Origin of the sequence: Collinsella sp. CLA-ER-H4, from assembly GCF_040092395.1 — a bacterium.
GTDB lineage: Bacteria > Actinomycetota > Coriobacteriia > Coriobacteriales > Coriobacteriaceae > Collinsella.
The window spans coordinates 1-115343 of the sequence record NZ_JBBNLQ010000001.1 but is presented as its reverse complement, the minus strand read 5'-3'; the positions used below and the strand labels follow the sequence as shown (position 1 = coordinate 115343).

The following is a 115343-nucleotide window of genomic DNA, read 5'->3' as shown; positions in this document are numbered from 1 at the left end:
GGCGCACTCCCGCTATTTCAGCGAAACCGCGTATAGCAAGCTGACGGGGGACAACAAGGAATTGCTCATTATCCCCGGTGCCAGCCATACCGACCTCTACGATCAGATGGATATCATTCCGTTTGGAAAGCTGAAGGCATTCTTTGAGGAATATCTGAAATAAGGCGTGCCTTGATTCAATGCCAAGTCTCCAGCAGCGATTCTTCTAAAGAGTGGGGGTAGCTGAAACGAGGCGATTGAATAACCCCATACGTTTTGGTTAAAACAAAAAAATATGCCGCGCGCCTGCGGCATGAAGGAGGGAGATTTCTATGAATATCGTTGTGTTGAGTGGCAGCCCGCGCAAGGGCGCCAATACCGACACCATGGTCGAGGCGTTTGCCGAGACCGCGCGCGAGGTCGGCCATACGGTCGAGGTCATCCGCGTTGCCAGCAAGAAAATCGCTGGTTGCCTGGGGTGCCAGTACTGCTTTACCCATGAGGGCACTTGCGTGCAGAAAGACGACATGGCCAACGTGATCGAGTCGCTGAAAGACGCCGACATGGTTGTCTTCGCTTCGCCCATCTACTGGTTTGATATCACTGCGCAGGAGAAGGCCGCCATCGACCGCCTGTACGCCTTCGGTGCTACGGGCTTCCCGTTCACCAAGACGGCCCTTTTGCTCGATAGCCACAGCGAGGGCGTCTATGATGCGGCGATCGCCATGTACGAGTCAACCTGCGCGTACTGCAGGTGGGAGGACCAGGGCATTGTCACCATCAGCGGCATGACCGAGCGCGACAGCATGGCATCGTCGCCCAAGTTGGAAGAGGTGCGGGAGCTCGCCCGCAAGCTCGCCTAATGACAAGGAGAGCGCATGGCAATCGGCGTTGGTGGAAAGCCTACTTCCCTTGCCAAGAGGGCTACTGATTGCCATGCATAGTTGCTGACATTTTCTTTTGCAACTTTTGCTATTTTTTGCAAGTTTTGCTATCAGCTGTAGCTGGCCTTTATCTGAGGAACGCTCCTTGATTAATTGCTTATCGTTGGTAGCTGTCACGGTCGAAATGTCTTCGCGGCAGCCGATCGGCTCTCGTCGAGCTCCTTCAGCCGGGAGAGGCAGCGGTCCAGAAACCCGCTCCTAGCTTGCGCGGCAAGGAGTCCGTCGCAGAAGCGGTCGCCACGAACGCACCACGTGATGCATGCACGTATCAGGTCAATGTCCCCATGGTCGATGTCGCAGCTGTCTATACCTTCCGAGGTGTTGATGCTATGGCGTTCGAGCGTCTCGAAGTAGCTGGTGTCCGCGAACCCGTCCAGTTCATAGAAATCGTCGACGAAATCCTCGAGTCCGAACGTCCCGCCCCCAAACTCGACATTCATGTTTCTGTCCGCCAGCTTGCCAGCGTACTTGGTTAGTCTTTCGAACATGTTCGCTCTTTAGCTCAAAAGTCCGTTGTCGCCCAGGTAGTCCACGAAGGCATCGATGATCCGTGCCGTGCGAGTCGCGATGTCTATTTCGGTGAAGTCTCCCATGACTTGTGTCAGGCGCTTGAGTTCCGCGATCTTTGTTCCGGCTTTGCGCTTGCCATTGCCGTCGATGTATCCCTCATAGTACTTGCGTTTATCGCAGAATCTGTAGTCGGCCGCGCGGATGTTTACACGCTTCTCGAGCAGCGCCTTGTTACCCAGCGCCTCCAGGCTTGATTGATCGACGAGCGGGTCTATCTCGTTGCGCTTCTTGGCATAGATGTGCTCAATTTCGAGCGTGGTGTCTAGGTCCATGAGTGGTTGATCTGGGTCTGCGTACGCCCACCAAGTGAGCATGGACTTTGTTACAGGCCTGCCGTTGGTGAACACGTAGGTTCGGAATCGCTCAGCAATATTTGCGCGGTTGAAGTGGTGGTTAGGAAACTCCACCGGGCGGTGCTCCACGATGTTGATCATCTCGGGATACACTGGCGAACGCAGCGCGTTCACGCTGGGTCGCTCAATGGCGTAGGCGAAAATGAATGCCGTGATCTTGTTTAGAAAGCCGTAGAGCGCCTCGTCATCGAGGACACCTTTGCTGTCGCTGTTGGCAAGGAACCAGACGCTTAGCAGATAGGTCCACATGCCGTTGGGGGCGTAGTTCAGCACGAAGAGCCTGCGGAGCACGCGCTCGCTGAACCCTTCCTGCGCGTCGACGCGTTTCCAGAAGCCGAGCAGCGCCTCGAGATCGTCGAGCGTGGCGTCCTCCTTGAGCATGGCGTAACCATCGGCACCGAAGAAGTCGCGCAACGATGCGGTGGTCGTGTCGCGGATGCCTTTCTTCGCGCGGCGGTAGTACATGTAGCGCGTAAATAGCTCATCGGTTGGTGTGCCGCGCATGGGCCGGAAGATAGCGTTTGCTCCCTCCTCGAGTCCCTTCCAGCGATGGATGAACTCGTCCTTGCGCCCCGTGTCGGAATAATGCTTGTAGAACTGGCTCTTGAAGATGTCGGCATCCGAGAGAGGCAACCCTCGGTCGTTTAGAGTTGAGAAGATGCGTAGCGCGGTGTCCTGCGACTCTGCTTCAATGGGCAACAGTATCACATTGTTGATGACGCGTGTGGCCATGTAGACGGTGTAGGTGGGCCACTCGCTCACCAGTTGTTCAATTTTCCTCTGGAAGAAAGCGAAGTTGCGGGCATAAGCGCTCTTCCAGCCATCGCCTACGTTGCCCTCTCGTAAAATCTCGAGGAATTCATTCTTGTCGTTGTCCGATGCAACCTCGGAGTCGATCTTGAGGCGCTCCATGTCGGGCTCGTCGAACTCGTCGGTTTTCCATACACAACGGGCGATTGCCTCGTGCATCTTCACAGACTGCTTATCCTTCATGTTGGTGAACTTGTCGTAGAACGCGCGGAGCAGCAGCATGATGGTGGTGAGGCGCTGCTGGCCGTCAATGATTTCAAGTTGGCCAGAGAGGTTCTTAAAGGTGACGATGGGTCCTAGGAAGTATTCGTCGTTCTCGCTGTCGAAGCGCTCGTAGTCATCGCCCGGAAAAGCGAACGCGAATAGGTCATCCCACAGCGTTGCACATTCGTCCTCGCCCCAGGCGTAGGGCCTCTGGTAGTCGGGGATGAGGAAGTCTGATCGCTTATCGGTGAGAAGATCGCGAATCGATCGCTGATCGATGTTGAGCTTGGACATGAGCTGTACCTTCCGCGCGGGAACAATCAAGATGACACGGATTATATCGCCGAAGTCGTCATTCGCTCTATTGCTGCGAGCTACTGAATCTAGCAACCTCTGGCCAACCCTTACGGTTTCATGTCGTGATTCATATCGGCGCCGATCAATGCCCGTGATGCTTCTGCTTGCACCTTCTTTGGAGAGCGCGAACGAGAGATGCGATCTACAGACGACTGAATGGCTCCATCTGTTTTGGTTACAAGAAAACATGCTGCGCGCCTGCGGCATGAAGGAGAGGGAATCCTATGAAAATCGTTGTATTGAGTGGTAGCCCGCGCAAGGGCGCCAATACCGACACCATGGTCGAGGTGTTTGCCGAGACCGCGCGCGAGGGCGGCCATACGGTCGAGGTCATCCGTGTTGCCGGCAAAAAGATCGCTGGTTGCCTGGGATGCCAGTACTGCTTTACCCATGAGGGCACCTGTGTGCAGAAGGATGACATGGCCGATGTGATCGAGTCGCTGAAAGACGCCGATATGGCTGTCTTCGCTTCGCCCATCTACTGGTTTGATATCACTGCGCAGGAGAAGGCCGCCATCGACCGCCTGTACGCCTTCGGTGCTACGGGCTTCCCGTTCACCAAGACGGCCCTTTTGCTCGATAGCCACAGCGAGGGCGTCTATGACGCGGCGATCGCTATGTACAAGTCCACATGCGCGTACTGCAAGTGGGAGGACCAGGGCATTGTCACCATCAGCGGCATGACCGAGCGCGACAGCATGGCATCCTCGCCCAAGTTGGAAGAGGTGCGAGAGCTCGCTCGCAAACTCGCCTAAGGACAAGAAGAACGCATGGCAATCAGCGTTGGCGGAAAGCCTACTTCCCTTACCAAGAGGATTACTGATTGCCATGCGTTGATGCTTCCGCGGACAATTCCGACGTGCTAAAACGCCTTCTCGTTCAAGAATTCCCTGAACGCGGGAATGTCAAAGCCAACGAGACCACGCCCGCGCTCTCCAATGACGCCGTCCTCCAGGAGGCGGCGTTTGTATTGGCTTGCATAGTTGCTTGCGACGCCCATACGCTTGGCTATCTCCGAGACCCTGCTGGGGCCAGAATCGGGCAGCATCGCGAGCAAAAACTCAATGTCTTTATCGGAAAGCTCTCGATAGGTCGTTTCGAGAGAAGCCCGATGCCATGCTTCTCGAGTTGCCTGAAGATGCCATTCATGCACGTGCGCCAGTTGCCCTGGGCTTCTTGAACATATGTCCAATCGATGCCCACTGGACCAATTTGAACGCCGTTCATGCGCGCGTGAGACTGTGAAAGGTAGCTATCTGCCGCTTCTTTGGTTCGCTCGATAATATCTTCGAGCATGCCTGGCATGGCGGAGCCATTTGCTGTACTCCATGGTGGCTCCTTTGCAAGTTTTGCTAATTTTTGCAACTTTTGCTAACTTTTGCGAGTTTTGCTAACGGCTTAGGACGGTGCGGGAAGCCCCCGTATCGTCGACATTTCCGAGGATGACCTCCGCAACGAGCGGGGCCCGGAGCGCGATATTGCTGCGCTCCGGGCCCCGCTGCTTTGTAAAACCATGACGGTTTGACTGCCGTTGTTTTAGTCAAACAAGCTCGGCATGTCGTTTTCTTTCATGAGAGCACCGGCGGAGGGTAGACTCTGCGCAGTGAACTTCTCGGCCGAGACGCCGGCGCCAAGAATCTCTTCGGTTGTGCCGACGGTGGTGACCGAGCGGCCCTTCTTGGCCGTAAAGGCCTGGACGCCCTGCGTGTTGGTGGTCGTCTTGGTCTTGAGCAGCGACGTGTTGAAGTTCATCAGACGATAGTCGCTCGAGACCAGCGCGATGTCGCGATCTTCCTTGAGCACCTGGGCATACAGCAGCTTGCTGCCACCGTAGATGGCGTTCTTGAGGCGCTTGCGGTTGGTCTTGGTGACGTATCCAGAAAGCGCGACGCGCACTACGCGGCCGTTCTCAAAGACGAACAGCACGTCGGCCTTGTAGTCCTCGGGGTCGATGACCCAGATGACGCTCTCGTCGGGTTCCATCTCGAGGTCGGTCGGCAGGTACGAGCCCAGCTGGGCCGACTTGGTATCCTCGAACGCCGCGACCTTGCACTTGTACACTTGGCTCTTGTTGGTAAAGACCAGCAGCTCGTGGGTGTTGGAGGACGGAAACTCGATAAAGGGTTTGTCGCCGTCCTTGTACTTGAGCGTGGTCGCCTTCTTGAGCACGCGGTCCGTCATCTTCTTAAGGTAGCCATCGCGCGAGAGCATGATGGTGACCGGGTACTCCTCGACCTCGGGCTCCAAGCTTACCTCGATAACCTCATGGGGCTCGATCCTGCCCGTGCGGCGCGGCATCACATACTTCTTGTTGACCGCTGCCAGCTCGTCGCTGATGACCTTCTTGATGTTCTCCTCGCTGGAGAGGATCTCCTCAAGCTCGGCAATCTCACCTTCGAGCTTAGCAATGTCCTTGGTGCGGTTGAGGATGTACTCCTCGTTGATGTTGCGGAGCTTAAGCTCGGCAACAAACTCGGCCTGGGTCTCGTCGATGTCGAAACCCTTCATAAGGTTGGGCACGACCTCGGCCTCGAGTTTGGTGCCGCGGATGATGGCGATGGCCTTGTCGATATCGAGCAGAATTGCCTCAAGGCCGTGCAGCAGGTGCAGGCGCTCGGACTTTTTGCCCAGGTCAAAGTTAATGCGGCGACGGGTGGATTCAATACGCCACTTGACCCACTCGTGCAGAATCTGGCGCACGCCCATAACGCGAGGGTAACCATCGACGAGCACGTTGAAGTTGCACGAGAACGAATCCTGCAGCGTGGTCGAGCGATAGAGCTTGGCCATGAGCTTGTCGGGGTCGACACCGCGCTTAAGATCGATGGCGATGCGCAGGCCCGAGAGGTCGGTTTCATCGCGGATGTCGGCGATCTCCTTGACCTTGCCCTCCTTGGAGAGCTTGACGATGCGCTCGATGATGACATCGGTCTTGGTGGTGTAGGGGATTTCGTACACCTCGATGATGCGCTCTTCGGGAATCCAGCGCCAGCGGGAGCGGATCTGGAAGCTGCCCAGGCCGGTCTCGATGATCTTTTCCATCTCCTCGCGGCGGTAGATGATCTCGCCGCCAGTCGAGAAGTCGGGCATGGGCATGTACTCGAGCAGGTCGCAGTCGGGGTCCTGCAGGTAGTGCATTGTGGCAGTGCAGACCTCGTTGAGGTTGAAGCCGCAGATGTCGGACGCCATGGCGACGCCGATGCCTTTGTTGGCCGAGACGAGGATGTTGGGGAACGTGGTGGGCAGCAGGCGCGGCTCCTTCATGGCGCCGTCGTAGCTGTCGACGAAGTCGACCGGGTCCTTGTCGATATCCTTGAAGATCTCGGCGCTGATGGGGGAGAGCTTGGCCTCGGTATAACGCGAGGCGGCGTAGCTCAGGTCGCCCGAATAGTACTTGCCAAAGTTGCCCTTCGACTCTACGAAGGGGGCGAGCAGCGCCTCGTTGCCGGTGGCCAGACGCACCATCGTCTCGTAGATCGCGGCGTCGCCGTGCGGGTTGAGCTTCATGGTCTGGCCCACGATGTTGGCGCTCTTCTGGCGCTCGCCCTTGAGCAGGCCCATCTTGTACATGGTGTAGAGCAGCTTGCGGTGCGAGGGCTTAAAGCCGTCGATCTCGGGGAACGCACGCGAGACGTTGACGCTCATGGCGTAGGGCATGTAGTTGACCTCGAGCGTCTGCGTGATCGGCTGGTCGGTGACCTCGGAGTGCAGGCCGATGACGTTCTCGGCGTTAACCTGCTTTTTCTTTGGCTGGTTCTTCGTCTTCTTCTTTGCCACGATTTCCTCTTGAACTTCTTATGGGCCGTCGTTATCGATTTGCTGCTACTGCAGGTCCAGCTGGTCCAGGTATTCCTTGCCGTGCTCCGAGATATGGCGCTTGCGGCCCGCCTCGTCGTTGCCCAGCAACAGGTTGAACATGGTCTCCATCTTGGTGACGTCCTCGGGCTCCACTTTGATCAGGCGACGCGTCTCGGGGTTCATGGTGGTGAGCCACATCATGTCCGGGTCGTTCTCACCAAGACCCTTGGAGCGGTTGATGGAGCACTTCTGGTCGCCAATCTCCTTGAGGATGCCGTTCTTCTCGAGCTCGGTGTAGGCAAAGTAGGTCTTTTCTTTGCAGTTGATCTCGTAGAGCGGCGATTCGGCGATATACACGTAACCCTCGTCGATAAGCGTGGGCACCAGGCGGTAGAGCATGGTGAGCACGAGCGTGCGGATGTGGTAACCGTCGACGTCGGCGTCCGTACAGATGATGACCTTGTTCCAGTTGAGGTTGTCCAGGTCAAAGGCGCCAAGGTTCTTGATGCGCTTGTCTTTGATCTCCACGCCGCAGCCCAGCACGCGCATGAGGTCCATGATGATGTCGGACTTAAAGATGCGAGGATAATCCTCCTTTAGGCAGTTGAGGATCTTGCCGCGGACGGGCATAACACCCTGGAACTCGGCATCGCGCGACGTGCGGATGGCGCCTGCTGCCGAGTCGCCCTCTACGATGTAGATCTCGCGGCGGCTCTTGTCCTTGGAGCGGCAGTCGATGAACTTCTGCACGCGGTTGGCCATGTCGGTCTTCTGCTGTAGGTTGGTCTTGATGCTCTGGCGCGTCTTTTCGGCGTTCTCGCGCGAGCGCTTGTTGATGAGCACCTGCTCCATGATCTTGTTGGCGGCATCTTTGTTCTCGATCAAGTAGGTCGAGAGGCGCTCCTTAAAGAATGCCGTCATGGCCTGCTGGATAAAGCGGTTATTGATGGCCTTTTTGGTCTGGTTCTCGTAGGACGTCTGGGTGGAGAAGCAGTTGGTCACCAGTACCAGGCAGTCCTGGACGTCCTGCCACTTAATGCCGCTCTCGTTTTTGTTGTACTTGCCCTGTTGCTTGATGTAGGCATCGATGGCGCTGGTCAGAGCGCTGCGGGCAGCCTTCTCGGGCGAGCCGCCGTTCTCGAGCCACGATGAGTTGTGGTAGTACTCCTGCATCATGAAAGTGCGCGAGAAGCACATGCAAGCAGTGATTTTTACGTTGTAGTCGGGCAAGTCCTCGCGATCGCGACCGCGACGGTCGGCCTCGATAAAGAAGGGCTCGGTGAGGTAGTCGGTACCGACCTTTTCGAGCACGTAGTCCTCGATACCCTTGGGATAGCAGAAGTCCTCTTCGGAGAACTCGCCGTCGTCGCCCTCGATGCGCAGGCGGAAGGTCACGTTGGCGTTGACCACGGCCTGGCGGCGCATGGTCTCGCGATACCAATCGTGGGGAATGCTGATTGAGGTAAAGACCTCAAGATCGGGGCGCCATTTGATGGTGGTGCCGGTGCGGTTCTCGTCGCTGGGTTCAATCTCGAGTGCCTTTTTCTTGGCGCCGACAACCTTGCCCTTCTTAAAGTGTAAGGAGTACTTGTTACCGTCACGCCAGACGGTGACGTCCATGTACTCGGAAGTGTACTGAGTCGCACAGGAGCCCAGGCCGTTGGTGCCGAGCGAGAAGTCGTAGTCGCCGCCCTGGTTGTTGTTATACTTGCCGCCGGCATAGAGCTCGCAGAAGACGAGCTCCCAGTTAAAGCGCTTCTCGGAAGGGTTCCAGTCGAGCGGGCAGCCACGGCCATTGTCCTCTACCTGGATAGAGCCATCGCGAAAGGCGGTAAGGGTGATGAGCTTGCCGTAGCCCTGGCGCGCCTCGTCAACGGCGTTGGACAGGATCTCGAAGGCGGCATGCGCGCAGCCGTCGAGCCCGTCCGAGCCAAAGATAACGGCGGGGCGCAGGCGTACACGCTCCTCGTCCTTGAGCTGGCGGATACTGTCGTTACCATAGTTTGCGGTGTTTTTTGCCATACTCGCTCTCTCGGTGCTCCTTTGCTGCGTTTAAGTCATATAGATAGTCAAGGTAGCATAGCCGAGCCCGCAGACGATTCCACCCAACACGAAATCCATCGAACAATCGTTCGGATTAAAGGGGATAGTGTTTAGTGGTAGCGCGGCATTGTTAAACAAATTTGGATACAGATGAATTTTATTTAATAGGGACCTAGTTTTACTAAACAAAATCGAATGATGCTGATTGTGCGAGCGGGCATATCGATCGACTATCAATCACGTTTACTCGGAAAAAACCGAGTCGGTTTTGTCCGAGTAAGATTGAAGGCGATCGAATGCGTTCTGCTGCGTTTGCGGTTGGATGCGTTTATCAAAAACGTGCCATGCGGATTGTTGGCGAAAAAGCGCCGTGCCAAGCTCGAGGCAGAACTCAACTCCTCTGACGACATCTAATGCGTAATGGGCTGGCTCTGGGTATCCAGAACCAGCCCATTTTGATGGTCGATGAGCCGAGTCGGCGTCTCTCACAAAGGTAACTGAGAGCTAGTGAGGCTTATCAGAATTGACCTCATCGGGGGCGTCGTTTTCGAGTGCCGTGCGGCGGGCGCTGTAGGCGACAAGGCCGGCACCAGCTGCGGCGAGTGCTGCTGCGGCTGCCGTAAGGGGAGCGTTGACATCGCCCGTGCTCGCAAGCGCGCCCGATTTTCCGGAGCGCTTGTTAGTGCCGTGGTCCTTGCCACTGCTGGAGCTGCTTCCGCCGGAGCCGCCGCCCTTGTCAGTACCGCCGCCACTCGAGCCGCCACCGCCGTCCGCCGTCATCGGGGCGTCGTGAAGTCCTGTCGTATCCGCGCTGTCGCATACGCCGACCTGAACTTCTGAGCGTTCGCATGCCGCGTCGGGCACATGAAGCTCGTGCAGTACGGCACCCAGCGCCGAGTTTGCGCCCGGTCGAATTTCCTCGAGCGTTACGGGATCGAGCGCCACCAGATTACGCGCCTTCGCATATAGCGTTACACGTTTGCCCACTTCATCGCTCCAACTCTCGGGGATGGCGAAGCTCATGCGGAACTGTGCCGTGCAACCCGGTGCCAGCACGGCGTTGCCACTGTCGGCTACCAGCGGGTGCGTTGCAAAAGGTGTGCCCAGCGTTTCGAGCGCGTACTTCACGTGTGCCATGTCGTTGGCCGAAGCGCCCTCGGCAAGTTCCGGATCGTAGATCGATGCCATGCGTGTGTTCGCTCCGAACCCGATGGATGCGCTGGAGAACGGCTGGCTGGAGCCCTCTCGGTACAGATCGATTGTGCCGGCGGTCAGCAAGGTGTTGCCGTCGTTTCGCACCGTGACCATGAAGGATTCGCCTGCTGCTCCGGGCACCACCGCGCCCGAGGTAGCGACTGCGCCCGTCGGAGTGGCACACGCCACCAAGGGCACTTCGATGCCGTGTAGTTCTGCCTCGCTCTTCTCCGCGCTCACAATGTGCGTGGCGAGCGCGGAGAGCATGCTCCCCGACGTCAAAAATGTCGTTATCTGATCGACGGGATGGTCCAGCTCGCACATCACGAACGGCTCCGTAAACAGATCGCCTGCCAAGGTGCTGGCGAAGATGCGGAAGTGCTTGCCCATCACTGCTACCGGGTTGCCTTCTTCGTCGTAGGTTTGCCCCACCTTGCCATCGGTGTTCTCTACATAGAGCACGCACCTGCCGTTGTTGCTTACGCTGAACGATGCCGGGCCGCAGCCTGCGGCACCCACGGGCTGCGTTGCAAATACCGATGCGCCTCGCGTCCAAGTAATATGCTGCAGTTGCTCGTTGACGGTAGCCAAAAAGCCCGTGTGCTGCGGCCACGGCACCGCGTGGGGTACTGTGGCATCTGGCGACATAACGCCCCAGCCCGCAATGGACTGGCCGATCACGGCGTACGATGCACAGCCACAACCGCCTGCGGTCTCGTATGCAACGGGCACCACCATTTTGCCGTTGATATTCTCGGGCGCGCCGAGCTCGATGCTCGACGGTGCCTGCGGAAAGCGGAGAACTTGGCGGAACGTCAGGCTGTCGCCCGAAACGTCCGACCACAGGGTAAAGCACTCCAGCGCAACCTCGGCCTCGCTGCCGAGCGCCTTTTCTGCGGTGGTTCCGCGGCGGTGGAGGTAGGCGCCCGACAGGCGCCCGTTGACAAGTGTCTTGCCCACCGTGATGCGTGGGCACTGCAGACAATGGTAGCCATCCTCCTGAAGGCGGCCGCGCGAGATGCTGCGCCACGACGTGTGCGATATCACGCGGGCTCCGTCGTTGCTTATGCGCAGGCGCACAACGGACAGTATGCCGGATGTGCTCGCCGTATCGAAATGGGTGTTGTCGCCGGCGGGGCGCTCGCCCGAGACCAGCAGCACGTAGGCGTCCTGGTTTCCTCTTCCGTCCGTATATTCCACCACGTCGAAGTCGTAATCGTATACGCTGTCGCGCTCCACGTCGTTCTCGCCAAACCCAAGGGGAAAGTCCACGGGCGTGGGAGCGGACCACGTGCCGTTTGCCTTTGTGTGCACCACCAGGCGCGAGCGGCCATTGTCGCCGTAGCGCACCGAGGCGATACGGAACAGGCATTCTACGCCGGCAATCATTGCCAGCTTCATGTGCGCTTCGCTGAGCACGCCGGAAAACAGCACGTTGTCGCTCGAGGGCTTGATGCCGCCACGCTCGTCCTCCGACACGCCGGTAGAATTGGCGTTGGGGTCCGCAACGGCGTTCGCTGCCTGACCGATGTAGGTGTACTCATACATCGGCGCGGCGTTCTCGTCGTTCTCTATCAGTGCGTGGACGAAATGCTCGATCTGTCCCGTGTCGTCGCTTTCTGCATCCGCCTCGAGCTCAATGCGCGTGACCGACCGGTCCCAATCGCGCACGACAGGCGCGACGTTTACGGCAGCGGCCTTAACCTCGGCGCGTGCGAGCAGCTCGGCGTTGGTGACGATGGTGGCCGATGCGATAAATTGCGGAACGCCGCCCGCCTCGGCGTTGCCGGCTGAGCCGAAGCAGGCATCTAGTGTATAGGGCGTATCTCCACCCAATGCGAGCTCAGAGCGCTGGAGTACATACTGGTCGCCGTTGTTCACCGACATATTCCACGAATCGAGGAGTGTGGGCCACGACCCCGACCAAGCCTTGGTGGTCCACTTGAACATCACGAACTGGAGTATCACATCGACATCGACGTCTGCACCTACGCGCAGTCGCGGAAGCTGGTGTCCATCTGCCTTCTCGTACCCAATGAACAGCGTGAGGGATGCGGCGCCGCGCACGGCGGACGAAGCGACGCCTGCAACGCCGGCGCCAAAGGTGACGGCAAGCCCGATCTGGATGGTGAACGAGCCCGAGGTGTTTGAATAGTCGAGCGATATGTTTTTGAAAAACGCCGCGCCGCTACCGTGCGTGTGGGCGCCCACGGCGAGCGCCAGTTTTGCCAGCACCCAGGGGTTGACGTTTAGGAAAAACGGCACCGGTCCTAGGGTAAACTGCTCGGTCCAATTGAGGTCGGTTCTTACCTGGAAGAGGGCCTTAATATTGCCGTATGCGGGGTCGTTGTTGTTACCCCAGGTTTTGCCCACCCAATCGTAGGCGAGCGAGCCGTACAGCTGTGTTGCGATATCCATCGTGAACAGCGGCGTGCAATGGTGACGAAGGAGCTTGGTGTTTCTTGGATCGGTGCCCGAACCGGCACTCATACTTTTGTACTGATTCCACTTCCCCTCCATCTCGTCGAGGTAGCGGTTTGCCTGCTTGGCGCCCGACTCACGCGGCGATTTCTTCCAGTACTCCGGATCCGGATTGCCTGAATCGTTCATATAGCTGGCTGGTTTGTATCCTCCGCCAAACAGCACGTATCCGGCAAACGAGAAATCGAACAAAATGGGGAACGAGGGCATCCAACACGTGAACTTATTACCACCGATGCCGGGAAACGATGCGGGGAAATCAAACGGAGTGATTTCTTGGTCCATGGTGGTGGGAATGATGGTGGTCGAGCCCGATTCCGCCTTTGCAGCCGGCGCGGTGACAACGGCCATGGGGGAGGAGAGCGTGTAGGTTTTGCCCTGATAGTCGAGGACGAAGTGCAGCTTGCACCCTTCTTCCAGAAGGCCCGAAGCTGCATCGAGGAACTTGTCTTCGAGTGTGAACGTCGCCAGATTATCCACGCTCGATGCGCTGGCCTTGACTTGGCCAATTTGCGTGACGGTTTCGGGTGAGCTGCCCGCGGCGGGCGTCACTTTGTTGATGCGCAGCGTTGCCTGTCCACCCTGTGGCAGATGTGCCTGCACGGTAAAGGCGTGCGTATCGGGCTGCTCGTTTGCCGTGTCGTCCTTCGGCAATGCCATGAACGTAGCATCGGCGTACTGGATGTCCCATTCGTCGAACGTGAGCTGTCGAAAGTACGGCTCGCCGTCGGAAAGCGGACGCGTGGGCGCGGTTATGGCGGTGCCGCCCTGAATACGCGCAAGGGGAATCTCGACATCACGGTAGCCCGCCATGCTAATGGAGATGCCGCCGTTAAAGTCGTACGCGTCGAGAAGCGTTGCCTCGTCCACGTAGCCTTCCGAAAGCGGCGCGACCTCAAAGATGGCCGTGCCTTCGTCATCGGTAGTGGCGGTGAGCTGCTTGCCTGCGGCATAGCGCGACGTGAGCGTGACCTGGGCGCCCGTGATGGGCGTATTCTTGTTGGCGACGTCGACCACGACCACACCGAACATGGTGCGCGAGAGAACGAGCACCCTGAAGGGGTCTTTTTCGTCGGCATGGGCTTCGGTGGGCGCGAACGGCAATATGAAGGCGTTTGCGCTTCCCGGCACGCGCGGCAACATAATGCTCGCTAACGAGGACGCTCCGGCGACAAGTAACGAACGGCGATCAAGCATCTTGGGCTCCCATCCCGCAAGTATCGGTGGAAATAATCCAATTTTGCGAGAAGGTGCCCCGTGGCGGAAGTGCCGTTCAAGGGTCAAAATGTCCAAATTGATCGAGCGAAGCGCCGGGTTCCGGAATGCGTTCGATTCGCTTGGCAGTCCGGTCGCTAACGTAACATATGCGCGACCAGCTCGGTGCGTGTGCCGATGCCAAGCTTTGCGTATACGCCGGATAGGCGGTTTTTGACGGTGCCCGGCGATACTCCCATATGGCGTGCGATTTCGGCGTTGGTCCACCCACGACAGGCGAGCATGGCCATGGTGAATTCCGTGGTCGTTAGATCGTCGGCCACGTCCTCGCCCGAATCGGGGTTGTGGATGCGCCGCCAGCCGTAGCTGAAGCGGTACGTGATCTCGATGATGCGCGCGAAGTCGTCAGGGTATTGCGTTTTTAGGCACGCCTCGATGAGCCCCTGTAAAAGGCCGTGATGCTCGCCAATGAGCTCGATAAGGCCGTCGGGACGCGCAATGTTCCAAGCAACTCCGAAGTGCGTTTTTGCGGCGTCGACGTCTTTGAGACTCATGCATGCCATGGAAGCTGCCAGGTGCAGGAACAGTTCCGAGATCGGATAGCTTCCCTGTTTCATGATCAGGGCATTTTCCGCCATGCCTAGGCTGCGGCCGTATTCGCCGCGCAGGTACAAGGCGTGCGCCATCACGTAGCTGGCGAACAGGCGCAGGCCTTCGGGCAGATGCGCCACAAGTGGATAAAACTCTTCGGCAGAATACGGGGAAGGCAAGTGCAGCAGGACACTCGCGGCCGAGGCGAACAGGATATGCGTAGCGTGGATGGCGGGCGATTCCTCGTCGGCCGGCGTATCGAGGATGCCCGCAAGACAACGGCGGGCGTCGGCGATACGGTTGAGCGACAGGCTGGCATATCCGCAGATAAAGCATGCGGAATAGCGCAATGCGGGGTCGGTGGCGTCAAGATAGGGGCGCGCCGTCTTGGCAGCGAGGGCGGCCTGTCCGCGAAAGTACAGCGCTTCTGCCGTGGCGATGGTGCGTGAATCGGGGTCGGAAATGCCTGCAACCGCAGCGTCAATCTGCCCCGGCACAAAGGCGGTGCACATCAACGGCATGGGAACGCGTGGGTAGCCATCGCAGTCCATCATCCATCTCCCAACAGCTGGCAACAATAGCAGCAATTGTACTCCTGTTGCTCGGGACCCCTTTCGTTTTACTGTTCGGTTAACGCTACGGATCGTTTTGGAAGGCTTACGAGCATGGTGGTTCCGTTCTCGGAACTTGTTTCGACCTCTACCGTGCCACCGTGAAGCGCTGCAATCTCCCAAACAAGCGCTAGTCCGAGTCCTGCGCCGCCGTATGCCCTGCTGCGGGATTTATCCAGGCGAAAGAACGGTTGTAAGATGCTCTCACGGTACTGCTTGGGTATTCCCGGGCCCTGGTCCTCGACTCGCAGGAACACGTGGCTGTCGTTGTCGCAGATGGAGACGTTGACAGTCGAGCCGGGGTGGCTGTAACGGATGGCATTTTCGACCAGGTTAAACACCAGCCGATAGAGGAGCGTGTCGCTCCCGATTACTAAAGCGTTCCCAGCACAATTGAGGGCTATGCCCTTATTTTCGGCAAGTGGCGCAAGGTCGGTGAGGATCTCTTCGGACAAGGGACCAAGTTCCACATCGTCCTCGCAAGGAACGCTGCGGAGCTCACTCATCTCGAGCAACACCTTGGTCATCCGCGACATTCGCTCAGTTTGTTCTTGTAGCAGGCCGAGCAACTCGGCTGTTTCGGGTTGTAAGTTGGAGCGCTCGGAGACAAACAGTTCGATCTGTGCCTGCATAAGGGCGAGTGGGGTTCGCAGCTCGTGCGCGGCGTTGCCGGTAAATTGACGCTGTGCAGAGAACCCTTCGCCAAGACGGGCGATCATGTCGTTGAAAGAGGCGCTGCATCGTTGTAGCTCGGTGGGCACATCTTCACTGAGCCTGATTTCGCTTAGGTTGTCAGGCTGCACACGCTCAACCTGGGCTGCAAAAGCCCGTAGCGGTTTGAGCGCTCGACCGCTCACAAAGTATGCCAGCACGCCGCCAAGGAGCGTGATTCCAGCCGTGATGCACCAGGCTGTCGTGCCAAAAGACTCCTGTGCGTCGTTTACGACGATCGTAACCTCGTTATCGAGGGTCGCTTTCGTTGGGTCGAACGCCTGGGGCGAATGTTCGCCGGTTGCGGTAAAGGCCGAGATGTCACTGCCGATGGCATCCATGTAGCGCATGCCCGTATAGCCGACCAGGCAGTTCGTCAGCACGCATGCTGCACACGTGAGCAGTGCCGTCATAATCGTTATGCGCCATTGCAGCGAAAGCCTTTTCATTCACTGTCCTCCATAACGTAGCCCTCTCCAATCCGATTGCGAATCGGGTCGTATCCCAAAGCGCTGCGCAACTTTTTTCGGAGCGACGAGATATGAACGCGGGTTGCGTTGCTAAAGCTGTTCACGCTGCTATCCCAAACGTGCTCGATAAGCTCCTCTTGGCTTACCGGTCGCCCCTGATTAAGCATCAGGTATTCCAAGATTCCCGTTTCCTTGCGTGTAAGAGATAGAGCCTCACTGTCCACGGAAGCGATGCGCGCCTTGGTGTCAAAGCTGAGCTTTCTGCAGGTTAAAACTATGTCGCTTTGTGCGAAGCGCCTGAGGGTAAGGCTGCGGATCCTTGCCGCAAGTTCGTCCAGATGAAACGGCTTGGTGAGGTAATCGTTGGCGCCGGCATCGAGCCCGTCGACCTTATCGGATACTTCGCCACGCGCGGACAGAATCAGCACCTTGGTCTCGCAGTCGGTTTTCCTAAGTTCCCTGAGCACGGTCATGCCATCGATACGGGGAAGGTTGAGGTCGAGTACCACGAGGTCAAAGACTTCGACGCCCAGCAGGTCGAGCGCCTCCTGTCCATCGTGACAGCAGTCGACGCTGTACGCCAAGTTTCGCAAACTGCGCGCGATTGCATCGCACAGTGCTCGCTCGTCTTCGACGATCAAAATACGCATAACAGTCTCCTTGCACATTCCAAATCGCGCTTAACACGGATTTTATAGTCGATATGGTCCAATGGTCGCGCAACGAAAGGAGTGGTCGTGTTGTTCAAAGCGGTAAAACCCGTGGTACAGGTCGCTTTGTTGATCGTCGGAATTGCCATGGTGTGCTTTGGCGTTATGCGTGGCGAGGCGGATGCCGTGCTGGCCAAAGCGATTAGGCTGTGCTTGGAGTGTATCGGAATTGGATAAAAGAGAAAACACTGCGTCGCATGTTTTGGCCCGATTTCGCGGATTCATTCAGGCGGCGGCGACGCTGGTCACCAATATTCACCTGCCAAACTTTGCCAAAGGCGGCATCTATCAGGGCGCGGGAAAAACAGTCTGCGTACCTGGACTTAATTGCTATTCGTGCCCCGCGGCATCGGGTGCGTGCCCCATCGGGTCGTTCCAGTCGGTGGTGGGTTCATCCAAGTTCAACTTTTCTTACTACGTCACCGGTACGCTCATTTTGCTCGGCGTGCTGCTGGGACGCTTTGTATGCGGCTTTCTATGCCCGTTTGGCTGGCTGCAGGAGCTGCTTCATAAGATTCCCGGCAAAAAGTTCTCCACGAAAAAGCTCAAGCCGCTCACGTACATCAAGTACGTCGTGCTGCTGTTTGCCGTGGTGCTGCTGCCCGTCTTGGTGGTTAACGACGTGGGCATGGGCGACCCGTTCTTTTGTAAGTACATCTGTCCGCAGGGCGTACTCGAGGGCACCATTCCGCTGGCAATTGCCAACGCCGGCATTCGATCTGCGCTGGGGCAGCTCTTTACCTGGAAACTTGCCGTTCTCATTGCCGTGGTAGTGCTGAGCGTTTTGTTCTACCGCCCTTTCTGCAAATGGATTTGTCCACTCGGCGCATTCTATGCGCTCATGAATAGGGTGTCCTTGTTGGGGATTCAGGTTGACGCGTGCAAATGCGTCTCGTGCGGCAAGTGTTCAAGGGTTTGTCAGATGGACGTTGATGTGGTCCGCGCGCCCAATCATGCCGAATGTATCCGGTGCGGAAAGTGCATCGGGGCCTGTCCCGTCGATGCCATCAGCTATCGCTATGGCCTGGATGTGTCGGCGGAAAAGCTTCCCTTGACCGCCGATAAAAAGTAAACAAGCTTCGACAAAACGGAGGAATGACCATGAAGCTTTCTAAGATTGCGGCCCTGTTTATGGTGCCGGTATTGGCCTTGTGCCTTGTGGCATGTTCGGCGCCCGGTGGCAATGCGAGCGAATCTGCGAGCTCCGATCCCAAGATCGCAGAACTCACTGCGCAGAAGCCGACCAATGCCGACGAGGCCGCCGAGCTGTATGCGAAGCTCATGAAAAAGGAGAACGATATCCTTTCGAGTGATAACGCACTGTGGGAAAAGGTATTCAATGCGGCAAATAAAGACTCGGCAATGATTGAGGACGGCAGCAATTACGGCGATTTCCTGCTCAAGACCATCGACGGCGCCAAGGATGAGTTCACGGCGGATGAGCTTAAGACGCTCAAGGCTGGTGCGCAGCAGATCAAGGAGATCGAGGACAAGCTCGAGAGCTTGGAGAAGGAGTTCCCCGGCTGTGGAAGCACGCCGAGCGCAGGCGAGAGCGTCGACGCTTCGGCCGCTGGCATGACGGCTGGTGCCAATGCTTCGAGCGAGGCGACGAAGTTCCCCAGCTTTACGGGCAAGGATCTGGATGGCAACGACGTGAGCAGCGACGAGCTGTTCGCTAAGAACAAGGTCACCGTCATGAACTTTTGGTTTACCACTTGCAAGCCGTGCGTGGGTGAGTTGGGCGATCTTGAGAAACTGAATCAGGAGCTTGCCGAGAAGGGCGGCCAGGTCGTGGGCGTCAATTCCTTTACGCTCGATGGCAACAAGGGCGAGATTGCAGATGCCAAGGACGTGTTGAGCAAGAAGGGCGTGACATATAAGAACATCTGGTTCAAGTCGGATAGCGAGGCCGGTAAGTTTACGTCAAATTTGTTCTCGTTCCCGACGACGTATGTCATCGATCAGAATGGCAACATCGTAGGGGATCCAATCGTGGGAGCCATCAGCTCCGCCGAGCAGCGCGCAGCACTCAACAAACTTATCGACCAGGCGATTGCGAATAGCGAGCAGTAGAAAACGCGTAAAGCATAGCGAGGATCGTGTGTCGCTGTGCGAAGTAGTTCGCTCCCTTTCAAGATAAACTCCACCATATAGAGGTCCCGCTCGGGACCTCTTCTTTTAGGCACCGTCCCGTTCGTTTTTTGGCGCGGTTCGTTACATTCCTCACTGGCGCCGGCAAAAAATGGGGATAGAGTAGGACAAACGCGTCGAATACGAACGGCGGGGGAGAGCGGGCGAATGTGCCTGCGCAGGAGAGGTTGCCGTCCATGCTGGAGCTCAAAGGTATTTGCAAAAGGTACGTTACGCAGTCGTTTACGCAGGTGGCGCTCGACAGCGTGAGCCTGTCTTTTCGCGATAACGAGTTCGTGGCCATTCTGGGACCTTCGGGGTCGGGCAAAACTACGATGCTCAACGTTATCGGTGGGCTCGATCATTTCGATTCTGGCGACCTGCTGATCGACGGTATTTCGACCAAAGACTTTCACGATCGCGATTGGGATGCCTACCGCAACAACCGCATCGGCTTTGTGTTCCAAAGCTATAACCTCATTCCGCATCAGACCATTTTGGAAAACGTGGAGCTGGCGCTCACGCTCACGGGCGTGGGGCATGCCGAGCGCCGCCAGCGTGCGCGCGAGGCGTTGGAGAAAGTCGGCTTGGGCGAGCACGTTAACAAGCGCCCGAGCCAGCTTTCGGGCGGGCAGATGCAGCGCGTGGCCATCGCCCGCGCCCTGATTAATGATCCCGAGATTGTGCTGGCAGACGAGCCGACCGGCGCTTTGGATTCAACGACATCCGTACAGGTCATGGACCTGCTCAAGGACGTGGCGCGCGACCGCCTAGTCATCATGGTCACGCACAATCCCGAGCTGGCGTACCAATATGCCACGCGCATCGTCAATCTGGCGGACGGCAAGATCACCGACGATTCCGATCCCTTCGATGCTGCCAAGGTCGCGCGTCGCGAGGCAAAGCCTACGCGCAAAACCTCGATGAGCTTTGTGACGGCGTTGGGGCTTTCTGCCCGAAACCTCATGACCAAGAAGGGCCGCACGGCCATGACGGCCTTTGCGGGCTCGATTGGCATTATCGGTATCGCGGCGATTCTGGCGCTGTCCAACGGCGTAAACGGCTACATCAAAAAGGTCGAGGAGGATACGCTCTCGAGCTACCCGCTCACCATCTCCAAGCAGGATTACGACCTGTCGTCCATGATGGGCGGACAGGGGGCTGCGGATGATGACTCGCCTGAAAACGTGGATTCATCCGACGACAGTGCCGGCGGCAAGGCTAAAGGAACCGATAAGATTCCTGTGGTCACGGCCGTAAAGGATATGTTTGCGAGCGTTAAGTCCAACGACATGACGAGCTTTAAGGCATGGCTCGATGCCGGTGGCGACGGCATCGATAAAGAGGTCAACGCCATTCAGTACGGCTACGGTGTATCGCCGGTTGTCTATCGTGCCGGCAAGGGCGATGAGAAGCCTGTCCGGCTGGTGCCCAACGCCATGACCGAGGCCATGAGCGGAGGCGCGAGCTCGGCGGCAACGGTGAGCATGGAATCCATGGGAACCTCGGTCTTTAACGAGATGATCGACGACCAGAGCCTGCTCGACAGTCAGTACGATGTCGTCGCCGGTCATTGGCCCACGTCCGCCAACGAAGCCGTAATGGTGCTCTCGAGTCGTGGCACGGTGGGTGACTACACGCTCTACAGCATCGGCGCGCTGGATATCAATGAGCTCAACGATCTGGTAAACAGCGCTATGACGGCTGACGGTGGGGTCGAAACGCCTGAGACCGGTACCGACTTTACCTACGACGATGCGCTGTCTACTACGTTTAAGGTGCTGTCGCCGGCCGATGCGTATCGCAAAAACGAAGAGACCGGCATGTGGACTGACATGTCTGGCGACGCCGACTTTATGGCCGCCAAGGTTGCCGATGGCATCGACGTGCACATTGTGGGCGTGGTGCGACCTAACGAGACGGCCAATGCGAGTGCGTTGTCTCCGGGCATTGCCTATACGCATGCGCTGACTCGCCAGCTTATGGAGCGCGCTGCCGATTCGCAGATTGTGCAGGAGCAACTCGCCCACCCCGAGACGGATGTCTTTACGGGCAAGTCTTTCGATGAGCTGCAAGGCGAGGCCAAGCAAGGCGTTGATCTGGGCAGCATGTTCAGTGTGGACGAAGCGGCGCTCAAGAGTGCGTTTTCGTTCGATACATCTGCGCTTTCGGGTGCGGCCGGCGGTATCGACCTTTCTGGTATTGACTTGTCCGGGCTGGACATTGACCTTTCGGACGTTGGAAAGGACGTCGACTTCAGCGACATCATGGCCAAAGCACCGGCCCCAGATTTCTCGGGCATCTTTGACGGTCTGGAACTCACGCCCGAGCAAATGCGGCAGGTGGGAACGCTTGCCAACCAACTGTTCGAGGGCTTTTTGCAGTCTGATCAGTTTAAGGCGCTGTCGCCCGAAGATCTTAAGGACGCGTCAAAGCTCTCTGCCGCATTCTCGACGTATCTTGAGCATGATACCGCAGCCCAGCAATGCCTAGCTCAGCTGAAGGCCCTCGGCGGCGATGCCCTGGCCGAGCGCCTGCGGCAGGCGATGACCGACTATGTGCAAAAGCAGCTGGCTCCGTATCTGCAGCAGGCTATGGATCAGATGATGAAGTCGATCAGCGACCAGATTGCGGCGACGGTGTCAGCTCAGCTCAAGGCAGGCACGGCTGGGCTTATGGACCAGATGGCGACGCAGATGTCTTCGAGTTTTGCCAACCTAGCGAGCGCTATGCGTGTGGATGCGAGCGCCTTTGCCCGCGCCATCCATTTCAACATGGACGCCGAGGACCTGAGTTCGCTCATGATGAGCTATGCCAAGGCTTCGAAGCTCACCTACGACAACAATCTGACCACGTTGGGTTATGCGGACGAGGCGGATCCCATCTCGGTCAAGATTTTCCCGCGTGACTTTGAGGCCAAGGAGCGCGTACTCGATCACATCGATGCGTACAACAAACAGGTCAAAGCCGCTGGCCACGATGAGCGGGCGATCTCGTACACCGACTACATGGGCATCATCATGGGTTCGGTGACCGACATTGTGAACACCATCAGCTTGGTGCTCATCGCATTCGTGAGTATCAGCCTGGTGGTGAGCTCCATCATGATCGGCATCATCACCTACATCAGCGTGCTGGAACGCAAAAAGGAGATTGGCATCCTGCGTGCGATCGGCGCGTCGAAGCGTAACGTGGCCAACGTATTCAATGCCGAGACCTTTATCGAGGGCCTCATTGCCGGCGTCTTTGCCATTGTCGTCGTGGTGGCCGTGAGCTTCCCGGTTAATACCTGGGCGCTTGCTGCCAAACAAGTACCCAACCTGATGAGCCTACCCGTGCAGGATGCGCTGGTGCTCATCGCGATTTCGGTGCTGCTGACGGTTGTTGCCGGCCTGCTGCCGGCCCGCAGCGCATCCAAAAAAGACCCCGTGGAAGCCCTGCGCTCCGAATAATGTGACAAAGGGACGGTTCCTTTGTCACGTTCGTTGATATGAGAGAAGAGTAGATGATCCTTTCGTTGGCCCCCATGGAGGGGATTACCGGGCATGTGTTCCGTCACGTGCATGCGGAGTGCTTCGGTGCGCTCGATTGCTATTACACGCCGTTTTTGCCGCCGCCGCGGGTGGGAAATCGCTTTGGCGGCAAGGCGTTTAAGGAGATCGATCCTGCCAATAACCAGGGGCTCAACGTGGTGCCTCAGCTGATGTCCAAGAACGCGGACGAGTTTGTGTGGGCGGCGCAGGTGCTCGCCGACATGGGCTATCGCGAGGTCAATCTCAACTTGGGTTGCCCCTCGGGGACGGTTGTTGCCAAGGGCAAAGGATCGGGCTTTTTGCGCAACTTGGACGAGCTTGAGGTGTTCTTGAGTGACGTGTGTGAGCGCTCTCCGCTGCCGGTATCGGTCAAAACCAGGTTGGGGTTGGAGAGCGACGACGAATACGAGCGCGTACTCGATCTATATTGCCGCATGCCGCTGGCAGAGCTGATCGTGCATCCGCGCGTGCAGAAGGACCGTTATGCGGGCTCGCCGCGCAAAGAGTTTTATGGCGAGACGCTGGAACGTGCGCCGTTTCCGGTGGCATACAACGGCGATATTTTTGATCTCGAGGACATGGATGCGCTGGTGGAGGCCTATCCCGGCACGCGCCATGTGATGCTGGGGCGCGGCCTGCTCGCGAACCCCGCTCTGGCCCGTATGGTCAACGGCGGCCCTGCTGCCACGACAGCCGAGCTGCAGCGTTTCCATGACACGCTGTTTGCTGCCTATGCAGAAGAGATTGGCGGCAATGCAGTCTTTCGCATGAAGGAGTGGTGGTTCTACGCCAAGTGCGCTTTCGCCGACCCCACTACCGTCCACAAGATCGTACGCAAGACCAAAAAGGTCGACGAATACCGCGCTGCCGTCGAGCGCGTCTTTCGTGAACAGCCGCTTGCACCCACAGCTCGCTTCCACGGCTAACTAGTCATCGGGGGCGTTCTTTAACGACTGGTCATTTAAGGACGTCCCCAACGACTATGTAGCAAAAAGCTGTACACCAGCATCCAAAGATGTCGAAAAATGTCGACTTTGGATGCTGGTGTACATGTTTGGGTCCGACGGGGGAGCGGGCCTAGGCAATCAGTGCATCAAGTGTAATGAGCTCTCTGAGCCGCTCCGTGCATGTTTGCCCATGGCGTTTGGCTTTTTCGTCAAACGCCTCAAGAATCGATTCGCCCACACGTGCTGATATAACGACGCTCGGCTCATCGGAGATTGGTGGCCTTCCCAACTTGATGGTGCGACCTTTCGGCCACTCATCTTTTTCGTAGGCTTCCGCGGCTTTCTTCAACTCTCCGGGAGCAAACCCCATCATCTTTTCGAGCTGCTTAGCATCCATGGCGCCTCCTATCGATCGACATAATGTCGAGCGCCGGTTCTCGGATTCTCTTTTTGTATACAATTTTGTAGACAAAAATACAAGCAGTTCATCGGGCTAATTAGCTTGTTTTGACCCGCCTGTTCGATAGGAAATGAGCATTGACGGCTTCGATACTCCTTTGCTTTTCAGCTTGGAATTTGGATGCTCATTGAACTTCCGGAGGGGAGCCCTTTATTAAGCTATCGAGATTCTGGGCAGGAGCTCTCACTGGTCTTCGGTAATGGGGCCAGCTTAATTCGCGACACAGTGTGTCGCGAATGGGAGTAGTCGTTAGGTGTCCTTCAATGGCTACTCATATAAGAACGTCCAAGTGTCGGATTTTGTCATTTAGTGTCGTTCTTAGCGACTATTCTGGAGGGTCGTGGTCAAAAAAGGGCAAATATGAGTACTGTTGCCATTATGGTTGCATTTATTTTGCTATAAATTGTAGCTCCTGATGAGATTTGTTTCCATTAAGAGCTACTTTTATTGAACATATGAGGAGAAATAACGTCGCCTGCGGACGAGTGGAACGTTGAATAGTTCCTGAAGTGATCAAAATCGCTGCTACTAAACAGGTAGCAGTACTCATATTTGCCCTTTTTTGACCACAGCCCTCTCGGAAACCTTTCCAGAGGCGTCAAACAGCCATAATCCAAAGGTCGCCTCAAACAATTAGCCGGCTAAGAGCGTCCATGGCTACCCAAAAGTTGTACGTCAGCATCCAAAGATGTCGAAAAATGTTGACTTTGGATGCTGGTGTACATGTTTGGGCCGTATGGGGTGGGGCCTTGGACGGACGGGATGCGCGTACTAGAGCAGGTTCTCCTGTACCCACGCGATGATGTCGCTCGACTCGTAGAGTGGCTTGCCGTCGATGAACAGGCAGGGAACCTGGCGTTTTCCGCCGACGGAGATAAGCGTTTGCTCGGCATCGGAATCGGTCGAGATATTGCGTTCAGGAATGGTCACGCCGTTATCGGCCAAAAAGCGCTTGACCTTTATGCAGTACGGGCAGCCGGTCATAACGAATAGCGTGAGCTCATGATTAGTAGCCATAGGTCTCCAATCGGTTGCGGTTTTGATTGAAATACCCAAAGCCGCCGCGGTCTATGCGCGGGTCAGTGACGACTCGATGGCCTGGACCAGAAACGCCGTGGCTCCGGTGCCGCAGGGCTTGTCGTAGTAGTCAACAAAGCGCTGGTCGGCAAGATAGCCGTGGGCGAGGCCCAGATATGCTTCGTTCTGGGGTTCGCGTCCCCAGTTGAGACCAATCCAACGACGATGCATCGCGACAAGCTTGCGAGCCTCGCTTCCGTCCGCATCGCCATCGCTCATGGCGATCGAGAGCTGGCCCAGAACAGCGCGTTCAAGTTCCTTCATGTCGTTCCATGTCTCTGGGTCCATGTCCAGCAGCGCTTCGTTTGCCGCATCGATAGCCTCATCGCCATAGCGCGCCCGGGCTTCGGCGCCGTAGCGCTCCTCGTTTTCCTGCACGGTGCGCCAGCGCTCCAGTTGCGGCAGGACGGCGCCCATGAGCGAGACGGCTTCGTCGAGCGACATGCCGGTGTTTTGCGCCAGCCGCGGGGCACAGTCCTCAATCATCGCCTCCATCGTGGTGTCGTAGGTGTACTTGCCGTGGTCGTAGCACCACTTGCAGTAATGGTCGGTCGTGGCGCCTGTGGCATCGGTGCCGCAGTCGTCGGGCGTGAGTATCATGCCGCAGCTCTGGCAATAATGCTCGGGCATTTCGAGCAGGTGAAACAGGGGCTCGCCGGTTACGGCGGCGATGAGCTTCATCATGTCGATACCCGGGGTGACCTCGTCGCGCTCCCAACGGCTGACGGCTTGGCGTGTGACGAAGAGCTTGGCGGCGAGCTGCTCCTGGGTAAGGTGATGGGCGCGACGGATGGCAATGAGCTTTTCTGCAAAGGCCATAGCGGCTCCTTTCTGCTGGTTGATGGCTTAAGCATACGCGGCGGCAGACGCCCTTCCAAGCAACCGTTGGTTGCACGACGGGCGACCGCGGCGAAGAATTGCGCGCAACGCCCCATGCCTCCATGCCGTACAATGACCGGCATGGAACCTATTGCACACATACATGCCGACCTGCCGCAGAAGTTCGGCATTCCGCGCAACAGCTTTTTGGCGCCCCATCTGCAGGGGCGCATCGTCTTTGAGCCGGAATTTGCCTCCAATGCAGCGGTTGAGGGTTTGGACTCCTTCTCTCACCTGTGGTTGCTGTGGCGCTTCGAAAACGGAACGCCCGGCGGCACGGCTAAGGACATAGCTGCCGATGCCAAGTCGCAGGACAGGTCCGGCACTAATGCCAAGTGGTCGAAAACCGTGCGTCCGCCGCGTCTGGGTGGAGCCGAGCGCGTGGGCGTGTTTGCCACGCGCAGTCCGTTTCGCCCGAATCCCATCGGGCTCACCTGCGTCAAGCTCGATTGTGTCGAGTTCACCGACGATGGCCCCATCATCCATGTGCTGGGGGCCGATCTACGCGACGGCACGCCCATCTACGACATTAAGCCCTACATTCCGTTTGCGGACTGCCACCCGGATGCAACGGGCGGCTGGATTGAGGACGCCCCGTGGCAAGAGCTCGACGTCGAGTTCCCGCAAGCGCTTCAAGACACAGTCCCAAGCGCAAAGCTCCCCGGCCTGGTCGAGGTCCTGCGCCAAGACCCGCGCCGCGCGGGCAGCAAGCACGAGCCAAACCGTGTCTATCATCTGGCCTACGCCGGGCTCGACATATCGTTTACGGTCGACGAAACCCAGCTAACCGTAGTCGCCGTCAACGACGCGCGGGACTAACCATCCGTCCGTATCCGTCAAAAACAACGCCAAACCCCATGCCAAAACCGCCCACGCTGGTGGACAATAACGCCTATCGAAACAGTCTACTTTGCACGGGAGCTCAGCATGAAATACGACTTTAGCTCGCTAATCGACCGCCACGGCATGGACTCCATCGCCGTTGACTCTTGGGGTGAGATCCCCGGTATGGCTCCGAACGCACCCGACGAGGGCTTCGACCGCATTCCCATGTGGGTGGCCGACATGAATTTTGCCACGGTGCCCACGGTTCAGGAGTACATCATCAAGCGCGCTCAGCACCCCATGTTTGGCTACTTCAATCCGCGTCCCGAGTACTTCGACCGCATCATCGAATGGCAGAGCCGCCGCAATGGCGTCGAGGGCCTGCGCCCTGAACATATCGGCTACGAAAACGGCGTGCTGGGCGGTGTCGTGTCGACGCTGCGTGCGTATGTTCAGCCGGGCGATGCGGTGCTGGTCCACAGCCCTACCTACATCGGCTTTACCAAGTCCATTGAGGCCGCGGGCTATCACATTGTCCACAGCCCGCTTAAGCTCGACGATCAGGGCGTGCGGCGTATGGACTTTGAGGACATGGAGCACAAACTCGCCCAAAACCACATCCATGCTGCGGTGTTCTGCTCGCCGCACAATCCCTGCGGCCGTGTATGGGAGCGCGACGAGATCGAGCGCGCCATGGACATCTATCGCCAGCACGATTGCGTGGTGATCTCGGACGAGATTTGGTCCGATATCATCCTGCCGGGGCACAAGCACATCCCGACGCAGTCGGTGAGCGAGGATGCCCGCATGCGCACGGTTGCCCTCTACGCGCCCAGCAAGACGTTCAACCTGGCGGGTCTGGTCGGCAGCTACCACATTGTCTACAACGGGACGCTACGTGACCGCGTGTGCGCCGTGTCCAACAAGACCCACTACAACGAGATGAACGTCCTCTCCATGCATGCGCTTATCGGTGCCTACCAGCCGCAGGGCTACGAGTGGGTGGACGAGCTCAACCAGGTGCTTGCCGACAATATCGAGTACTTCTGCGATTACGTGGACGAGCATTTTGAGGGTGTGTCCTATTCACGTCCGCAGGGCACGTACATGGTGTTTCTGGACTGCACCGAGTGGTGCCGAGAGCATGGCCGCGATATTCAGTGGTTGCTCGACGAGGGGGCGCGCGTGGGCGTGGGGTATCAGGACGGCCGCCCGTTTCACGGACCCTGCCACATTCGTGTGAATCTGGCGCTGCCGCTTTCGCGCGTAAGGGAAGCGTGCGACCGCCTGGACCGCTACGTTTTTAATGCACGGTAAGTGCGCGCTGCATGCGGGGCCTTCTGCCAAGTCGGCTAAAAGGCCCCGCATGGTAAAACGTCTGCAACCATTGGGCACTCGTGTGGTTTTGTTTGCTATTATTTTTTACCATTTCAGTCAGTAAACAGGATCTTCTGGAGCTCGATGAAAAGACCTCGCCGCTCGGTTGCCATATCGTTGTTTGTCGCGCTTGCGGTAGCGTGCGCCTTTCTCGTAGCGATAGCTGGCTGTTCCGGGTCGAATGGCAGGGCCTCGACGTCTGCATTAGAAGGCCTGGACGCCTCGCAGGCCAAAGACGACAACCTTAAGACGCTCAACGTCGGCAGCGACCTCTATCCACCGTTTGTGTATACCGACGAGTACGGCGATATCGTTGGCCTGGATGTCGAGATATTGACCGAGGCTTTGGCCCGCATTGGTTACAAGCCAAAGTACCAGCTGATCGATTGGGAAAAGAAGAACGAGCTACTGGCGAGCGGCGAGCTCGATTGCGTCATGGGCAGCTTTAGTATGACGGGTCGCGAAAACGAGTATCGTTGGGCCGGCCCGTACCTTGCGAGCCGCCAGGTGGTCGCGGTCGATCCCCAGAGCGATATCTACACGCTTGCCGATCTTGAGGATAAGGTCGTGGCGGTCCAGTCCACCACCAAGCCCGAGGACATTTTGCTCAATCATACAAATGAAAACGTTCCGCAGATCAAAGAGCTCTACTGCTTTTCGGACCGCTCATACCTGAACCCGGCGCTCGTCGAAGGTCTGGTCGACGCCATCGCCGCGCATGAGTCCTCGCTGCTCACCTACGAAAAAGACTATGGTGTGACGTATCGCATTTTGGATGAGCCGCTGCTAGAGGTTGGTTTGGGCACCGCTTTCGATATCAATGATACGCGCGGCATCGACGTTAAACTCACCCGTGCCTACCAAGAAATGCTTGCCGATGGCACCATGGAACGTCTGGTGTCAAAGTACTTTGATGACCCTTCGCCATTTTTGAATATGGAGGGCCTGTCATGATCGATGCGCTCGACCACGCCGTAGAGGAGCGGGGCAATCGTTCGACAGGGGCATGGCTCCTTGTCGCCCTGCTGGGGATAGCGCTCTCGGTTGCTGCCGGCATGATGAGCTACGGCTACACGGCAGCTCAGGCCGAGCAGCGCTTTGCCGACGTTGTCGATTACGTGGCGACGCAGAGCCTTTCCTACGATGCATTCAATAGCGCCTATACGACCAAAAACCTGATTCGCGTTATGGAGATCGCCGGAGAGACAGCGCGCGATATGGAGCGCGACGGTTCGGTGGATAACGCCATGCTGGAGCAATATGCCGACCAGTTCAACGTGAGCGCACTGATCGTGACGGACGCATCGGGCAATTTGGTGTCCGAGTCCTCGACGGATGGCGTGGGCTATGAGTCACTCGCTACGTATCTCAAGGAAGCACCCGTGCTGGAGGTGGCAGCCCATCCGCTTAAGTCCTATACCGCCCGCATTACGCTTTCGGATGATTCGGTTGCAGACATTGGTTGCGTGACCCGGCAAGATGGCGAGGGCATCGTTATCGCGGTCAGGCATCAGAGCGCGAAGGCAGTTGCAAGCAATACGCTCAAACTGCAGAGCTTGCTCGGTGGTTATGAGACCATCGACAGTGGCAATATCGTAATCGAAAGCGATGGCAAAGTCGTTGCGACCAATGCCGTTGAACCCACCATATTGGGCGTATTCAATCTGCCTGCAACGGATGTCTTTATTGTCGACGGTATTAAGGATCGATGCCTGCCCGGCAAAGTCCGACTGGTCAACGCCAGCGGCGAGTGGTATTTGGGCACATTTGGAAAAGCGCGCGGGTTCTACGTGTACACCTATGCCTCGGCGCGGCGCTACTTTGAGGTCGTCGCGGCTGTTGCTGCCGGCGTGCTGGTGCTCTACAGCGGTGTTATAGCCGTTGTTGTGATGGTGCGTCGCCGCGCTGATCGTCGACGTTTGACGGACTTGCTGCAGCAGGAGCGCGACTATGGCGACAAGCTGGCAAAGGCAGCGCGTGAGGCCTCGTCTGCCAACTCGGCAAAGACGGAGTTTTTGCGTCGCATGAGCCACGATCTGCGCACGCCCATCAACGGCATTCGCGGCATGGTCGAGGTCGGCGATGCCAATGCGGACGATCTGCAAAAGCAGACCGAGTGCCGCTCAAAGATCTGGACGGCATCGGGACTGCTGCTCGACCTTGCCAACGAGGCCCTGGATATGAGTCGCCTGGAGAGCGGGCAGATCGATCTGGAGCTTGTTCCCACAAACTTGGCGACCCTCAACCACGAGGTGCGCGATATTCTGGAGCGCCAGGCCGAGGAGCGTCTGGTGACAATTATCTGCGACCAGCAGACGCTTAATCATCCCTATGCGCGGGTGAGCGTGACGCACCTCAAGCGTTTGTTGCTCAATATTGCCGGCAATGCCGTCAAGTACAACCGCCAGGGCGGCTATGTTCGCCTGGTGTGCCGCGAGGTGGAGCCAGCGGATGGCATCCCCGTCTATGAATACACGATCGCCGACAACGGTATTGGCATGAGCGAGGAGTTCCAACAGCGCCTCTACGAGCCGTTTTGCCGTGAGGGGCAACAGGTGGAAGGCGCTTCATCGGGAACTGGCCTGGGCGCGCCTATCGCAAAACAGTTGGTCGAGCTTATGGGCGGAACCATGAGTTTTACGAGCGTCTTGGGGCAGGGGACGACGTTTACCATCCGCCTGCCGTTCGAGAAATGCAAGCGCTCCGAGATTCCTCAGGCTGTGCGCGTGGACGCGGGAGACGGCGATGCACTCCAGGGCTTGCGCGTTTTGCTCGTAGAGGATAACGATCTGAATGCCGAGATCGCGCAGTTTACGCTCAGCCGTGCCGGTGCCGTCGTGACGCATGCTAAGGATGGTGAGTCTGCCGTCGAGATGTTTGCCGCGAGCGTGCCGCACGAGTACGACGTGGTGTTGATGGACATCATGATGCCGGGTATCGATGGCCTTGAGGCCACACGTCAGATTCGAGCACTCGATCGCGAGGATGCCGCGACCACGCCGATTATCGCCGTGAGCGCCAACGCCTTTGCCGACGACCGCAGGCTTTCGCGTGAGGCGGGCATGAACGCGCACCTGAGTAAACCCGTGAGCTCGCAGGAGCTCATTGAGGCGCTTGCGCACATAGCCGCCGACGCTCTATAAGCATATGGCCCGGTTCCAAGGTGGGTTGGAACCGGGCCATATTGTTATTGATGAGGCCTGCTGAGGGGCTTACTTTTCCTGAATCTGCTTGCCGCAGAGATGCTCAATCGTAATCTCGTAGAGCTGGACGCCCTTAATGTCCTTGGCGATTTCCTCTTCGACTTCCTCGGCGGAAGGGTAGTACTTAAGGGCGAGCTGGCGGACTTTGTCTTCGATAAACGCGGGAGTGTCGTTCGCCAGGCGACAGCGGCCAAAGACCACGGTACTCATAACGTAGGGAGCCCAGTCACCGTCCTTGTGCCACTCGTTGCCGTAAACGGTAAAGCAGACCTTGTCATCGCGCTTGAGTGCGTCGACCTTGTGGCCGGCTTTGGCGCCATGGAAATAAATCTTGTCGTGCTCGGCGTCAAAGAAGTAGTTGACGGGAATGGCGTACGGGTAGCCATCGTCGCCGTTGACGGCAAAGACGCCGCGCTTGCAGGTAGCGAGCAGTTCGCGCGCTTCCTCGTCAGTGATGGCGCGTTTCTTTCGACGTAAGGGCCTAAACATCGTTGGCTTCCTTTCTGGTCGTGCGTGGTGGTTGAGCACAAACTATAGCGAAACGGATCCGTTTTTCTTGATGCGGGCGAGTATGTTTTTGAGCTTGTTAAAGTCGAGCGGTTTGGACAGATGGGCGTTCATGCCGGCGTCGTGTGCCGCCTTGGCGTCCTCGGCAAAGGCATTGGCAGTGAGCGCGATGATGGGGATATCGGCTGCATCGACCTTCTCGCTCAGGCGAATCGCGCGGGTTGCCTCGTAACCGTCCATGTCCGGCATCATAATGTCCATCAGGATCGCATCGAAGCTGCCGGCGGGATGAGACAGGTACAGATCGACGACTTCGTTGCCGTTGACGGCGCGGGTGACCACGACGCCCTCGGATTCTAGCAGCGTCTGGGCAATCTCGGCATTCAATTCGTTGTCTTCGGCGAGCAGCACGTTCATGTCGGCGAGCGAGCAGTCGAGCGCCCTCTCGACCGTATTCGCCCGCGCCCGGGGGTTCTTGTCGATATCGAGCGGAATTTCCACGTAGAACGTGGTGCCCACATGGAGTTCGCTGCTGACTTCGATGGTGCCGCCCATCAGTTCAATAAGCGACTTGACGATTGGCATGCCCATGCCGGTTCCTTGGAACTTGCTGCGCGCATCGTCACCTTCTTGGGCAAACGGCTCATAGATATGCTTTAAAAACTCGGGAGCCATGCCAATGCCGGTATCCGAAACGCTAAAGCAAAAGAGCGCGCGCCCGTTATCGAGTGGCTTGGTCTTTGAACTAAAGGTGACGGAGCCGCCGTGCTTGTTGTACTTAATGCTGTTGTCTAACAGGTTGATCATGATCTGTCGGATATGGGTGGGACTGCCGATCATGTATGGCCCCGTGGCGTACGGCAGACTATTGTCCTGCATTGTGATGCCGTTACTGGACGCGCGGAGCTTGCACAGCACCAGCGTATCGTCACAAAGCTCTTTGAGGTTAAAAGGCGCATGTTCCAGTGTTAGCTTGCGGTCTTCGATTTTTCCCATCTCGAGGATGTCGTTGATCAGCGAGAGCAGGTGATTGGCGGCAACGCGCGCCTTGGCACGGCTCTCGCGGGCGACTTGCATATCGCCTTCCTTCAATTCTTCAATTTCGATAAGGCCCAGGATACCGTTGAGCGGCGTACGGATGTCGTGGCTCATGCGCGTGAGGAATGCCGTCTTAGCGGCGTTGGCAGCATCGGCTTTTTTGCGCTCGGTTCGAGCGCGCACGAGCGCCCAGATGAGCAGGACGATGCCGACCGACAACATACCGATGAGGGTAGCTGCAATGGCGGTGCGGTTGCGATAAAGGAATTGAAGCGTGTTGGATTCCTGGGCCGTGTACGACGTGGAGGAGTAATTACTTGCGGAGAGCGATTCTCCGGCATTGATGATGCCCTTGTTGATGATTCCCAGCAGTTCGGGCTTGCCGCGCGACATCAAGCACGCGAGGTCACAGGTGTCAGGGAGCTCGACCGTCTCGCAGTCCTCGAGATCATAACGGTCACCGATGGTTTTTACGCGTGAACTGGGAGCGACGATGCAGCGCGCCGTTCCCTTCCTGAGGGCGTCGAACGCTTCATCGTCGGATTGGTATTCGGTTACGGTCGCTGTGGGGAATAGACTTTCAAGTGCATTTTTGTTGACAAACGATGATTTGGTACAGGCGATGTTCTGAAGGTCTTTTTTCAGGTTACTGCCGGTGTGGATGGCGGTGAGGGACATGGTCCCCAACGATACCGACTGCATAACGCCTGATTGCTCGGCAAACCAGTAATCTCGGTATGCCGGCAGCGCAACGTCTATGCTTCCCTCTGACAGGGCCTTTGACATCATCTTGTAGCTATCAAAGGCGACGGTTTTGACCGTAATGCCAAATTTATCGTGTAGCGTCGTCGCAAGCGATGCGAGCGAGCCTTCCATTTTGCCGTCTTCGTCTTCGTTGCAGTAGGGGAGTTTGCCCGTAATGTAGCCGAGCGTGATGGTGTTGTTGTTTGCTTTGAGCCAGGAACATTCGGGGCTGTTGAGCGATGATGAACCGCTGTTTTGGTCCGAGTAGTGAGATTTGACTTCGTCGTTATAGCGTGGGTTGACGCGGGCGATTGCTGTCATGGCGGCATTGATGTCGTCCATCAGGTCGGGGCGGCTTTTGGGGACGGCAAAATAGTAGTCGCTCGACCCAATGTAGAACATGGGGGAGGCACTGGGCGACGAGGTCGTGTCGTTCATGATGACGGCATCGACCTCGCCGTTTGCCAGCGCATCAAAGAGAACGGAGTTTCCGTCATACTCCTTGTATGTGCAGGCGATTCCTTCGTTGGCGAGCCATTGCTGGCCAACGAAGGTTTGCATAACGCCGGGGTTGCAGCCGATGGTAAGGCCTTGGAGCGCTCGGGGGTCACCCTTGGCCAGATCGTCGCGCTCGGGCCTGGCATAGATGTAGTAGCGCTCGGTGCCCTCGGGGTTCGATGAGAAGAGCAGTTTTTGGGCGCGTTCTTCGGAGTAGGAGATGTTTGGCATGAGGTCAATCTCGCCGGCTTCGAGCTTCTCCATAAGCTCGGTGAAGGTGCCGGAGACGTATTCGTACTGCCAGCCGGGTGTGTAGTACGAGAGGGTCTGGAGGTACTCGTAGCCCCATCCCGAGAGACGCTCGCCGGGGGTGCCGTCCTGGAAGCCCTCGTTGTTGACGAGCCAACCAACGCGGACCGTTTTGACCTGCTGATCGGTATTGGCGGCATAGGCGGGGGCGGGCATGATGGTGCTCAGTATGGCGAGTGCGGCAAGCGCGACGGCCAGGGTGCGATATATAACTGAACGAAGGACAGCGGAAGCTCTCACATGCAATCCTAACGAATCGAGACATTACCGCATAAGGATACCAGCTCAGCCTGCCCAGTCGGCAGCTGCACCGCTAAACGGTCCCGCCCGGCAGTTGGGGACAGTCCCTTTCTGCCGGCACAAAAGGAACGTCCCTAACTGCCGGTTGTGGGACAATACCGAGCGAACGTGATTGGTTGTCCGTGGAAAGGGTCGCGATGAACAGGTTGAGGACGCTTGCCGATGTGCTGCGACAGGCTGGCTTTGCACGCATCACGGGCCTGTTTCTTATCTTTTACCTGCTGTGCTCGACGGCTGTCTGGCTGTCCGAGCCTACGACCCTCACCTTTGGTGATGGTCTCTGGTTTAGCTTTGAGACGGTCTCGACGATCGGCTTTGGCGATATCCCGGCAGAAACGCCGGTTGCCCGCGGCATTACCGTCATCCTAAGCGTCATCAGTATCTTCTATATCGCCATGCTTACGGGCGTGGCGGTGAACTACTGCAATACGCTTATCAAGCTGCGCCAAAAGGACACCATGGCGCGCTTTATGGACGATCTTGAGCATTTGGAAGAGCTCGATCGTGACGAGCTCGCCGATCTGTCGCGCCGCGTGCGCGAATATCGTCGCCGCCAACGCTAGAACGGGCGCCGCGCGTCACGATGAGGGGGACTGAAATGAATATCACCGTGTATCTGGGTGCCAGCGTCGGTAATGACCCGGCGTTTTTACCTGCGGTACAGGAGCTGGGCAACTGGATTGGCACCAACGGCCACGCGCTGGTATACGGCGGGTCCAAATCGGGCCTGATGGGCGCGCTCGCCGATAGCGTGCTCGATGCTGGCGGACATGTGACGGGCGTGGAGCCGAGCTTTTTTATCGAGGCCGAGTTTCAGCATGACGGTATCGACGACCTTATCGTGACGAGCGATATGGCCGAGCGCAAGGCCAAGATGATTGAGCTCGGCGATGCGTTCATCGCCTTTCCCGGTGGGACGGGCACGCTCGAGGAGATTGCCGAGGTCATGTCCGCCGTGTCGTTGGGGTATCTCGATGCGCCGTGCATTTTGTACAACCTGAACGGTTACTACAACGACCTCAAGGCGCTGCTCGGGCACATGATTGATAAGGGGCTTTCGAGCCTGAAGCGCCAGCACGGCATCTACTTTGCCGACGATTTGCGCGAGATTGCCTCGATTATCAACGGATAAGCCTTGAGCCTGCCCCACTATGGCTCCCAATGGTGCCGTTTGCGGCGCAGACGGTTGGCTTGTCTGGGCCACACTCGCTCTATAATAAAACGTATCTATGTCGACTTTGACCGCGGGAGGACCCGATGGATAACCTTGCCAAACCCACAAACCGCGCGCTGTTTTTAGTTAGCGTTGCCGTGACCGGTGCGTTCGCAGGTGCCGCAGTCTGGCTGTTCTTCTTTGCGATGGAGCACGGCATCGACTATCTATGGACCGAGATTCCACACGCGCTGGGCGTCGCTTCGCCCGAGCTTGCCAGCGGCCCGTTTGGCTTTCTGCCATACCCGTTTTTCGTCTGCCTGCTGGGCGGCCTGCTGATCGGTCTGTACGAAAAGACGACGGGCACCAAGACCGATGACCTCAACCAGGTGATGGCCAAGGTAAAGCAAGACGGTCGCTACCCGTACGACAATCTGGGCAAGCTGTCGATTGCGGCGCTGCTGCCGTTGCTGTTTGGCGGAAGTATTGGACCGGAAGCCGGTCTGACCGGCGTCATCGCGGGCCTGTGCAGCTGGGTCGGCGACCGCATGCGCCGCTTTGGTGCCGAGTTTAGGGAGCTTACGCTGCTGGGCACCCAGGCTGCTCTGACGGCGCTCTTTACCGCGCCCGTGTTTGGCTTTGTGGCGCCGCTTGCCGGAAGTACTGACGGCCAGGGCGAAGACGCCGACGATGAGTCCGCGTCCGACGAGATCACGATCAAGCTGCCCAAGGCGCAAAAGACGGTGGTCTACGGCATTGCGATTGCCGGTGGTCTGGGCACCTACCTGCTGCTCGGCCAGCTCATGGGCGGCGGCATGGGCATGCCGAGGTTCGAGGCTGCCGTGGTGGGCAACCTGGAACTTGTCTGGCTCATCCCTCTGTCGCTGATCGGAACAATCTGCGGATGGCTGTACTTTGTCTCTGAACATGCGAGCGAGGCACTGTCTCATGCAATAGGGGAGCGTCCTGTCGTCAAGGCCATGCTAGCCGGTCTGGCGCTCGCCATCTGCGGCACGGTCCTGCCCTACACCATGTTTGCCGGCGAGACCCAGGCCGACGTGCTCATGGAAACCTACCTGACCATTCCCGCTGGCGTGCTTATCGCGACCGGTCTTGTTAAGGCCATGCTGACGCCCACCCTCATCAACCTTGGTTGGCGCGGCGGCCACTTCTTCCCGGTTATCTTCTCGGGTGTGAGCCTGGGCTACGGCCTTGCCATCCTCACCGGCGCCGATCCGGTCTTTTGCGTCGCTGTCTGCACGGCATCGACGATGGGTGCGGTCATGCGCCAGCCGGTCATGGTCGTGGGCCTGCTGCTCATGTGCTTCCCACTCAAGGGTATCGTCTGCATGATCATCGCGGCTGTCATCGCCGCCGGTATCCCGCTACCCAAGCCGCTGTGCAAGTAGTACGGTGGCGCACGCCAGGGACATGCCGTTTGCCACGGATTTGCGGGGAGAGGCGGCGATCGCGCCCTTCGTGGATTGAGACTCGCGTGGCTACAGATCGCGTGCTCGATAGACCTTGGTGCTGACGGTGCAGCTGATTGCACATAGCGCGAGGGCCAGCACGGCAATTCCTGCGCACAGACAGCCCAGAACGGCAGGATCGGGATTCGCTCCGGCAATCGACATGAGCCAGTTGCTAATGGGGTTGGAAGAGCTCAGCATTGCCATGGTACCGCAGCCCATCAGGGCAAACAGGCCGACGGAAAGGCGCAGCGCCTCCATGTGTCCAAATCGAAAGAACAGCGGCTGTGCTAAAAACACCATCATGAGGGAGATGAGCATCGATGCGGCGGAGGCTATTGTGATCTCAAAGACGGTCTGTCCCGTCGAGGGAATGCCCGTGTGATCGAAGAACGGAAGGGCGATGATGTTCAAAAGCACGGCGGCGCATGCCATGACGGCCGAGAAAGCAATAATGCACAGGTAGCGTGCGCAGATGATGTCTTTGCGCGAGAACGGCAGCGTTGCCCGATAGCGCTCCCAACCGTTTTGGTTATCGTAGCCAGCCAGTGAGTTCATGATTATGATGGGTGACATGGCGCTGACCGCGCAGGCGCCGGCGCTCATACCGGAATCGCCGTCCGATGCGTTGGCAAGGGTTAGCACGACGAAGATGAATAGGCCGACGCCCGCAATGCTCGGGATGAGCGTGCGAGCGATGGCGAGCTCGGACATAAAGGCGCGTTTCATTTTGAAGCCCCTTTCAGCGTGAGGCGAAGATAGTCGTCAATGGTTACCCGATCGCAGGGAATCTCGGGAAAGGCCTCGAGCGTTTCGCGACGGTTGGGCACGAGCACGTCCACGCTGTAGGCGTGGCGGGCGGCATGGGCACCTTCGACGCAAGCCATAAGCTCGGCGGCCTGCGCTTGGGTGCAGTGGGCGATGCCGGCTCGGTCGGTAATGTCCTCGCGCGGCAGGTCAAACACAATCGAGCCGTTATCGATGCAGATGACGCGGTCGGCGGCGCGATCGAGGTCGGACGTAATGTGGCTCGAGAGCAGCACGCTGTGCTGGCCGTCGGCGACAAAAGCAAGCAGCTCATCGAGCAGTTCCTCGCGCGCCATGGGATCGAGGCCCGCGGTGGCTTCGTCCAAAAGGAGTAGCTTGGCATTATGGCTGAGTGCACAGGCAAGCTGCAGTTTCATGCCCATGCCGCGGGAGAGGTCCTTGACCTTTGTCTTGGGATCGAGGCCAAATCGGTCGATGAATCCGGCGAACGTTTTGCGGTCCCACGTGGGGTACGCCTGGCCTACGAGTGCCTCGATCTGGCCCACCTTGAGCGTTGAAGGGAAGGGGCATGTGTCCAGGACGAGACCGACGCGGGAGCGCAGGCAGCGCTGTGTCTCATCGGGCGCGTCGGCGCCACAGCGCTGCCCGAACAGGCGCACCTCGCCGGCATCGAGCTTGATAAGCCCGAGCGCGGCGCGAATGGTCGTTGTCTTGCCGGCACCGTTAGCGCCCATAAAGCCAACAATCTGGCCGGGCTCCACGGCGAACGTGACATCACGCAGCGAAAAACGGTCGCTCACGCGGCGTGAGACACCTTTGAGTTCTAACAAGTTTTGCATGGTATAGCCTTTCTTGCAGATGGCTACTGCATGGTTTCGGGGGCTACCAGGTCGAGCATCTCGTGCAGTTTGTCGCGCGTGACGCCCAGGGTTTCGGCTTGGCTCGCCGCTTTCGCAAGCAGCTCTTCGATATGGCAGAGCTGGTTTTCGCGCAAAAGCTCCTGGTTGCCCTCGGCGACAAAACAGCCCTTGCCCTGCACGGTGTAGATAAACCCGAGTTGCTCCAGGTCGGCGTAGGCGCGCTTGGTGGTGATGACGCTCACGCCAAGATCGCTCGCGAGTGCACGGATGCTGGGGACTTTGGCTCCCGCAGCGAGCGTGCCCGATAAGATCTGAGCTTTGACTTGCGAGGTTATCTGCTCGTAGATGGGCTTGTCGCTCGAATTGGATAGGATGATGTCCACAGCGGCTCCTTAGCTGTTGGGCTACACGTGTATATAACCGGTAAGCACAGTATATATACACTATGCACAGTTATGCAAGAGGTAAATACGGATTGGGCCGGCTACCCAGGCCCCAACTGATGAATTTGTCCTGATAGGCGCTCTAGAGCGGGATTTCGCGGCTACAATAGGGCGGTTACATCGACGTAATGCACTCAATGCAAGAAAGGATCCGCATGGCAAGCCTGTCGGATGAAATCTCGTCGCGCCGCACATTCGCGATCATCAGCCACCCGGACGCCGGTAAGACCACGCTTACCGAGAAACTGCTGCTCTATACCGGCAGCATTCAGACCGCCGGCTCGGTCAAGGGCAAGAGCTCGGCCAAGCATGCCGTCTCGGACTGGATGGACATCGAGAAGGAGCGCGGTATCTCCGTTACCTCCTCGGTGCTGCAGTTCACCTATAACGGCGCCTGCGTCAATATCCTCGATACCCCCGGTCACCAGGACTTCTCGGAGGATACCTACCGTACCCTTATGGCTGCCGACGCCGCTGTCATGGTTATCGACGGCGCCAAGGGCGTCGAGGCCCAGACCAAGAAGCTCTTTAAGGTCTGTACGCTGCGCCACATTCCCATCTTCACCTTTGTGAACAAGCTCGACCACGAGGCTCGCGATCCGTTTGAGCTCATGGAAGAGATCGAGAACGTTCTGGGCATCAACACCTATCCCATGAACTGGCCGATCGGCAGCGGCCGCAACTTCCGCGGCGTGTTCGACCGTCAGACCCGTCGCGTTATCGCCTTTGAGGGCGACGGCCACGCCAACGCCACCAAGAAGGTCGCCGAGGTCGAGGCCGAACTGGGCGATCCTTCCATGGACGAGCTCATCGGCGAAGAAAACCATAAGAACCTGATGGACGATATCGAGCTGCTCGATGGTGCCGGCGACGAGCTCGATTTGGATGCCGTGGCCTGTGGCAAGCTGAGCCCGGCGTTCTTTGGCTCGGCGCTTACCAACTTTGGCGTGGAGCCTTTCCTGAAGGAGTTCCTGCGTCTGGCCCCGACGCCGCGCGCCTATACCGATACGCTCACCAGCGAACCGGTCGATCCCTGCCGCGACGACTTTAGCGGCTTTGTGTTTAAGATCCAGGCCAACATGGACAAGAACCACCGCGACCGCATCGCCTTTGTGCGCATTTGCTCGGGCAAGTTCGAGCGCGGCATGGATGCCTTCCACGTGCAGGGCAACCGCAAGCTTAAGCTCGCTACGGGTACCTCGATGATGGCCGATGACCGCGCCATCGTGGACGAGGCGTACGCGGGCGATATCGTAGGCCTGTTCGATCCGGGTATCTTTAGCATCGGCGACACCGTGTGCTCCGGCAAGCGCCACGTGCAGTATCCGCAGATCCCGACGTTTGCTCCCGAGATGTTCGCTCGCATTACGCAGGTCGACACGCTCAAGCGCAAGCAGTTCGTTAAGGGTATGGAGGAGCTTGCCCAGGAGGGCGCCATCCAGATCTTCCGCGAACTGGGTGCCGGCATGGAGAGCGTCATCGTGGGCGTGGTCGGCGTGCTGCAGTTTGAGGTACTCGAGCGCCGTCTCAAGGCCGAGTACCGTGTTGAGGTTCGTCGCCAGCCGCTGCCCTATACGGACATCCGCTGGATCCAGAACGACCCCGACACTATCGATATCCCGGGCCTTTCGCTCACGCGCGACACGCTGCGTGTCGAGGATATGCGCGGCGGTAAGCTGCTGCTGTTCACGAGCCCGTGGAACGTGGATTGGGCAACCGACCACAACCCCGACCTGATCCTGTCGGAGTTTGGCAACGTAGCCTTTTAACGCATCGGCGCGGTGGTCCTGCGGGGCTGCCGCGCCATTTACTTGCCTGATGCCGTGTGAGCGGCTATCATACCCACCGTCGTCTCAAGACCGAGACGTCCGAGCAGTTCGGGTCCGATATCCTGCTCGTTAAACCTAAAACCAAAGGAGTACATAATGATCAAGAAGGTCATGGAGGACTACAAGGTCCTGTTGCGGAGCATTCCCGCGGCAACGGTTTCGCTGTTTTTCGTGAGTGTCATCATGATGAACCTGCTGGCCAACAAAGAGCTCATCAGCCTGCCGTATCTGGCACTCGATTGCGGCTTTGTGGTGAGCTGGGTCTCGTTTTTGTGCCAGGACATGATCTGCAAGCGCTTTGGCGCCAAGGCATCCATCAAAATCTCCATCCTCGCGCTACTGGTCAATCTGGCCGTGAGCCTGTGCTTTTGGGCATGTTCGCTCACGCCCGGCATGTGGGGCGCCTACTACGACACGGGCATGATCGAGGTCAACACCGCCCTTAACGCCACCATCGGCGGCACCTGGTACGTGGTGCTGGGCTCTTCGCTGGCAATGCTCGTTTCTGCCGTGGTTAACTCCACGCTCAACCAGTCGCTCGGCCGTATGCTCAAGAAGAATAACTTTGCGAGCTTTGCCTTCCGTTCCTATGTGTCCACGGGTGTTGGCCAGTTTATCGACAACTTGGTCTTTGCCATTGTGGTGAGCCACACGTTCTTTGGTTGGACCTGGGTGCAGGTCCTCATGTGCTCGCTGACCGGTGCTGTTGCCGAGCTGCTGTGCGAGGTCTTCCTGAGCCCCGTGGGCTACAAGGTCGTGCGCGGCTGGGAGCGCGAGAATGTGGGCTCCGAGTACCTCGAGCGCCACGCAACCGCCTAAGGAGCAAGTATGCGGGTTTTGATCACGGGCGCTTCGGGCGGTATCGGAGCCGCGTGCGTGCAGCGCTTTTTGGATGAGGGCCACGAGGTCGTGGGCTTTGATCTGCTGTCGCCGGCTATCGAACACGAGCGCTACCGCCATCTGATCGTTGATGTCCGCGAGCCGGACTCGTTTCCAAGCGACCTTGAGCCTCAGGTAATCGTGAACGTTGCCGGTACGCAGGATTCGGCCGACGACATCGCCGCCAACCTGTGCGGCACCATTAACGTGACCGAGCGCTACGCCTTTGTGGGGGAGGGGCTCGCCGCCAAGCCTGCGCCGGCTATCAAATCCGTGGTCAATGTGGGGTCGGCGAGCGGGCATACTGGATCGGAGTTTCCCGCCTATGCCGCCAGCAAGGGCGGCGTTATCGCCTACACCAAAAACCTTGCAAACCGCCTGGCGCCGCAGGCCATCGCCAACAGTGTGGACCCGGGTGGCGTTATCACGCCGCTCAACCGTTGTGTGATGGAAGACGAGCACCTGTGGAACCAGATTATGGAGCTCACGCCGCTTAAGCGCTGGGCCACCGCCCAAGAGATCGCCGAGTGGATCTACTTTGTGGGCGTGACCAACCGGTTTATGACCGGGCAGAGCCTGCTGATCGATGGCGGCGAGGCCGGCCGCACCCAGTTTATCTGGCCCGAGTAGAAAACGCGCCCGATGGCAAGATTGCCGTCGGGCGCGTTTTTGATGTATCGATTTTTAGCCGAGGCAAGTCCAGTTGACGGGGGTCGAGCCGTGCTGTTCGAGTAGCCGATTGGCTGCCGAGAAGGGGCGCGACCCCATAAAGGCGGGGAGTTCTGCCGTGGCACGGTTGGCCGAAAGCGGCGAGGGGTGCGTAGAGGCCAGGCAGAACTTGCCGGTTGCCTTGCCCGCGCCGGTCGCGGCGAGCTTGCCATCGACCATCTGCTGGGCAAAGCGGCCCCATGCCAAAAAGACTACCGGCTGGGGTAGCTGGCAGCAGCGTTCGATAACGTAGTCGGTGAGCGTACTCCAGCCCAGTTTGGCGTGCGAGTTCGCGGCATGCTCGCGCACGGTGAGCGTAGTGTTGAGGAGCAGGACGCCCTGTTGTGCCCATGGGGTTAGGTCTCCCGTGGCGGGAATGGGGCAACCCAGATCGGCATTGAGCTCCTTGTAAATGTTGCGCAGGCTCGGCGGCAACTTGGTTTGCGTCGCGGGGACCGAGAACGACAGCCCCATGGCCTGGTTGGGTCCGTGATAGGGGTCCTGACCCAAGATGACAACCTTGACCTGGTCGGCCGGCGTGTAGGCGAGGGCATTGAGAATGTCGTCTTGTGCCGGATAGATGGTCTGCTCGGCACGCAAAAGGGCGATGCGCTCGAGCAGCTGGTTCGTAGTGTCACGTACCGGCTGCGGCGCATCGCCCAACCAAGTTGCTATGTTGCGGTCGCGAGTTGCGGTGTCCATGGGGCTCCTTTATGGCAGATGCTCTGTTGGCATCTATTGTAAAGGCGCACCGGTTGCCTTTATGCCGCGGCTGTATGAAGAGTGGGGTCTACGAGACGTGCTCGGGCGCTCCTGCCATGCGAGCCTGTCCATGTGCGCGGAGGCGCGGAAGCTCGACGGTTGCCGCCATGACGCCGGTGAGGATGAGGGCGGCGCCAAAAAAGGCGATGGGGCTCAGGACCTCGCCGACCAGGAAGAACGAGAAGACGGCGGAGCAGACCGGCTCGAGCGAGAAGGCGAAGCCGGTGGTCTCGGCGGGCACGTGGGGCTGCACGAGCGTCTGGGTGATAAAGCCATAGGCAGAGCAGATGAGTGCGAGCGCGACGACGACCACAATCTCGCCCGGCGTGCCGGGAAGTGTGAAACCGCCAAAGGTGAATGTGGCGATACCCGAGAACAAGCCGCCGAAGCCCAGCTGCCAAACGCCCAGAGCAAGCGGATCGACTTCTTCGACAAAGCGCTTGGCCACGATAATGTGGCTGGCATAGATAAAGGCGGAGAGCAGCATGATGAGCGCGCCCGGGTTCAGGCTGGTGAAGTCGGCGCCCGAGAGCAGCAGCATGCCGCAGGTGACGATAGCCGTGCCGACGAGCACCTTGCGCTCGGGGGCGCGACGCAGCAGGGCGGCGTTGGCAAACGGCACGATCACGACCGTCAGGCTCTGCAAAAAGCCGGCAGTGGAGGCAGAGGTGAGGCTGGAGCCCAGGCACATGCAGGTGAGCTCGGTTGCCATGATGGCGCCGATGATAGCGGCGCGAACCATAAGGTCGCGGTTGATACGGAAAACACGCTTGTGGAAGAGCAGCAGACAGGCCACAAAGGCGATGATGCAGCGTAGGGCGACGATGCTCGTGGCGTTCATACTGTCCATGCCGATCTTCATGAGGGGGTACGAAAAGCCCCATGCGACGGGAACGGAAAATGAGAGCGCGATTGCTTTTTTGCGATCCATGGGACTCCTTTTGTTACAGAACGGTTTCGCAAAAAGGATTCTGCTCCCAGATGTTGATGTAGTAAAGCGAATGTATCTTCAGTATGATTAAGAAATACTAATGTTGACAGAAAAAGCCCTGGCAAAACGTTTTACGGCTGCATTGATGTGGAGGCGCGATGGCATCGCGGTATCAGATTGTGTGTATGGTGGTCAATCGCGGCAGTCTTAAGGGCGCGGCGGACGAGCTGGGCTATACGCAAAGCGCGGTGAGTCAGGCCGTTAAGGCGCTCGAGCGCGAGCTGGGTACCACGCTTATCGAGCGCGGAAAGCAGGGCGTTTCGCTTACGCGCGACGGTAAACAATATCTGCCGTATCTGCGCCAAATCGTGACCGCCGAGGCCGAGCTCGAGGGCAAGCGCCAGGAGCTGCTGGGGCTTTCGTCGACCGATATTCGCATTGCGACGTTTACCAACGTGAGTCGTACCGTGCTGCCGCGTGTGATCCGCGACTTTGGAGCGCTGCACCCGGGCGTGCACTTTACCCTCAAGCAGGGCGATTACACGCGCAACGCTCAATGGGTGCACGATGGCGTGGTTGATTTTTGTTTTACGGCGCGCGGATTTACCGCTGGGCTCGAGAAGCGCGTGGTCTATCACGATGAGTTGGTGGCGCTGTTGCCGGCCGTGCATCCGCTGACGGCAAAGGAAAAGGTGACGCTCGCCGACCTGGCGTCCGAGCCGTTTGTGCTGCTGGATGAGGGCGAACAGAGCCTGGTGCTCGATGCATTCGCGGCGCATGGACTGTCGCCGCACGTGACGAGTGAGGTGACCGACGACTACACCATCATGGCGATGGTGGAGGAGGGGCTAGGCGTGAGTATGCTTTACCGCCGTACCGTCGAGGGCATGCGGGCCGATATTCGCGTACGTCCCATCGTGCATGCCCCCTCGCGCGACGTGGTGGCCGCCTGGCGCAGCTGGGACACCATGCCTATCGCCACGAGGCGCTTTATCGACTATATGAGCTCGCATATCGTCAATTAATGACTGGCGTAGCGTTGAGTGCGGTGTTTAGCGGGCTGTCGCTTTGGCTTGGGTGGCGCGATAGGTGCGTGCCGGGTGGCAGAGTAGTACCGCCACGACCATAAAGAACGCCGTGGTGCCCAGGCTGATGGGGTAGACCATCATGATGTTCGCAAAGGTGCGGAAGTGCGGGAACACGCAGAACACCCAATAGAAGCGGATGCCGCAGACGCAGATCATGGTGATGAGGGCGGGCGTGAGCGAGATACCAAAGCCGCGCAGGTAGCCTGACATGTTTTCGTAGAACATGCTAAAGGCGTACGCCGGGAAGATCGAACACACGCGGATATAGCCGATCGAGACGATGTTGGGGTCGCTGTTGAACAGCGACAAGATCTCGCGTCCCAGGCCGACAATAACGATGATCGTGGTGAGTGCAACGATACCGCCTTCGACCAGGCAGACCTTAAGCGTTTTGGTGCAGCGATCGATCTGGCGGGCACCGTGGTTTTGTCCCACAAAGGTGGTGCACGCCTGGCTAAAGCTGTTGAGCAGGTTGTAGCACACGTACTCCAGGCTCATGGCGGCGCTCGATGCCGCCATGACTTCGGTGCCCAGGCTGTTGATGGCAGACTGGATGATGATGTTGGCGACGGCAAACACGGCGCTTTGGATGCCGGCGGGCAGGCCGATTTTGACGATGCGCTTGAGAGCGACGGGGTCGATAGCCAGGTCGCGAAGGGTGACGCGGACGACGGAGTCGGTCTTGAGCAGGCGGATAAAGAGCGTGGCGGCACTGACAGTGTAGGCGATGGCGGTGGCGATGGCGACGCCCGCGACGCCCCAGTGGAGTACGGGGACAAAGATGAGATCCAGGCCAATGTTGAGGACGGTGGACACGGCAAGCGCCTGCAGCGGCATGCGGGTGATGCCGACGGAGCGGAAGATCGCGGCCTCAAAGTTGTAGAGCAAGATCGAGGGCATGCTCAGCAAAAAGACGCGCAGGTAGAGCGAAGCGAGCGGCATGGTCTCGGCAGGCACGTTGAGCGCAGCGAGCATGGGCTCGGCAAAGATCTCGCCCAGTGCGATGACGACAAAGCCCACGAGCGCCATTAAAATTGAGGTATGGACGGCGCGTTTGACCATGTTTTGGTCGTTGCGGCCGATAGCGTTGGCGATGACCACGTTGGAGCCAAGCGACATGCCAATAAACAGGTTGAGCATAAGACTGGTAAGCGGAACATTGGAGCCGACCGCCGCCATGGCGAGGGTTCCCTGGTCGCCCGAGAAGTTGCCGATGATGACCGTGGCGATGAGGTTCGACAGCTGCTCCAAGATGCTCGTGGCGGCCACGGGGAAGGCGAACAGGGGAATATTTCGCCACAGCGAGCCGGTGGTCATGTCAATGTGCTTAGATACGGTATCAGCCATGCGCTCTCAATCTCTAACATGCTCTTTCGTGCTTATTTGCGCAGACGATGATACTCCTAATTGGCTAGTCGTTGGGGACGTTCTTAAACGACTAGTCATTCAAGAACGTCCCCAATGACTAGGCGGGGAAGGCGTGCGACAATGGTGGGCGTTGTGTAGTCCGCGCTAAGGAGTTGCCATGTTGTTGTGTCCCGTTTGCCATGAGCCGCTGGTGGATGACGAACGCGGTGCTGTGTGCGCGGGCGGACACCGGTTTGACCGTGCGCGCGAGGGCTATCTATATCTGCTGCGCTCGTCCAAGAGCGGCGACTCCATGGGCGATCCCAAGTCGCAGGCACGCAGCCGTCGCGACTTTCTGAATCGCGGTTACTATGCGCCGTTGCGCGATGCGATGGTCGAGCTGGTGCGCAAGCAGGCGTCTGGGCGCGCCGCGTCTACGAATGGCCCCATGACGCTGCTCGATATTTGCTGTGGCGAGGGCTACTACACCAGCGCCATGGGCGCGGTGCCGGGCGTGGACGCTTACGGGTTCGATTTGGGCAAAGAAATGGTGCGCCTGGCCGCCAAGCGCGGCGATGCGACCTACTTCGTGGCCAACATGAAGGATGTCCCCGTGGCCGATGGCGCTTTCGATATGGTGACCGAGCTTTTTGCCCCCTTTAACGAGCGCGAGTTTGCCCGCGTGCTGGCGCCCGAGGGCTCACTCTATACCGTGGTGCCGGGCGCCCGTCATCTCTTTGGGCTTAAGGAAGTGCTCTACGATACGCCGTACCTTAACGACGAGAAGCTGCCGCAGACCGCCGAGCTCGAGTTGGTCGGAACGCAGCGGGTGTCTGCGAATATTACGCTTCAGACCCAGGCCGACATCGAGGCGGTGTTCCAGATGACGCCGTACTACTATCGCACACGCCCTGCCGACAAAGAGCGCCTGGCAAATTTGGACACCCTTCAAACCGACATCGACTTCATCATCGCCGAGTACCGCCACAGCTAACAACCTGCCAAAAAGGGACAGGTTTATTTTGGTAGGTTTTATCTGGGCAAACGTAAAGGGCCGACCGCGGAGATGCGCGATCGGCCCTTTTTAGCTGCTTGATAGCAGGGGCTATGGGAGACAGGTGCCTACAGGCGGTCCTTGTTCTCGGCCTTAACGGCGTGTGCCTGCTGAACAAAGAACAGGTCGTACACCACGATGACAAAGGCGCCAAAGTTGATGGCGTCGCCGCCAAACGCGGGAAGCGTGAGCACCGCTTGGGCAAGCGTGGCGACCGCGGCAACAATACCGAGCTTAAACGCGCCGTCCACCTGCGAAGGCTTGTTGGCGCCCTTGATACCGGCGACGCCTGCGGCAAGGTCGACGAGACCCTTGGCGATAAGCACGACCGCCGCGAGCGTGGCGTACGAACCGTACGTGGAATCGAGACCGCCCGTGGCGATACCGACGCCGGCGGTGACGAGGCTGGCGATGCCCAAAACAAAGTAGATGAGAGCAAGGATTTTGAGAGTCTTGCGAGTGAAGCTCATGGCTGGTCCTTTCGATACGAGCACGCCAACTTGGCGCACCCAATGTACTGCACATATGGTGAAGCACATTGTAGTTCAACGCAGCGATGCATGCGCCTGAAAGCGCTTTGAGCCCGCGCGGCCCAACCCAACCTTTCAAAAGGGAAAGCTGGACGTAAGCCAAATCGATGGCAGCTCATGTGCGGCGCTGAGATGATGAGGCCGTAACAAGGAGTTGGTCTCAAGGAGGAGCCATGATGTACGGAGCAGGGCAAGTGCGTGAACCGCGGTCGTTGGGAAGGCGCATAAGTGATTCTGCGATCGCTGCCGTGTGCACGGGATTGATGGCGGTGCTTTGCATTGGGATGCTGTGGGCCATGTCGCATGTGGGACAATAGCGGACGGTTGGGTGCCGACATGAACGGCGCTCACGTATTCGTTTTGCTTGTTAAGGAGTGTCCATGGGTGTCGTCGATCCCTTTTCTGTTGCTCGGGCCGCGGGGCTTGAGCTGACCGGGAAGCCCGAGGGCCTCACGCTCACCGACGGCACGATGGAGCTGCGTGCCGATTTTGGCCGCATGCTTCCACGGCTCAAGCAGGGCCGTCTGCAGCAAGAACTGCTGGTAAAGGCTGCGCGCGCAAAAGGCATCGAGCGCCCATGGGCGATTGATGCCACGGCAGGCTTTGGCGAGGATTCGCTGCTGTTGGCGGCCGCGGGTTTTACCGTCGATCTGTATGAGCAGGATTGCGTGATCGCGGCGCTCCTCAAGGATGCCCTGGATCGCGCGGCAGATGATCCGGTGCTTGCGACTGCCGTGGCCCGAATGCGCTTGCATGCGGGCGAGGACAGTATTGCCGGCCTTCGCCATACAGCTGAGCTGATCGGGCAGGGCGAGCTCACCGCTCCCGACGTGGTGTATCTGGACCCCATGTTTCCCGGGCGCACCAAGAGCGCGGCGGTGAAAAAGAAGTTCCAACTTTTGCATCATCTGGAACAGCCGTGTGCCGATGAGGAGACGCTGGTCGAAGCTGCGCTTGCGGTACACCCGCACAAGGTCGTTATCAAGCGGCCGGTGAAGGGCCCGCTGCTTGCCGGCGTTAAGCCGAGCTATCAGCTTGCGGGCAAGGCCGTTCGCTACGATGTTTTGGTGCCGCCGCGCCCGTAGCTTGCGTACGATGGCTGGCACTCCGTCAATGCCGTGCCGATGCGGCGCCTATTTCCAAGGGTGCGACGTCAGGTGCCATCCACCGCAGTATTCGCATTTGTAGCAGGCCAAACCGCGCCGTCCGCGGTTTTCGCAGTCGGCCATAACGGCCTCGGCCTCGGCGCGTGTGTCGTAACGGTTTTTGCGTTCGCACGACTTGTAGCGCCAGGCCTCATCGCGCTCGGCGTCCAGAGCGTCGCGGCGCTCGTCCTCGCGTGCAAACAGGTCGCTCATATCGCCGCCGGTGGCAGTGCTCAAAAACTCGCTTTTTGCTTTTGACCAGGCGGCTCGCTTTTTGCTCCCCATCTGCATCGCGCCCCTCTCCAAACGTTGGTATCATTGCTCAATCAAAGTGATACCAATAAACGTGAGGTCGCCGCGTGATGATCAGAAAACCCTCGATACCGACATTCCCGCCGTCATGGCTATCTATGACGTGGCCCGTGCCTTTATGCGCGCGCATGGCAACGCCACGCAGTGGCCCGAGGGCACGCCTTCTGCCGAGCGGCTGGCTGCCGATATTGCCGCCGGTGGCAGCTATGTGTGCGAAGTCGACGGCCGCGTGGTGGCGACGTTTGCCTTTTTACCGGGCCCGGACGAGTGCTATGACGTAATTGAGGATGGTCAATGGCGCAGCGACACTCCGTACGCCGTGCTGCACCGTGTGGCGTCCGATGGCGCCGTACACGGTATTGCGGCTGCGATGTTTGCCTTTGCCAAAGAGCGTGCCGATCACCTGCGTATCGACACGCATCAGGACAACCTGCCCATGCAGGGTGCCATCATAAAGGCCGGCTTTGAGCGCGCTGGTATCGTCTATGTGTCCGACGGCACGGCGCGTGTCGCGTTCGATTGGCTGCGCGAGGCGTAAGAGCGACGCCTCATATCAACAATTCGCACGAACGAAAATGGCCCGGGCGGGGCCATTTTCGTTCGCTGCGCTGATTTGCAAGCCGGCTTTCGCAAGGCGCGAACCTACGAAAATCGCCGCGCGGCAACGCGGGGCGATGAGCTCGGTCGGGGGATAGGGCCCGCTTCGCCCGCCGGCCCGTAAATTGTATCATCCAGTGTGGAACGAGGGTGCCCGTTGCCGCGTGCGATGGGCTTGCAATAAGAGGAGAGCCATGTCGAAGCAAGTGGTCGTTGGAATCTTGGCGCATGTCGATGCCGGCAAGACCACGCTGGCCGAGGCCATGCTGTTTAACGCGGGCCGTATTCGCAAGCGCGGCCGCGTTGACGATGGCGATTCGCATCTGGATACGAACGAGATTGAGCGCGAGCGTGGCATCACGATTTTCTCGTCGCAGGCCGTGTTCGACCACGGCGATACCCACGTCATGCTCGTGGATGCGCCGGGGCATGTCGATTTTTCTGCCGAGGCGGAGCGCACGCTGCGCGCACTCGACTACGCGATTTTGGTTGTGGGCGCCAACGACGGCGTGCAAGGGCACACCGAAACCTTGTGGCGCCTGCTTGCGCGCTATGACATTCCGACGTTCATCTATATCAACAAAATCGATTTGGAGAATCCCGGCCGCGATGTTTTGCTGGCACAGCTCGGGCAGCGCCTTTCCGAAGGCTGCCTGGATGCCAACGAACTGCTGGCGGGCGGCGCCGTTCAGGAGGACGCTGCTGCGTTGGACGAGGCGGCGCTCGAGGAGTTTCTTGAGGCGGGTGAGCTTTCCGTCGCGACGCTGTCGCGCATGGTTGCCGAGCGCAAGCTCTTTCCCTGCTTTGGCGGCTCGGCGCTCAAGGACCAAGGCGTGGACGAGCTGCTGGATGGCATATGTGCGCTGATGCGCGAACAGGCATGGCACCCGGAGTTTGCCGCGCGCGTCTATCGTGTCAGCCGCGGGGATCGCGGTGAGCGCTTGGCTTGGGTAAAAGTGACCGGCGGCACGCTGCATGCCAAGCAGATGATTGACGGACGTTCCGGTGCCGAGGCATGGGAGCAGAAGGTCGATCAGGTACGCATCTATAACGGCGAGAAGTATGAGCTTGCTCAAGAAGTTGCTGCTGGCGGTATTTGTGCCGTGACGGGTCTTGCGCACGTTCGCCCAGGGGACGCCTTGGGCGCGGAGCCCGCGGGCGATGCGCCCGTCATTGCGCCGGTCCTCACCTATACGGTGCTTCCGGGCGAACACGATGTCCATACGGTGTTCCAGGCGCTGGCCGAGCTTGCCGACGAGGATCCCATGCTCGGCGTAAGCTGGAACACGCATCTTGAACAAATACATCTGCAGCTTATGGGGGCGGTGCAGCTCGAGGTCGTGCAGCGGGTGTTGGCCGATCGCTTTGGCCTTTCGGTTGCGTTTGAGTCTGGCGGCATTCTCTATAAGGAGACTATTTCGCAGCCGGTCGAGGGCGTGGGCCACTTTGAGCCACTGCGCCACTATGCCGAGGTGCATCTACGCCTGGAGCCGTTGCCAGCGGGTTCGGGCGTGCAGTTTGGCACCGTGACCTCGACCGACGAGCTCGATCTTAACTGGCAGCGTTTGGCGCTCACCAACGCCATGGAGCGCGATCACCTGGGCGCGCTGACCGGCTCGCCCATCACCGATGTGCGCATTACGCTCACGGGCGGCCGTGCGCATGCCAAACACACCGAGGGCGGCGATTTTCGCCAGGCCACGTACCGCGCGATTCGCCAGGGGCTCATGCAGGCGCGTGAGGCCGGCGCGGCGGTACTGTTGGAGCCGTGGTATCGCTTTGAACTCGAGGTGCCGGGGGAGTGCGTGGGCCGGGCGCTCTCGGATGCCACGCGCATGGGTGCCGAGTACGAGCCGCCAACGATGGCAGGCGACCGGGCGAAGCTTGTGGGTCGTGTACCGGCATCAGAGGTGCAGGATTACGCGCTGGAGGTGGCTGCCTACACGAGTGGTCGTGGGCATCTGTACCTGGAGTTTGCCGGCTATGCGGCATGCCATGATGCCGAGCGCGTAATCGAGACGGCCGCCTATGAGCCCGAGGCCGATCTGCCCAACACGCCCGACTCGGTCTTTTGCTCTCACGGCGCCGGCTACACGGTCAAATGGTACGGCGTGCCCGCCGCGGCGCACGTAAAGATCGATCCCGCCACCTTCCGCCCCTGGCGAGCAGCAGACGCCGAGTTTTTCGGCCACATATGACAAAGGGACAGCTCCTTTGTCATATGCTATTGGTATAACTCGGTATAAGTTAGTATAACTATTGCCAGGGTTTGCCAATCCGAGGAGGCCGACATGAATCCAAATCCCTTTAAGCCCACGGCTGACAAGCGGCCTCCGATACTCATTGGTCGCGAGTCGGTCATCGAAGATTTCGAGGAAGGGCTCGATAACGGCGCCGGAGCGCCGGGTAGGCTCATGCTCATTACGGGAAACCGCGGCTGTGGCAAGACGGTTCTCCTGCGGGAGCTGCAACGTCTAGCCAATGAGCGCGGATGGGCGGTTGTCTCCGATTCCGCTTCGCTTGGCTTATGCGATCGCTTGGCCGACGCGCTTCGCTCGAATAAACCCGTTGTGACGTCAATAGAGCTCGGTCCGTCGTTTGGCCGGATGTCGGTCGAGGCGGCGCGAGCAAAGGGCGAGACGTTACGAGGGCTGGTCAACGAGCGCCTTAAGAAGCTCGGTCCAGGCAAGGGCATACTGTTTGCGATTGACGAGGCGCAGTCTGCGTCTATCGAGGAACTGGCGGCTCTTGCCGTTCTCTATCAGCAGGTGCTTGGAGACCAGGATGCCACGGGCTTGTCCGATAGCGACCAGCGCGGTCTTGCGCTGGTGTTCGCCGGCTTACCCAGTATGGTTGACGATCTGCTCGAAGAGCCGAGCGTGACGTTTTTGCGGCGTGCCCAGCAGCGTACGCTGGGGGCGATATCTTTGCCCAAGGTGCGCGATTCATATATCCAGACGGTCAAAGACGCTGGTCTTTACGTTGACGCGGAGACGGCGGACCTTGCGGCACACAAGAGCATGGGGCATCCCTATATGGTTCAGCTGGTGGGCTATTACATGTGGCGGTCTGCTGTCCGGCGTGGCTCGCAGGTCATTGAAGTGTGCGACGTCGAGGCTGGCCATACGGATGCCGTCTCCGAGTTCTACGAAGCGGTTGACGCGCCTCTGTATTACGGGCTGCGCAGTCCGCAGCGCCTCTTTATCGAGGCTATGGCGGCTGACGAGGGCAAGCCGACGCGCATGGCGGACATCATTGAGCGTTGCGACCGTACTCAGAGTTGGGCGAGTAAATATCGCGCAAGTCTGATTCGCGAGCGCGTCATCGAGGCTGCCGGATACGGCCTCGTCCGGTTTACCGTGCCCATGCTGGGCGCGTACGTTCGCGATCGAGTTTTATGGCATGAGTAGGGTGATAAAGGTGACGGAACAGAAGATGAGCCCGCAGGCTATCGAGGTACGTGGCGCACGTGTCCATAACCTCAAGGGCATCGATATAGATATCCCGCTGGGAAAGCTCGTAGGCATTGCCGGCGTGTCGGGTTCGGGCAAGAGTTCGCTGGCACTGGGCGTTCTTTATGCCGAGGGCTCGCGCCGTTACCTGGAGGCGCTCAGCACCTATACCCGCCGTCGTCTGACGCAGGCCGAGCACGCCCAGGTGGACGAGGTTCTGCACGTGCCGGCGGCGCTCGCATTGCGTCAGCGCCCCAGCGTGCCAGGCGTGCGTTCCACCTTTGGCACCATGACCGAGCTCAACAACAGCCTGCGCCTACTCTTTAGCCGCTGCGCCCATCACGTGTGCCCACATTGCGGGGTGCGTGTGGAGCCGAGTCTTAACGTGGCTGCGGGCCTGTCGCTCACGTGTCCGGCATGCGGCTGCGAGTTCTACGCGCCGAGCGCCGAGGACCTTGCCTTTAACAGCGGCGGTGCATGCCCCACCTGTGGCGGCACCGGTGTCATGCGCGAGGTGGACGAGGCGAGCCTGGTGCCCGACGAGTCAAAGACCATCAACGAAGGCGCGGTGCTTCCCTGGGGCACGCTCATGTGGGATCTGATGAAGCAGGTGGCCGGCGAGATGGGCGTGCGCACCGACGTGCCGTTTAACCAGCTCACGCCTCAAGAGCGCGACATCGTGTTCCATGGTCCGGCGGTTAAGAAGCACATTCTCTACGTTCCCAAAAACGGAGAGGGCGCCACGCCGCTCGACTTCACCTATTACAACGCCGTCTATACCGTTGAGAATGCGCTTGCCAAGGTTAAGGACGACAAGGGCCTAAAACGCGTTGCGCGCTTTTTGCGTGAGGGCCCATGTCGTGATTGTGGCGGCACGCGTCTCTCCGAGGCCGCACGCCAGCCCCAAGTGCGCGGTATCAATCTGGCGCAGGCCGCGGCCATGACGCTGGGCGAGGCGATTGAGTGGGTGCGCGGGGTGCCCGCATCCTTGCCGCCCGAGATGCGGCCCATGGCGACGGATATATGCGATTCGTTTTTGAGCGCGGCCCGTCGTCTGGTCGACCTGGGTCTCGATTACCTTTCACTCGATCGCGCCGGTGCCACGCTCTCCACGGGTGAGCGCCAGCGCGTGCAGCTTGCTCGCGTGGTGCGCAACCGATCGACAGGCGTGCTCTATGTGCTGGACGAGCCCTCGATTGGCTTGCATCCTGCCAATGTTGATGGTCTGGTAGGCGTGATGCGCGATCTGGTTGATGACGGCAACACCGTGGTTGTTGTCGACCACGATACGCGCGTACTGGCGGAAGCCGACTATCTGGTCGAGATGGGTCCCGTTGCCGGAGCAGGCGGCGGCAATGTGATCGCTGCTGGTAGGGTAGACGAGGTGGAGCAATCGCAGGGCAGCCGTATCGCGCCGTTTTTGCGCGCCGAGCCCAAGCGCTCGCGTCCGCAGGTGACTGACGAGGAAATGTTCGATCAGGGCCATATCCGCATGGCGACCGATGCCATCCATACCGTCAAGCCGCTCGAGGTTGATATCCCGCGCGGCCGCCTTGTCGCGGTAACGGGCGTTTCGGGTTCGGGTAAGACGACGCTCGTGCTCGAGACGCTCATTCCTGCACTTAAGGCTCAGGCAGCTGGCGAGCGCCTGCCAAGACACGTGCGTTGGGTCGATGCCGAAGGCATTGTCCGTGCCAACCTGATTGACGCCACGCCCATCGGCTCCAACGTGCGCTCGACGGTCGCAACCTATGCCGACATCCATGATGAGCTGCGCCGCGCCTTTGCCCGTACGCCCGAGGCCAAGGCGGCTGGCTACAAGGCGGGTGCCTTTAGCTATAACACTGGCGCCTTGCGCTGTCCTACGTGCGACGGCACGGGATCGATATCGCTCGACGTGCAGTTTTTACCCGATGTCGAGATCGTCTGCCCGGCATGCCGCGGTTCGCGTTATGCGGACGTGGCTTCGCGTATCCATCGCGAGGGCAAGGACGGGAGCTTGCTGACGTTGCCGCAGCTCATGGATATGAGTGTGGATGAGGCGCTCGACGCCACGGTGGGACTCAAGAAGGTTCAGGCGCGCTTGCAGACCTTACACGACCTGGGCTTGGGCTATCTCACCTTGGGTGAGCCCACACCGGCACTCTCGGGCGGCGAGGCCCAGCGCCTTAAGCTCGCGAGCGAGATGGGCCGTGTGCAGGATGATGCCGTGTTCGTATTTGACGAGCCCACGATTGGCCTGCATCCGCTCGATGTTCAGGTACTGCTGAGTGTGTTCGACGGCCTTGTTGCCAAGGGCGCCACGGTTATCGTGATCGAGCACGACCTCGACCTTATCCGTAACGCCGATTATGTAATCGACATGGGCCCGGGCGGTGGCGACGCCGGCGGGCAAATTGTCTGCGCCGGTACGCCGGGCGACATCGCGGCCTGCTCCAAGAGCATTACCGGTCGCTACCTATAGACAATGAGGCAAAGGGACAGCCCCTTTGCCTCATTGATGCCTATTTCACGCATTGAGCGGCGAGATAGTCGCGGAAGAATGGCAATTCAAAAGCGACGATTCCGCGCCCACGTTCCCCAATGATGCCGGCGTCTATCATGCGGCGCCGGTAGCGGGAGACCTGCTGCGGCGAACGCTTAAGGCGCTCGACAAGGTCAGCAGTGGTGGACTCTTCCTCGTCATCGAGCATGGCGATGAGGAATCGCTTGTCCTCTGCCGTGAGTTCCCGATAGGTTGCCGCGAGGATTCGGTCGTCCATCTCGTCGCGCGCGATTTTGATTCCCAGGTCAAAGTCGCGTGACGAGATTTCCTTCGAATCGCTTGTGAGATCCCAGGCACGGTAGCCTACGAGTTGCAATAGGAAGGGAAAACCAGAGATCGAGCGAACGGCTCTATCGATTCCCTCAGCATCTGCCAGGCGATCGTTTTCCTGAATTGTGCGAATCAAGGCCTCGCGCACGTCATAGTCGGCAATGCGACCCAGATGATATTGTTGGGCGCGGCGAAGGAACGAGACCGTCTTGTGGTTCAGTAGCGTCGATACGTTGTTGGGAAGTCCCGCCATGAGCAGGGCGACGCGTTTCCCATCGGTCACAAAGTGCTGATACGTCGCTGCGAGTTGGATCATCTCGTCGAGTGCCGGGTCCACCTCGTCAACCGTGACGAGCAGACCGGTGCCCGCCTCGTTGAGCTGGTCGATGATGTCGCTCATGCGATAACGCCAGGTTGAGGCATCGTGAACGCGATTGACCTCGATGCTGCCGAGCGGTGCAATTCCGAGACCGGTGACTTCGAAGTTGTTAGACGGGTCGATAAGATGGCCGGCAGCACGTTTCGCCCCGAACTCGATTTCCTCAAGCATTCCCGGGAGCGCGGTCGTCTTTACGGCTATCCAGCCGTGGGATTCCGCCCTTGTCGCGAGCGACGACATGAGAGCGGTTTTACCGGTTCCACGCGCGCCTGAGAAGATCGAGGTCAATTCTGGGCGCCTGCGCTGGCTCAAGAAGGCACGGTCCAAATCCCGAATAATCTGTTGTCTGCCAGCGAGATGGGCAGGAACCTCACCAAAACTGGGGGTAAACGGGTTCTCGAGATATTCCACAAGGCTCTCCTTTCACACCGCCGTTTAACTTCATTTTACTTTAGTTAATTCTGATTAAAAGTGAGGGCTCTTTATCTAGAGCATCAATTAGGCGTGTGTGCCATCGGCGTGGCGCTCGAATGTGGCAAAAGGATAGTCCCTTTGTCACATTTCCGGAAAGCCTGTCTGACGCAGGGCTTCGTAGAGGACGATGGCGGCGCTGTTGGAAAGGTTGAGGGCGCTGATGCGGTAGTCGTCGGGATTGACGAAGTTGCCGCAGATATCCTGCCGAAGGATGGCCTCGTGGCTGTCCTCGGTATGTCCCAGCGATTCCTCGTGGGCTTCCCAGGCCTCGGCGTTATCGAGTGAGTCACAATCGCGCAGCATCGGGATGCGCTCGCAGCGCTCGGACGCCGCGGCAAGCAGTGGCTCGGGAATGCCCGAGCTCTCGCTGCCAAAGACCAAGTAGTCGCCATCGCGGTAGGTGCTCTGCGCATAGGTGCGACGTGCCTTTTTGGTCAGCAGATGCAGGCGACCATCGGCAGGGGAGAGGTCGTTGCGCGTAAGGAAATCCTCCCAGCCGGCATAGGTCGTCACGTCCAAGTTTTGCCAGTAGCCCAGTCCGGCACGACGCACCGTCTTGTCGTCGAGCGAAAACCCCAGCGGCTCCACCAGATGCAGACGGGCGCCGGTGACCACGCAGGTGCGGCCGATATTGCCCGTATTGGCCGGAATCTCGGGCGCATACAGCACAATGTTGAACATGAATCTCCTTGGCATAGAACGAAAAACCACCACGAAGGGGCGCCTTCGTGGTGGTTAGCGGTTACGTGGGCGGGCAAACGCTCGCTTCGATAAACCTAGGCGCGGTGCCAGTCGGTCAGGCAGGCATCGAGGGAGGCGATGAGCGCATCCTTGTCCATGTGACGGCCGATGATGCACAGGCTCGTCATGCGGTCGCCCGTCTCGTCGTCCCAAATCTGCATGATCTCGGGGTTCTCGTTGATGATCTTCTGCTTCTCGCCCTCGGGCGCCGAGTCGACAAACAGGCCGTTCTCCATCAGGCGCATCTGGTGGCCGGCCTGCTCGAACATGTAGCACATGTCCGGATCGCCGGTCTGCCACAGCGGGCCCTTGACGCGAATGACCTCGTCGGGCCACTCCTGCTCAACAAAATCGGTGAACTTCTGCAGGTCAAACGGCTTGCGGCGCGAGTATACAAAGGTCTCGATGTCGTACTCGAGCACCTCGGGGTCGTCGTGCTCCTCGGGATGCTCCATGGCCTCGATCCAGGCGGCGGAGTTGTAGGCGCGCATAAAGTCGAAGCGGTCGGTATCGAGCAGCTCTTCCATGGGGACCTCGCCGTTTTGGGCCTCGACAATCACGGCGTCCTTCTGCAGGCTGCGCACGATGGCCTTAAGCTCGGCGATCTGCTCAGGGCTCACGGTATCGGTCTTGTTGAGGACCAGCGTGGAGCAAAACTCGATCTGCTGGATGAGCAGGCTTTCAATGTCATCCTCGTCGATATCCTCAGCCAGCAGGTCGCGACCGCCGTTGAACTCGTCATACATGCGGGCGCAGTCGACCACGGCCACGATGTTGTCGAGCGCGAGCTTGGGCTCGCCGCCCACCTTGGCCTCGTCGCAGAAGCTCGAGATGGTGTAGGCGATGGGGATGGGCTCGCAAATGCCCGAGGCCTCGATGATGATGTAATCGAAGTCGCCCGAATCGGCGATGCCCTGCAGCTGGTTGGCCAGGTCATCCGAAAGCGTGCAGCAGATGCAGCCGTTGGTGAGCGGGATGAGGTCGTCGGTCTCGGAAAGGCCGCCGTCGGCGATGAGGCTGGCGTCGACGTTGATCTCGCCGATATCGTTGACGATCACGGCGGCGCGGATGCCGCCGTCGTTAGCGAGGATGTGGTTGAGCAGTGTGGTCTTGCCGGCACCGAGGTATCCGGTAAGCATGATGATCTTCACGGGTTTGTTGGGCATGTGCCCTCCTTTGTTAGACATGGCTTACAGTTGAATCTTATGCCAAACGCCTGCTCTTATACCCACGCGCCGGCAAATAACACAGGCTACTCCCAGGCTCCCCATACATCGGGGCAATAACCGACGGTGGCCTTTTTGCCGTTGCGCACGATGGGCTCGGCTAGAACCTGCTGGTTCTCGAGCAGCTTGTCGAAGCGCTGGCTAGGGGTGAGGTGCTGAATGAGCGCGAGCGTCTCCTCGTCCTTGGCCTTGGGGTTGAGCAGCTTGTCGATGCCGCCGACCGCCTGCATCACGCTCGTGAGCTCGCCCTTGCTCATCTCCTTTTCCTTAAGGTCGATAAACTGCACCTTAATGCGGCGCTCCTTAAAATAACGCTGCGCCTTCTTGGTGTCGAAGGACTTTTTGGTGCCGAAGATTTGCACGTTCATATTATGTTCCACCGTTCTAACGAGCGTCGAAGTGACCACCGTTGGACTTATCGAATGAAGTTGGTCGTTGCGCGATCTGCCTCGGGTGCGTTGATGCCGGCGGCCTGTCCTGCTTCGATGCAGCGCAGGAGCCAGGCCATGTTCTTGCCGATGTTTCGCATGGTGGCAAGGCCCTCGGCGTCCCCATCGGCGTCGCCGGGCACGCGGCCAAACACGTTGTTCCAGTAGGTGGAAGCAACCACGGGCATTTGCTTAATGGTGAAGTACTTGTTGAGCACATCGAAGGTGGTCGACGTGCCGCCGCGACGGGCGACGGCGACTGCGGCGCCGGGTTTGTGTTCAAAGGCATGCCCGCCTGCATAGAAGGCGCGATCGAGGGCCGAAAGGATGCGTCCGCTGGGGTGCGCATAGTAGACGGGTGAGCCAAAGACAAAGCCATCTGCCTGCTCGGCGGCAGCGATGAGCTCGTTCACCACGTCGTCGTCAAAGGTACAGCGACCGCCAAGTTTGCCGCACTGACCGCAGCCGATGCAGTCGCGAATGGGCTTGGCGCCCAGCTGAAACACCTCGGTATCAATGCCTTCGGTATTGAGCTGCTCGGCGACCTCGGCGAGTGCGCGGGCGGTGTTGCCGTTTGCCTTGGGACTGCCATTGACCAAGAGAACCTTCATCACAAACTCCCTCTGCTGTCGGTGACTTCTGCGGAGGATTATCGCACGAGAGGGCAGATGGCGTGGGGCGCGATGTGAAACGGCTTGTGTTTCACATCGCGCCCCACAACGCTAGTCCAGCTTGGTGCCCGGTACTTGCGGTGCCTCTATAAGCCGCGCTTTGAGCTCGTTCAAAATGGAAACGGGCTGTCGATCGACAGCGTCCAGATGAAGTGTCGCCACACGAATGGGTGGCTGATATTCAAGCGAGCCGATGAGCACGGGAGAACCCAGGAACCGCTCGATTTCTTCTGCGATCGCGTCGGTCTCTTCGGGATCAAAGTCGTCGAAAAGCGCCGCGAACGTCGGCCCCGTCGAGCGGAACAGGCGACCCTTGCCGCGCGAGCATTCCATGAGGCAGGCGGCGCTTTCTGCCAAAACGCGGTCGCCCGCATCAAAGCCAAAGCGGGCATTGACCTGAGCGATATCGTCGATTTTGATGGCGATCAAACCAGCCTTGCGCGCCACGCGACGCATTTCGCCAATGGCGTTGACCAGGGCGTGAATATCGCCCAAGCCGGTCACGGAATCGGTCGTATCTGCCAAGCTTCGGTTGATGATAATGCCCACATACATGCCGGGCTCGGTATCGGTGCCGTCCAAGCGGTAGCCCGTGCAGTCGCAAAGCACGTACGTTCCGGTGGCATCCATTACGCGATACTGCATGTAGTGGAAGTGCCACGTGCTGTTTATCACCATGTCGAGCTCGGCGCGTACGTTGTCGCGGTCCTCGGGATGAACGCGGGCGAGCCACATGTCGAGTGAGTTAAAAGGGTGCTGGGAGGGCAGGTCAAAATCGCGCACGGCGTTAACCGACCATTGCGATTCGCCCGTATCGAGATTGAGGATAAAGGGATAGCGCGTCTCGGAGCTCATGGAGATCGCTTGGAACACCCGGTCGTTGCAGGGAAGCTGTTCGACGATTGGGCGTTGCGGCGCGTCATCGTCTTTCGGTTGCTGCACACGATGCATAAGCTTATAGCGATACATCTTGCGATCGGCATCCATCGTCATCTGGCGACGCGTGTCGCCGGCAAGTGGATCGACGCGCGAGCAGCCAAAACTAAAGCTGCCGATCATGGGCGCCTTGCCACCTGAGCTCGCCTCGATCAGTCCGGTACGTACCTGCTCCAAGCGCTGCTCGAGTTCAGTCTCGTTTGCGGAGAGCGAGATGAGCACAAACTCGTCTCCACCGATACGGAACAGCATCTCATCGTGCTCCATGGTTTCGGAGAGCGTGCGGCAGATGCCCAGAATATAGCGATTGCCTTCGGCGTGGCCAAACCTATCATTGCAATGCTTGAGATGGTCGATGTCAATATAGGCGCAGGTGAAGGGGTTGCCTTTGTGCCAGAGTTGCTCGACGTGACGGTCGAATCCGTTGCGGTTGCCCAAGTTGGTGAGCGGGTCGATATAGGCGTTGCTCTCAAGCAGCCGGCGCTCTTGCTGCAGGATGGCGTGCGTCTTTTGCAGTTGCTCGCCAACGGCGCGTAGCTCAGCAGGCAGCGCGGCAACATCGAGTTCGGCGGTCGAGATGCCATTCGCAAGTCGCTGAAGATAGGCAATAATCGATTGCTCACCCAGGCGATATGATTCGTTCATGATGGATAACCTCCTTGGGCGGAACAGCGGTTTGTATCATATCCCCAATTCGGTTTGAATTGGGGATATAAGTTAACTAATGGAGGCAAATTCCCCCTTCGGCGGTGGTGTTTTGCGCGCGAGCGTATCAGTTGTTATTGCCACCATCGAGCAATGCCTCAAAATCCTTCGCTGGCATGGGGCGGTAGTAGAGGAAGCCCTGGGCGTCGCGGGCGCCCATTTGCCGTAGCACGTTCGCCTGCTCATTCGTCTCGACGCCTTCGACCACGACGGGCAGATGGAGCGAATGCGCCATCTCGAGCATTGATGAAATGATTTGCGTGCTGCGGCCATGATCGCCGTCGATGGACACAAACGTGCGGTCGAGCTTGATGACGTCGACGTTGACGTTCTTGAGCATCGCGAGCGTGGACTGGCCGGTGCCAAAATCGTCCATATAGGTCGAGAAGCCGCGGGTGTGCAGGTCGGCTGTCAGTTTGTCCACGGCCTCGGACTCTCCCGTATAAGCCGTCTCGGTGATCTCGATACGCATGAGCTCGGGCGGTAGGTTGTATTGGGCGGCAAGCGCCCCCATATGTTCGGCAACGTCGCAGGCAAGGATATCCACGCGCGACACATTAAGCGAGATCGGAACCACGCGAAGACCGCGATCGAGACGCTCGCGCAGCCACGAGGCGACACCCTGCCAAATGTACTTGTCGAGCGTCACTACAAAGCCGCTTTCCTCGAGTGCGGGGATAAACGTTGCGGGCGAAATGAGAGAGCCGTCCTTGTCAATCCAGCGGGTGAGTGCTTCGGCACCAATAATCTCGCCGGTTTCCATATCGACCTGGGGCTGAAGATAGTACGTGATGCGACCATTTGACAGCGCGTACTGGAATTCGGTCAGCGTGCGGTGGAACGCGACTTCGCGCTCGTACTCCGCGGGGCGGAAAATGGCAATGCGCTCCTTAAAGTCGTTTTTTGCGCGTCGATTGGTAAACATGGCCTTTGCCTGCGCATCGATGGCGATCTCCTCATTGGAGTCGATGGGGTAAACGCCCATGGACGGCCAAAAACCTACGCCGTCATCATGTCTGGCTACGGCCTCGCGAACGCGGCCATAGATTTGACGGACGGTGTTGTGCTCAAAGGGGATGAGTACGCAAAAGTCATCTTGGCCCCAGTACCCTGCGACGCCCATATCGGCATTCTCGATGTCCTTGAGGACCGTGCCCACATCGGCGAGTACGCGGTCGCCCTCGGCCTGGCCGTGCCATTCATTAAACAGGCGCATGTGGCCCATGTCGACCGTGGCGATGCACCAGGTGCCGTCGCGCCTTGCCTCGAGGAATGCGTTGGCGCGCCGCATAAACTCGCTAGGTCGATAGAGGCCCGTGAGCGAGTCGATACGTTCGGCTATGGCGCTTTTGCGCTCCGCCTCGGGTATGGGGAGGCTGTCGTTGGGAACAAGCCCGCCGGCCGTGCGAAGGCGACGGTCGAGTTCGCCTAAAACGGCGGTCGCTTGATGGGTTAAGTGCTCGTAAAAGGTCGGGACGACAAGGCAGACGGGAGTAATGGTGTCGCCTGCGATTCGAACAGGAGCGAAAACGGCCTCTTTAAGGTGGCGGGTCAGTTGCTCGAATGCCTTGTGGTCTAGGTCGTTGCTGAGCACGACGAACTGGACGCTTCGTGAACGGTAGACCCGGCTCCTGCCGCGGGTGATCGACAGCATGCGGCCTGCGTATTCGGCAAGCATGTTGTCGACAGCCTCGGCCCCGTAGAGCTCGTTGAGCTTTGTCGTGCCACGAACGCGCACCGCTATAAGCCCTGTCTCGCAACGATCGCGGCGGCAGGCGTCGATGGCGTTGGCCAGCATGCGCTGCGTTCCGAGGCCTGTGGCGGCGTCGACGGTTTCGGCAAGTGAGTGGTTGACGAGCTCACCGACATAGAGCGAGGGGACATTTCCGTCGCCGTCGATACGAAACCCGCGAGCACGGCAAAGGACGTAGTCGCCGACGGCGTTGCGCACACGATACTGCATGACGCGACGGTGCTTGGTGCCGTTGTAGACTTGGTCGATGTCGTTGATACAGGCCTCAAGGTCGTCGGGATGGACGCGCGTTTTCCAGTAATCGCGACAGTTGTCTATGTGCTCCGAGGGAAGGCCAAGATCGCGCAAGGCACCTTGTGACCAAAGGGTGCGATGTTTGTCCAAGTTCTCGATAAAGAAATAACGGCCCTCGTTGATCATCGAAAAGGCGTCAAAAATACGATCGCTTATTTCGAAGTCGTCGGCGTGGACTTGCGTGATATTGCGTCGATCGAGGTGCATGGCATGACGTAGCTTGTAGTCGTACATGCGATGGTCGGCATCGAGCGTCATGCGATTGGAAGCTTCGCCCAGGGCGGGGTCGGCATGTGACACTCCGTAGCTAAACGAGCGGGGCATCTCGGAATCGTTGTTTTTGAGCAGAACCGTTCGGCAGTGTTTCAGACGTTCGGCGAGGTCGTCCTCGGTTGCAATCGTAGATAGGATGGCAAACTCGTCGCCGCCTATGCGAAACGCCGCTTCGCCCACCTTCATATACAGCTTAAGATAGAGACTTACCTGCAAGATATAGCGGTTGCCCTCGTCATGCCCAAAGACGTCGTTGCAGTGCTTGAGATTGTCGATATCGATGAACGCCATGGTAACGGGGGCGTCCTGCTCCCAGAGCTCCTCGAGGGAACGGGCAAAGCCGCCACGGTTGCCAAGCCCGGTAAGCTGGTCGGTAAAGGCCGTCCTGATCAGATCCTCCTGACGCTCGAGAAGGTCACGGACGGTCTTTTCGAGCGTTTCGGTGTAATTGCTGACAGTATCCATGTTCTAAGCGGCTTTCTGAGGTCGGGGCGGATTGCGTCGGGCGAGCTCGTTGTGTACATGCATCGTTGCTCAGCGCTTTGCATGTATCCAGGCCCCCGCCTTGCCGCGTTGTTGAGCTAATTTGCCGGCTAATGTTCGCTGTTGATAACAGCTGAGTAGTGTAAACAATAGTGCACAATTATATATGGGTGCACATGCTGTGGGCGGCTGTTATTCGACAAACGGTAGCGCGACGATGCGATGTTCGATAAAAATGCGACTGGGACGATATATGTTGACGGGTATACTTGTCCCGTTTTAAAACGCAGGAACGGAGATGGTCGCATGGCACAGTCAAATATGACGCGCACGGTGGGGCTGGCGCTCGAGGGAGGCGGCTACCGCGGTATGTATACGGCGGGCGTGCTCGACGTTTGGATGGAGCACGGTTTGACCTGCGACCATATGGTGGGCGTCTCGGCGGGCGCGGCGTTTGGCTACAACTTTAAATCGCACCAGATCGGCCGCGCCATTCGCTATAACAAGGCCTATTGCGCCGACAGGCGCTATGCGAGCGTGACCAGCTGGCTGCGAACCGGCGATATGTACAATGCCGACTTTGCTTATCACGAGGTGCCTATCGAGCGCGATCCTATCGACTTGGAGGCGTATCGCACCTGTCCCATGCGATTTACGTGCGTGTGTACCGATATCGAGACGGGCAAGGCCGTCTATCACGATCTGCCGTATGGCGACGAGCGCGATATCGAGTGGATTCGGGCGTCGTCGGCAATTCCCGTGGCGACGCGTCCCGTTGCTATTGACGGGCATAAGTATCTGGATGGTGGCGTGGCTGATTCTATTCCCAGCGCGTGGCTGTTTGCGCAGGGGTATGACCGCAATATCGTGGTACTCACGCAGCCGGCGGGCTTTGTGAAGCAGCCCAACAGCGTGATGCCCATGCTGCGGCGCGTGTTCCGTCACTATCCGGAGTTTGTCGCAGCGCTTGAGCACCGGCATGAGGTCTACAATGCCACGCTCGATGACCTGGCACGTCGCGAGGCTGCCGGCGAGATCTTTGTGGTGCGTCCGAGCGAATCGGTGAAGGTGCCGTCGCTGTGTCGCGAGCCCGATGAACTTGAGCGCATCTACCAGATTGGTCGCCGCGATGCGGAGGCGACCTTGCCGGCACTGGAGGCATATCTGGCAGGGTAGAGGCTGCTGCCGCCATCTCGGCGGAAAGCGCATCCCGGAATGGAGGTCCAAACTGGGATGCGCTTTCCATTGCTGAAGATATGAGGCTGCGAATCAGCTGCTCGGCCTAGACTTACGCCTGCTGCCAGGTGTCGACAAGCTCCTTGGCCGCGGCGTAGGGGTCATCGGCGCTGCAGACGGCACTCACCACAAAGAAGCCATCGACGCCGGTGGCCTTAAGCTGCGGCAGGTCGGCCGTCTTGACACCGCCGCCCACCACGATGGGCACGGGGCTTGCCGCGTGGAGTGCGGCTAGGTCCTCAAAGCTCTTGGTGATGATAGAGCCGTCGGCCGCGCGTCCGCAGTCGCGCTTGGTCTCGGTCTCGTGGAGTGGGCCGATGCCCAGGTAGTCGACTAGGCTCATGTCGGCGGTCTTGACGTACTCGAGCATCTCCTCGCAACGGGCGGAAAGACCCACGATGGCGTTGGGCCCCAGCAGCTTGCGACAGACCTCGACGGGAATGTCGCTCTGACCCACGTGCACGCCGTCGACAGCAATGCCCTGCTCGCGCGCGGCGAGTACGCAGTCCAGGCGGTCGTCAATCAGCAAAGCGACCTGACCGGTCTTGCCAGCCTGTGCGATTGCCTGCGCGGCGTCGCCGGTCAGCGCAATGATCTCGCGGGCGCTTGCCACCTTGGAGCGCACCTGGATGCAGGTAAAGCCGGCGTCGAGCGCCTGGGCCACCACATCGCCCACGGGGCGCCCGAGCGTGTTTTCGGGGCCGAGTACCAGATAGGCCGAGATATCAAGGTTGTCGCGGATACTCATCGTGTTTCCTCCTGCTTTTTGATCTGAGCTTCCATGCGCTCGAGCTTGCCGGTCATGGTGTCGGTAAATCCGGGCCGGATATCGGCTTTGAGCACGACTTCGGTGCGGATGCCCTTGCTCGCCAACACAAAGGTTGCGTCGCGCACGACCTGCATGACCTCGTCCCAGTCGCCCTCGATCTCGGTGAACATCGAGGTGGTGCGGTTGGGAAGGCCGCTCTCGCGAATGATGCGCACGACCTCGGCGACCTCGGCGGACAGCTCATCGCCGGTGCCGCACGGGGCGATGGCCACGGCGACGAGTGTGTTCATTCCAGCAGCAGTTACGGGCTCGGACATGGCTTATGCCTCCTCGAGCTCGAGTTGGTTATCAGCGATATCTTGGGCGGTCGCGCGGTAGAGCTCATCGATAAAGGCGACCTTAAAGCTTGCCGGGGCATCGGCGACAGCGGCGGCACGCGTGCCGGCAACGTTGTAGACCGCGGTGCCGCAGATGGCTGCCGTAAACGGGTCGGCGGCACAGGCGTACACGGCTAGCACGCCGCCCTGCGAGCAGCCGCAACCGGTGATCTTGGACATGAGCGGGCTGCCGCCGTGGGACTTGGCCACGGTCGTGCCGTCGGTAATCAGGTCGACTTCGCCCGAGACCACTACGGCGCCGCCGGTGTAGCGGGCGAGCGCCACGGCGGCGTCGCGGGCGGCGTCGACCGTGTCGGTGGTATCGACACCGCGCACGCGGCTCAGATCGGCCGCCTCGCCCTCAAGACCCCACAGCCCGGCGAGTGCGATGATCTCGGAGGCGTTGCCACGCACGATGGCGGGCTTGTACTGCTTGAGTTCGTTTACCAGCTGGGTGCGCAGGCTACCGATACCCAGGCCCACCGGATCGAGCACCCAGGGCTTGCCGGCGTCGTGTGCCGCCTTGGCCGCGCGGGGAATCGTTTGCTCGTAAATGGGGAAGAGCGTTCCCATGTTGAGATAGATGGCGCCGCCGCCGGCAACGAGCGCCTCGCCCTCGTCGGGCAAATAGACCATGGCGGCCGATCCGCCCACGGCGAGCTGCGCGTTGGCGACAAAGTCGATCGTCACCGTGTTGGTGATGGAGCCGGCCATCGGATTGGTAGCGCGAATCTCATCCACGGCCTTGACCACATGTTGCTTAAGCTGTTCCGAATCAATCACTGCACATGCCTCCTTGGCATAGAAAAGGGGCGCTGTGCATAGACAGCGCCCCTGTAAAGGCGGCATGCTCCCTACGCCAGCATTAACTGACAGGTTCAAAGGATTGGGCCCATGCCCTCTCAGCCTTGTGGTTTGCACCGCCGGCACTCCCGCATCGAATCTGTTGTTCCCTATACTAGCGCACCTGCCAAAAAGGGACAGGTTTATTTCGGCAGGTTTCATCTGGGAAAACGCAAAGTCCCAGTTGTTACCTGCCAAAATAAACCTGTCCCTTTTTGGCAGGTCGGTACAATAGATGGGATTAAGAATGACCGAGGGGACCTTATGATCAAACTTGTGCTGACCGATATGGACGATACACTGATTCCAGCCGGGCATGACGGCGCCAGCGACTACGCCATTGAGGGTATTCATGCCATGCAGGCGGCGGGTTTGCACTTTGGGCCGGTTTCGGGTCGTCAGCCGTCCGCGATGGGCTGGATGTTCAAAAACCGTTCCGAGTGTTATTCGACCGGTGCGTTCTGTAACGGCCAGGTGATGTTTGTCGACGGCGAAGTAGTCGCTTCGCGCGCAATCGATAACGATGTCCTTATGCGCTTAGCCGATTATTTTGAACAGGAGACCGACGATACGTATTTGAAGGTCTACCGTCTGGGTGATGACTTTTGGAATAACGATGCCTATTGCGTGACAAGCGATCCCGAGCGTGTGCGTCGCGCCATGAAGTCAGGCGGCAACGCGTGGCTCAAGGGCGAAGAGGCTCCCTGTCGTCCTGTCGTTGACGATGCCCCGGTATACAAGGCGAATATCTGGAGTGCCCGTTCGCGCGAGGAGCTCGCCGAGCTGCGCGAGCGTGTTGCCGCTGAGGTGCCGGAGCTCTCGCTCGTGTTTCCCAACAACCGCGTGCGCCTGTTCGACGTTCTTCCGACCGGCTGGGACAAGGGCTGCGCTGCGCTGGAGCTGGCGCGTGCTTTGGGCCTGATGCCCGACGAGGTGGCCGTATTCGGCGATTCCGATAACGATTTGCCCATGATCGATGCCGTTCCCAACTCCGTTGCAGTCGCCAATGCCAACGAGGCCGTCACGGCTGCCGCACGCTGGCATATCGGCGCTGCGGCAGATGATGCGGTTGCCGGGGCTCTGCATCAGATTGCCGCCTGCGCCGCGACGGGGGAGATGCCATCGTTTATGAGCCAAATGGACACGGCGGGTTTCGACGTCACAAACGTCTAGGGAGAAAGCCATGAAGCTCCAGCAACTCAGATATGTCGTCAAAGTTGCCGAATGCGGCAGCATCACCGAGGCCTCGCGCCGGCTCTTTGTGTCGCAGCCTTCGATTACCGCGTCGATCCGCGATCTCGAAAACGAGATGGGTGTGCATATCTTTGAGCGCACCAACAAGGGCGTCATTGTGTCCGAGGAAGGCGAGACCTTCTTGGGCTACGCGCGCCAGGTGCTCGACCAGGCCGACCTGCTCGAGGGCAAGTACAAAGGTACGTCCGAGCAGGTGCCGCACTTTAGTGTGAGCTGCCAGCATTATTCCTTTGCCGTTAATGCGTTTGTCGATGTGATCCGCGAGTTCGATGCCGCGCGCTACGACTTTACCCTGCGCGAGGAGCAGACCCACGAAATTATCGAGGATGTCGCGCATATGAAAAGCGAACTCGGCATCCTGTATCTGTCGGAGCACAATCGCGAGGTCATCGAGCGCATGCTTGCCGCCAACGAGCTCGTATTCGAAGGGCTCTTCTGCGCCACGCCGCATGTCTTCGTCTGCGCCGACCATCCGCTGGCGGGCCGCTCGAGCGTGACGCTCGAGGATCTGGAAGACTACCCGTTCCTGTCCTACGAGCAGGGCAGCTACAACTCGTTTTACTATTCCGAGGAGCTGACCTCGACCTTTGAGCGTCGCAAGAATATCCGCGTGCGCGACCGTGCGACGTTGTTCAATTTGGCCATGGGCCTCAACGGCTACACGGTGTGTTCGGGCGTGATCAGCCACGAGCTCAACGGGCCCGGCATTATCTCGATTCCGCTCGACGTGGACGAGTACATGGAGATTGGCATCATCACGCGCAAGAACACGATGCTCACGCGCTACGGTCGTGCCTATATCGACGCGATTCGTCAGCATATCTAGGCTGCTGTGCTCCGCACAGTTCAAGTCTCTTTATGACAGTCCAGACTGATATAGGAAGCATCTATATCAAACTGTTATAAACGTATATTTTACGATGACCATATGAGCGCTCATACTCTGTCCCAGTAAAGCAACCAATGCAAAGGGAGATATCTATGAGCACTTCGATTCAACCGAACGCGCCGTTTCGCGCCGATATCGTCGGCAGTTTTCTTCGTCCGCAGGCTGTAAAGGATGCCCGTGCCGCCTATGTCGCGGGTAAACTCGACGCTTCCGGCCTTAAGGCCGTCGAGGACGAGGCCATCCGCGACTTAGTGGCCAAGCAGAAGGCTGCCGGCCTGCAGGTGATTACCGATGGCGAGTTCCGCCGCAGCTACTGGCACCTCGATTTTATGTGGGGACTCAACGGCATTGAGCGCCGCGCCTCGCGCACGGGCTACATGTTTCACGATGAGGAGACTACCGCCGACACCGCCGTGGTAACCGGTCCCATTAGCGGCGAGAACCATCCGTTCGTCGAGCACTTTAAGTTTGTCAAGGCGCTTGAGGGGGAGGGCCAGGTCGCGCGTCAAACCATTCCGGCGCCGATCCAGACGTTCTCGGAGGTTACGCTCGACCGCTGCGATGGACAGCAGGAGAGTCTGCGCGCCGTCTACAAGACCGATGAGGAACTTGCCGACGCCATTGCAGCCGCTTATCGCACGGTGATCGCCGACCTGTACGCAGCAGGCTGTCGCAACATCCAGTTTGATGACTGCACCTGGGGCATCTACTGCGATACTGATTTTGTCGCCAAAACCGGCATGAGCCCGGTCGACCTGCAAAAGGTGAGCGAGCTGGGCGTGGCGCTCAACAATGCTGCCATCGCGGGCAAGCCCGACGATCTGGTTATCAACACGCATGTGTGCCGCGGCAACTATCACTCCACGTATGCCTTCGAGGGTGGTTACGATCCCATTGCACCGTACCTGTTTGCGCACGAGGATGTCGACGCGTTCTACCTTGAGTTCGATACGCCGCGCGCCGGTGGCTTTGAGCCGCTCAAGTATGTCGCCCCCGGCAAGAAGGTGGTGCTGGGACTGGTCACTACAAAGGCGGCTGAGCTTGAGGACGAGGACGTTATCGTCGAACGTATCCAAGAGGCCGCAAAGTATGTGCCGCTCGAGAACCTGTACCTGTCGCCCCAGTGCGGCTTTGCCAGCTGCGAGATTGGCAACAAACTGACCGAGGACGAACAGTGGGCAAAGATCGCGCTGGTCAAGCGCATTGTCGAGCGCGTTTGGAAGTAACGCTACCGCTTGCAGGTGACGGCGCGTGCGAGACATGGCGTATCACGTACAATGGTTCGGATCGTATCGTTCGGGCAGGTTATCCGATATGCCTGATCGCCCTTCCATTATGAAAGGACTTCCATGTCCCAATCCTCGACGCCCGCCGTATCTGAACTCGAGGAGACTGTCGAATAGTAGTTGTGTTCAGCTAAATCAAAAAATGGCGCCCGTGCGTACGCTTGGACGCCATTTTTAATGCGTCAGTATCCAGCGGATGCCGCGCGCCATGCGCAGGTCAGTTTGGGCAAAGTGATTGCCGGGGTTGAGCTCCAGCGTTGTTGGAATGTCACGCTCTATAAACAGCTCTTCCATCGCGCGCGTGTCGTCGAGTACGTGCCGCATCATGCGGTTGGGCGTCTTGGTTTCCTTTTTACCGAGCGACAGATAAGCGGCGTCGGGCGTGGCTGTCATCGTGCGCTCACGCGCGTAGTCGATAAAGCCGGGGAACCACAGCGACCCCGATGCACTCGCCGCGCGCTCAAAGACATCTGTTTGCCAAAGTGCCCACAGTGCAAAAAGACCCGCCAACGAATAGCCGACAACGCCGCGCCAGATGGGCGGTTGCGGGAGCGATGATTCGGCCTCTGGGATTATCTGCTTCAACAACTCGTCAAGAAAACCAGCAGCCTGTCCGTCAAAGGGCTCGGCATCTCGTATAGTTCCGTCGCATTCCCAGGGGCTCAACTCGCGATTCCAATCGAGTCCTCCGATGGCGACAAGGGTGAATGGCGGGCAGTCGAGCTCTCGGCAGCGCTCGTAGACTTCACTACCGTCGCCCATAACCACGGGGAGGTAGATGACGGGCGCGCCTTCTACACACTCTGAATAAACGGTTATCTGCTTCTGATGCGCTTCCAAGGCAGGCTTCTCTCGGTGTTGTGATATTGACAGCCTCAATTGTCGCACGCTGGCACGGGGGCAGACGCTAAAAGAAAGGCGCGGAGCCGCTCGATGCGATTCCGCGCCTTGTTGTTTTGCTTTGGCAGACTATGCCGCTACGCCACGAAGAAGTAGACGAGGAAGGCGAGGGCTGCGATCCACATGAGCGGCTTGATCTTGGAAGCCTCGCCCTTAAAGAGCGCGACGATCACGTAGGCGATAAAGCCCAGACCGATGCCGGCAGAGATAGAGTAGGTGAAGGGCACGCCGGCGACAATCATAAACGCCGGGAAACCCTGCGACACGTCGGACCAGTCGATCTCGGAGGCCTCGCTCATCATGAGGTAGCCGACGTAGACCAGAGCACCGCAGGTGGCAGCGCTGGAAACGATGGTGACGATGGGGGAGAAGAACGCGGCGAGAATGAACAGCACACCGGTGGTGACGGAGGTGAGGCCCGTGCGGCCACCGTCGGCAGCGCCGGAAGTGGACTCGACGAAGGTGGTGATGGAGGAGACGCCCATGAAACCGCCCACAGCAGCGGCGGCGGAGTCGACGATCAGAATCTCCTTGATATTCTCGACGTTGCCGTCGTCGGTGAGGAACTCGCCCTGCTTGGCCACGGCCATCGCGGTGCCCATGGTGTCGAAGAAGTCACTCATGAGCAGCGAGAACGAGATGACGAGGAGCGCGGGGTCGGTAAGGACCTTGACGATGGCGGGCACGCCGCCGGCGTCGGCGATGGGGCCACCGATGCTCGAGAAGTCGAGCGGGGCGATGATACCGGTCGGAGCATGGGTCACACCTAAGGGGATACCGGCGATGACGGCGACGACGATGCCGATGAGCAGCGAGCCGGGGACGTTGCGGCAGGCGAGGGCGACCGTCACCAGGATGGAGATGATGCCGACGATGAAGGTGGGGGAGGTGATGTCGCCCAGACCGACGAGTGTACCGGCGCCAGCGGTGATAATGCCGGCATCGCACAGGCCAATCATGGCGATGAACAGGCCCAGACCCACCGAGATGGCGTGACGCAGGACAACCGGGATGGCGTCCATGATGGCCTCGCGCAGGCCGCAAAGCACGAGCAGCAAGATGACGACGCCCTCAAGGAAGATGACGCTCATGGCCACGTGCCAGTCACCGCCGCAGACGGTGGTGGTGATTCCAGCGATCATCGCGTTGACGCCTAAGCCCGACGCACAGGCGAGCGGGCGGTTGGCGAAGATGCCCATGCAGATGGTCATGATGCCGGCGCCTAGGCAGGTGGCGCAGGCGAGCGCTCCCGCATCGATGCCAGCGCCCGAGAGCACCGCGGGGTTGACGGCGATGATGTAGGCCATCGCCAGGAATGTTGTCAGTCCAGCGCGGAGTTCGGTCCCGATTGTGGACTTGCGCTCGCTGACGTGAAATAGTTCGTCCATGCATACCCTTTCCTTGCTCGGCCCCGAGTTTAGGCCGATTGACACGAACTCACCCACTATAGCCCCTTTACGACGCTGTTGTTCCTCGCATGTTGATGTTCGGCGCTTTGTAGCAGACGGACGGTATTTTTCGCATGAAAATGTGTGGGTACCGTATACTTAAGCGGTTACAACGACCCCTATGGAGGAACGTATGATTAAAGAGCTTTGCCACGACGAGGCTATCCTGTCCCAGCGTTGCGAGGTTGCGACCGTCGAGGACGAGTCGGTTGCTCAGGACCTGATCGATACCATCAAGTCGCTCGACGATGCCGGCTGCTTGGCCGCTAACCAGATTGGCGTTACCAAGAAGGTTTGCGTCTACCTGGACGATGCCGGCGAGCCCCACGTGCTCTACAACCCCCGTCTGGTGTTTGGCCTGGGCGCCAGCAAGATGGAGGAGAGCTGCCTGACGCACGAGGAGGTCACCAAGTCCACGCGCTATATCAAGTGCAAGGTCGCCTTTGACCAGATCGTCGACGGCAAGATGAAGGAGTGCCGCCGCGACTACGCGGGCTTTGAGGCACAGATGATCCAGCATATGATCGATCACTGCCAAGGCAAACTTGTCTAGGGTGACTACAGCACCGCACTTCGTCTCTTTTGGTCCGGACGTGACATTGTTGTCATGTCCGGACCTTTGTGTTTAGCGCCTCTTTGATTGGTGACAATAAGCTTAGAAAGAAAGAACGTAAAGCTAGGAGGAGCTATGTGTACGAGCGTTCGATTTACCGATAATTCTGGTCACATGTATCTAGGCCGCAACCTAGACTGGAGCTTTGACTACGGCCAACAGGTTCGCGTGATGCCGCGCGGGTTTCACGTTCCGTATTCGTTTATCGACGACGCGACAGCGGCACACGCGGTGATCGGTATGTGCATCGATTACAAGAACTATCCCATGTTCTTCGATTGCGGTAACGATGCGGGTCTGGCTGTGGCGGGGCTAAACTTTCCCGGCTATGCCGAGTATGCCGAGGGTCCGGTTGATGGAAAGACCAATATCGCGGCCTATGAGTTCCCCCTATGGGTGGCAGCGACGTTCTCGACGGTCGATGAGGTCGAGGCCGCGCTGCGCGACACGGTGATTGTCGCCAAATCTGCCGGAGAGGGGCTGGGCGTGTCGCTGCTCCATTGGATTATCGGCGACAGCCAGCGCAGCATCGTGGTCGAGATGATGGCTGACGGCCTGCATGTATACGACGATCCGGTCGACACCCTTGCCAACCAGCCGACCTTCCCGTGGCACATGGAAAACCTGCGCACCTATATCACCGCCACAAGCGATTTTCCGCAGACGGCGACATGGCGTGGCGCCGAGCTCAAGCCCTATGGAGCCGGTGCCGGCATGCGCGGCATTCCGGGCGATTGCTATTCGCCGAGCCGTTTTGTAAAGGCGGCGTACCTCAATGCCAATTACCCGCAAAAGGAGAGCGAGACCGAAAACGTCGTTCGCATGTTCCGCTCGCTCGAGGGCGTGGTGATGATTGAGGGGGCGTCCAGGATGGGCGATGGCAAGTTCGAGAAGACTATCTACACCGGATGCTTTAGCGCGCGCACGGGCAATTATTACTACGCGATGTATGGGGATCCGTCGATTCGCTACGTGAGCCTGATGGATGCCGAGGGCGCGAGCCCCGATAGGCTCGTGGTTCCCGAGCCGCGCCGTTCGTAGCCGTTAGCTTTACTGCAATGCAAAGCGGCCCTGCGTCTCTCGTGAGGCGCAGGGCCGCTTGGTAGATCAGAAGTTGAAGGCAAACATGATGCCGATGACTTTGTCAAAATATATTAAACAAACGGTAGTTTCAATTCATCTTTGGAATAATAGCCGTTCAAAAGCGAATCGATTGGCTCATTTAGATTATATAAAATTCCTTTAGTTTTACTTCCGAGCGGCGCGCCGGGCATCTGGCATCAACGGATTCCCTGTTTTGGCGCTTCGAAGGCACGGACTCCGTTTCGTTAATTTCTGATTAGAAATGCTGAAAATCCAGTCAGAAGCGGGCTGGGGAACGGGGCAATAAAAATGGCTTTCGAAATGAGTCGGCGAAGCTTTTTAACGGCCGGTGGGGCCACAATGCTGGCGGGCACCGCCTCTATGCTTGTTGGCTGCGCGTCTGGAAGCGAAAGCGGCGCGGGAAGCGTGGCTGCCGGCAAGGATGATGCACTGAAGGTTGATAGCGACGGCAAATCGGGTGGCACGGATAGCGACGTTAGCGAATTCTACGAGCACGTTATCTCTGTTTCTGCACTTGCGAAAACATATGCAATCGGAGAGAAGATTGTCGGCGTGGCGATTGAATACGACGTGGATGTCGATGCGTCTTCGGTTGATCCCGGACATGGCGGCATCGGTCAACAGGCTCAGGAAAAGGGGCTGGGATCTTTCTCGGTTTTGGGACGCTCGATTGTCACTGCCTATGTAAACGACAAAGCCGAGCTGAGTGATGAAGGGGGCAAAAGCAAGGGAACGTACGTCATCGTCGAGCTCGATCCAGCAGATGCGGGCGCACAGACGTTGATGTTTCAGATGACGCGTGGGTGCGTAGGCTCAAACGGTCCCGTATCCCTTGATAGCGGTTGCGTCAAAACCGCCCAAATAAAGGATCTCAAGGATTCTGCAGGTAAAAAGCTTACAGGCGACGAGACATCCTCCCGATATCTCGTGGCTTCGACTGTTCTCAACTCCGAGGCAGACAAGTTTGTTGCAGGGACCTACGATGACCCCAAAACTGGATTCCATGCTTCGTTTGCCTTGGCACAGCCTGACGACTACGACAAGGCAAAGAAATACCCCATCACGCTCTTCCTGCCGGATGCGGGGGTAACCACCTGCGATGTGAGGGTGAATCTTCGTCAAGGTCTGGGAGCCCTTGCCTGGGCTGATGGGTCACAATTTGTGCTGACGATCGCTGGAACTTGTTGCGATATCGAGACTTGCCTGCATGTAATCGAGGACCTGATCGACCAGGGTTACTCAATCGATCCGGATCGCATTTACGGGACGGGCGAATCTGCCGGGTGCATGGCCCTCATCGAATATGCCTCCAAGCATCCCGATGACAATTCCTTTGCAGCGCTCATGCTCGTTGCCGGGCAAGGCAACATGACTCCGATTGCCAAGACGCCCATGGTGATATTCGTTTCTGAAGACGATTCCAATTCCTATGGCGGCATGACGGATCCCGAGAAGGGTGTCGCGAGTATCGGAATTCCTTATGTTGAGAAGCAGCTGAATTGCGCCTATAACTATGACGGCGAAGGGCATACGAGTGGCCTGTGGGTTGATTACGACGCAACGGGAGAGAAAAACCCTTCGGGTAACCAGGAAGGAGCCAAGGCGGCTAGCAGCCAGAAGACGCTCGATGAGCTTATGGTCGAGCTCTCGGATGTCTGCTCCTCGGCCTGTAAACAAGCGGTGACCGATGGGGCTCATGTCGTTTTCCTTCATGTAGAGAAGGGAACTCTCGATAGCACCGACAAGACGGTCCAGGGTGGAAACACTCATAACTTTACCTGGCAATACGCTTATGCGATCCCCGAACTCATCGAGTGGGTGAGAGACCAGTCTCTATAGCCTGCTTCTTTTTCGATGGCATTTCAATGTGGGCTAGGGTTATATCACCGATTGGGGCCAGGCGGTTGTCTAGCCCCGGAAATGCCGAATAGCAGTCTACGATTACGCCCAGGTAAAGCCTCAAAGGTGTTTTACCTGGCCAAAAACGTAGACAAAAGCGGCCCTGTGTCTCTCGTGAGGTGCAGGGCCGCTGTCGTTGATTTGTGACGTCGCTAGAAGTTGGCGTCGTTGAGTTGTTCGCTCTCGAGGCCGTCGAGCAGTTGCTGTTCGGGCGTATCGGCGACGCTCTCGAGCAACTCGGTGGGGTCGACGTTCATGTTCCTACCGGCTTCGTTGCCGTTGACCAGGTCGTCCGAGAAGATATCGACTTCCATTTCCTCGGCCTCTTCGATCTGAACCTCGAGCGGCACCTGGGTGCGTACGAGCTTAACGGCCGGGCGCATGCGGGCAAACAGCGGCACGTACTCGATGATGATGGCCGAGTTCTCAAGACCGTACCAGCGCGCCGGGCTTCCGCAGGCGCGGCGGACGGCATACTTGATGGCCATCACGCGGTGGTCGTTGCGGTTGATGTCCGTTTCGGGGGCAAGCATCTTGCGCAGCATGCAAAAGCGGAAGTCACCCACGTTGCCGCGGGTCTCGTAGATGGAGTAGGTGTGATGTTGCGGCGGCAGCTCGCCCGATGCCATCAGGTCGCCGACGATCTGACGCAGGTAGGCATTAACGCGCTGGTTGACCTTAAAGCCCAGGTCCAGGCGCACGCGGAACAAAAAGTCCGTGCCAAAGGTCTCGACGGAATACTCGTGCGTATAGGGTTCGTCGGTAACGTGCACGTTGATGAACCAATATGCCTTGGCGCGCTTGGGGTGCTTGTCCAGGATGGAATAGAGCACGTCGCGGTCGAGCGTGAGCGGATCGGGGCTGTTGGTGAGGAACACCAGGTTGTCGGCGAGCACGGGGTAGGTCTCGTCGTTGCGCAGACGGTTGAGCTGATCGATGTACTTGGAGACGGGCAGCAGGATCGTCTGCGTGCGCTCGATGGCGGTGCCGCGGCGCCACACGTACATAAGGCCAAACAGCAGTGCGGCCAAGAAGATCATCACATAGCCGCCGTCAAAGAACATGGTGAGGCACGAGGCGAAGAAGCACAGCTCAATGGCACCAAAGAGCAGGGCGAAGACGCAGGCACCCAGCCTGTGCTTGAGGATGCCGGCGATGTAGCTCGTCAAAAGCGTCGTGGTCATGAGCATGGTCACGGTAATGGCGAGGCCGTAGGCGCTCTCCATGCGCTCGGAGTTTTGGAACAGCAGCACGATGAAGATGCAGCCGACCCACATGATGTTGTTGACGAGCGGAATATAGAGCTGCCCCTTGGTGTCGCTGGGGTAGTGGATGCGCAGATGCGGCATAAGGTTGAGACGCGTTGCCTCGGATACCAGCGAGAACGAGCCGGTGATGAGCGCCTGCGAGGCAATGATGGCCGCCACGGCCGAAAGCACGATGGCAAAGGGGCGCAGGGGCTCGGGAAGCATCATATAGAACGGGTTGACGATATCCATCGCGAGCATCTGGGGATTGGAATTGTTGGCGAGCAGCCAAGCGCCCTGACCCAGATAGTTAAGGATGAGGGCCGCCTTTACGAACGGCCAGGATGCGTAAATGTTAGCCTTGCCCACGTGACCCATGTCCGAATAGAGCGCCTCGGCGCCGGTCGTCGACAGGAAGACGAAGCCGAGCGCCATGATGCCCGAGTGGTTGATGGGCGAGAACAGGAACATGATGCCGCGGATGGGGTTGAGCGCGCGCAAGATGGACAGGTTGCCGAGCATGTTGAACAGGCCGGCGCCTGCCAGGAACAGGAACCACAGCGTCATGAGCGGGCCGAACAGCTTGCCGATCGACGAGGTACCGGCGCGCTGCATGGCAAACAGGCCGCAGATAATGATGATGGTGATGATGATTACGTTGGTCTGGCCGTCACCCAAAAGCGCATGGCCCCACTCGATAGTGCGCAAGCCCTCGATGGCCGTGGTAACCGTGACGGCGGGGGTGAGGATGCCGTCGGCGAGCAGCGCCGCGCCGCCGATCATGGCGGGAAGGATCAGCCACGGCGCCACCTTGCGCACCAAGCTAAACAGGGCGAAGATGCCGCCCTCGTTGTGGTTATCGGCCTTCATGGCGATAACCACGTACTTGACCGTGGTCACGAGCGTCATGGTCCAGATGACGAGCGAAAGCGCGCCCAGGATCATGTCCTCGCTGACGGTACCGATGCCGCCGTTGTTGGCGACGATTGATTTCATGGTGTACATGGGGCTCGTGCCGATGTCGCCATAGACGACGCCGAGCGTTACGAGCAGCATGCCAGCGGAGAGGGGGATGGCTCCGTGCCCGCCTTGACCACGCTGGTCTTGGGGGCTTGCCTCCAGTTTGTTGTGTGCCACGTGGACTCCCTTAGACATCCGGTTATCTGTCTAAGACAGATAACCTTTATGCCGTCTTTATACATACAAGAGCAGTTTGGCACATCAGGTTATTTTAGACAATAATCCCCAGCTGGGGATTATTTATCTACGCAGGTAGCATTTCAAAGCAGGGGCTTTTAAGCACGTGCTGTCTGGGCGATGCCAGCCTTGGCGTTTGCGCGTTTGCCGGCGAGTTCGCAAAAAATCGCGCCGCCGATGATAAGCGCGGCGCCCATCAGGCGGTGCGGTGTTATGGCTTCACCCAAAAGGGCGGCCGAGAACACGACCGCCGAAAGCGGCTCGAGGTAGCCGACGACGGCGACGGTCTGGACGGGCAGCTTGGCGACGGCGCTAAAGTAGAGCAGGCAACCAATGCCGGTGTTGACGACGCCGAGCATAGCGACGGCGCGCCAATCAATACTGGCGGCGACGCCGGCGGACAGGAACGAGGGAGCGCCCTGCGTGATGAGCGTGAGGACCAGTGCGGTCACAAAGGCGGCGCTCACCTGGAGCGCGGAGTTCTCGAGGCCCTCGATGTGCGGCGCACCCTTGCTGGCGATGACCATCAATGCATAGCAGAAGGCCGAGGCGATTCCACAGACGATGCCCGCAATGGGCATATTGCCGCCTAGACCTTGCGCTGCAATGAGAAAAGCGCCACAAGCAACGGCGACAAAGCCGGCGATTTTGCCGCCGGTCAGCTTTTCGCCAAAGATGAGCGGGGAGAGCGCCATGACAATGATGGGGCCGCAGTAGTACAGCAGCGAGGATACGCCGACGCCGATCGTCTGGTAGGCGCGGAACAGAAAAATCCAGCTGGCGCCCAGCGCAGCTCCCGAGAGGAGGAGGGCCGCGGCTTCGCGGGGACGAGATGGCGCCTGCAACTTATGGTGTTGGGTAGTGGCGAGGATGGTTACAAGCGAGAGGGTTCCCAGAAAAGTGCGCAGCAGCACGATATCGGAGCTCGGCAGTGCGATAGCTGCGGCGATGATGCCGTTAGAGCCAAACAACAGTAATGCTGCTAAGTATGTAAACAGTCCGTTGTTCATGCGCTGACATCCCCTCTATATCCGAACATGTTCACTATGTGTGAACTGGCTTTAGAAGAAAAGCGAATATAATGCATGGAAAACATGACAAAAACTCATGCAAGGGTGGGGACGTGCCGTGGAGACCAATATCCAAAAGATGCAAGTGCTGCTCGAGACGGTGCGTGCCGGCAGCTTTACGCGTGCTGCAGAGCGGCTGAGCTATTCGCAGTCGGGCGTGAGCCGCATGGTGGGCGACCTTGAGGCAGACTGGGGTTTTAAGGTGCTTGATCGCAGCCGAGAGGGCGTGGTGCTTTCTGCCGACGGGCGGCAGGTCATGCCGGCAGTCGAGGCGTTATGCGAAGAGTTTGGCCGCCTGCAGCGACGGGTGGATGAGATGCGTGGACTCATGCGCGGCAAAATCTGCATCGGTACGTTTTCGAGTGTGGCGACCCACGTGCTGCCGCCGGTGATTGCGCGCTTTCGCGCCGATCATCCGGATGTCGATTACGAGCTGCTGATGGGTGATTACTCCGAGATTGAGCAATGGGTGGCGGAAGGCCGCTGCGACCTGGGCTTTATTCCGCGCGAGCCACGCGGCGCCGGCATGGCGTCGCGACCGTTGGTGCAAGACGAGCTGATGGCCGTGGTGCCAGCGGACTCCTCGCTTGCCACCGCGGAGGTCGTTTCCCTTGCCGATTTGGCCAACGAGCAGTTTATTCTGCTAGAACGCGGCACCGATGACGAGATTACGCCGCTGTTCCGTCGGGCGGGGCTGACGGTGTGCTCCAAGCTGTCGACCTGGGATGATTATGCGATTATGGCTATGGTCGAGGACGGCCTGGGCGTGAGCATTCTTCCCGCGCTCATCTTGCGCCGTTGTCAGTTCGATGTTGCCGTGCGTTCGCTCGAGGGACATCCCCATCGGCAGATCAACGCCATATATCGAACGGCCGATGTTTCGCTTGCCGCCGTCCGTTTTCTCGAATACCTCTAAACGTGTACACGCCATTGTTTGCTTTGGGCAGATTTCGGAGTCCGATACATTTTCTTATGAAATTGAACTTTCGAATGAGGTACGGCGTTATACTGCTTGCTAAATTGAACCATGGTTCAATTCGTGTTCTATAAATTGAACTTTGCCAGCAAGGAGGTTCTAGTGGCCCAAGAGACGTTTAGCGATCGCCTGCGACAGGCTATGTCCGATCGCGACGTTCGCCAGTCGGACGTGATCCGCGCATCGGAGATGCTCGGCAAAAAACTCGGCAAGAGTCAGATGAGCCAATATGTGAGCGGCAAGACGATCCCGCGGCGCGATGTGGCTGAGCTGCTCGCCCGTATTTTGGAGGTTGATGTTACCTGGCTGCTTGCCGGCGACGCCGATCAAGGCGAGGCATCATCACCCCGCAACGATTCCAAGCCCGAACCCCATCCCTCAGCTCAAATTGCAAGGAGCACCACCATGCGTACTTTTTCTAAATCCACCAAGCTCGATAACGTCCTGTATGACGTGCGCGGTCCCGTCGTCGACGAGGCTGCCCGTATGGAGGACGAGGGCGAGCGCATCCTCAAGCTCAATATCGGCAACCCGGCGCCCTTCGGTTTCCGCACGCCCGATGAGGTCATCAAGGACATGCGCCAGCAGCTGCCCGACTGCGAAGGCTATTCCAACTCGCGCGGCCTGTTCTCTGCGCGCAAGGCGATCATGCAGTATTCGCAGATCAAAGGCCTGCCCAACGTTCAGATGGAGCATATCTACACGGGCAACGGCGTGTCCGAGCTCATTCAGCTTTCGATGAACGCACTGCTCGACAATGGCGACGAGATTCTGATCCCCAGCCCCGACTATCCGCTCTGGACGGCGTGCGCAACCCTTGCCGGCGGTCATCCTGTGCACTATCTGTGCGATGAGCAGGCGGATTGGTATCCCGACTTGGAGGATATGGAGTCCAAGATTACGAGCGCGACCAAGGCTCTCGTCATCATCAACCCCAACAACCCCACGGGATCCGTCTATCCGCGCGAGGTGCTCGAGGGTATCGTCGAGGTTGCACGCAGGCATCAGCTGATGATCTTTGCCGATGAGATCTACGACCGCCTGTGCATGGACGGCTACGAGCACGTCTCGATTGCCTCGCTCGCCCCCGACCTGCCCTGCGTCACCTTTAGCGGTCTGTCCAAGTCGCACATGATCGCGGGCTATCGTATTGGCTGGATGGTGCTTTCGGGCAACCAGCGCTGCATGAGCGACTTCATCATGGGCATCAACATGCTCTCCAACATGCGCCTGTGCTCCAACGTGCCGGCTCAGTCGATCGTTCAGACGGCACTCGGCGGACATCAGTCCGTTAACGACTACATCCGTCCTGGCGGCCGTGTCTACGAGCAGCGCAACTTTGTGTATGAGGCGCTCAGCAAGATTGACGGCATCTCGGTGGTTAAGCCGCGCGCGGCGTTCTACATCTTCCCCAAGATGGATGTGAAGAAGTTCAACATCACCGATGACGAACAGTTTGCCCTCGACCTGCTGCACGAGAAGAAGATCCTGATCACGCGCGGTGGCGGCTTCAACTGGGCTGAGCCCGACCACTTCCGTATCGTGTACCTGCCGCGCATGGAAGTGCTCAAAGAGTCCCTCGAAGACCTCGCCGACTTCTTCGATCACTACCGCCAGGCGTAACGGCAAAGGTAGCCTGTAATGAAACGGTCGGCCCGCAACGGATGCGGGCCGACCGTTTTTTGTCTAAGCCCGTGCTGTTAGCGCTTGTCTCGTTGAGCGGGCGAGGTTCGCGTGTGAGCGGTAAGTTCTATTCCAAAATGGAATACAGTAGGCTTAAGCTGGAATTGATGTCCGGGTACCTGCTTTTCTAGAATGTTTTCAACAAGATGAAAGGCGGTTCCAACCAATGATTATCGATGCAAATTCCTACTGGTTCGACGAGCACATCTTTCATGACGAGACGCTCTGCGAACAGTTTTTGGCCGAGGTACCCCGCGCCTATGACACCGAAGGCTATCTGACCATGAATTCCGCCGGCAAACGACAGATCGTGATCGAGATGCCTGCCGGTTCTCCGGGTCTTAACTACATTGAGGGCGACTACACCCTCGAGAAGCGCTTGGCCGATATGGATGAGGCGGGGGTCGACAAGGCGATCCTCAAGCTCCCCGGCTGCCACGAGTGGATGTCGCTCGAGATGTGCCGGCGTTTCAACGACGGTATGGCTGCTGACGCGAAGGCGTCAAATGGCCGTCTGATTCCGCTTGTCGCCGTGCCGCCCTTTGGCACCAAAGCGAATTTGGAGGAGCTCGACCGCAGGCTCGACGATGGTTTTGCGGGCGTGCAGCTCTGCGCTCACTACGGCAAGCGCTATCTCGACGACCAGGTCTTCTCGAGCTTTTTCGAGCACCTGAACGAACGCCATGTCACCGTTTACGTGCACCATGTTCCCGTGCCGGTCGAGAACGAGTCGCTTCTCGCGTACGACAACCTTCGCCGCTCTTATGGCCGCTGCGTCGACCAAACTACGGCGATCGGCCGAGAGATCTTTGGTGATTTCTTTGAGCGCTATCCCAATATCAAGATGGTCCACTCCATGCTCGGCGGCGCATACTTTGCGTTCAAGGAGATGCTGCTGCCTCATGGTCCCAAGCGCCCTGATGCTTCTGGCCGTTTTCAGGTCGATACCGAGACCGTTTCCAGGCACCTCGAGAACAACATCTATTTCGACATGTCCCATGCCCAGCCTTGGGGCAAGACACTCCTCGCCTGCGCGGTTGACGTGCTGGGTGCAGACCATATTGTTTTTGGCACGAGCTATCCCGTCAAACGCGAGTGGCTCACCGAGGGTGTCGCCTGCGTTCGCGCTGCAAATCTGAGCGATACAGACAGCGACCTTGTGCTTGGCGGTACGGCGCAGCAACTGTACGGTGTCGAGTGAGCGGCAATCAGAGGGGAGTATCTGCCATGGGCGAAGGAGAGATGAGGGCTGGGGCCGCTCGTGTGGCCATCGATCTTGGGGACGTGTTGCCGTTCGACGGTTTCGACGAACTCCGTCATGAGGTCTTCGCCCGTGCCCTTATCATCGAGGGGACGGGGCGACGCGCCTGCGTCCTTTCGCTTGAGGTCACCTCGATCGCTCCGGCTCTACTCGCCGATCTGCGTGAGGTTGTTGAGGATGCCGCCAATTGCAGCGGTGCTTATTCTTGGGTGGTTCCTACCCACACGTTTTCCATGCCTCACGTCCGCACTCCCGGGCATCTTGCCGACGATGCTACCCGCAATCGCAACGAGCGCTATCGCGCAGCGCTCGTCGCTGCCGCCCGCACGGCTGTCGAGCGCGCTGTTGCGGGCATTCACTCTGCCACGCTCGCCACTGTGGAGGGCGAATGCCCCGTGAACGTTAATCGCGACATTGAGACGCCTGCCGGCTGGTGGTTGGGCTCGAATCCCAGGGGGTTTGCCGACCACACGATGCCCGTACTCGCCATAAGGGATGCCGGGGGCGAGTATGTTGCCGTGCTCGCGACGGCGGACGTTCAGCCCTCCGTGCTCGACGGGTCGCGCGACTCCGAGGGGAGGCGCATGGCGAGCGGAGACCTCTTTGGTTTTGCCGCCATGTCACTCGAGCGCGAGCTGGGCGGCGTTGCCCTGTTGCTGCCAGGCGCCGCGGGCGACCAAGGTCCGGCGGAGCGCGCCATGAACGTCATGTTCGATGCGGCCGGCGTTAAGCAGACGGTCGATGCCCATGAGGACGGATACCGCATGCTGCACCAGCAGGGGCAGGCCTTGGGCAATGCTTTGATCGAGGCCGCTCGCATGGCGCGTGAGGATGACGCTACCGGCATCGATGCCCGCACGGTCGACGTTCTCCTGCCCGCTCAGACACGCGCCGATTTTCACTCTTTGGCTCCGCACCGAACGTATGAGTTTCATGCCGCTGGCGAGCAGCGCACGAGGGTCTATCTGCTCCGGCTGGGAAACGTCGAGCTTGTCGGCGTACAACCCGAGGTCTCGAGTGCATTCGGCGCCACTGTGCGCGCCGCCCGGTCCGGCTCTGTGTTCTTTGCCACGCTCGTCAACGGCGGACAGAAGTACCTACCGGCTCCCGACGCGTACGAAAAAATCACCTATGAGGCTATGAACTCCGGTTTTGCCGCCGGATCCCATGAGCGCCTCGTCGAAATCATCATTGCCGCCTTGAATGCGGCGTGACACAGAAGGAGAACGTGCATGAACATTGGACACGCGCGCCGCAAAATTACCCCACAGGGCGACATCTACCTGATTGGCTACCGCAATCTTCCCAACCGTCTTGAACCTGCGACGGGCGTCCATGATGACGTCTTCGCCAACGCCATCCTCTTCCAGCAAGGCGAACGTGAAGTGTTTCTTTTTAATGCCGATGTCCTCGAGTTCGAGGAAAGCATGGCCGAGGAAGTCAAGACAATGCTCGCCGAGCGCTATGGAATCGACCGTGACTGCGTTTTGCTCTCGGCGACGCACGACCATACTTCAATCGTCGCTTACCACCGCAGCTGGTGGACGGGAAAATTCGACGAGAACTACTACCGCTGGTTCCTCGATATCATTTGCCAATGCTTTGAGGAGTGCCGCGCCAACGCACAGCCCGCGATTTGTCGCTTGGGCAAGCAGGTCATCACCGGTTTCTACGACAACCGCATCATCCCAGGTGAACTCGCCGACAATGAGGTCATTGTCGTATCGTTCTTCGATACCGAAGGCAAGCCATTTGCGGGCTTTGTGAACTGGGCGGTGCATTCCGCTTGCGTCGGACCCGACTGCACGGAGCTCACGAGCGAACTCGCCGGTCTTACCGGCAAAAAGCTCGCTCAGAGTCTTGGTTACTATCCGGCCATGGTCGTCGGTGCTGCTGGCGACTGTAGCGACCGCAATTTTCGCCAGGGACGCGGCATTCCCGAGGTCGAGCGCGTTTCGACCGGTCTTGCCGAGGCGATTTCCCAGATCAAGCTCGATCGCGAGGTCGTTCTCGACCGCATCGAGCCTCAGACGTTCTATCACACCGTTGCCCATGACGACTTTTCGCTCACGCTTAAGTGTGCCGTCATCAGTTTGGGCGGCCTGCATCTCTTTGTGTTCCCGAGTGAGCTCGGCAGCGACCTGGGTATTCGCATGAAGCGCGAATGCCCGGTCGAGGGAATAGTTTGCGGTTACACCAACGGCTATTTCGAGTATTTCCTTCCGGCACGCGAGTACGGCCTCTCCTTTGAGACCGAGCGTACTCAGATTCCCCAGGGCGAACCGGAACGTCTGTGTGACAAGTTCTGCCAGACGACGAGACTTCTCGGCGCAGCAGATTCGCGTCTGTAGACCTGATTGCGTGACATGGGCCAATGAGGCTCCCTGCCATGTGATCGGCATCTTCCATCTTCTCTGCCGTTTCCCATCCCGGGCGTACGTGCGTCCGCGGATTACAAAGGGGGAAGCGGGTTCCTTGCCCTCCCACGTCGACTACGGAGGCCTGAAATCGATGCTATACCCCGCTCAGAAAAAGGAGAATTCCATGAAATACCAGAAGCTTTGCGATGAAATCATCACAAAGGTCGGTGGTCGAGACAATGTGTTAGACGTGAGCCACTGCATTACGCGTCTCCGCTTCCACCTCAAGGATGAATCACTTGTCCAGACCAATGAACTTAAGGCGACGAAGGGCGTCGTTGACGTCATCCAGGCTGGGGGACAGTATCAGGTCGTGATTGGTGCCACTGTCGAGGCTGTCTACAACGACCTTGTTCAGATTGGCGGGTTCGACACCAAGCCCGCGCTCGATATCGATGAGGGCGACAATGTCAAGAAGGGCGATCCGTTCTCGCGCCTGCTCGCCATCATTTCCGAGATTCTGCAGCCGGTTCTTGGCGTGCTTATGGCCGGTGGCTTTATCAAGTCGATGCTCGCGCTCTGCACGGTTGCCGGTTGGCTTGCCAAGGACAGCAATACCTATGTGACGCTCTCGGCAATCGGAGATTCGGTCTTCTATTACTTTCCGCTAATCATTGGCTGGACGTCGGCCAAGAAGTTCGGACTTAAGCCCGTTATGGGAATGGCGCTCGGTGGTATCCTCGTCTACCCGACGCTCGTTGGCCTTATGGGCGGAGATCCGCTCTACACGCTCGGCGCCGGCACGGTCTTCGAGTCCAATGTCTACGGTGATATTTTTGGCATCCCGCTGATCATGCAGAATTACTCATCGACGATTCTGCCCGCGATCTTTATCGTCTGGATTGCCTCCAAGGTACACAAGGCCCTTTCTAACGCGCTGCCCGCGCTTGTGAGCTCGTTCTTCTCCAACATCCTGACGCTCCTCATTTGCGGCATCCTTGGCCTGCTTGTGGTCGGTCCGGTCATGACGGTCCTCTCCAATATCGTTGCCCAGATCATTCTGATGCTCATCAACTTCCAACCCGCCATCGCCGGCTTCGTCATCGGCACGTTCTGGAGCCTGCTCGTCATGTTCGGCCTGCACTGGGGTATCATCCCGCTGTGGTTCCTCGATGTCGCAACCTACGGCTATGACCTCATTAACCCGCTCGTGTATGCAGGCGGTTGTGCCATCGCCGGCGCTGTGCTTGGCATGATCATCCGAACCAAGGACTCCGAGGAAAATGCTGCCGTCAACATTCCCGCCCTTGTCTCTTCGATTTTCGGTGTCAACGAGCCTGCGCTTTACGCCATCTTGCTGCCGCGTAAGCGCCTTATGTGGGCAACCTTTATTTCCGCTGGTGTAGGCGGCGCCATTGCCGGCCTCATGGGTGCCAAGCTCTATGCCTTCGGCGCCTCCGGCCCGCTCGGTTTCCCGAGCTTTATTAACCCTGCCGGCATCGACACGGGCTTTATCGGCCTTGTCATCTCCGGTGTGGTCGCTTTCGTTCTGGCTCTTGTCGCCGCTATGGTGATCGGTACCAAGAAGGACGAGGGCGGTAAGGCACTCAACATCTCGGTGGACTAGTCTTTCTGCGCACTTTAACTAAATATGCCTCGGACGGCGACGTGCCGCCCGAGGCATATTTGTATTGTGTGCCGTTGTCAGCGTGTTTGCGGACACGGGTCTGCGGTTGTGGAGCAGCGGGGATTATGACGGTCGTGCCGCGGTGGAAGATGTACGGTCGCCCTGCAGGAGCTGACGGTAGGGGAGGAAGCCGATGAACGAGACGACCGCCTGCGAGTGCGCGGCGTTCCGCTTGAGGTAGAGCCTGACCTCGGAGGTCGTCGCGGGCTCAAGCGGCACCAGGGCTACCTTTCCGCTGGCAAGCGATTCCGCCGGCTTGCGCATGAGGAATGAGACACCGGCGCCGCGTGCGACAAGAGAGATGATGTTCTCGGCTCGTTTGCCGGTGAACGTAACACGTGGGCCAAATCCAGCTTCGCGGCAAATGGAAAGGACGAGCTCGCTTACGAACGAGCCTTGGGGAAGCATGAGGAAATTCTCGTCGATAAGGTCGTCTATCTCGACGGTGTCACGTTCGGCGAGTGGATGGTCGAGCGGAAGGACGGCCACGAGCCGGTCGGTCGTAAAGGGAATCTTTTTGAACTCCGGCTCGATGGCGCCGCTGTCACGGATGAAGGCCAGGTCAATGTCCTCGTGTAGGAGCATGCGCTTGAGTGTGTCGCCCTCGCCTTCGATGAGCTCGACAGAATATGAGGGGTTCGCCTGCTGAAAATCGATGACGGCGTCCGTAATCCCATAAGGGGCCATAATGGGGATAGAACCTACGGTGAGGTGCTCGAGCGGCTCACCTGCACCTATTTGAATGGCGGCAAGATAGCGGTGCTGAAGCGTCGCAATTTTTTGCGCATAGGGGAGGAGCGCTTCACCTTGCGCGGTGAGTGTTACGTGGCGCTGGCTTCGATCGATGAGCTTGCAGCCGAGTTCGTGCTCCATTGCCATGATGTGCTTGGAGAGGGTTGATTGCGACATGAAAAGCAGTTCCGCCGCATCAAGAAACGTGCGTGACTGCGCTAAGATGGCGAATTCGCCAAAGCGGCTGATATCCATAGGGAGGCCTCCGGTACCCTCATTTTGGCAGGTGGCCTAAACCACGACGCCATTGCAGTGGTCGATTTCGTGTTGGATGATCTCGGCGGTGTAGCCCGAGAAGTTTTTGATGCGGTGGACGAAGTTCTCGTCCAAATACTCAACCTTAATGCGGCGATAGCGGGTACAGGGACGCTCGCCGATCAGCGAGAGGCATCCTTCGCTCGTCTGATAGGCATTGACCTGCTCAAGAATTTGAGGGTTGTACATCAGGAGTGTCCTGTTGCCGTCCTTTACGCAGATGATGCGTTTGCGCACGCCGATCATGTTGGCGGCGAGGCCCACGCACTCGTGCTCATGCTCGTGGAGCGTATCCAGGAGATCCTGCCCGGTTGCGGCATCGTCGGGTCCCGCGTCTTCGGAAGGCAGACGCAAAAAGAACTCGGATTTCATGATGGGCTTAATCATGGCGGGCTCCTCATGTCTTATGCTTTCGTGGACTTTTAATAATAGCGCGGAAGGAAAGCTGTGCGTCCGCGTTACAATCTTTCGATGTTGGACCATGTTGCCAGATTCGTCGTGTACGGCGTCTGGCGTAAGTCTAGGGCTCATTTTTCGCCCTGGACCGTTCCTCTGGGGCGATGCGACTGTCGTTCCAAGAGGAAGGAAATGCATGGGGAGCAAATCTCAGCAACAAGTTCAAGTAACGCCATCGGCCTCTGCGGCGATTCTCGTCGTAATGTATATTGCAGCCTTTGTTGCCGCGTTTAACGAGAACATCATTAACGTGGCGTTGCACGACATTATGGCGGCCTTTTCGGTGAGTGCCACCACGGCGCAGTGGCTCGTCTCGGGCTACATGATTGTGACGTCGATCTTTACGGCCATCATGGCCTTCCTGTCCGGCCGTTTCTCGACGCGCAAGCTGTTATTTTTCGCATGCGGATGTATGGTCGCCGGCGAAGTCCTGTGCCTGGTCGCTCCGTCGTTTAGCGTTTTGCTGCCAAGTCGTATTTTGCAGGCTGCGGGATCGGGCATCTTGTTCCCGCTCATGATGAACGTGGTGCTGTCTTGCGCCCCGCGCGAGAAGCTCGGTCTGTATCTGAGCCTGGGCGGCGCCTGCATTACGCTAGGGCCGGCGTTTGGACCCGTGATCAGCGGTCTAATGTGCACGTTATTTGGCTGGAGGGCGGTGTTCGTAGTGCCGCTGGTGGGCGGTATTGCGGTCGCTGCGGCGGGCGTAAAGCTCGTTCAGAATGTCGGAGAGCGCTCGAACACCACGCTTGATATTCTGTCGGTTGTTTTGCTCGCCGCCGGCATTACGGCATTTGTGTATTCCGTAGGCGAGTTCTCGACCAATCTGACCACCGGCATCGCGACGCTCTTCGCCGCCGTTGTGCTGCTCGGCCTGTTTGCGGCCCGTCAGCTCAAGCTCGAGCATCCGGTGCTTAACGTGCGTCCCATGGCGAGCGTTCGCTTTTGGCCTGCGTGCCTGCTTGTGGTGGTGTCGATGATGACGACGTTCTCGATGAGCGTTTTGTTGCCGCTCTATTTTGAGGGCGCATACGGCATGACCGCACTTGTTGCGGGCCTGCTCATTTTGCCGGCGATTGCCTGCAACGCCGTGACCTCGATTGTGGGCGGACGCGTGATGGACGCCCGTGGTGCATGGCCGCTGCTGCCGGTCGGCTTTGCCCTGATTGCCGTGGGGCAGACTGCCATCTCGATGACGGCGGCAAGCATGAACATCGGCGTCGTCGTGGCGCTGACCGTTGTGGTGTATGCCGGAGTCGGTTTGGTGCTGAGCCCCTCGCAGACGGTCGGCTTGGAGACGCTACCCGCCGCTGAACATCCTCACGGAACGGCATTGCTTAACACGTGGAATATGATTGCCGCATCGTTTGGCCCGTCGCTGTTTATCGGTCTGCTCTCGAGTTCTGCCGCGACCGCCGACGCCGCTGGCGCTGCGACGGACGTTGCCCAGGCGATTGGATTTGCAGCTGCCGTGCGTGTGGCGGCTGTAATTGCCGTGGTCGGGTTCGTGGCGTCGCTGGTGTACGCTCGTCGCGAGTCGCACATGTCGCATTAATGTGTGCACATAGATTCTGCAGCTAGATTGGATGGCGACACCATAAACTAATGGACGTTTTGCCGAGAGGCATGAATGTTTAAAGCGCAAAGAGTGCGCGACGGGCCCCGCGAATGGGGCGATGATGCCCGAGAGGGCCAAGAAGGAGTCTCATGTCCGAGAACGAAGAGATCATGAACGAGACCGAGAACGAGACCATGGCTGCCGAGGTCGAGGCAGTCGAGACCGTGGAGACCGAAGCTGCCGAGGTTGAGGCTGCTGACGAGGTTTCCGCCGAGGAGGAGGCCGAGGTTGTCGAGGCCGCCGTTGATTACGATGACGAAGAGCTGATGGACAAGATGCAGAAGGCCGCCCGCCTGCTGCGTAGCCGTCGCTTTGCTATTTCTAAGGAGGAGGAGGCCAAGGCCGAGCGCATGGCGAACATCGAGCGCGCCATCAAGCTTCTTGACCTCAAGCCCAAGATGGAGCAGAAGGAAATGTCCGACCTGCTGGGCATGCGCCTCCGTGAGCTCGATGGCCTGATGGCCGAGGCCGAGGCTGCCGATCTGGTCGGCCGCATCGACGACGCCGAGGGCGATATGCGCAAGATCGTCGTCTTCGCTGCCGAGGATGCCGCTGAGGGCCTGGTCGAGCTTGCCAACAAGAAGGAGAAGCTCCTGCCCGAGCTTTCTTACGAGGAGGCCACCGAGCTGATGGCCGCTCTCGATAAGGTTATCGCTCCGCTCGTCGCCATGGGCCTGGACGAGGATCGCGGTCCTCGCGGCGGCCGTGACGACCGTGGTGGCCGTGGCGGCGACCGTGGCGGTCGCGGCGGCTTTGGCGATCGTGGTGGCCGTGGCGGCGACCGTGGCGGTCGCGGTGGCGATCGCGGTGGCCGCGGCGGCTTTGGTGACCGTGGCGGCGACCGTGGTGGCCGTGGCGGCTTTGGTGGCAACCGTGGTGGCTATGGCGACCGCGGCGGCAACCGTGGCGGCTTCGGCGGCAACCGTGGTAACGACCGCGGCGGTCGCGGTGGCGACCGTGGCGGCCGCAACGGTGGCGGCTTCCGCGGTAACCGTTTTTAGTTACGGCGTTTTACCAAACGCCGTAACTGGCCGACGCTGCGCGCCCACCAGAGCGACAACTTGTCATTCAAAGAGGACGGCATGACCAGAAGGTCTATGCCGTCCTCTTTTCATGCCAATTTGTTCGCTCTGGTGGGCGCTCGCTCTGTCGGTGCCAAAACATCGACATTGCCATGATCCAGACCTGCTAAAAGATAGTCGTTGGGGACGTTCTTGTTTGACTGGTCATTTAAGAGCGTCCCCAACGACTACATAGCATGAGAGTGGATAATCTCCCGGTTTGAGCCCATATTCATGCTCAAGGTGGGAGATTATCCACTCTCGTTTCGTTTGTTGATTTCGATGCCTACATTTGTAGGAACATTTCGTGGAGGCGGGTGTCTTCGTCGAGTTCGGGGTGGAAGGTTACGCCGAGCTGGTTGCCCTGACGGGCGGCGACGATACGGCCGTCGACTTTCGCTAAAGCCTCGGCATCGCCGTGCACCTCAACGATGCGGGGTGCACGGATAAACGTCAGCGGCACTTCACCGTTGATGCCGGATACCTGCCCCTTGGTTCGAAAGCTGCCGAGCTGTCTGCCGTAGGCATTGCGCTCGACAAGTACATCCATGGTTGCCAAACGCGGCGTGCCCTTATCGTCATGGGCGGCAAGGTCGTGAGCCAGTAGAATCAGGCCGGCGCAGGTGCCCAGGACGGGCATGCCTTCAGCGATACGGGCACGAAGCTCCTCGAGCATGCCCAACTCATCAAGCAGCTTCCCTTGAACGGTAGACTCGCCGCCGGGAAGTACCAGACGGTCAAAGTCCTGCTTCAAATCGGCCGCCTGCCTCAGCTCAATACAACGTGCGCCCAGCTCGGATAGCCTTGCCTCGTGCTCGGCAAAAGCGCCTTGGACCGCCAGCACGGCGACCGTTTGGTCTGCATAATCGCTCATGTGCGACCCTTTCTGCCGGACTAGCGCCCGCGCTCCTCCATGATGATTTCGATCTCGTCGGCGTTGATGCCCACCATGGCCTCGCCCAGGTCCTCAGAAAGCTCGGCAATGAGCTTGGCGTCGGTGAAGTTTGCCACGGCCTTGACGATGGCGGTGGCGCGCTTGGCGGGGTCGCCGCTCTTAAAGATGCCCGAGCCGACAAAGACGCCCTCGGCGCCCAGCTGCATCATCAGCGCGGCGTCGGCGGGGGTCGCTACGCCGCCGGCGGCAAAGTTCACGACGGGAAGCTTGCCCGCGTCATGGACTTCGCGGACCAGCTCGACCGGAACCTGCAGTTGCTTGGCTGCCTCAAAGAGCTCGTCATTTCGCAGGGCGACAACGTCACGGATCTGCTTTTGGATCTTGCGCATGTGGCGCACGGCCTGGACGACGTCGCCCGTGCCCGGCTCACCCTTGGTGCGAATCATCGTGGCGCCTTCGGCAACACGGCGCAATGCCTCGCCCAGATCGCGGGCGCCGCAGACAAACGGCACGTCAAACTGGGTCTTATCGATGTGATAGACGTCATCGGCGGGGGAGAGAACCTCGGACTCGTCGATGTAATCGATCTCGATGGCCTGCAGGACCTGCGCCTCGACAATGTGGCCGATGCGGCACTTGGCCATGACGGGGATGGAGACGGCCTCTTGGATGCCCTTAATCATCTTGGGGTCGCTCATGCGCGACACGCCGCCGGCGGCGCGGATGTCGGCCGGGATGCGCTCGAGTGCCATGACGGCGCAGGCACCTGCCTCCTCGGCGATGCGCGCCTGCTCGGGTGTAGTGACGTCCATGATGACGCCGCCCTTGAGCATTTGCGCGAGCTCGCGATTGAGTTTGACGCGATCGGCCTTGCTGGTCTGTTCTGCCATGGTTGCTCCCTTGGTTGGCATGTGCATTGCTTGACGGAACATCCTATCGGGGAGCTGGGTATGGCGAAATACTCAGTTTTCGAGATAATAACAAGGTCAGACTAATACCAGATTGAATGACTTAATAAGGCCAGGTGATATGCTCATGCTTGACTACAATTTGGAAAAACGCGGCGAAGCATCGCTCTATGAGTATGTTTACCAGCAAATTCGAGATGATATCGTAGCTGGACGCATTGTGGCGGGGGAGCATTTGCCGTCTAAGCGCGCCTTTGCCAGTCATCTGGGAATCAGTGTTATTACCATCGAGAATGCATATAGCCAGTTACTCGCTGAGGGCTATATTTGCTCAATACCGCGACGTGGCTACTACGCTTGCGAGCTTCCGGATGCACCGGTTTTGGCTTCGGCTGCGGAGGGCATCGACCGAGATGCCGTCTCTGTGGGCCCCAGCGTGCATGATGTCAACGGACAGGTCGAGCGATTCGATGCGCTTTCTCCCTCTGCTTTGGAGGCGGCGCGGCTTTGGCAAGGCGCACTGCGGACGACACTGACATCCGAAGACGAGCGCGAAATCTTTTCGCCCGCACCGGCGCAGGGCACTGCTCGGCTGCGACGCGCAATTGCTCACCATCTGCACGGGACAAGGGGTATGAATGTCGACCCCAACAACATCGTTATCGGTGCGGGCGCCCAGCTGCTCGATACCATGTTGGTTCAGTTGCTTGGCGCGGACAAGGTGTATGCGGTTGAGGATCCGGGCTATTTGCGTCTGACGCGTATCTATCAGGCTATGGGCTGCAAAGTTCGACATATCCCGTTGGATGATGAGGGCGTGGACTTGAGCACTCTGCAGAAAAGCGGGACCGATGTCCTTCACCTGATGCCGTCCCATCAGTATCCGACCGGCCTTGTGACGAGCATTGCGCGTCGCTATGCGCTTCTGAGCTGGGCCGCCGAGCGACCAGGTCGGTATCTCATCGAAGATGACTTTGATTGTGAGTTTCGCCTTGCCGGGAAGCCGATTCCCGCGCTCGCGTCGATTGATGCCGCCCAGTCGGTTATCTACACCAACACGTTTTCGAAGAGCCTTTCATCGGCGTTGCGTCTAGCGTACATGGTGCTGCCCGATGAGCTGATGGAGCGGTTTAGGTGCAACCTTGGTTTCTATGCCTCGTCGGTGAGTTCTGTCGACCAGGTCGCTTTGGCTCGTTTGCTGGAATCGGGTGATTACGAGCGGCATGTGAACCGCGTGCGCGTTCGTGCTCGTGAGGCGCGTGATGGCCTGATGGCGCTTGTGCGGAAAGCGTTTCCGGCAGGGGAGGTCTCGATCGAGCAGGCAGATGCGGGCCTTTACTGTACCGTGGTTGCGGAGCGTGGAACGGGCGGAAGCTCTTTTGCGCAGGCTCTCGCGCGCTCGAGCATCCCTTTTGTCGATATCAGTGACTGTTATTGGTGTGCCGATGGCGCATCTGTCCCTGAAAACTCAACTCAAATTCTTGTCCAGTATGACGATCTGAGTCCAAAAGTGCTAACTACCTTGGAATTGCAGCTAATGGGGGGGCACTCTGCAACCTAAGTGAGTAGACTTTTAGCACTTTGGCGACCAGGAAGTTTTGTAACAAGTTATCTACCTGCGGTTTTGAAAAGCAGGATGACTGGTCTGCTCGGGATGTTCAAAAAAGTCTACTCACTTGCCGCGCAAAGCCTCTGCATGCGAAAAAAATGGGGTTTTCAACAGGCCTTCGTCCAGCTCTCGGCAAGCTTTTGGCCAGTTGGGGAGGGCTGTTGAAAACTTAGCAGTCCGTTCGGCGCCATTTTTGGTGCGTTCGCGCCAATGCGTGACTGACTGGGTTGAAATTCGTGTTCTCCTGTGCCTATGAAGGATCTAGTTTGTGACATATCGGCTTTTAGGTACTGGCGTCTGCCCCCTCAGGTTCGCGCTTTGTGTCCGCCGCTTCCACGGCCGGTAGAAGACCGGCAGCGATATGACCTCGCCCGTAACCCGACGGCTGCGGTTGTGCTCGGCTTTCCGCTGTATACATTGGTTCGGACGAGAAACAAGCGGACTTGCCCTGCCAGTATCAGACAGCGGCTGTTTCTTGGTGAGCTCCCCAGGGAATCCGTGCTGGAAACGGAGCATGGGTTTTTGATTACGTCTCCTCTGCTGACGGCATTCATCATGTCGCGGCATCTGACGGATCTTCAGCTTCTTTTGGTATTGGCGGAGATGTGTGGCTTGTTTGCGGTGCGCGCTCTGCCGGCGGTACTTGAGGTGGAGCTTACGCGTGCAATTGATTCGGGCGCGATTTCGACAACGTACGGTTGGGTGCGCTGCCCGTCCGAGGACGGCACCGCCTCAAATTTATGGCGTCGAGACGCTTTGGTTTTGGGCAGAGACCTTGACCGTTTTTGTTCAGATGTTTGCGGGATTCGTTACGGCAATAGATTTATGGCGGTATCGCAACTCGTTCCATTGGGTGCCGCGTCGCCTTTTGAGGTCGAGGCGTATTTGTTGCTTGGACTGCCGAGAGCCCTGGGAGGCGAAGGGTTTTGCGGTATAGAGCTCAATGTCGAAGTGACGTTAAGCACAAGTGCTCGAGCGATTGTGGGAAAGTCCCGTGTGTATATCGATCTACTTCTGTCTTCGCCGGACGGCAGGCGACAGGTGGCCATTGAATGTCAGGGAAAGGCCTCGCACGGACGCGCAGGGGATGGCTTGCGTGACGCTGACCGCATGACAGCCCTTCAAGCCATGGGCTACGACGTACTTCTCCTGACACACAGACAGATATCCGATGAGGATAGATTCCGCGCGGTCGTTAAGGCCGTATGCAGGATGTTCGATGCTGAATATCGTGATAAAAGCTCAGATGAGCAAAGGGCTGAGACATTACTCCGGTCTGAACTATTCGTTGACTGGACAAAATTGGGAGTAATCGACGGAAAGATGCCCGTTAGACGCAAAACTGCTCGATCGTGGACGGCTGCGGTTCTAAGTGAGTAGACTTTTGACACTTTGGCGACCAGGCCGTTTTGCAACAAGTCATTTACCTGCGGCTTTATAAAGCAATATGGATGGCGTGCTTGGCAAGTTCCAAAAAGTCTACTCACTTAGTTTTTGACGAGAAACCTATGCCGAAGGCGGTCCTATTTCAGGGAGTTAACAAGTTTGTGAGGCAAGGAAAGGGCCCGAACCAATACGGTCCGGGCCCCATCGAGCTAGAGGTTATCTCTCAGGCAGCTGGCTTAGCCAAAGTAGCGCTTGAGCAGGCCGGCGAAAGCCTTGCCGTGGCGGGCCTCGTCGCGAGCCATCTCGTGCACGGTGTCGTGGATGGCATCGAGGCCGGCGGCCTTGGCACGCTTGGCAAGATCGGTCTTGCCGGCGGTGGCGCCGTTCTCGGCCTCAACGCGCATCTCGAGGTTCTTCTTGGTGGAGTCGGTCACGACCTCGCCCAGGAGCTCAGCGAACTTGGCGGCGTGCTCGGCCTCCTCGTGGGCAGCCTTCTCCCAGTACAGGCCGATCTCGGGATAACCCTCGCGATGGGCGACGCGAGCCATGGCCAGGTACATACCGACCTCAGAGCACTCGCCCTCAAAGTTGGCGCGCAGGTCGGCAACGATGTCCTCGGAGACGCCCTCCATCTTGGCGACGCCCACGACGTGCTCGGCAGCCCACTCGAGCTGGCCCTCCTCCTGCTTCAGGAAACGAGAACCGGGAACGCCGCACTGGGGGCACTTGAAGTCCTCGGGCAGCTGGTCGCCGTCGAACTCTTCCACATAACCGCAAACGGGGCAAACAAACTTCATGATTCGATCCTTTCGATCGATGGCGATTGTGCGCTCGTCCGGTCCCGTAAGGGCCCTCTCCGGACGTGCGTCTTGACGAGTTCTATTATCCATAAATGCAACCAAATGTGAAGCCTATTAGGAATGATTTTTAATAAAACAATTTTGAAATATGAAGATGTTGATTGATTAACGATTGGGAGGCCGTCTGCGATCTCTGCTGAGTACAATCGGTCGAGCAAATGTTGACCTATCAACAAATAAAGGAGTTTCCTTTATGCATCTAGCCCGTCGTGCCTGGTGCCGAACATATCAGACGGTTTTCCGCATTGCATTGCCGGTGCTGCCCTATACCGAGCCACGCATTCTGGAGCACGCTGAGGATGTGCCCACAGTGCTTCAAAAGCGTTCGATACAGCGGGTTCTTATCGTGACGGATCCCGGCATTGCCCGTCTGGGGCTCACGGCACCGCTCGAGACAGCGCTCGCGTCCAAGGGAATTGGCGTTGCGGTCTATGCCAAAACATCAGCGAACCCCACGGTTTCAAACGTGGAAGAAGCGGCGTCCCTGTATCGAGAGAGTGCCTGCCAGGCCATTATCGGCTTTGGCGGTGGCTCGGCCATGGACTGTGCCAAGGGCGTGGGCGCACGCATTGCGCAGCCAAACAAGCCCATCAACAAGATGCGCGGCCTGCTGCGGATTCATCGTCGCCTGCCGCTGCTCATCGCCGTTCCCACTACCGCCGGTACGGGAAGCGAAGTCACGCTTGCGGCGGTTATCACCGATGACGAGACGCACTACAAATACCCCATTAACGACTTTGTGCTCATCCCGCGTTTTGCAGTCCACGACCCCGAGTTTACGTGCGGCTTGCCCGCTTCCATTACGGGGCAGACGGGTATGGACGCCCTGACGCATGCCGTTGAGGCCTTTATCGGGCGAAGCACCACGCCCTATACGCGTAAGATGGCGCGACAGGCGGTGCAGCTTGTCCACGACAATTTGCTCGAGGCCTATGAGCATGGTGACGACATGCGCGCTCGTCGCAATATGCTTTCGGCGGCGTATAAGGCGGGCGTCGCGTTTACCCGCTCCTATGTCGGATATGTGCATGCCATCGCGCACAGTCTGGGCGGCCGATACGGAATTCCGCACGGTTTGGCCAACGCGATCATCCTGCCGCATATGCTTCGCGCTTATGGCGAAGCTGCTACTCCTAAGCTCGCCGATCTCGCCCGCATGGCCGGCATCGCGCCGGTTAACGCGCAGGACAGCCTGGCGGCCGAGGCCTTTATCGATTGGATCGATTGTATGAACGAGACCCTGGGAATCCCCAGATATGTCTCGGGCATTCGCCGCTCCGACATTCCGCAGATGGCGGCACATGCCGATGCCGAGGCCAATCCGCTGTACCCCGTTCCGCTTTTGATGGACCGCCTGGAGCTCGAGCATATGTACGAGGTCGTCGCGGGTGGTATGTTTGAGGACGAGAACTAGGAGGGTCCATGAACACCGAGGAAATTGCGCGCATTATCGGCGATCAGCGCGCCTACTTTAAGACGCACGCTACGTTTGATGTCGACGCTCGACGTCGCGCGCTCGTGAGTTTACGCGATGCGGTACGGGCCCACGAGGCCGATATTGCCCATGCGCTCAAGACCGATTTGGGAAAGTCGCATGACGAGGCCTATATGTGCGAGATTGGCACATCACTTTCCGAGATTCGTCATCAGATCGCTCATGTGGCTCGATGGAGTCGTCCGCGCCTGCGTCCGTGTGACCTCGCCAACGCCGTGAGCGTGTGCAAAACGCAAGCCGTGCCCTATGGCGTCACGCTCATCATGGCTCCGTGGAACTATCCGTTTTTGCTGACGCTCGAGCCGCTCGCTGGCGCCCTTGCCGCGGGCAATACCGTGGTCATCAAGCCGAGCGCCTATGCTCCGGCATCGAGCGCGGTGCTCAGGCAAATCTGTGAAGAGGCATTTGATCCGCGCCTGGTGACGGCTGTCGAGGGCGGGCGCGCCGAAAATGAAGCGCTGCTCGACGAGTGCTGGGACAAGATTTTCTTTACCGGTAGCGTTCCGGTCGGCAAACTCGTTATGGAGCGCGCAAGTAAAAACCTTACGCCCGTGACGCTTGAGCTGGGCGGAAAGAGTCCCTGCATCGTGGATGCGACGGCAAACTTGAAGGTTGCGGCACGGCGTATCGCCTTTGGTAAATGGCTCAACGTGGGGCAGACCTGCGTGGCGCCCGACTACCTGCTGGTCGATACGCGCGTGCACGACGAGCTGCTGGGCCTCATCAAGGAGGAGGTCCGCCGTATGTTTGGCGAGTATCCGCTCGATAACGAGGACTACGGTCATATTGTCAACGCCAAGCATTTTGCGCGCGTGCGCGGGCTGATCGATCCCGATAAGGTCGTGCTTGGAGGTACCGCGCGCGAGGCCTCGCTCAAGATCGAGCCGACGATTTTGGACGGCGTGTCCCCCGATGACGCCGTGATGCAGGAGGAGATCTTCGGTCCCATCTTGCCGGTGCTGACGTTTGAGAGCCTTGACGAGGCCGAAGCGTTTATTACGGATCGTCCGACGCCGCTGGCCCTGTATATCTTTAGCCAGGACCGTTCGGTTCAGCAACGCTTTGTGCGCTACGTGCCCTTTGGCGGCGGCTGCGTCAACGACACCATCATGCACTTGGCTACGAGCCATATGGGCTTTGGCGGCATGGGAGCGAGCGGTATGGGGCAGTACCATGGACGCGAGAGCTTCGATACGTTTAGCCACAAGAAGAGCATCGTGAACAAGGCAACGTGGTTGGACGTGCCATTCCGCTATGCTCCTTACGCAAGCTGGAAGCACAAGTTCGTGCGCATGTTTGTGCATTAGAAAAGGGCGCAGGTAATACGAACAAGTGTTCCTATTACCTGCATTTTGCGTTAGACTACTGTTATGGAGCACGGATGGGCCAACTCCCTTTAGAAGGGATTTGGTATGAACGTAAGCGATGTTATTTCGTTATTGGCGTTGTTGATTGCGGCTATCGAACTCGGTCTGTTTATCGGCCGAATGAAATAGCCGCCCCCGCGTAAGCGAAGACGGCCACTTCTCACGATGAAAACGTGTATCGGAGTTGGCAAGACCCGCGGCAACGGGTGCCATCCGTGTTCCTATCTTATCTGCAAGCGTTCTGTCGCGCAAGCGTTGAGGCAAACGATTGAAGGACGCAGACAGGATGTATTTGTGTCCGCACGGGACCGTAGACTTCTCAATAAGGTTAAGCGCCGGTTTATCCGGCCGTTAGAGGAGCTGCTATGTACGAGCCTTCATGTGTTCTTCTGTCGTTTCACATCGCAGGATTTCAATATGCCGACGGCGCTTTGGTCCTAGGCGATCTTAAAGCGGGCGATAAGCTGACGCTGTGCGCCGAGCGCGATAATCCCCATGATCCCGAGGCGGTTGCAATCTACTACGGCAACACCAAACTTGGCTATATCCCGGGAAACGAGGTCGGCCCGCTGTCCTTGATGATGTATTACGGCCATGAGGACGTATTTGAGGCCCGCGTGCAACAGGTTGCTCCCGAACGCAGCCCGTGGCATCAGGTGCGCGTTGGACTCTACGTGGTGGATGCTCGCTAATCGGTAAGGGAGGCGGCCATGTTTGACGACGATGACCTGTTCGATTTGACGGATGATCCGTTTGAGTGGGACCTGTTGCTCGATGACGATGAGCTGGAGCGGGACCGTAAGAAGCGGCGGGATAAGAAAACTCAGGATGACGCTTCGAAAAAGCAAGACAAACGCCGTCGAGGTCTGTTCGGCGGGCTCTTTGGCTAACCGACGCGCCAGAGCGTCTGTATACTAGGCACGTGTTAGACGCGTTGCGAAATGAGGACACAGACGATGATGTGGTTTACCGCTGACCTGCACCTGGGCGATACGAATATCTTGCACGACATGGATCGGCCGTTTGATTCGGTCGAGGAGATGAACCGCAAGGTCATCGATGCCATCAATGAGTGCGTGGCTGCGGACGACCGCCTCTATATCCTGGGAGACTTTACGTATCGCTTGCCCATGGCGGAGGCGGTGCGCCTGCGCGAGCGTATCGAATGCAAGAATATGACGCTCATCCGCGGTAACCATGACGGCGACTGGGAAGATTCCGACGTACCGCAGATTTGGGAAGACGTGCGCGATTACCTGGAGATTGCTCCCGGCTATGCCAAGGGTCATCGTCTGGTGATGAGCCACTACCCCATGCTCAGCTGGAACGGCAAGGCACGTGGCGCCATTATGCTGCATGGGCATATCCACAGCAGGGGTGACCGCACCAACGCACGCAACCGCGATCGCGAGCGCCCCATTTACCGCTACGATGTCGGCCTCGATGCCAACGAGTACAAGCCCGTAAGCCGTGATCAAATCCTCGGCTTCTTTGGACTGTAATTCTCGAACCGTCACACAAACCACCACAAAGGGGACAGGCACCTTTGTGGTGGTTCTGGCGCCGTTGCCATTATGGCGGCGCCTTTTTGTCCGTGCGGCGCGGTAGAGTGTAGGCGGTTGAAATTTGCGTCCATCGAGGAGCTGCTATGAATGAGATCAAGTGCCCGCATTGTGGCGAAGTTTTTAAGGTCGACGCGTCCGGCTATGCGGATATCGTCAAGCAAGTGCGCGATGCCGAGTTTTCGCGCGACCTGGATGAGCGTGTGAAGGCAGTCCAGCGCGAGGGCGAGCAGGCGCTGGAGCTTGAACGCTCGCGCTCGACGGCTGCTTTGCAGGAGGCGGAGTCCCAGCGCAGCGCTCAGCTTGTCGAACAGAAGAACACTGCGGATCAGAAACTGGCGCAAGAAGTCGCCAAGCGCGATGCTGAGCTCGCCGAGCTGCGCGCCAAGCTCGAGGGCGCTGCCGCAGAGCGCGAGAGCGCAAGCCAGCGCGCGGCGGTTGAAGCCCGTGCCGACGCTCAAAAGGAAAATGCCGAGCTTCAGCGCGAGATTGACAATTTGCGTGCGCAGCTGGGACGCAAGGATGACGAAGCCAAGCTTGCCGAGGCTTCGGCGCGCAATGCTGCTCAAAACGATTTAGCTGCACGTGATGCCCAGATTGCCGAGCTGCAGGCCAGGCTTGCCGCGGCGGACAAGGCCCAGGAGATGGCGCTTGCCGCTGCTGCGGCTGAGTCGCAGCGCGAGCTCGATGCCGCTCGCAGCGAGGCCGAGCGAACGCTCACTGACTATCGCGCGAAAGTACAAGAGAAGTTTTCCGCCGCAAGGGCTCAGTCTGAGCAGGAGGCCGAGGGCCTGCGCGCGCAGCTGCGCGAACAGGAGCTGACGGCCAAAATGAACCTGTCGGAGGCGGTCGCCGCGGCGGAGCGAGAGCGCGATGAAGCGCGTGCCAAGCTGACGAGTGAGCTGGCGGTGCGCGACTCGCGTGAGGAACAGGCCAAGGCAGCCCACGAGCTTGAGCTTGCGCAGGCCAAGCGCGCGAGCGATGACCTGATTCGCTACAAGGATGAAGAGATTGAGCGCCTTAAGGACATGAAGGTCCGTCTGTCCACCAAGATGGTGGGCGAGTCGCTCGAGCAGCACTGCGAGACCGAGTTTAACCGTCTGCGCATGACGGCGTTTCCTAACGCGTACTTCGAGAAGGATAACGATGCGTCCGAGGGCACCAAGGGCGACTTTATCTTCCGCGAGTGCGACGCGAGCGGCAACGAGGTCATTTCGATTATGTTCGAGATGAAAAACGAGAACGATGAGACCGCGACCAAGCATAAAAACGAGGACTTCTTTAAGAAACTCGATCACGATCGTCGCCAGAAAGGCTGCGAGTATGCGGTGCTCTGCACCCTGCTGGAGCCCGAGAGCGAGCTCTATAACGCGGGAATCGTGGACGTGAGTTACCGCTATGAGAAGATGTACGTGATCCGCCCGCAGTTTTTCATTCCCATGATCACGCTGCTGCGCAACGCCGCCATGGGTTCGCTGCGCTATAAGCAGGAGCTGGCGGAGTACAAACAGCAGAATATCGATGTCACGAACTTCGAAGCCAAGATGGAAAAGTTCAAGAATGATTTCGGCCGCAACTACGAGATTGCGAGCCGCAAGTTCCAAACGGCAATCGATGAGATCGACAAGACGATTAGCCATCTGCAGAAAACCAAGGAGGCGTTGCTGTCCTCCGAGAACAACCTGCGCATAGCCAACAAGAAAGCCGACGATCTTACGATTCGCAAGCTCACGTGGGGCAACAAGACCATGAAGGCGGCGTTTGACGAGGCGCGCGGGGCTGCGCCAGAGACAAACGACGAGCCCGCCGAGGCGGATTCATATGAGGTCGAGGATGCCGAGTAAGGCATAGCGTATAGTGCAAAAGCGGGGCCGCTGGCGATGTTGCCAGCGGCCCCGCTTTGTTTCGTTCCAGTATGTTCGACTAGTCCTCGAGCAGGTCCTCGATAAAGCCGACGCGGTAGTTTTTGAAGATGACCTCGCCGCCGTCTTGCGTGGCGTCCAAATCGACATCGCCCATGATGCCAAAGTCGTGGTCGCCATCCTCGTCGGCAAAGATTTGGTGCACGTGCCATACGTGCGCGGTCTTCTCGTCGGACTCGTCGATGGAAAACATCGCGGCGCTGCGGGCATCTCCGTCGGTGAGGATTTCCTCGTGCTGCTCGTGGTAAGCGTCGAGTGCTTTTTGCCAGCGGATCTCGCTCATGCCCCAGTCGTCGTCGAGCTCGCCCAGGTCGCGAACATGCTCGCGGGCGGCAAGGGTCACGCGGCGGAAGAGCGCGTTGCGCACCAGCAGGGTGCAGCCACGGCGGTCTGTCACGACTTCGTCGATGCCCTGCGGCGGTGCGGCGTCGAGGGCTGCCGGGTTGCCGGCGTTCTCCCACTCGTCCACCAGGCTCGAGTCCACCGAGCGCACCACAAAGCCCAGCCACGAGATAATGTCGCGCAAGCGCTCATCGCGCTTCTCAATGGGTACGGTGCGATCGAGGGAACGGTAGGCCTCGGCTAGGTAGCGCAGCAGAATGCCCTCGGAGCGGGCGATGCCGAGCTTTTGAATGTAACCCTTAAAATCGCTCGCGCTTTCCAGCATATCGCGCAGAACGCTCTTGGGAGAGAGCTGGTAGTCGTTTGCCCAGGGCACTTCCTGGCAGTACTTGTCAAAGGCGGCGTCGAGCAAATCCTCGAGCGGCTTTTCGTACGTGACGTCTTGGATGCGTTCCAGACGCTCCTCATAGTCGACGCCGTCGGCCTTCATCTCGGCCATGGCGCGATCACGTGCGGCGCGCTCCTGTGCGCGCAGCACCTGCTTGGGATCCTCGAGCGTAGCCTCGACCATCGAGATCAGATCCATGGTATAGGTCTCACTCTCGGGGTCGAGCAGCTCCAACGCGGCAAGCAAGAACGGTGAGAGCGGCTGATCGAGGGCAAAGTCCTCGGGCAGGTCGACCGTCAGCGCGTAGTCGATGTCCGGCGCGGCGTCAGCCGGAGCGTCGGGTGCGGGCGGCACCTCGGTGCGCACGACGACGCCGGAGTCGATGAGCGTTGCGAAGATCTCGTCGGCGCGAACCTCGAGCTTGGCCTTTTCCTCGGGGGTTTGCAAGCTCGTCTCGATGAGGTCGTGTACGCGGGCTCGGGCATCGCCGCCCTGCTCGACCACGCTAATCACCATGGAGTGTGTGATGCGCAGGCGCGGCTTGAGCGTCTCGGGCTGCGTCTCGATCAGGCGCTCAAAGGTCTGCTTGTTCCAGGTGACAAAGCCCTCGGGGGCCTTCTTCTTTTTAATCTTGCGGAGCTTCTTGGGGTCGTCGCCCGCCTTGGCCATGAGCTTGGCGTTCTCGATCTCGTGCTCCGGTGCCTCGGCGATGACCATGCCCTCGGTATCGAAGCCCGAACGGCCGGCGCGACCGGCAATCTGATGGAACTCGCGGGCGCGCAGACGACGCATCTTGTAGCCATCGAACTTGGTGAGCGCGGTGAGCACCACGGTGTGGATGGGTACGTTGATGCCGACGCCGAGCGTATCGGTGCCGCAGATGACGGGCAACAGGCCCTGCTGTGCCAAGCGCTCGACCAGCAGACGATAGCGCGGCAACATGCCGGCATGGTGCACGCCGACGCCGCATCCAAGCAGACGTTTGAGAATCTTGCCAAAGGCCGTCGAGAAGCTCGTCCCCTTTGCCGCGTCTTTGATGGCTTCGCGCTGCTCCTTGCTGGCGATGCCAAAATTGGCGAGCGATTGTGCCGTCGCAAGTGCGGCATCCTGGCTAAAGTGCACGATATAGAGCGGGGCCTCGCCGCGACGCATCGCGAGCTCGACGGTGCCCTCGAGCGAGGTCGTCACGTAGTCGTAGCTCAACGGCACGGGGCGTGGGGCATCGACGACCAAGTCACAGGTAGCGCCGGTGTGCTCCTCGAGTGAGGCGGCGATGGCGGTGACATCGCCGAGCGTGGCGCTCATGAGCATAAACTGCGTGTGAGGCAGGGTGAGCAGCGGCACCTGCCAGGCCCAGCCGCGGTCGGGGTCGGCAAAGTAGTGGAACTCGTCCATGGCGACGCAGCCAACATCGGCATCTTCGCCCTCGCGCAGCGCGTCATTGGCAAGGATTTCGGCCGTGCAGCAGATGACGGGTGCCTTGGTGTTGATATGCGTATCGCCGGTGATCATGCCGACGTTATCGCGGCCGAGCACCTGCACAAGGTCGAAAAACTTCTCGCTGACCAGAGCCTTGATAGGGGCCGTGTAGTAGCAGCGCTTGCCCTGCGCCATGCCCATAAAGAGCATGCCCAGCGCGACAAGCGACTTGCCCGATCCGGTCGGTGTTCCCAAAATGACATGGTCACCGGCGGCTAGATCCATGAGGGCCTCTTCTTGGTGATCCCACAGTTCAATGCCGCGGTCGCTCGTCCATTCAAAGAAGCGTTCGAAGGCCTGATCGGGCGTGAGCCATGGTTCGGGCTCACTACCATCCTCGGGCTCCCACCAGGTGGGGGAGAGCGCGCCGAGCGAGCCGAACTCGGCTTCGGTTCCCGTGCCGCCCGAGAATGAGCTGGCAGCCCCGGCGCCGGAGACGGTGCTGGCGGTGGTATCTGTCGTGGTCTGTGCCATGTGTTTGCTTTCTCTCGCGATTGTCCGCCAACTATTATGGCGTAGCGGCGGCGCGGGGTGCCAGCGCGCGAGAAAATGCAGGAAATGGGCGCGTGAAGTTAGTGCTCTTGCGGCAGGCGCTTCTTGCCTTTGCGGGCGCGGTTTCTAAAGTTCTCGACGGCTTCTTCCATGCCCAGAGGTACATAGGTGAGCTCATCGAGGTTATCGGGCAGGTAGCAGGCAAGGCTTTGCTCCTGCGCGCGGCCCGCCGCGAGCTGTTCATCGCTGGGCTTCGCGCCGGGTGTGGCGCAAATGCCATAGACGACGGCACCCATCTCGCGCGTGCGGCATTCATATTCGGTCTCGGGGTGCTTGGGATGGTCGCGGCGGACGTTGTCGCTTACCCAAAGCGTGTCGTAGCCGGCCGCGGCAAACTGCCCTAGGGCGTAGTCGCGCAATGGCTTGCTGTCGGTTCGCAGCGTGACGGTGGCACCGGTTGAAAAGAGCGGGCGGTAGAGCATCAGATGGCCGACATGGACGAGTCGTTTTTTGGCGTACTTGGCCTTGGGCTGCGGCGTGGGAAAGTTAATGGTGATGGCATCGAGCTCGCCTGCAGCAAATAGCTGCGGCAGCGATGTGGCGCCTCGGGGCAGAACGAGCGCGTTGGTCAGCTTCTGCTCGCATATCTTCTGGGCAGCATAGGCAATGCAGATGGGTTCCTGGTCCATGCCGATAAAGAGGGTGTTTGGCTCGTGGGCCGCACGCTCTACAAGGTACGTTCCCTTGCCACAACCAAGATCAAGGTGAAGGTGTCCGAAAGGCTTGCCGCCAGCCGGCGCGCAAACCTTGCGCCAATCTCCGGCATATGCCTCGGGATTCGTCTCAATCGCATTGGCGTAGCGTTCCAAGCGCTCCTCGAGCACAAAGTTCTTAGGCGTGCGAACGTGGACGGCTCCCATGAGGCTCCTTGGTCAAAATTATGGAACGCATAGCTGTGCGTTTCGTCAATGGGTTGAAAAGGGGGTGGGCATAGTTTGCCCGAAAGACGCGGTGCGGCTCGACGGCGAGTCGCCGGTGCCTACAGGCGCTTGAGAATCACATAGCGGTTGAGATCGCCGCTGCGACCGTCAGCATGGAAGCGCTCAAGCTCGCGCACGGGGACCTCGCCGCTCTTGTAGAACGTACGGACGCCGCGCACCAGGTCGGTGATCTGCTGATCGTCAAAGTGATGACAATAGCGGTAGGCGTGGCGGTCGTTTTGCCAGCCAATGAGGTGGTCGCCGGCTTCAAACTGCGCGGAAGCGTAACCCTCAAACGGCGGGGTGAGCTCGGCGCGGGCTTCGGCTCGAACGGCCTTGCGCGCCATGCGCTCGTCGTTCATAAACTCCCAAAAGCTGATGGCGATGATGCCGCCTGGGCGCGTCTGGCGCACCAGGGCGTCGAGCACGCGCACGCGGTACTCGCACGACGGCACGTGGTGCATAAAGCCAAAGCAGACCGAGATGTCGGCGAGCGGGGCGTCGAAAAGCACGTCGGGCGTCTCGGCGGGATTGAGTTTCATAAGGGCATCGAGCACGTCGAGTTCCTGGAAGTGCAGGTTGGGAATGCGCAGGGCGTGGCCACGTGCATCGATGGCCAGGTCCTGGCATGAGTCGACGCCATAGAACTCAAACGGGCAGCTGGCATCTGCCGAGGGATTTGCACCGTCGACGCCCTTGGCGGCAAGTGCGCCGCCGGCGGCAAAGTTCTCGAATCGCATATTGCCGCAGGCAAGATCGAAGACACGGACGGGATGCTCGATGGTGGCGACGTCGAGCTGTTCGAGTGCGATGTCCATGGTGCGGACCCAGCCCGGCCACGGGGCCTGGCGCGTATCGGAGAAGGAGGCGGAGTGCTCGCGATAGAACGTGTTGTTGAGCTGGATGAGCGATGAGGCGAAATCGCGGTTCACGGCGCGGGACTCCCTCCGTTGGCGGTGCGGAATAAACGGTACGACCATACTACCGTTATCGCCGCAACGGGGACAACCGGGCTGCGGGTCATTGCTTGGTTTGGACACATTTTCGCAGCTCATGCGCGCCCGCAACCGCCGGTTGTCAAAAATCCCACTAAAATAGGTGGCATGTTTTTGGCGGTGGCGGATAGATTTTAACTGTGCAAGGCGCCTTAAGAACAAAAGCGGTCCGGCGGCACGGCTGGCAAAAGCATAGGAGGAACCATGAATGTAGAAACTGCGCAGCGGCTCGCCGACCTTCGCCGCAGCAAAGGCTTTAGCCAAGAAGGGCTGGCGCGAAAGCTGGGGCTGTCGCGCCAGGCGGTCAGCAAATGGGAGCGCGCGGAGAGCTCGCCCGATACCGAGAACCTGATCTCGCTCGCCAAGCTTTATGGCGTGAGTCTGGACGAGCTGCTCAATCCGAGCGACGAGATCGAGGACGATATCGAGTTTGAGAACGAGGACCGCGCCCGCCAGCGCGAGGCCGAGGCGGCAGAGCGCGCTCGCACCCATGAGGCGGCGGTGCGCGCCACCGAAGCGGCAACGCAGGCGAGTGATGCCGCGGCTAAGGCGGCACAGGCGGCAAGCTGGAGTGCACAGGCCGCCAACGCTGCTACGGCGCAGGCGACGAGTGGCCACGCAGTTGGCTCGACTCCGGTGAAGGGCCCCTTCCAGTCGTTCCCGTATTGGGCCGTGTGCTGGCTGCTGTTCTTTTTGCTGATGTTCCTGGTTGGTGCCAGCCCTTTTCCCGCACTGATCTTCTTTACGATTCCCATCTATCACTGGGTGGCGCGTGCGCTCGATGGCGATTGGGCGCGCGGGGATATCCAGGTTGGTCCGGCGCCGGTGGCGGTCAAGGCCCAGGGGAAGGATACTTCTGCGGAACCTGATGCTGACGTGGCTATCGCAGCCACCGCTGAGCCGTGTGCCAAAGAGGGTGACGAATGATGAAGCTTTCGCATGAATCCAGACTGCGTCTGGGCGTTGGCATCGGAGCGTTTGTGCTCATCATCGGGCTTGTTTTTGGCATTTCACGGACTTTGATTCATTATGATGGCCCGTGGGATCTCGACGATGTCGTATCCGGCTTGTCTGGTATGGACGATGCGGTTGACGAGGACAATCTCTTGGACGACGGCAGCTATTCCGCTCGGCCTCAGCAACTTTCGAGCGAAACGTTTGATGCCGACGCGTTCACATCGCTTGACCTGGATGTGACGTCGGGCACGGTCGAGGTCAAACACGTCTCCGGCGGGCCGGTGCGCGTAATTGAAAGCGGTCGCGTGGCAACGGGGACCGTTGCCTTCGATGCGGCAACCCAGAACCTGGCCGAAATCAAGGGCTCTACGCTCAAGATTCGCCAGTTCGATTGCGATGACGAGCGCGCCATTGACCGCACGGTTACCGTCGAACTGCCGCGCGAAGTTGCCGATAACCTGGTCGGCATTACGGCGAAGGTGGGATCGGGTGATCTGACGGTCGCGGGCATTGCGTGCCATGACCTCAACCTGACTTTGGACTCGGGAGATGTTGAGTTTACTGGCACCGTGACCGATACCCTGAATGCCGAGGTCGGTTCGGGCGATGTGACGTTCGAGCTCTATCAGGCCCCCGCGAAGTCGATGGACGTGAGTGTGGGCTCGGGCGACGTGGAGATAGCGGTTCCGAACTCAACGGGCTTTAAGGCGAGCCTAACTGTGGGCAGCGGTGACTTCGAGAGCGATTTCCTTCCGCTTGGCTACGACGGCGAGACCATATTGAATCATGAATTCGACAACGGTGATAAGTCTGCCACGTATCGTTTTAAGGTCGGTTCGGGCGACATGTCGTTTGATCCGGAGTGACGACGGCGGGCTAAGTCCGCAAACTTAGATGCTTAGATGCGCTGTTTGATGAAGGCGTCGGGGCCGCGGTCGGCTTCGGCGCCTTTGCCTTTACAATGGGGACATGGAACAGATTATCTTGAACATACTCGACGCTCTGCGTCGCGGTGAGACCGTGGACGACAAAGCGCTCGCCAAACTGATACATGCTGAGGCGCGCCGCGAGGGCGCCGATAAGCGCGATTTGGCCAAGCGTCGCCTGCTGCCGTTTTACCAGCGGGTGAAGCGTGAGGAACCGGCGCGTTGGGCGGCATGGAATGTCAATTCCGAGCTGGAGCGTCAGCTGCTGCAGGTGCTTCGCATGAAGCCTCGTCGCACGGCTTCGGGCGTGGCGACCATTACCGTTATCACCAAGCCGTGGCCGTGCTCGGGCGATTGCCTGTTTTGCCCCAACGATCTGCGCATGCCCAAAAGCTATCTGCACGCCGAGCCGGCGTGCGCCCGTGCGGAGCAAAACTGCTTCGACCCGTATCTGCAGGTGAGCGCTCGTCTGACCGCGCTTTCGCAGATGGGACATGCGACCGACAAGATAGAGCTCATTGTGCTCGGCGGTACCTGGAGCGACTATCCGCAAGGGTATCAGACGTGGTTTATGTCGGAGCTTTTCCGTGCGCTCAATGACGATGCCGTCGCCGGTGTGGCGGCAAACCCCATGTTGGCGCGTCCGGGCATCAGCCGTGCCGAGGCAGGGCGCCTGCTCGATGACGCTCCCGCCGATGCCCTGCCGCCGGTGGTAACAGAGCGCCGCGAGCGCTATCGGGCTGCCGGCATTGCGACCGACGAGGCCGAGCTTGCGAGCGGCGTTGCCGACGAGCAGGGGCGTGTGGATGCTGTCGTTGGTGGCTATAACCGCGCAGTGCGTCGTCTGTACGGCCCCGGTACGCCATGGGGCGAGTCTGCCGAGTGGCAGACGGCAACGATGGAGGAGCTTGAGCGTCAGCAGCGCATCAACGAGACGGCGAAGCATCGCGTGGTGGGGCTCGTTATCGAGACCCGCCCCGATGCCGTGACGCCACAGGCGCTCACGCTCATTCGTCGTCTGGGCTGCACCAAGATTCAGATGGGCATCCAGAGCCTCGACCAGCATTTGCTCGATATCAACGAGCGTCGCATTTCGGTGGCTCAGATCGAGCAGGCGTTTTCGCTTGCGCGCCTCTTTGGCTTTAAGATCCATGCGCATTTTATGCTCAACTTATTGGGCGCCACACCCGAGGGGGACAAGCGCGACTACGAGCGCTTTATGACCGAAGGGGCCTTTATGCCCGACGAGGTCAAGGTCTACCCGTGCGCGCTCATCGAGGGCTCGCGTCTGGTGGGCTGCTATGAGCGCGGCGAGTGGCGTCCCTATACCGAGGAAGAGCTGCTCGATGTGTTGGTCGACGACATCGTGGTGACGCCGGCGTTCTGCCGCATCAGTCGCATGATCCGCGACTTTAGCTCCGACGACATCATGGTGGGCAACAAGAAGCCCAACCTGCGTCAGCTCGTTGAAAACCGCTTGTCGGCTCGTGGGGAAGGCGCGACAGTGCGTGAGATTCGCTATCGCGAGATTAGCACGGCGGGCGCCGACTTGCATGAGCTGACCCTTGACGAGGAAGTGGCGTACGAGACGCCGGTGACGCACGAGCGCTTTTTGCAGTGGGTGACGCCGCAGGGCAAGATCGCGGGCTTTTTGCGTCTGTCTCTGCCCGATCGTGCTTTTGTTGCCGCGCATGCGGATGAGTTGCCGACGACACCGGACGAGGCGATGATTCGCGAGGTGCACGTGTATGGCATGGCGGCGCGCGTGGGAGATCAAGGCCAGGCAGCCCAGCACCATGGATTGGGGCGTTTGCTCGTAGAGCGTGCGTGCGAGATTGCCCGGGATGCGGGTTATACGCGTATCAACGTGATTAGCGCAATCGGTACGCGCGAGTACTATCGCCATTTGGGTTTTTGCGACCATGGACTCTATCTGCAAAAGGAGCTCTAGATGAACAAGCCGAGTGTTTCTGCTGGCGTCGTTGCCGGTGTTGCTCTGGGAGCCGCGGCGCTTGGTGCGGCCGCTGTCGCTGTTCGTGCTGCCTGTCTGCAGGTTGCGCGAACCCGCAATGGGTTGGCGCGTGTGAAACGCGTGCACGATGAGGGCGGCGACGAGATTCGCGTGTTGGTGCAAGGCAGCGTCTACCAAAGCGCAAGTTACGTTGGTGAGCGTTGGGCGGAGCCCGTCTTTGCGTACTATCGTGCGTTTGACGACGTGTTTGAGTCCGAGGATGCGATGCGTGATGCTTATGGTCACGGTATCAACCGCATGCTTATGCTGGGTGGCGGCGGGTTTGCCTATCCCAAGTTCGCGCTGATGTCGCACGAGGGCTTGCGCATGGACGTCATCGAGTATGACGGAGAGATTACGCGCCTGGCGCGCCGCTGGTTCTATCTGGACGAGCTGGAGTGCACGGCGGGCGATCGCCTGCGGGTGATAACCGCTGAGGCTCGCTCTTATCTGGGCGTGACGAGTGTTGGTCATCGTCGCTACGACGTGGTCGTGAGCGATTGCTTTGGCGGTGCCGAGCCCGTACGCGAGCTGGCGACGGTTGAGGCGTTGCGTTTGGTGCGGGGCAGCCTAAATGTCGGTGGCGTCTACGTTGCCAATATCGTAAGCACAAACGAGGGGAGCGATGTGACGTTCCTGCGCGACTGCGCTGCCACGGCACTCGAGGTATTCGCCCATGTCTGGGTGGTCCCCTGTGGCGATGCGGAGTTCGGCGGCGAGGAGAACTACCTGCTCATCGCCAGCGACGGCGACTACGCTTTTGCCGAAGCTGTGCCTTTCGATGCCGACTTTCTCGGTGCCGCCCTCCACGACCAGCATTGGGAGTAGTCAATTTGTGACGGGCTCTATGGTTTTGTCAATCATACGCTTCATCTATTTTCAGCATGACGCATCTGGACGCCCGGCGCCAACGCGCCTCATCTTCGGTTGATTCCGCCGCCCGCTAGGCCAAAATTGTCATCGGAAGTATCAAATGAACAAGCAAGCCACTACGATAAACATGCCCAGCAGCGAAAGTCCGATGGGCCAGTACCAGGCGAGGATGACGCCCAGGCCCACGGCGATACCCTTGCCGCCATGGAAGTTGAGGTAGGGCGAGAAGATGTGGCCCCACACCG

At 58.8% G+C, this 115343-nt stretch carries 97 protein-coding genes and 1 riboswitch (1 of these 98 running past the window's edge); of the genes, 53 read left to right on the top strand and 44 right to left on the bottom strand.

What is annotated here, in order from left to right; all coding sequences use genetic code 11:
• Nucleotides 1–163: the 3' portion of an alpha/beta hydrolase gene (locus AAAX34_RS00485; protein WP_349109644.1), read on the top strand. The gene continues 809 nt to the left of window position 1, outside the view; only the last 163 of its 972 coding nucleotides appear in the window; the start codon falls outside the window, past its left edge; its stop codon occupies nt 161–163.
• A gap of 148 nt (nt 164–311) precedes the next feature.
• Nucleotides 312–842, top strand: coding sequence for a flavodoxin family protein (locus AAAX34_RS00480; RefSeq protein ID WP_349109643.1), 531 nt, complete (start codon nt 312–314; stop codon nt 840–842).
• 194 nt (nt 843–1036) lie between these two features.
• On the opposite strand, the gene AAAX34_RS00475 is transcribed toward AAAX34_RS00480, so the two are convergent.
• Nucleotides 1037–1411, bottom strand: coding sequence for a DUF6508 domain-containing protein (locus AAAX34_RS00475; protein WP_349109642.1), 375 nt, complete (start codon nt 1409–1411; stop codon nt 1037–1039).
• 9 nt (nt 1412–1420) lie between these two features.
• Entirely contained in the window at nt 1421–3154 is a 1734-nt protein-coding gene (locus AAAX34_RS00470; protein WP_349109641.1) for a DUF262 domain-containing protein, read from the bottom strand.
• Nucleotides 3155–3441: 287 nt separating this feature from the next.
• Here AAAX34_RS00470 and AAAX34_RS00465 point away from each other — a divergent pair, with 287 nt between their 5' ends.
• Nucleotides 3442–3972: a flavodoxin family protein gene (locus AAAX34_RS00465; protein WP_349109640.1), complete on the top strand. Its 531-nt coding sequence runs from the start codon at nt 3442–3444 to the stop codon at nt 3970–3972.
• A gap of 781 nt (nt 3973–4753) precedes the next feature.
• On the opposite strand, the gene AAAX34_RS00460 is transcribed toward AAAX34_RS00465, so the two are convergent.
• Nucleotides 4754–6994 (bottom strand): DNA gyrase subunit A, encoded by a 2241-nt coding sequence (locus AAAX34_RS00460; RefSeq protein ID WP_117840397.1) that lies wholly within the window; start codon nt 6992–6994, stop codon nt 4754–4756.
• A 45-nt stretch (nt 6995–7039) separates the two neighbouring features.
• Nucleotides 7040–9037: a toprim domain-containing protein gene (locus AAAX34_RS00455; protein WP_349109639.1), complete on the bottom strand. Its 1998-nt coding sequence runs from the start codon at nt 9035–9037 to the stop codon at nt 7040–7042.
• A gap of 216 nt (nt 9038–9253) precedes the next feature.
• Here AAAX34_RS00455 and AAAX34_RS00450 point away from each other — a divergent pair, with 216 nt between their 5' ends.
• Entirely contained in the window at nt 9254–9472 is a 219-nt protein-coding gene (locus AAAX34_RS00450; RefSeq protein WP_349109638.1) for a hypothetical protein, read from the top strand.
• 90 nt (nt 9473–9562) lie between these two features.
• Here AAAX34_RS00450 and AAAX34_RS00445 read toward each other — a convergent pair whose 3' ends face one another.
• From AAAX34_RS00445 to AAAX34_RS00430, 4 genes are all read right to left on the bottom strand, one after another.
• Nucleotides 9563–13864 (bottom strand): hypothetical protein, encoded by a 4302-nt coding sequence (locus AAAX34_RS00445; RefSeq protein ID WP_349109637.1) that lies wholly within the window; start codon nt 13862–13864, stop codon nt 9563–9565.
• A gap of 221 nt (nt 13865–14085) precedes the next feature.
• Nucleotides 14086–15060 carry a LuxR C-terminal-related transcriptional regulator gene (locus AAAX34_RS00440; protein ID WP_349109636.1) on the bottom strand — a complete coding sequence of 325 codons (975 nt, stop codon included), beginning with the start codon at nt 15058–15060 and terminating at the stop codon, nt 14086–14088.
• Nucleotides 15061–15158: 98 nt separating this feature from the next.
• Nucleotides 15159–16274, bottom strand: coding sequence for an ATP-binding protein (locus AAAX34_RS00435; RefSeq protein WP_349109635.1), 1116 nt, complete (start codon nt 16272–16274; stop codon nt 15159–15161).
• A gap of 32 nt (nt 16275–16306) precedes the next feature.
• Complete coding sequence (locus AAAX34_RS00430) at nt 16307–16981, bottom strand: response regulator transcription factor (RefSeq protein WP_349109634.1); 675 nt, start codon at nt 16979–16981, stop codon at nt 16307–16309.
• A gap of 90 nt (nt 16982–17071) precedes the next feature.
• Here AAAX34_RS00430 and AAAX34_RS00425 point away from each other — a divergent pair, with 90 nt between their 5' ends.
• From AAAX34_RS00425 to AAAX34_RS00405, 5 genes are all read left to right on the top strand, one after another.
• The gene (locus AAAX34_RS00425) at nt 17072–17218 is read left to right on the top strand and encodes a CD1871A family CXXC motif-containing protein (protein ID WP_040219972.1); all 147 of its coding nucleotides are present in this window, start codon (nt 17072–17074) and stop codon (nt 17216–17218) included.
• Nucleotides 17211–18113, top strand: coding sequence for a 4Fe-4S binding protein (locus AAAX34_RS00420; RefSeq protein ID WP_349109633.1), 903 nt, complete (start codon nt 17211–17213; stop codon nt 18111–18113). Before AAAX34_RS00425 ends, AAAX34_RS00420 begins: the two co-directional genes overlap by 8 nt.
• Before the next feature lie 29 nt (nt 18114–18142).
• Entirely contained in the window at nt 18143–19114 is a 972-nt protein-coding gene (locus AAAX34_RS00415; protein ID WP_349109632.1) for a TlpA disulfide reductase family protein, read from the top strand.
• A 254-nt stretch (nt 19115–19368) separates the two neighbouring features.
• Nucleotides 19369–22623, top strand: coding sequence for an ABC transporter ATP-binding protein/permease (locus tag AAAX34_RS00410; RefSeq protein WP_349109631.1), 3255 nt, complete (start codon nt 19369–19371; stop codon nt 22621–22623).
• Between the two features lie 53 nt (nt 22624–22676).
• Nucleotides 22677–23630, top strand: a complete 954-nt coding sequence (locus AAAX34_RS00405) for a tRNA-dihydrouridine synthase family protein (protein ID WP_349109630.1) — start codon at nt 22677–22679, stop codon at nt 23628–23630.
• 151 nt (nt 23631–23781) lie between these two features.
• On the opposite strand, the gene AAAX34_RS00400 is transcribed toward AAAX34_RS00405, so the two are convergent.
• The 3 genes from AAAX34_RS00400 to AAAX34_RS00390 form a co-directional block, all read right to left on the bottom strand.
• The gene (locus tag AAAX34_RS00400; protein WP_349109629.1) at nt 23782–24048 is read right to left on the bottom strand and encodes a hypothetical protein; all 267 of its coding nucleotides are present in this window, start codon (nt 24046–24048) and stop codon (nt 23782–23784) included.
• A gap of 834 nt (nt 24049–24882) precedes the next feature.
• Complete coding sequence (locus tag AAAX34_RS00395; protein WP_349109628.1) at nt 24883–25128, bottom strand: glutaredoxin; 246 nt, start codon at nt 25126–25128, stop codon at nt 24883–24885.
• 51 nt (nt 25129–25179) lie between these two features.
• Nucleotides 25180–26007 carry a TipAS antibiotic-recognition domain-containing protein gene (locus AAAX34_RS00390; RefSeq protein WP_349109627.1) on the bottom strand — a complete coding sequence of 276 codons (828 nt, stop codon included), beginning with the start codon at nt 26005–26007 and terminating at the stop codon, nt 25180–25182.
• Nucleotides 26008–26148: 141 nt separating this feature from the next.
• Between AAAX34_RS00390 and AAAX34_RS00385 the strand changes: the two genes are divergently transcribed.
• The 4 genes from AAAX34_RS00385 (at nt 26149) to AAAX34_RS00370 (ending at nt 31412) form a co-directional block, all read left to right on the top strand.
• A complete protein-coding gene (locus tag AAAX34_RS00385) occupies nt 26149–26886 on the top strand; it encodes a TrmO family methyltransferase (RefSeq protein WP_349109626.1) in 738 nt (245 codons plus the stop codon).
• Nucleotides 26887–26994: 108 nt separating this feature from the next.
• Entirely contained in the window at nt 26995–28209 is a 1215-nt protein-coding gene (locus AAAX34_RS00380; RefSeq protein ID WP_349109625.1) for an aminotransferase class I/II-fold pyridoxal phosphate-dependent enzyme, read from the top strand.
• A gap of 144 nt (nt 28210–28353) precedes the next feature.
• Complete coding sequence (locus tag AAAX34_RS00375) at nt 28354–29223, top strand: transporter substrate-binding domain-containing protein (protein ID WP_349109624.1); 870 nt, start codon at nt 28354–28356, stop codon at nt 29221–29223.
• The gene (locus tag AAAX34_RS00370) at nt 29220–31412 is read left to right on the top strand and encodes a response regulator (protein WP_349109623.1); all 2193 of its coding nucleotides are present in this window, start codon (nt 29220–29222) and stop codon (nt 31410–31412) included. Before AAAX34_RS00375 ends, AAAX34_RS00370 begins: the two co-directional genes overlap by 4 nt.
• Nucleotides 31413–31481: 69 nt before the next feature.
• Here the strand turns inward: AAAX34_RS00370 and AAAX34_RS00365 are convergent, their stop codons facing one another.
• Together AAAX34_RS00365 and AAAX34_RS00360 are read right to left on the bottom strand one after the other, a co-directional pair.
• Complete coding sequence (locus AAAX34_RS00365; RefSeq protein ID WP_250786950.1) at nt 31482–31961, bottom strand: pyridoxamine 5'-phosphate oxidase family protein; 480 nt, start codon at nt 31959–31961, stop codon at nt 31482–31484.
• A 42-nt stretch (nt 31962–32003) separates the two neighbouring features.
• Nucleotides 32004–34808: a transporter substrate-binding domain-containing protein gene (locus AAAX34_RS00360; protein WP_349109622.1), complete on the bottom strand. Its 2805-nt coding sequence runs from the start codon at nt 34806–34808 to the stop codon at nt 32004–32006.
• A 197-nt stretch (nt 34809–35005) separates the two neighbouring features.
• Here AAAX34_RS00360 and AAAX34_RS00355 point away from each other — a divergent pair, with 197 nt between their 5' ends.
• The 3 genes from AAAX34_RS00355 to AAAX34_RS00345 all read left to right on the top strand — a co-directional run bounded on the left by AAAX34_RS00355 (nt 35006) and on the right by AAAX34_RS00345 (nt 37430).
• The gene (locus tag AAAX34_RS00355; protein ID WP_225093282.1) at nt 35006–35431 is read left to right on the top strand and encodes a potassium channel family protein; all 426 of its coding nucleotides are present in this window, start codon (nt 35006–35008) and stop codon (nt 35429–35431) included.
• A gap of 35 nt (nt 35432–35466) precedes the next feature.
• On the top strand, nt 35467–36000 hold the full coding sequence (locus AAAX34_RS00350; protein WP_349109621.1) for a TIGR00730 family Rossman fold protein: 534 nt from the start codon (nt 35467–35469) through the stop codon (nt 35998–36000).
• A 125-nt stretch (nt 36001–36125) separates the two neighbouring features.
• Nucleotides 36126–37430 carry a chloride channel protein gene (locus AAAX34_RS00345; protein WP_349109620.1) on the top strand — a complete coding sequence of 435 codons (1305 nt, stop codon included), beginning with the start codon at nt 36126–36128 and terminating at the stop codon, nt 37428–37430.
• Between the two features lie 90 nt (nt 37431–37520).
• Here the strand turns inward: AAAX34_RS00345 and AAAX34_RS00340 are convergent, their stop codons facing one another.
• The 3 genes from AAAX34_RS00340 to AAAX34_RS00330 are packed head-to-tail and all read right to left on the bottom strand — an operon-like array spanning nt 37521 to nt 39501.
• Nucleotides 37521–38219, bottom strand: coding sequence for an ABC-2 transporter permease (locus AAAX34_RS00340; RefSeq protein ID WP_349075837.1), 699 nt, complete (start codon nt 38217–38219; stop codon nt 37521–37523).
• Entirely contained in the window at nt 38216–39097 is an 882-nt protein-coding gene (locus AAAX34_RS00335; RefSeq protein ID WP_349109619.1) for an ABC transporter ATP-binding protein, read from the bottom strand. Before AAAX34_RS00335 ends, AAAX34_RS00340 begins: the two co-directional genes overlap by 4 nt.
• Nucleotides 39098–39120: 23 nt before the next feature.
• Nucleotides 39121–39501, bottom strand: a complete 381-nt coding sequence (locus AAAX34_RS00330; RefSeq protein ID WP_349109618.1) for a GntR family transcriptional regulator — start codon at nt 39499–39501, stop codon at nt 39121–39123.
• 215 nt (nt 39502–39716) lie between these two features.
• Between AAAX34_RS00330 and AAAX34_RS00325 the strand changes: the two genes are divergently transcribed.
• From AAAX34_RS00325 to AAAX34_RS00315, 3 genes are all read left to right on the top strand, one after another.
• Nucleotides 39717–41330 (top strand): peptide chain release factor 3, encoded by a 1614-nt coding sequence (locus AAAX34_RS00325; RefSeq protein WP_055286676.1) that lies wholly within the window; start codon nt 39717–39719, stop codon nt 41328–41330.
• 156 nt (nt 41331–41486) lie between these two features.
• Entirely contained in the window at nt 41487–42209 is a 723-nt protein-coding gene (locus AAAX34_RS00320) for a VUT family protein (protein ID WP_022093974.1), read from the top strand.
• A gap of 9 nt (nt 42210–42218) precedes the next feature.
• Nucleotides 42219–42899, top strand: coding sequence for an SDR family oxidoreductase (locus tag AAAX34_RS00315; protein ID WP_117769858.1), 681 nt, complete (start codon nt 42219–42221; stop codon nt 42897–42899).
• 54 nt (nt 42900–42953) lie between these two features.
• Here AAAX34_RS00315 and AAAX34_RS00310 read toward each other — a convergent pair whose 3' ends face one another.
• Both AAAX34_RS00310 and AAAX34_RS00305 read right to left on the bottom strand, forming a co-directional pair.
• Nucleotides 42954–43679 carry a uracil-DNA glycosylase gene (locus AAAX34_RS00310; protein WP_349109617.1) on the bottom strand — a complete coding sequence of 242 codons (726 nt, stop codon included), beginning with the start codon at nt 43677–43679 and terminating at the stop codon, nt 42954–42956.
• 88 nt (nt 43680–43767) lie between these two features.
• Nucleotides 43768–44670 (bottom strand): DMT family transporter, encoded by a 903-nt coding sequence (locus AAAX34_RS00305; protein WP_349109616.1) that lies wholly within the window; start codon nt 44668–44670, stop codon nt 43768–43770.
• Between the two features lie 158 nt (nt 44671–44828).
• On the opposite strand from AAAX34_RS00305, the gene AAAX34_RS00300 reads away from it, so the two are divergent.
• Nucleotides 44829–45695 carry a LysR family transcriptional regulator gene (locus tag AAAX34_RS00300; protein WP_349109615.1) on the top strand — a complete coding sequence of 289 codons (867 nt, stop codon included), beginning with the start codon at nt 44829–44831 and terminating at the stop codon, nt 45693–45695.
• 27 nt (nt 45696–45722) lie between these two features.
• Here AAAX34_RS00300 and AAAX34_RS00295 read toward each other — a convergent pair whose 3' ends face one another.
• Nucleotides 45723–47105: an MATE family efflux transporter gene (locus tag AAAX34_RS00295; protein WP_225093292.1), complete on the bottom strand. Its 1383-nt coding sequence runs from the start codon at nt 47103–47105 to the stop codon at nt 45723–45725.
• 178 nt (nt 47106–47283) lie between these two features.
• Between AAAX34_RS00295 and AAAX34_RS00290 the strand changes: the two genes are divergently transcribed.
• On the top strand, nt 47284–48099 hold the full coding sequence (locus AAAX34_RS00290; RefSeq protein WP_349109614.1) for a putative RNA methyltransferase: 816 nt from the start codon (nt 47284–47286) through the stop codon (nt 48097–48099).
• A gap of 128 nt (nt 48100–48227) precedes the next feature.
• On the opposite strand, the gene AAAX34_RS00285 is transcribed toward AAAX34_RS00290, so the two are convergent.
• Complete coding sequence (locus AAAX34_RS00285; RefSeq protein ID WP_055286664.1) at nt 48228–48629, bottom strand: hypothetical protein; 402 nt, start codon at nt 48627–48629, stop codon at nt 48228–48230.
• A 440-nt stretch (nt 48630–49069) separates the two neighbouring features.
• On the opposite strand from AAAX34_RS00285, the gene AAAX34_RS00280 reads away from it, so the two are divergent.
• A complete protein-coding gene (locus tag AAAX34_RS00280; RefSeq protein ID WP_349109613.1) occupies nt 49070–49774 on the top strand; it encodes a class I SAM-dependent methyltransferase in 705 nt (234 codons plus the stop codon).
• Between the two features lie 48 nt (nt 49775–49822).
• Here AAAX34_RS00280 and AAAX34_RS00275 read toward each other — a convergent pair whose 3' ends face one another.
• Nucleotides 49823–50071 (bottom strand): hypothetical protein, encoded by a 249-nt coding sequence (locus AAAX34_RS00275; RefSeq protein WP_229025960.1) that lies wholly within the window; start codon nt 50069–50071, stop codon nt 49823–49825.
• Between the two features lie 109 nt (nt 50072–50180).
• On the opposite strand from AAAX34_RS00275, the gene AAAX34_RS00270 reads away from it, so the two are divergent.
• The 4 genes from AAAX34_RS00270 to AAAX34_RS00255 all read left to right on the top strand — a co-directional run bounded on the left by AAAX34_RS00270 (nt 50181) and on the right by AAAX34_RS00255 (nt 56659).
• Nucleotides 50181–50684 carry an N-acetyltransferase gene (locus AAAX34_RS00270; protein ID WP_349109612.1) on the top strand — a complete coding sequence of 168 codons (504 nt, stop codon included), beginning with the start codon at nt 50181–50183 and terminating at the stop codon, nt 50682–50684.
• Nucleotides 50685–50937: 253 nt separating this feature from the next.
• Entirely contained in the window at nt 50938–52941 is a 2004-nt protein-coding gene (locus AAAX34_RS00265) for a translation factor GTPase family protein (RefSeq protein ID WP_349109611.1), read from the top strand.
• A 93-nt stretch (nt 52942–53034) separates the two neighbouring features.
• A complete protein-coding gene (locus AAAX34_RS00260; protein ID WP_349109610.1) occupies nt 53035–54153 on the top strand; it encodes an ATP-binding protein in 1119 nt (372 codons plus the stop codon).
• Between the two features lie 10 nt (nt 54154–54163).
• On the top strand, nt 54164–56659 hold the full coding sequence (locus tag AAAX34_RS00255) for an excinuclease ABC subunit UvrA (protein WP_349109609.1): 2496 nt from the start codon (nt 54164–54166) through the stop codon (nt 56657–56659).
• Nucleotides 56660–56699: 40 nt separating this feature from the next.
• On the opposite strand, the gene AAAX34_RS00250 is transcribed toward AAAX34_RS00255, so the two are convergent.
• From AAAX34_RS00250 to AAAX34_RS00220, 7 genes are all read right to left on the bottom strand, one after another.
• Entirely contained in the window at nt 56700–57560 is an 861-nt protein-coding gene (locus tag AAAX34_RS00250; RefSeq protein WP_349109608.1) for an ATP-binding protein, read from the bottom strand.
• Between the two features lie 384 nt (nt 57561–57944).
• A complete protein-coding gene (locus tag AAAX34_RS00245) occupies nt 57945–58544 on the bottom strand; it encodes a tRNA (cytidine(34)-2'-O)-methyltransferase (RefSeq protein WP_349109607.1) in 600 nt (199 codons plus the stop codon).
• Between the two features lie 95 nt (nt 58545–58639).
• The gene (locus AAAX34_RS00240) at nt 58640–59770 is read right to left on the bottom strand and encodes a GTP-binding protein (RefSeq protein WP_349109606.1); all 1131 of its coding nucleotides are present in this window, start codon (nt 59768–59770) and stop codon (nt 58640–58642) included.
• 86 nt (nt 59771–59856) lie between these two features.
• Complete coding sequence (locus tag AAAX34_RS00235) at nt 59857–60198, bottom strand: ArsC/Spx/MgsR family protein (RefSeq protein ID WP_055252194.1); 342 nt, start codon at nt 60196–60198, stop codon at nt 59857–59859.
• Between the two features lie 47 nt (nt 60199–60245).
• Nucleotides 60246–60869: a flavodoxin family protein gene (locus AAAX34_RS00230; protein ID WP_349109605.1), complete on the bottom strand. Its 624-nt coding sequence runs from the start codon at nt 60867–60869 to the stop codon at nt 60246–60248.
• A 111-nt stretch (nt 60870–60980) separates the two neighbouring features.
• Nucleotides 60981–62510 (bottom strand): diguanylate cyclase, encoded by a 1530-nt coding sequence (locus tag AAAX34_RS00225; RefSeq protein ID WP_349109604.1) that lies wholly within the window; start codon nt 62508–62510, stop codon nt 60981–60983.
• Between the two features lie 127 nt (nt 62511–62637).
• A complete protein-coding gene (locus AAAX34_RS00220; RefSeq protein ID WP_349109603.1) occupies nt 62638–65355 on the bottom strand; it encodes an EAL domain-containing protein in 2718 nt (905 codons plus the stop codon).
• A gap of 324 nt (nt 65356–65679) precedes the next feature.
• Between AAAX34_RS00220 and AAAX34_RS00215 the strand changes: the two genes are divergently transcribed.
• Nucleotides 65680–66549 (top strand): patatin family protein, encoded by an 870-nt coding sequence (locus tag AAAX34_RS00215; RefSeq protein ID WP_349109602.1) that lies wholly within the window; start codon nt 65680–65682, stop codon nt 66547–66549.
• 112 nt (nt 66550–66661) lie between these two features.
• On the opposite strand, the gene AAAX34_RS00210 is transcribed toward AAAX34_RS00215, so the two are convergent.
• The 3 genes from AAAX34_RS00210 to thiM are packed head-to-tail and all read right to left on the bottom strand — an operon-like array spanning nt 66662 to nt 68538.
• Nucleotides 66662–67357 carry a thiamine phosphate synthase gene (locus tag AAAX34_RS00210; protein WP_117769839.1) on the bottom strand — a complete coding sequence of 232 codons (696 nt, stop codon included), beginning with the start codon at nt 67355–67357 and terminating at the stop codon, nt 66662–66664.
• Entirely contained in the window at nt 67354–67695 is a 342-nt protein-coding gene (locus AAAX34_RS00205) for a thiamine-binding protein (protein ID WP_349109601.1), read from the bottom strand. The genes AAAX34_RS00210 and AAAX34_RS00205 overlap by 4 nt, the downstream gene beginning before the upstream one ends.
• 3 nt (nt 67696–67698) lie before the next feature.
• Nucleotides 67699–68538, bottom strand: a complete 840-nt coding sequence (gene thiM / locus AAAX34_RS00200) for a hydroxyethylthiazole kinase (protein WP_349109600.1) — start codon at nt 68536–68538, stop codon at nt 67699–67701.
• 51 nt (nt 68539–68589) lie between these two features.
• Nucleotides 68590–68699, bottom strand: a riboswitch (TPP riboswitch).
• 163 nt (nt 68700–68862) lie between these two features.
• Between thiM and AAAX34_RS00195 the strand changes: the two genes are divergently transcribed.
• From AAAX34_RS00195 to AAAX34_RS00185, 3 genes are all read left to right on the top strand, one after another.
• Nucleotides 68863–69771 carry an HAD family hydrolase gene (locus tag AAAX34_RS00195; protein WP_349109599.1) on the top strand — a complete coding sequence of 303 codons (909 nt, stop codon included), beginning with the start codon at nt 68863–68865 and terminating at the stop codon, nt 69769–69771.
• Nucleotides 69772–69781: 10 nt separating this feature from the next.
• The gene (locus tag AAAX34_RS00190; protein WP_349109598.1) at nt 69782–70678 is read left to right on the top strand and encodes a LysR family transcriptional regulator; all 897 of its coding nucleotides are present in this window, start codon (nt 69782–69784) and stop codon (nt 70676–70678) included.
• Between the two features lie 155 nt (nt 70679–70833).
• Nucleotides 70834–71967 carry a 5-methyltetrahydropteroyltriglutamate--homocysteine S-methyltransferase gene (locus tag AAAX34_RS00185; RefSeq protein ID WP_349109597.1) on the top strand — a complete coding sequence of 378 codons (1134 nt, stop codon included), beginning with the start codon at nt 70834–70836 and terminating at the stop codon, nt 71965–71967.
• A 234-nt stretch (nt 71968–72201) separates the two neighbouring features.
• On the opposite strand, the gene AAAX34_RS00180 is transcribed toward AAAX34_RS00185, so the two are convergent.
• Nucleotides 72202–72867, bottom strand: coding sequence for an alpha/beta hydrolase-fold protein (locus tag AAAX34_RS00180; protein WP_349109596.1), 666 nt, complete (start codon nt 72865–72867; stop codon nt 72202–72204).
• 137 nt (nt 72868–73004) lie between these two features.
• Nucleotides 73005–74315: an NCS2 family permease gene (locus AAAX34_RS00175; protein WP_117840585.1), complete on the bottom strand. Its 1311-nt coding sequence runs from the start codon at nt 74313–74315 to the stop codon at nt 73005–73007.
• Between the two features lie 193 nt (nt 74316–74508).
• On the opposite strand from AAAX34_RS00175, the gene AAAX34_RS00170 reads away from it, so the two are divergent.
• From AAAX34_RS00170 to AAAX34_RS00160, 3 genes are all read left to right on the top strand, one after another.
• Nucleotides 74509–74928 (top strand): peptide deformylase, encoded by a 420-nt coding sequence (locus AAAX34_RS00170; protein WP_022094377.1) that lies wholly within the window; start codon nt 74509–74511, stop codon nt 74926–74928.
• A 135-nt stretch (nt 74929–75063) separates the two neighbouring features.
• Nucleotides 75064–76029 (top strand): choloylglycine hydrolase, encoded by a 966-nt coding sequence (gene bsh, locus AAAX34_RS00165; protein WP_349109595.1) that lies wholly within the window; start codon nt 75064–75066, stop codon nt 76027–76029.
• Nucleotides 76030–76380: 351 nt separating this feature from the next.
• Nucleotides 76381–77931, top strand: coding sequence for a hypothetical protein (locus tag AAAX34_RS00160; RefSeq protein WP_349109594.1), 1551 nt, complete (start codon nt 76381–76383; stop codon nt 77929–77931).
• 212 nt (nt 77932–78143) lie between these two features.
• Here AAAX34_RS00160 and AAAX34_RS00155 read toward each other — a convergent pair whose 3' ends face one another.
• Both AAAX34_RS00155 and AAAX34_RS00150 read right to left on the bottom strand, forming a co-directional pair.
• Nucleotides 78144–80393, bottom strand: a complete 2250-nt coding sequence (locus tag AAAX34_RS00155) for a KUP/HAK/KT family potassium transporter (RefSeq protein ID WP_349109593.1) — start codon at nt 80391–80393, stop codon at nt 78144–78146.
• A gap of 140 nt (nt 80394–80533) precedes the next feature.
• Nucleotides 80534–81445, bottom strand: a complete 912-nt coding sequence (locus tag AAAX34_RS00150; protein ID WP_349109592.1) for a DMT family transporter — start codon at nt 81443–81445, stop codon at nt 80534–80536.
• Nucleotides 81446–81542: 97 nt separating this feature from the next.
• Here AAAX34_RS00150 and AAAX34_RS00145 point away from each other — a divergent pair, with 97 nt between their 5' ends.
• The 6 genes from AAAX34_RS00145 to AAAX34_RS00120 all read left to right on the top strand — a co-directional run bounded on the left by AAAX34_RS00145 (nt 81543) and on the right by AAAX34_RS00120 (nt 89412).
• Nucleotides 81543–82421, top strand: coding sequence for a LysR family transcriptional regulator (locus AAAX34_RS00145; RefSeq protein WP_349109591.1), 879 nt, complete (start codon nt 81543–81545; stop codon nt 82419–82421).
• Between the two features lie 201 nt (nt 82422–82622).
• Nucleotides 82623–84104 (top strand): aminotransferase class I/II-fold pyridoxal phosphate-dependent enzyme, encoded by a 1482-nt coding sequence (locus tag AAAX34_RS00140; protein ID WP_349109821.1) that lies wholly within the window; start codon nt 82623–82625, stop codon nt 84102–84104.
• A gap of 226 nt (nt 84105–84330) precedes the next feature.
• A complete protein-coding gene (locus tag AAAX34_RS00135) occupies nt 84331–85365 on the top strand; it encodes an amidohydrolase family protein (protein WP_161145033.1) in 1035 nt (344 codons plus the stop codon).
• A 26-nt stretch (nt 85366–85391) separates the two neighbouring features.
• Nucleotides 85392–86639, top strand: a complete 1248-nt coding sequence (locus AAAX34_RS00130; protein WP_349109590.1) for a hypothetical protein — start codon at nt 85392–85394, stop codon at nt 86637–86639.
• 18 nt (nt 86640–86657) lie between these two features.
• Nucleotides 86658–87776 carry a hypothetical protein gene (locus AAAX34_RS00125; protein WP_349109589.1) on the top strand — a complete coding sequence of 373 codons (1119 nt, stop codon included), beginning with the start codon at nt 86658–86660 and terminating at the stop codon, nt 87774–87776.
• 193 nt (nt 87777–87969) lie between these two features.
• Entirely contained in the window at nt 87970–89412 is a 1443-nt protein-coding gene (locus tag AAAX34_RS00120; protein ID WP_349109588.1) for a PTS transporter subunit EIIC, read from the top strand.
• A gap of 123 nt (nt 89413–89535) precedes the next feature.
• On the opposite strand, the gene AAAX34_RS00115 is transcribed toward AAAX34_RS00120, so the two are convergent.
• Both AAAX34_RS00115 and AAAX34_RS00110 read right to left on the bottom strand, forming a co-directional pair.
• Nucleotides 89536–90459: a LysR family transcriptional regulator gene (locus tag AAAX34_RS00115; protein ID WP_349109587.1), complete on the bottom strand. Its 924-nt coding sequence runs from the start codon at nt 90457–90459 to the stop codon at nt 89536–89538.
• 36 nt (nt 90460–90495) lie between these two features.
• Nucleotides 90496–90906 (bottom strand): peptide deformylase, encoded by a 411-nt coding sequence (locus AAAX34_RS00110; protein WP_217107679.1) that lies wholly within the window; start codon nt 90904–90906, stop codon nt 90496–90498.
• Nucleotides 90907–91177: 271 nt separating this feature from the next.
• Between AAAX34_RS00110 and AAAX34_RS00105 the strand changes: the two genes are divergently transcribed.
• A complete protein-coding gene (locus tag AAAX34_RS00105; RefSeq protein ID WP_349109586.1) occupies nt 91178–92527 on the top strand; it encodes an MFS transporter in 1350 nt (449 codons plus the stop codon).
• Nucleotides 92528–92679: 152 nt separating this feature from the next.
• Nucleotides 92680–93591 carry a hypothetical protein gene (locus AAAX34_RS00100; protein ID WP_035137032.1) on the top strand — a complete coding sequence of 304 codons (912 nt, stop codon included), beginning with the start codon at nt 92680–92682 and terminating at the stop codon, nt 93589–93591.
• Nucleotides 93592–93937: 346 nt separating this feature from the next.
• Here AAAX34_RS00100 and pdxT read toward each other — a convergent pair whose 3' ends face one another.
• Together pdxT and pdxS are read right to left on the bottom strand one after the other, a co-directional pair.
• Nucleotides 93938–94525 (bottom strand): pyridoxal 5'-phosphate synthase glutaminase subunit PdxT, encoded by a 588-nt coding sequence (gene pdxT / locus AAAX34_RS00095; RefSeq protein WP_349109585.1) that lies wholly within the window; start codon nt 94523–94525, stop codon nt 93938–93940.
• A gap of 20 nt (nt 94526–94545) precedes the next feature.
• Nucleotides 94546–95436: a pyridoxal 5'-phosphate synthase lyase subunit PdxS gene (gene pdxS, locus AAAX34_RS00090; RefSeq protein WP_349109584.1), complete on the bottom strand. Its 891-nt coding sequence runs from the start codon at nt 95434–95436 to the stop codon at nt 94546–94548.
• A gap of 145 nt (nt 95437–95581) precedes the next feature.
• On the opposite strand from pdxS, the gene AAAX34_RS00085 reads away from it, so the two are divergent.
• Nucleotides 95582–97015: a PLP-dependent aminotransferase family protein gene (locus AAAX34_RS00085; RefSeq protein WP_349109583.1), complete on the top strand. Its 1434-nt coding sequence runs from the start codon at nt 95582–95584 to the stop codon at nt 97013–97015.
• A gap of 546 nt (nt 97016–97561) precedes the next feature.
• A complete protein-coding gene (locus tag AAAX34_RS00080; RefSeq protein WP_349109582.1) occupies nt 97562–98443 on the top strand; it encodes a hypothetical protein in 882 nt (293 codons plus the stop codon).
• Between the two features lie 242 nt (nt 98444–98685).
• On the opposite strand, the gene AAAX34_RS00075 is transcribed toward AAAX34_RS00080, so the two are convergent.
• Nucleotides 98686–99249, bottom strand: a complete 564-nt coding sequence (locus AAAX34_RS00075; protein ID WP_070097113.1) for a ferritin family protein — start codon at nt 99247–99249, stop codon at nt 98686–98688.
• A 253-nt stretch (nt 99250–99502) separates the two neighbouring features.
• On the opposite strand from AAAX34_RS00075, the gene AAAX34_RS00070 reads away from it, so the two are divergent.
• The 6 genes from AAAX34_RS00070 (at nt 99503) to AAAX34_RS00045 (ending at nt 105577) form a co-directional block, all read left to right on the top strand.
• Nucleotides 99503–100723: an iron-containing alcohol dehydrogenase gene (locus AAAX34_RS00070; protein WP_349109581.1), complete on the top strand. Its 1221-nt coding sequence runs from the start codon at nt 99503–99505 to the stop codon at nt 100721–100723.
• Between the two features lie 8 nt (nt 100724–100731).
• A complete protein-coding gene (locus AAAX34_RS00065; RefSeq protein ID WP_349109580.1) occupies nt 100732–102111 on the top strand; it encodes an aldehyde dehydrogenase in 1380 nt (459 codons plus the stop codon).
• Nucleotides 102112–102536: 425 nt separating this feature from the next.
• Nucleotides 102537–102863: an HIRAN domain-containing protein gene (locus AAAX34_RS00060; RefSeq protein ID WP_349109579.1), complete on the top strand. Its 327-nt coding sequence runs from the start codon at nt 102537–102539 to the stop codon at nt 102861–102863.
• A gap of 18 nt (nt 102864–102881) precedes the next feature.
• A complete protein-coding gene (locus tag AAAX34_RS00055) occupies nt 102882–103061 on the top strand; it encodes a hypothetical protein (protein ID WP_349109578.1) in 180 nt (59 codons plus the stop codon).
• A gap of 66 nt (nt 103062–103127) precedes the next feature.
• Entirely contained in the window at nt 103128–103673 is a 546-nt protein-coding gene (locus AAAX34_RS00050; protein WP_349109577.1) for a metallophosphoesterase, read from the top strand.
• A gap of 146 nt (nt 103674–103819) precedes the next feature.
• Nucleotides 103820–105577 (top strand): DUF2130 domain-containing protein, encoded by a 1758-nt coding sequence (locus AAAX34_RS00045; RefSeq protein WP_349109576.1) that lies wholly within the window; start codon nt 103820–103822, stop codon nt 105575–105577.
• A 79-nt stretch (nt 105578–105656) separates the two neighbouring features.
• Here AAAX34_RS00045 and AAAX34_RS00040 read toward each other — a convergent pair whose 3' ends face one another.
• The 3 genes from AAAX34_RS00040 to AAAX34_RS00030 all read right to left on the bottom strand — a co-directional run bounded on the left by AAAX34_RS00040 (nt 105657) and on the right by AAAX34_RS00030 (nt 110268).
• On the bottom strand, nt 105657–108338 hold the full coding sequence (locus AAAX34_RS00040; protein ID WP_349109575.1) for a DUF3516 domain-containing protein: 2682 nt from the start codon (nt 108336–108338) through the stop codon (nt 105657–105659).
• Nucleotides 108339–108436: 98 nt separating this feature from the next.
• The gene (locus AAAX34_RS00035) at nt 108437–109276 is read right to left on the bottom strand and encodes a methyltransferase domain-containing protein (RefSeq protein ID WP_349109574.1); all 840 of its coding nucleotides are present in this window, start codon (nt 109274–109276) and stop codon (nt 108437–108439) included.
• A 119-nt stretch (nt 109277–109395) separates the two neighbouring features.
• Nucleotides 109396–110268, bottom strand: a complete 873-nt coding sequence (locus AAAX34_RS00030; RefSeq protein WP_349109573.1) for a hypothetical protein — start codon at nt 110266–110268, stop codon at nt 109396–109398.
• Nucleotides 110269–110535: 267 nt separating this feature from the next.
• Between AAAX34_RS00030 and AAAX34_RS00025 the strand changes: the two genes are divergently transcribed.
• From AAAX34_RS00025 to AAAX34_RS00010, 4 genes are all read left to right on the top strand, one after another.
• Nucleotides 110536–111258 carry a helix-turn-helix transcriptional regulator gene (locus AAAX34_RS00025; RefSeq protein ID WP_349109572.1) on the top strand — a complete coding sequence of 241 codons (723 nt, stop codon included), beginning with the start codon at nt 110536–110538 and terminating at the stop codon, nt 111256–111258.
• A complete protein-coding gene (locus AAAX34_RS00020; RefSeq protein ID WP_349109571.1) occupies nt 111258–112154 on the top strand; it encodes a DUF4097 family beta strand repeat-containing protein in 897 nt (298 codons plus the stop codon). The genes AAAX34_RS00025 and AAAX34_RS00020 overlap by 1 nt, the downstream gene beginning before the upstream one ends.
• Before the next feature lie 103 nt (nt 112155–112257).
• Nucleotides 112258–114165 (top strand): tRNA uridine(34) 5-carboxymethylaminomethyl modification radical SAM/GNAT enzyme Elp3, encoded by a 1908-nt coding sequence (locus tag AAAX34_RS00015; RefSeq protein ID WP_349109570.1) that lies wholly within the window; start codon nt 112258–112260, stop codon nt 114163–114165.
• Complete coding sequence (locus AAAX34_RS00010) at nt 114166–115053, top strand: fused MFS/spermidine synthase (RefSeq protein WP_349109569.1); 888 nt, start codon at nt 114166–114168, stop codon at nt 115051–115053.
• Between the two features lie 141 nt (nt 115054–115194).
• Here AAAX34_RS00010 and AAAX34_RS00005 read toward each other — a convergent pair whose 3' ends face one another.
• Nucleotides 115195–115341, bottom strand: a complete 147-nt coding sequence (locus AAAX34_RS00005) for a glycerol-3-phosphate acyltransferase (RefSeq protein ID WP_349109820.1) — start codon at nt 115339–115341, stop codon at nt 115195–115197.
• Nucleotides 115342–115343: the final 2 nt, after the last annotated feature.

What these genes read in the sequence shown, in the direction of transcription:
- bsh (WP_349109595.1), top strand. Translation starts at nt 75,064, where the DNA reads ATGTGTACGAGCGTTCGATTTACCGATAATTCTGGTCACATGTATCTA.
- AAAX34_RS00285 (WP_055286664.1), bottom strand. Translation starts at nt 48,629, where the DNA reads ATGAGCTTCACTCGCAAGACTCTCAAAATCCTTGCTCTCATCTACTTT.
- AAAX34_RS00325 (WP_055286676.1), top strand. Translation starts at nt 39,717, where the DNA reads ATGGCAAGCCTGTCGGATGAAATCTCGTCGCGCCGCACATTCGCGATC.
- AAAX34_RS00135 (WP_161145033.1), top strand. Translation starts at nt 84,331, where the DNA reads ATGATTATCGATGCAAATTCCTACTGGTTCGACGAGCACATCTTTCAT.
- AAAX34_RS00370 (WP_349109623.1), top strand. Translation starts at nt 29,220, where the DNA reads ATGATCGATGCGCTCGACCACGCCGTAGAGGAGCGGGGCAATCGTTCG.
- AAAX34_RS00105 (WP_349109586.1), top strand. Translation starts at nt 91,178, where the DNA reads ATGTATATTGCAGCCTTTGTTGCCGCGTTTAACGAGAACATCATTAAC.
- AAAX34_RS00435 (WP_349109635.1), bottom strand. Translation starts at nt 16,274, where the DNA reads ATGACGGCACTGCTCACGTGTGCAGCATGCGTGCTGACGAACTGCCTG.
- AAAX34_RS00130 (WP_349109590.1), top strand. Translation starts at nt 85,392, where the DNA reads ATGGGCGAAGGAGAGATGAGGGCTGGGGCCGCTCGTGTGGCCATCGAT.
- AAAX34_RS00335 (WP_349109619.1), bottom strand. Translation starts at nt 39,097, where the DNA reads ATGCAAAACTTGTTAGAACTCAAAGGTGTCTCACGCCGCGTGAGCGAC.
- AAAX34_RS00190 (WP_349109598.1), top strand. Translation starts at nt 69,782, where the DNA reads ATGAAGCTCCAGCAACTCAGATATGTCGTCAAAGTTGCCGAATGCGGC.
- AAAX34_RS00350 (WP_349109621.1), top strand. Translation starts at nt 35,467, where the DNA reads ATGAATATCACCGTGTATCTGGGTGCCAGCGTCGGTAATGACCCGGCG.
- AAAX34_RS00390 (WP_349109627.1), bottom strand. Translation starts at nt 26,007, where the DNA reads ATGGCCTTTGCAGAAAAGCTCATTGCCATCCGTCGCGCCCATCACCTT.
- AAAX34_RS00230 (WP_349109605.1), bottom strand. Translation starts at nt 60,869, where the DNA reads ATGAAGGTTCTCTTGGTCAATGGCAGTCCCAAGGCAAACGGCAACACC.
- AAAX34_RS00215 (WP_349109602.1), top strand. Translation starts at nt 65,680, where the DNA reads ATGGCACAGTCAAATATGACGCGCACGGTGGGGCTGGCGCTCGAGGGA.
- AAAX34_RS00345 (WP_349109620.1), top strand. Translation starts at nt 36,126, where the DNA reads ATGGATAACCTTGCCAAACCCACAAACCGCGCGCTGTTTTTAGTTAGC.
- AAAX34_RS00220 (WP_349109603.1), bottom strand. Translation starts at nt 65,355, where the DNA reads ATGGATACTGTCAGCAATTACACCGAAACGCTCGAAAAGACCGTCCGT.
- AAAX34_RS00020 (WP_349109571.1), top strand. Translation starts at nt 111,258, where the DNA reads ATGAAGCTTTCGCATGAATCCAGACTGCGTCTGGGCGTTGGCATCGGA.
- AAAX34_RS00440 (WP_349109636.1), bottom strand. Translation starts at nt 15,060, where the DNA reads ATGCCGTTGATGTGCACCGCCTTTGTGCCGGGGCAGATTGACGCTGCG.
- AAAX34_RS00035 (WP_349109574.1), bottom strand. Translation starts at nt 109,276, where the DNA reads ATGGGAGCCGTCCACGTTCGCACGCCTAAGAACTTTGTGCTCGAGGAG.
- AAAX34_RS00400 (WP_349109629.1), bottom strand. Translation starts at nt 24,048, where the DNA reads ATGGATGCTAAGCAGCTCGAAAAGATGATGGGGTTTGCTCCCGGAGAG.
- AAAX34_RS00455 (WP_349109639.1), bottom strand. Translation starts at nt 9,037, where the DNA reads ATGGCAAAAAACACCGCAAACTATGGTAACGACAGTATCCGCCAGCTC.
- AAAX34_RS00150 (WP_349109592.1), bottom strand. Translation starts at nt 81,445, where the DNA reads ATGAACAACGGACTGTTTACATACTTAGCAGCATTACTGTTGTTTGGC.
- AAAX34_RS00055 (WP_349109578.1), top strand. Translation starts at nt 102,882, where the DNA reads ATGTTTGACGACGATGACCTGTTCGATTTGACGGATGATCCGTTTGAG.
- AAAX34_RS00235 (WP_055252194.1), bottom strand. Translation starts at nt 60,198, where the DNA reads ATGAACGTGCAAATCTTCGGCACCAAAAAGTCCTTCGACACCAAGAAG.
- AAAX34_RS00250 (WP_349109608.1), bottom strand. Translation starts at nt 57,560, where the DNA reads ATGCTTGAGGAAATCGAGTTCGGGGCGAAACGTGCTGCCGGCCATCTT.
- AAAX34_RS00415 (WP_349109632.1), top strand. Translation starts at nt 18,143, where the DNA reads ATGAAGCTTTCTAAGATTGCGGCCCTGTTTATGGTGCCGGTATTGGCC.
- AAAX34_RS00385 (WP_349109626.1), top strand. Translation starts at nt 26,149, where the DNA reads ATGGAACCTATTGCACACATACATGCCGACCTGCCGCAGAAGTTCGGC.
- AAAX34_RS00010 (WP_349109569.1), top strand. Translation starts at nt 114,166, where the DNA reads ATGAACAAGCCGAGTGTTTCTGCTGGCGTCGTTGCCGGTGTTGCTCTG.
- AAAX34_RS00300 (WP_349109615.1), top strand. Translation starts at nt 44,829, where the DNA reads ATGGCATCGCGGTATCAGATTGTGTGTATGGTGGTCAATCGCGGCAGT.
- AAAX34_RS00145 (WP_349109591.1), top strand. Translation starts at nt 81,543, where the DNA reads ATGCAAGGGTGGGGACGTGCCGTGGAGACCAATATCCAAAAGATGCAA.
- AAAX34_RS00410 (WP_349109631.1), top strand. Translation starts at nt 19,369, where the DNA reads ATGCTGGAGCTCAAAGGTATTTGCAAAAGGTACGTTACGCAGTCGTTT.
- AAAX34_RS00480 (WP_349109643.1), top strand. Translation starts at nt 312, where the DNA reads ATGAATATCGTTGTGTTGAGTGGCAGCCCGCGCAAGGGCGCCAATACC.
- AAAX34_RS00170 (WP_022094377.1), top strand. Translation starts at nt 74,509, where the DNA reads ATGATTAAAGAGCTTTGCCACGACGAGGCTATCCTGTCCCAGCGTTGC.
- AAAX34_RS00290 (WP_349109614.1), top strand. Translation starts at nt 47,284, where the DNA reads ATGTTGTTGTGTCCCGTTTGCCATGAGCCGCTGGTGGATGACGAACGC.
- AAAX34_RS00465 (WP_349109640.1), top strand. Translation starts at nt 3,442, where the DNA reads ATGAAAATCGTTGTATTGAGTGGTAGCCCGCGCAAGGGCGCCAATACC.
- AAAX34_RS00470 (WP_349109641.1), bottom strand. Translation starts at nt 3,154, where the DNA reads ATGTCCAAGCTCAACATCGATCAGCGATCGATTCGCGATCTTCTCACC.
- AAAX34_RS00225 (WP_349109604.1), bottom strand. Translation starts at nt 62,510, where the DNA reads ATGAACGAATCATATCGCCTGGGTGAGCAATCGATTATTGCCTATCTT.
- AAAX34_RS00305 (WP_349109616.1), bottom strand. Translation starts at nt 44,670, where the DNA reads ATGGATCGCAAAAAAGCAATCGCGCTCTCATTTTCCGTTCCCGTCGCA.
- AAAX34_RS00045 (WP_349109576.1), top strand. Translation starts at nt 103,820, where the DNA reads ATGAATGAGATCAAGTGCCCGCATTGTGGCGAAGTTTTTAAGGTCGAC.
- AAAX34_RS00295 (WP_225093292.1), bottom strand. Translation starts at nt 47,105, where the DNA reads ATGGCTGATACCGTATCTAAGCACATTGACATGACCACCGGCTCGCTG.
- AAAX34_RS00210 (WP_117769839.1), bottom strand. Translation starts at nt 67,357, where the DNA reads ATGAGTATCCGCGACAACCTTGATATCTCGGCCTATCTGGTACTCGGC.
- pdxT (WP_349109585.1), bottom strand. Translation starts at nt 94,525, where the DNA reads ATGAGCGATTATGCAGACCAAACGGTCGCCGTGCTGGCGGTCCAAGGC.
- AAAX34_RS00120 (WP_349109588.1), top strand. Translation starts at nt 87,970, where the DNA reads ATGAAATACCAGAAGCTTTGCGATGAAATCATCACAAAGGTCGGTGGT.
- AAAX34_RS00320 (WP_022093974.1), top strand. Translation starts at nt 41,487, where the DNA reads ATGATCAAGAAGGTCATGGAGGACTACAAGGTCCTGTTGCGGAGCATT.
- AAAX34_RS00260 (WP_349109610.1), top strand. Translation starts at nt 53,035, where the DNA reads ATGAATCCAAATCCCTTTAAGCCCACGGCTGACAAGCGGCCTCCGATA.
- AAAX34_RS00340 (WP_349075837.1), bottom strand. Translation starts at nt 38,219, where the DNA reads ATGAAACGCGCCTTTATGTCCGAGCTCGCCATCGCTCGCACGCTCATC.
- AAAX34_RS00240 (WP_349109606.1), bottom strand. Translation starts at nt 59,770, where the DNA reads ATGCCCAACAAACCCGTGAAGATCATCATGCTTACCGGATACCTCGGT.
- AAAX34_RS00395 (WP_349109628.1), bottom strand. Translation starts at nt 25,128, where the DNA reads ATGGCTACTAATCATGAGCTCACGCTATTCGTTATGACCGGCTGCCCG.
- AAAX34_RS00050 (WP_349109577.1), top strand. Translation starts at nt 103,128, where the DNA reads ATGATGTGGTTTACCGCTGACCTGCACCTGGGCGATACGAATATCTTG.
- AAAX34_RS00025 (WP_349109572.1), top strand. Translation starts at nt 110,536, where the DNA reads ATGAATGTAGAAACTGCGCAGCGGCTCGCCGACCTTCGCCGCAGCAAA.
- AAAX34_RS00185 (WP_349109597.1), top strand. Translation starts at nt 70,834, where the DNA reads ATGAGCACTTCGATTCAACCGAACGCGCCGTTTCGCGCCGATATCGTC.
- AAAX34_RS00280 (WP_349109613.1), top strand. Translation starts at nt 49,070, where the DNA reads ATGGGTGTCGTCGATCCCTTTTCTGTTGCTCGGGCCGCGGGGCTTGAG.
- AAAX34_RS00015 (WP_349109570.1), top strand. Translation starts at nt 112,258, where the DNA reads ATGGAACAGATTATCTTGAACATACTCGACGCTCTGCGTCGCGGTGAG.
- AAAX34_RS00310 (WP_349109617.1), bottom strand. Translation starts at nt 43,679, where the DNA reads ATGGACACCGCAACTCGCGACCGCAACATAGCAACTTGGTTGGGCGAT.
- AAAX34_RS00070 (WP_349109581.1), top strand. Translation starts at nt 99,503, where the DNA reads ATGCATCTAGCCCGTCGTGCCTGGTGCCGAACATATCAGACGGTTTTC.
- AAAX34_RS00205 (WP_349109601.1), bottom strand. Translation starts at nt 67,695, where the DNA reads ATGTCCGAGCCCGTAACTGCTGCTGGAATGAACACACTCGTCGCCGTG.
- AAAX34_RS00155 (WP_349109593.1), bottom strand. Translation starts at nt 80,393, where the DNA reads ATGTCTAAGGGAGTCCACGTGGCACACAACAAACTGGAGGCAAGCCCC.
- AAAX34_RS00315 (WP_117769858.1), top strand. Translation starts at nt 42,219, where the DNA reads ATGCGGGTTTTGATCACGGGCGCTTCGGGCGGTATCGGAGCCGCGTGC.
- AAAX34_RS00140 (WP_349109821.1), top strand. Translation starts at nt 82,623, where the DNA reads ATGTCCGATCGCGACGTTCGCCAGTCGGACGTGATCCGCGCATCGGAG.
- AAAX34_RS00110 (WP_217107679.1), bottom strand. Translation starts at nt 90,906, where the DNA reads ATGATTAAGCCCATCATGAAATCCGAGTTCTTTTTGCGTCTGCCTTCC.
- AAAX34_RS00430 (WP_349109634.1), bottom strand. Translation starts at nt 16,981, where the DNA reads ATGCGTATTTTGATCGTCGAAGACGAGCGAGCACTGTGCGATGCAATC.
- AAAX34_RS00100 (WP_035137032.1), top strand. Translation starts at nt 92,680, where the DNA reads ATGTCCGAGAACGAAGAGATCATGAACGAGACCGAGAACGAGACCATG.
- AAAX34_RS00060 (WP_349109579.1), top strand. Translation starts at nt 102,537, where the DNA reads ATGTACGAGCCTTCATGTGTTCTTCTGTCGTTTCACATCGCAGGATTT.
- AAAX34_RS00245 (WP_349109607.1), bottom strand. Translation starts at nt 58,544, where the DNA reads ATGTTCAACATTGTGCTGTATGCGCCCGAGATTCCGGCCAATACGGGC.
- pdxS (WP_349109584.1), bottom strand. Translation starts at nt 95,436, where the DNA reads ATGGCAGAACAGACCAGCAAGGCCGATCGCGTCAAACTCAATCGCGAG.
- AAAX34_RS00355 (WP_225093282.1), top strand. Translation starts at nt 35,006, where the DNA reads ATGAACAGGTTGAGGACGCTTGCCGATGTGCTGCGACAGGCTGGCTTT.
- AAAX34_RS00195 (WP_349109599.1), top strand. Translation starts at nt 68,863, where the DNA reads ATGATCAAACTTGTGCTGACCGATATGGACGATACACTGATTCCAGCC.
- AAAX34_RS00380 (WP_349109625.1), top strand. Translation starts at nt 26,995, where the DNA reads ATGAAATACGACTTTAGCTCGCTAATCGACCGCCACGGCATGGACTCC.
- AAAX34_RS00365 (WP_250786950.1), bottom strand. Translation starts at nt 31,961, where the DNA reads ATGTTTAGGCCCTTACGTCGAAAGAAACGCGCCATCACTGACGAGGAA.
- AAAX34_RS00405 (WP_349109630.1), top strand. Translation starts at nt 22,677, where the DNA reads ATGATCCTTTCGTTGGCCCCCATGGAGGGGATTACCGGGCATGTGTTC.
- AAAX34_RS00265 (WP_349109611.1), top strand. Translation starts at nt 50,938, where the DNA reads ATGTCGAAGCAAGTGGTCGTTGGAATCTTGGCGCATGTCGATGCCGGC.
- AAAX34_RS00175 (WP_117840585.1), bottom strand. Translation starts at nt 74,315, where the DNA reads ATGGACGAACTATTTCACGTCAGCGAGCGCAAGTCCACAATCGGGACC.
- AAAX34_RS00475 (WP_349109642.1), bottom strand. Translation starts at nt 1,411, where the DNA reads ATGTTCGAAAGACTAACCAAGTACGCTGGCAAGCTGGCGGACAGAAAC.
- AAAX34_RS00085 (WP_349109583.1), top strand. Translation starts at nt 95,582, where the DNA reads ATGCTTGACTACAATTTGGAAAAACGCGGCGAAGCATCGCTCTATGAG.
- AAAX34_RS00375 (WP_349109624.1), top strand. Translation starts at nt 28,354, where the DNA reads ATGAAAAGACCTCGCCGCTCGGTTGCCATATCGTTGTTTGTCGCGCTT.
- AAAX34_RS00450 (WP_349109638.1), top strand. Translation starts at nt 9,254, where the DNA reads ATGATGCTGATTGTGCGAGCGGGCATATCGATCGACTATCAATCACGT.
- AAAX34_RS00160 (WP_349109594.1), top strand. Translation starts at nt 76,381, where the DNA reads ATGGCTTTCGAAATGAGTCGGCGAAGCTTTTTAACGGCCGGTGGGGCC.
- AAAX34_RS00040 (WP_349109575.1), bottom strand. Translation starts at nt 108,338, where the DNA reads ATGGCACAGACCACGACAGATACCACCGCCAGCACCGTCTCCGGCGCC.
- AAAX34_RS00125 (WP_349109589.1), top strand. Translation starts at nt 86,658, where the DNA reads ATGAACATTGGACACGCGCGCCGCAAAATTACCCCACAGGGCGACATC.
- AAAX34_RS00065 (WP_349109580.1), top strand. Translation starts at nt 100,732, where the DNA reads ATGAACACCGAGGAAATTGCGCGCATTATCGGCGATCAGCGCGCCTAC.
- AAAX34_RS00115 (WP_349109587.1), bottom strand. Translation starts at nt 90,459, where the DNA reads ATGGATATCAGCCGCTTTGGCGAATTCGCCATCTTAGCGCAGTCACGC.